Genomic DNA, 114196 nt, shown 5'->3' with positions numbered 1-114196 from the left:
GAGACGTAGACCACCAGGGTCTGGTCTGGCAGGCCGCCTTGTTCCAGACCGCGGTGCACCAGGTCATCGAGCACGGCGAGAAACGCTGTCAGGGTCTTGCCCGAGCCGGTGGGCGCGGCCACCAGGGTCGAACGGCGCTGGCCGATCAACGGCCACGCCTGGGCCTGGGCGGCCGTGACCGCCGGGAATGTCTGGCTGAACCAGGCACGAACGGCAGGGTGGAAGCCTGCCATGGCATGGTCGGCGGCAAGAGGCAGATTCATGAGGGCAGTTATGCGGGTGGGGCGGGGAAGATGCAAGTACCATTGGGGTCTCTGTCGACAGGCAGGGCCCTTTCGCGAGCAAGCCCGCTCCCACAGTCGATCGCATTCTTGCAGAGGAAACCCGGTTCACTGTGGGAGCGGGCTTGCTCGCGAAGAGGCCCCAAAGGGCAGCATACATCCAGGATCTGCACTTTACGGATGACGGTTGCGCACTAAACCCGCAAAATGCAACGATTCCGACGACGCCTGTGGGCGTTGTCGACCAAATTCTTGTGCCAACAGACTGGGCCTGCTGATTTTATGCGAATGCGCCTTATGTTACTGGGCGGCGGAAATGCCCTTGGGCAGGCGCTGATTCGCCTCGGTGCGGAAGAAGACATCGGTTTTCTCGCCCCTCGACCGCCCGAAGACGGATGGGATGCCGCGAGCCTGACGCAACTGCTCGACGACACCCGGCCGGACGCCGTGATCAATCTGGCGTACTACTTCGACTGGTTTCAAGCCGAGGCCGTCAGCGAGCAGCGCCTGGCCAGCCAGGAGCGCGCCGTCGAGCGCCTGGCCGAACTGTGCCAGCACCACGAGATCGTCCTGGTGCAACCGTCGAGCTATCGCGTGTTCGACGGTTCTCGCGCCACGGCCTACAGCGAAAAGGACGAACCCGTGCCCCTGGGTCTGCGTGGCCAGGCGTTGTGGCGTATCGAGCAAAGCGTGCGCGCCACCTGTCCGCAACATGTGCTGTTGCGCTTCGGCTGGCTGCTCGATGACAGCCCCGATGGCATCCTCGGACGTTTCCTGGCCCGCGCCGAACAACCCGAGGAATTGCTGCTGGCCGATGACCGTCGCGGCAATCCAACGCCGGTAGACGATGCGGCACGGGTGATCATTTCCGTACTCAAGCAGCTCGATTGCGCGGCGCCGTTGTGGGGGACCTACCATTACGCCGGGCACGAGGCGACCACGCCCCTGGCGCTGGGCCAGGCGATCCTCACCGAAGCCCGCGCGCTGCATCCGCTGGCGATCGAATCGCCCACTCCCCAGGCCCACGCCGCCCGGCCGGATGCAGCGGAAGAACCGCAGCACGCGGTGCTGACCTGCAAGAAAATTCTGCACACTTTCGGGATCAAGCCCCGCGCCTGGCGCGCCGCGCTCCCGGGCTTACTGGATAGGTTTTATCGTCATGGCTGAAGGCCCTGTTTTAATCACCGGCGGTGCGGGTTTCATTGGTTCGCACCTGACCGACGCCTTGCTCGCCAAGGGCCACTCGGTGCGCATCCTGGATGACTTATCCACCGGTAAACGCAGCAACCTGCCGCTGGATAACCCGGCCGTGGAACTGATCGAAGGCGATGTCGCCGATGCGGCGCTGGTGGCCCGCGCGATGGTCGGTTGCAGTGCCGTGGCGCATCTGGCCGCGGTGGCTTCGGTCCAGGCTTCGGTGGACGATCCGGTACGCACACACCAGAGCAACTTCATCGGAACCCTGAACGTCTGCGAAGCCATGCGCCAGGCTGGTGTGAAACGGGTGTTGTTCGCCTCCAGCGCGGCGGTCTATGGCAACAATGGCGAAGGCCAGTCCATCGACGAAGACACGCCCAAGGCCCCGCTGACCCCGTACGCCTCGGATAAGCTGGCCAGCGAGTTTTACCTGGATTTCTATCGCCGCCAGCATGCCCTGGAGCCGGTGGTGTTCCGCTTCTTCAATATCTATGGTCCACGCCAGGATCCGTCGTCGCCGTATTCCGGGGTCATCAGCATCTTCAGCGAACGGGCGCAGAAAGGTCTGCCGATCACTGTGTTTGGCGATGGCGAGCAAACACGGGATTTCGTTTACGTCGAAGACCTGGTGGACCTGCTGGTCCAGGCCATCGAAAAAACCGAGGTGGAAGTCGGCGCGGTGAACGTCGGCTGGAACCAGGCCACGACCCTCAAGCAGATGCTTGCGGCCCTCGCACAAGTGGTCGGCGACCTGCCGCCGATCAGCTACGGCCCGGCACGCTCCGGTGACATCCGCCATTCACGGGCCAACAACCGCCGTCTCCTGGAGCGCTTCAGCTTCCCGCAACAGACGCCGATGAGCGTGGGATTGGCGCGGTTGCTGGGCCGCTGATCCAGGAAATGAAACCGCTGTGGGAGCGAGCCTGCTCGCGATGGTGGTGGATCAGTCAGCATCTTTTTTGACTGACAAACCGCTATCGCGAGCAGGCTCGCTCCCACAGGGGATTTGAGCAATTTGAAGGTATGGGTCAGAACTTGTAACCCAACCCCACCATGTAGATCAGTGGATCCACGTCGACATCCACCTTGGCCCGGGTACCACCGGCCACGGCGTTATTGTCGACATAGGCAGTGGTGTCGATATCGATGTAGCGAATCTGACCGTTGATCATGATGTTATCGGTCAGCATGTAGTCAGCGCCCACTTGCCACGCCATGCCCCAGCTATTGCTTGCCCGGAAGTTGCTGAAACCGTTGGCGCTGGCGCCGCTGCCGACGTGTTCGTCGTAGATCCAGGTGTAGTTGATGCCGGCGCCGACGTAAGGCTGGAACGCCGATTTCGCGTCGAGCGGGTAGTAGACCAGGCTCAGGGTCGGCGGCAGGTGCTTGAGGGTGCCGAGCTTGCCATTGGCGGCGCCGAGGGCGGTTCCTTTGAGCTTCACATCATGCTCGAACGGCGAGGCAGCGAGCAGTTCGATACCCAGGTTGTCGGTGAGCATGTAGGCGAAGTTCAGGCCCAGTTGGGTGTCGCTGCTCATGGTCGCCTTGCCGCCCAGATCGGCACCGGCCAGCGGGCCGCGGTCAACCTTGACGCTGGAGCTGTCGGCCTCGGGATTGACGGTGATGGCGCCGGCACGGACGATGATATCGCCGGCCGTATGGGCCTGGGCGAGCGGGGCGGCGAGTGCGAGGGCGACGAGGGAAGCGCTGAGCAGAGACTTGTGCATGGGGGCTCCATAGGGCATTCGAAAAGTGATGTCCTATGGTACGAAGCGCTCTGGGGTGGTCTTTTGACTCAGCTCAATGAAAGTGTGATGAAGCCCCTGGCGGCCTCTTCGCGAGCAAGCCCGCTCCCACAGGGACGGTGGTGAGCCCTGTGGGAGCGGGCTTGCTATCTCACTGCCACAAAATAACCACCAGGCTCACTCCGGCAGCTCATACACATAAATCTTCTCAGCCTCCATCTGGTACCCGGCATCGGCCAGTTCACTGGTGGACGGCTTGACTTGCATCGGCCCCTCGACCCAGTACGGCTGGTACAACTCATCGAGCTTGACCCCGACTTCGCTCTTCACATGCACGATCTGGTTCGACGGCGGTGGTGGCACGTGGATGCAGGCGCCGAAGTAAGGCACCAGCAGAAAGTCCGTGGTGCGACCTTCTTCGCTGACTTCCAGCGGCACGATATACCCCGGTAAACGGATCTGTTGGCCGTCCAGCTCCTTGACCACCGGCGCGTTGGGCAGGTCCTGCTTGGCGGCCGGAGCGGATTCGGCGGCCAGGGCGTTGCCCATCTGCGACAGATCATGCAGTGGGGTCATGTTTGGCACTTCCGGTGGCGCGCCCGCCGGGATCATTTCCGACCAGGCCAGGTCCCTCGGCTCGGCCGCCCACAGGGGCAGGGCAACCATCATCAACAGCGCAATCAGGGCGCGGGGCATGTTCAACGTCCTCATAAACGGATCGACAGGCCATCGGCCAGCGATTGGCGATAAGCGCGCCAGGCCGGCACGCTGCCCATCAGCAGGGCGGCGATCAGAATGCCAGCCATGAGTGTCCATTCATACTCGCTCGGCCAGCCCAGGGGCAAATACAGGCCATAGGCCGACTGCACGTAACCCTGGGCGGCGGCGATGCCGACGTACAGCAGCGCCAGCCCGGACGTGACACCGGCCAGAGCCAGGGCAAAGGCTTCGAGTACCAGCAGGCTTGCGATGTGCCAAGGCCGCGCGCCTACCGAGCGCAGGATCGCCATTTCCCGACGGCGTTCGTTGAGGCTGGTGAGGATCGCCGTGAGCATGCCGATCAACCCGGTCAGCACCACGAACAGAGAAATCACGAACAAGGCTTTTTCCGCCGTACCCATCAGGCTCCACAACTCTTGCAGCGCCACGCCGGGCAGGATCGCCAGCAGCGGTTCGCTACGGAACTCATTGATCTCCCGTTGCAGGGCAAAGGTGGATATCTTGCTGTTGAGACCGAGCATGAACGCCGTGATCGCCTGGGGCGTGAGGTCCATGTTGCGGGCCTGGTCGGCGCTGATGCGACCGTTGCCCTGGGCCGGCACGCCGTTCTTCCAGTCGACGTGAATCGCTTCCATGCCGCCGAGGCTGATGTGCAGCGTGCGGTCCACCGGCGTGCCGGTGCGCTTGAGGATGCCGACCACGGTGAAGGGCTTGTCGTCATGCTTGACCAGGCTGACCGCTGCCACGCCGTGGGCCAACACCAGTTTGTCGTCGAGTTTGTAATGCAGCGCCTCGGCGACTTCGGCGCCGAGCACGACTTCGAACGGATCGGTGGCGAAGGCCCGGCCATCGGCCAGTTCCAGGTGCTGCTGGCGACCGTACTGGTAATGCTCGAAGTAGGCCTCGGTGGTGCCCATCACCCGATAGCCGCGATGGGAATCGCCCAGAGACATGGGAATCGCCCACTTCACTTTCGGGTTGCTGGCGAAGTGCTCGAAACTGTCCCAACGGATGTTGTTGGTGGCGTTGCCGATGCGAAACACCGAATACAACAGCAGGTTCACCGAACCCGAGCGGGCACCGACGATCAGATCGGTGCCGCTGATGGTGCTGGCAAAGCTGGCGCGTGCCTCGGTGCGCACTCGCTCCACCGCCAACAGCAGGCAGACCGACAGGGCAATGGCGAAGACGGTGAGGATGGCGGTGAAACGGCGGTTCGCCAGGCTGGCCATGGCTAGACGGAACAGATACATCTCAGACCTCGAGTGGCTTGGCGGCGCGATTGAGATCGGCCAGCGAGAGGTTGCGGTCGAACAATGGCGCCAGGCTCTGGTCGTGGCTGACGAACAGCAGGCTCGATCCGGCTTCGCGGCATTCGGCGAACAACAACCGCAGGAAATTTTCCCGAGCGTCGTAGTCCAGGGCCGAAGTCGGTTCGTCGGCAATCACCAGTTCAGGCTGGCCGATCAACGCCCGTGCGGCGGCGACCCGTTGTTGTTGGCCGATGGACAGCGAGTCGGCGCGGCGTCCGAGCAGGTTCGGATCGGTCAGGCCCAGGTGGGCCAGCAAGGTCGCGGCGGCCTGATCGACACTGCCGTGGCGTTGCGTGGCCCGTTGCGCCCGTAGTTTGGAAAAGTGACAGGGCAGTTCGACGTTCTCGCGCACCGAGAGAAACGGCAGCAGGTTGAACTGCTGGAAGATGTAGCCGGTGTGGTCCACCCGAAAGCGGTCGCGGCTACCCGCGCCCAGTGTGCCGAGTTCGTGGTCGAGCAAACGAATACTGCCGCGATCCGGCACCTGCACGCCGCCCAGAAGGCCCAGCAGCGTGGTCTTGCCACTGCCGCTCGGGCCCTTGAGAAACAGGGTTTCGCCGGCTTCCAGGCGAAACGCCGGAATATCCAGCAACGGCGGATGTCCGGGCCAGCTGAAGACCAGGTCGGACAGTTCGATGAGTGCTTGGGTCATGATTGTGGTTTCAAAGTCATTGAACACCTGTGGAATGCCTGTGGGAGCAAAGCTTGCTCGCGATGAGGCGGTCCATTCAGCCTTGATGTCGACAATCGGACCGCTATCGCGAGCAAGCTTTGCTCCCACAGGTTCGCTCCCACATGGGTATTGGGATGTACTTAAAATTTAAGGGCCGGTGCCTCGGCCGTCACTTCCCCGCCTTGCTGGCCGTTCGGCCCGACCAGTTGCACCAGGATTTTCCGGGTGGCCGGGAAGGCTTTGAACAGTGGCGCCAGGTTCAGCTCCGTCAAGGCACCGGGCGCGACACAGCGGAACTGGTAGTGGGCGTGAATATCACTGTGTTCGTGATTCTCGTCGCCATCTGCGGCGTGGTCTTCGTGGTCCGGTTCGTCGCCGAACAACGGACTCTCCAGCTCTTGCTGCTCCAGGGAACATTTGCCATCGGCGAGAATGACCAGCGCCGCCGGCTTTTCCAGCTTCGCCCGGACAGCAGCGACCTTGGCCTTGTCGGCGTTGCTGGTGGCGGCGTGCTCGAAGCCCACCAGGTTCATGGCCGGGCTGTCCAGTTCCAGCTCCAGGGTCTCACCGTCCAGAGAGGCGTTGAGGCGGGCAACACCATGTTCGTGGGCACCCAGGCTTCCGTGTTCATGATCATGGTCATGATCGTGCTCGACAGCCGCATGAGCGGCAGCCAAGGGCAGCAGGGCGAACGGCAGGGCGAGAAGCAGACGGCGCATGACGAGTCTCCGGATAACATGAATATTCTGTTATGTAATCTTATAACGAAAACGTGAGGAGTTTGACCGTCTGCTTGGCGTCGCGCAAGGCCCATGGGAGCATGGGCACATTAAATCTTCAGGAGCACAGTGATGTTGCGCATACGCGGAACCGTCGGCGATTGGCCGGTGGACTTGTCGATCGAAATGGATGAAGGCGACTGGGTGCAGCTCGGCGCACAACTGCAAGCGGTCAAGCCTGACAGCACCGCAACGCCGGTGGCCAAACCGGTGAACCAGGACGATGCCCTGTGGCAAATCGCCAAGGAACTGCTGCGCAAGGCCGGGCAACTGAGCGGGCCGGACCTGTTGGAGCAGCTCGAAGGTCTGACCGGCAGCGCCTCGGCGGGCAAGCGCCTGCTGGTGCGCTTGCGCCATTGCGCCGAGGTCAAGGTGCTGAGTGGCGGTGATACGCCGCTCTACAGCTGGGTCGGTTAATACAACGCCGCAAACAGCTTGCGACGATAAATCGTTACCAGCGGGTGATCGTTACCCAACAGTTCGAACACTTGCAGCAGCGTCTTGTGGGGCAGACCTTCGTTGTAGCTGCGGTTACGCATGAACAGTTTGAGCAACGCGTCGAGGGCCGGTTCGTACTGTTGGCGGGCCAGTTGCTGGATTGCCAGTTGGTACACCGCTTCGTCATCTTGCGGATCTTTTGCCAGGCGTGCCTTGAGGTCGGCGGCGTCGGGCAGGTTCTTCGCCAGGCCCAGGAACTGAATCTGCGCCTTGGCCCCGGCCAGTGCTGCCTTGTGCTCATCGCTTTTCACCGCATCGAGCACGGTCTGGGCTTCAGCCAACTCACCGCGTTCGGTCAGGCAGCGGGCATACAGGATCAGCGCCTTGGCATTGGTGTTGTCTTCGCCGAGCAAGGCCGTGAGCAGCGCTTCGGCGTCAGCGAAACGACCGTCGTCGAACAGCGCCTGAGCCTGTTCGAATGGATCGGCGGCGGCCGGTGGTGGCATCTGTACGTGGGGTTCGAGCATCGCACGCACGGCGGACTCCGGCTGGGCGCCGGCAAAGCCGTCGACAGGCTGGCCGTCCTTGAACAGTACGACAGTGGGCAGGCTGCGGATGCCGAAGCGGGCGACGATGTCTTGCTCGACGTCGCAGTTCACCTTGGCCAGCAGCAGATTGCCCTGGTAGCTCTGGGCAATGGCTTGCAGCATCGGCATCAGGGCCTTGCACGGCGCGCACCACTCGGCCCAGAAATCCACCAATACCGGTGCGTGGAAGGAGTTCGCGATCACCGACTGGTCGAAATCGGCGGTGGTGGCGTCGAAGATGTACGGGGTGTCCTGGGTCATGGGAATCTCGTAGAACGCTCGGATGGGGCAACTATACGCGGGGTCTTGTAGTGTCTGGTAGGCCACCTTCGCGAGCCTGCTCGCGATGCTGTTTGAAGCTAACGCCGCGCGTGATACAGGCTCACATGCCGAAACTCCTCGGGCTCGGCCAGGTCCGGCAGAGTCATGGCTTCGAGCAATTCAATGCGCCGGTACAGCGAATGCTTGAAGTCCCGTACCCGAGAGTCGGCCACCAGGGCCTCGCGGCCACGACTCAGAAACTGATCGAGCAACGGCAGGTTGGCCCGGTCGTAGAGCACATCGGCCACCAGGATCAGATCAAAGCGGTCGGCCTCGGCGAAGAAGTCCACCGAATAACCCAACTCAACATCGTTGAGGACGGCATTGGCCCGGCATGCGGCGATTGCCAGTGGATCGAGGTCGCAGGCCACCACCTCCAGCGCCCCGGCCTTTATCGCTGCGATGCCCGCCACGCCGGAGCCGGCACCGAAATCCAGTACCCGCTTGCCCGCGACCCACTGAGGTCGCTCGGCCAGATAGCGGGCCATCGCCAGGCCGCTGGCCCAGCAGAAGCTCCAGTAGGGCGGCTCGTGGAGAATGCGCCGGGTTTCTTCCGGACTGAAGGCGCGATCCATGTTGTCGCCGTCGATCAACCACAGTTTCAGGTCTGTGTCGGGCAGCGGGCAGGCCACCAGGCGCGCATCGCCCAGCAACTCGCCCAGTGCTTGTTGCAAGTCTTGCGGTGCATTCATGGTGCTTTGACGAACTGCAGCACGCCCAGCGCCTGGGTGGTCGGTTGGCTGATACGTTGCTCCGGCAGGTGCAGGATCAACTGGCCCGATTGGCTGGCACGACCGCGCAGTTCCACGCGAGCGCCAACCGGGAAGGCGTCCGGGTTGAAGCGCAGGCGGAAGGGCAGGGCCTGGTTGGTGCCGATCAGGCTGGAACTGGCGAGCAATTGCTGGGGACGGTCCTTATCGTCGATCACCAGCAGCGCCAGTTCGACTTCGGCCCCGGCCGGCACGCCTTGCAGCGTGCCGCTCAATTCTCGTTGATAGGCCGGCAACGGCCCCAGTTCGGTGGCTTGGCGGGCTTTTTCCTGAGCCTGTTTCGGCGCTGGTGCTGGTGCGGGGGCTGCAGGTTTGGGGGCGTCGCTGCTGCACGCCATCAGCAGGCTGAAAAAACTGAGCAAAACGAGTGATCTTAGCGGCATGTGTGGCTCCAGCAAGGTGAATTCCATGGATCTGGCAGTAAGCCCGTCTGTATACCGTAAACTCTATGGCTTGTCTTGCCAGTGGGATGCGCTACCATGGCCCTCCCATTTTTTGTTGCCTGCCACCATGCACTGTCCCTTCTGCGGTGCCAACGACACCAAAGTCATCGACTCGCGACTGGTCGCCGAGGGCGAACAGGTTCGCCGTCGCCGCGAATGCTTGGCCTGCGGCGAACGTTTCACCACGTTCGAGACCGCTGAGCTGGTGTTGCCGCGCCTGATCAAAACCGACGGCAGCCGCCAGCCGTTCGACGAAGACAAATTGCGCGCCGGCATGCAGCGCGCCCTGGAAAAACGCCCGGTGAGCGTCGAGCGCCTGGAAGCGGCGCTGGTGCACATCAAGCATAAGCTGCGGGCCACTGGCGAGCGGGAGGTCAAATCCCTGGTCGTCGGTGAGCTGGTGATGGCCGAGCTGCAGAAGCTCGATGAAGTCGCCTACATCCGTTTTGCCTCGGTGTACCGTCGCTTCCAGGACTTGAATGAGTTCCGCGAGGAAATCGACCGCCTGGCCCGCGAGCCGGTGAAAGAATGACCGCCCCGGCGCAGCAGGCCGTCCTCGACGCCCACTATATGGCCCGTGCCCTGGAACTGGCGCGACGTGGTCATTACACCACCCATCCCAATCCCCGGGTGGGCTGTGTGATCGTGCGCGACGGGCAGATTGTCGGCGAAGGCTGGCATATCCGTGCCGGCGAACCCCATGCCGAAGTTCATGCCTTGCGCGCCGCCGGTGAGCTGGCCCGGGGCGCCACGGCCTACGTGACGCTGGAACCTTGCAGCCATCACGGGCGCACGCCGCCCTGCGCCGATGCGTTGGTCAATGCCGGCGTGGCCCGTGTGGTCGCGGCGATGCAGGACCCGAACCCGGAAGTCGCCGGTCGCGGCCTGCAGCGGCTGGCCCAGGCCGGCATCGCCACCCAGAGCGGCGTGCTGGAGGGCGAGGCGCGCAAGCTCAACGAAGGTTTCCTCAAGCGCATGGAACACGGCCTGCCGTTCGTGCGGGTCAAGCTTGCCATGAGCCTCGATGGCCGCACCGCCATGGAAAGTGGCGAAAGCCAATGGATCACCGGCCCGGCCGCGCGCTCGGCGGTGCAGCGGCTGCGGGCCCAGGCCAGCGTGGTGCTGACCGGCGCCGACACGGTGTTGGCGGACAACGCCCGACTGACCGTGCGGGCCGAGGAATTGGGGCTGGACCCGGAGCAAACCGCGCTGGCCATGAGTCGCCCACCGCTGCGGGTGCTGGTGGATGGACGCCTGCGGGTGCCGCTGGACGCGCCGTTCTTCAAGGCCGGCCCGGCGCTGGTCGCTACTTGCATGGCGGTGGAAGAACAGTATGCCAACGGCCCTGAATGCATGATCTTGGCGGGGGATGACGGTCAGGTCGATCTGCATCGCCTGTTGCTGGAGTTGGCTGCCCGTGGCGTCAATGAAGTGCTGGTGGAAGCCGGTCCACGCCTGGCGGGGGCCTTTGCCCGGCAAGGGTTGGTGGATGAGTTCCAGATTTTCATCGCTGGCAGGTTCCTGGGCTCTTCGGCGCGGCCATTGCTCGATTGGCCGCTGGCGTACATGAAGGACGCCCCGGAACTGAAAATCACCGAAATCCGCGCCGTGGGCGATGACTGGCGAGTCATTGCCGTTCCCGTCCCGCCGGCCAGCGTATAATTCCCGGCCTTCGCTCCTGCGGCGGCCCGTTCTCGAGGAGGACTCCATGTTTACCGGCATCATCGAATCCATCGGCAGCATCCGCGCACTCACCCCCAAGGGCGGTGATGTACGGGTCTACGTCGAAACCGGCAAGCTCGACCTGAGCGACGTCAAACTGGGCGACAGCATCGCCGTGAACGGCGTGTGTCTGACCGCCGTGGAACTGCCGGGCAATGGTTTCATGGCCGATGTCAGCCGCGAAACCCTCGACTGCACCGCCATGAACGACCTCAAGAGCGGCAGCCCGGTCAACCTGGAGAAAGCCCTGACCCCCACCACCCGGCTGGGCGGGCATCTGGTCAGCGGCCACGTGGACGGCGTCGGCGAAGTGGTTTCCCGTACCGATAATGCACGGGCCGTGGAGTTTCGGATCCGCGCCCCGAAAGCGCTCGCCAAATACATTGCCCACAAAGGCTCGATCACCGTCGACGGCACCAGCCTGACGGTCAACGCGGTGGATGGCGCCGAGTTCCTGCTGACGATCATTCCTCACACTCTGAGCGAAACCATCATGGCCTCGTACCGGCCGGGTCGTCGGGTCAACCTGGAAGTCGACCTGCTGGCCCGTTACCTGGAGCGTCTGCTGCTGGGTGAAAAGGCCGCGGAGCCGACATCCGGCAGCAACATCACTGAAAGCTTTCTGGCCGCCAACGGCTACCTCAAATCCTGACCCAAGGGGGTGCCGCGTGGCGCTCAATAGCATCGAAGAACTGGTTGAAGACATCCGCCAAGGCAAGATGGTCATCCTCATGGATGACGAAGACCGCGAGAACGAAGGCGACCTGATCATGGCCGCCGAGTGCTGCAAGGCCGAACACATCAACTTCATGGCCAAACACGCCCGTGGCTTGATCTGCATGCCCATGACCCGGGAGCGTTGCGAACTGCTGAAGCTGCCGCTGATGGCGCCGCGCAACGGTTCCGGCTTCGGTACCAAGTTCACCGTGTCCATCGAGGCCGCCGAGGGCGTGACCACCGGTATCTCCGCCGCTGACCGGGCGCGTACCGTGCAGGCCGCTGCCGCCAGGGACGCCAAGGCCGAAGACATCGTCAGCCCCGGCCACATTTTCCCGCTGATGGCCCAGGCCGGCGGCACCCTGGCCCGTGCCGGCCACACCGAAGCGGCGTGCGACCTGGCGCGCATGGCCGGTTTCGAACCCGCCGGCGTAATCTGCGAAGTGATGAACGACGACGGCACCATGTCCCGTCGCGCGGAACTGGAGGCCTTCGCCGCCGAACACAACATCAAGATCGGCACCATCGCCGACCTGATCCACTACCGGATGATCCACGAGCGTACCGTTCAGCGGATTGCCGAGCAGCCGTTGGACAGTGAATTGGGCCAGTTCAACCTGGTGACCTACCGTGATTCGGTGGAAGGCGACGTGCACATGGCGTTGACCCTGGGCACCGTATGCGCCGAAGAGCCGACCCTGGTACGTGTACATAATATGGACCCGCTGCGCGACCTGCTGATGGTCAAACAGCCCGGCCGCTGGAGCCTGCGCGCTGCCATGGCCGCCGTGGCCGAGGCCGGCAGCGGCGTGGTGCTGCTGCTCGGACACCCCCTCGACGGTGACGTGCTGCTGGCGCACATCCGTGAAACCGCTGATCAGACCGCCGTGAAAAAACCGACCACCTACAGCATCGTCGGCGCCGGTTCGCAGATTCTTCGCGACCTGGGCGTGCGTAAAATGCGCCTGATGAGTGCACCGATGAAATTCAATGCGATATCCGGTTTCGATCTGGAAGTTGTAGAATACGTGCCCTCCGAATAATGACCCTGTTCAATTAAGGAGGTCCCCCTTGTGGGAGCGGGCTTGCTCGCGAAGGCGATGGAACATCCAGCATCGATGTTGACTGATACACCGCTTTCGCGAGCAAGCCCGCTCCCACAGGGGACTTCTGGCCCCAACAACATTGAGGAACGCGTACCAAACGCGCTCCGGCTCTTTAAGAGATCTGACGAATGACCCTGAAGACCATCGAAGGTACCTTCATCGCCCCCAAAGGCCGCTACGCTCTGGTAGTGGGCCGTTTCAACAGTTTCGTGGTCGAGAGCCTGGTTGACGGTGCGGTCGATGCCCTGGTTCGCCATGGCGTGAGCGAAAGCGACATCACTATCATCCGTGCGCCTGGCGCCTTCGAAATTCCGCTGGTTGCGCAGAAAGTCGCTCAGAAGGGCGAATATGCAGCGATCATCGCCCTGGGCGCGGTCATTCGTGGCGGTACTCCGCACTTCGAATACGTGGCTGGCGAGTGCACCAAGGGCCTGGCCCAGGTCTCCATGGAGTTCGGCGTACCGGTCGCTTTCGGCGTGCTGACCGTTGATTCCATCGAGCAAGCCATCGAACGTTCCGGCACCAAGGCCGGTAACAAAGGCGCCGAAGCTGCCCTGTCCGCCCTGGAAATGGTCAGCCTGCTGGCGCAGTTGGAGGCCAAGTGATTAGCGACGAAAGCGATCGTTTCAACCCACGCGATCCCAAGCCGGCCGATGCCGGCAAGCCTTCGAAGAGCGCCAAGCGCCGCGAAGCCCGTCAGCTCGCGACCCAGGCACTGTATCAATGGCACATGGCCAGGCAGTCGCTGAACGAGATCGAAGCGCAATTTCGGGTCGATAACGACTTCAGTGATGTCGACGGTGCGTATTTCCGCGAGATCCTCCACGGGGTCCCGGCACACAAGACCGAGATCGACAAGGCCCTGGCTCCATGCCTGGACCTGACCATCGAGGAGCTGGACCCGGTCGAGCTGGCCGTGTTGCGCTTGTCCACCTGGGAGCTGATGCAGCGGGTCGACGTGCCGTATCGTGTGGTGATCAACGAGGGGATCGAGCTGGCGAAAGTCTTTGGCTCCACTGACGGTCACAAATTCGTCAACGGCGTACTCGACAAGCTTGCCCCACGCCTGCGCGAAGCTGAAGTGAAGGCGTTCAAGCGCTGAATGGGTGAGTTTGAGCTGATCCGCAGCTACTTCGCCGCTGCGCCCTGCGCGCAGGGTGGCGAGGGCGTTGCGCTGGGGATCGGCGACGACTGTGCCTTGCTGGCCGTTCCCCCGGGGGAGCAGCTGGCGGTGTCCACCGACACGCTCGTGGCCGGTGTGCATTTTCCCGACCCTTGCGACCCGTTCCTGCTAGGCCAGCGTTCGCTGGCCGTGGCAGTCAGCGACCTGGCTGCCATGGGCGCCACTCCTGTCGCCTTTACCCTTGCCCTGACCTTGCCCGCAGTGACCGCCGACTGGCTGCAAGCCTATGCCCGTGGCTTGAACCAGATGGCCCAGGCTTGCGGCGTCGCGCTGGTGGGCGGTGACACCACCCGTGGGCCGCTGAGCCTGACCATGACCGTGTTCGGCCGCGTGCCGACCGGCCAGGCTCTGACTCGAAGTGGCGCGCAACCCGGCGACTGGCTGTGTGTCGGTGGCGAGCTGGGCAATGCGGCCGGGGCATTGCCGCTGGTGCTTGGCCAACGCGAAGCCGAACCCTCGATCGCCGAGCCGCTGCTGGCCCACTACTGGTCGCCGCAACCGCAGATTGGCCTGGGCCTGGCGCTAAGGGGCATGGCCAGTGCCGCCATGGATATTTCCGATGGCCTGTTGGCCGACTGTGGGCATATTGCGGTGGCGTCCGGCGTGGCACTTCGGATTGAACGGGACCGGCTGCCGCTGTCCAACGCATTGCTGGCGTTTCTTGGCCGGCCGGCCGCCGAGCAGGCCGCGCTGAGTGGCGGAGACGACTACGTATTGCTCTTTACCGTGCCGTCTGTCCGATTGTCGGCATTACAGGCCCAGGGTTGGCCCATCCATGTGATCGGCCGTGCCGAAGCGGGGCAGGGCGTGCGCCTGGTCGACGCCGACGGGCGCGACATCACCCCGCAAATCCGGGGTTATCAACATTTTCGGGAGACACCGTGACAGATCATCCCAACCAGGTCCCGGCTGAATTCGTACCCCCCTCGGTCTGGCGCAATCCCTGGCATTTCATGGCGTTTGGCTTCGGTTCGGGTACTTTACCCAAGGCGCCGGGCACCTGGGGCTCGCTGGTTGCGCTACCCTTCATACCGTTGTGGCAGATGTTGCCGGACTGGGGCTATTGGCTCGCGCTGGGCATCACCATGCTGTTCGGCTTCTGGCTGTGTGGCAAAGTGGCGGATGACCTGCGGGTGCACGATCACGAAGGTATCGTCTGGGACGAAATGGTCGGGATGTGGATCACCCTGTGGCTGGTGCCGGAAGGCTGGTACTGGCTGCTGACGGGTTTTGTGGTGTTCCGCTTCTTCGATATTCTCAAGCCCTGGCCGATCCGCTGGATCGACCGACATGTGCACGGGGGTGTCGGCATCATGCTCGACGATATACTGGCCGGGGTCTTTGCCTGGCTGGCAATGCAAGGACTGGTGTGGTGTTTTACCTGAGGGATGCGGGCATGGGCGTAAGCCGAGCGCTGTTGCTGTTGCTGTGTCTAGGGACCTGCCTCGGTGCTCTGGCGGCGGAGCCGACACCCCTTCCCGGCAAAGTCCGCGCCGCCAGCGAAGAGTGGGCCGATTACACCCAGGCCGATGGCCAGGGCATGGGCTGGGACATCTTGCGTGCGGTGTTCGAACCTGCCGGCGTCAGGCTCGAGATCCGCAGCGTGCCCTACACCCGCTCGACCGGGCTGGTGCAGCGCGGTGAGGTCGACGTCCAGGTCGGTGCCTATCGCGACGAAACCGAAGGCGTGCTCTACCCTCAATGGCACTACGACATCGACCACATCTATGCCCTGGGTCTGGCTTCCAAACCGGCCCCCACCCTGGCGACGCTGGGTAATTATCGGCTGATCTGGATGCGCGGCTACGAATACAACAACTACCTTCCCAATATCCGGCGCTTCAATGAAATTCATCGCGCTGTAGGTATTCTGCCAATGCTGGCCCATGATCGCGCCGATTTTTATATCGATGCGTTGATGGAAATCCAGGACGTACTTTCCAAGGCCGACAATCCGCGACAGTACAGGCTCACGCCGCTGATCAATCTGCCGCTCTATCTGGGCTTCGCCAACACCGCCAACGGAAGGGCATTGCTCGAGCTGTTCGATAAGCGCATGGAGATCCTGGTAAAGAGCGGCGAGCTGAAACCGATTTTCGAGCGCTGGAAACAACCGTATCCTTTCGACGAACATGGCAAGCCGCCGAAGCCGTAATCAAACTTTTCGATGGTAATGGCCGATAATTCAGCCTAAGCGTCCATCGGAAGCTGCTGTTACAATGCCCCCCTCTGCGAAACTCCAGTACTAGATCAGGAGCACACCGGTGCCTGTCGTTTTTGTTGCCGCTTCCAAGCTGCCAACGCCCTTTGCGCAATTCACCATGCATGGTTTTCTTGACGAAGCCACCGGCCGCGAGCATGTCGTGCTGAGCCTGGGTGACGTTGCCGATGGCGCCCCGGTGCTCGGTCGCCTTCACTCCGAATGCCTGACGGGCGATGCCCTGTTCAGTCAGCGCTGCGACTGCGGCTCGCAACTTGAAGCCGCGCTGCAGGCCATCGCCCGCGAAGGCCGTGGCGTGCTGCTGTATCTGCGCCAGGAAGGGCGCGGCATTGGCCTGTTGAACAAGATCCGCGCTTACGAATTGCAGGATGGCGGCGCCGATACCGTGGAAGCCAACGAACGCCTCGGGTTCGCCGCCGACTTGCGGGACTACAGCATCTGCCTGCCCATGCTCCAGCACCTGGGTGTCAAATCCTTGCGGTTGATGACCAACAATCCGCGCAAGGTCAAGGCGTTGACCGACATGGGCATCGTCGTTGCCGAGCGTGTGCCGCTGCACACGGGCCATAACCCTCACAACAAACTCTACCTGGCGACCAAGGCCAGCAAGCTCGACCACATGATGGGCAACGAGCACCAGGGCGAGGTCGACCGGGCGTGACGCGGGGTCAAGTCCGGCGGCGGCTGTCTATCAGTTGGTGGAAATACCTGGCGTTGGCGTTGCTGCCGCTGTTTGTGATCAACGCGGTGTTCGGCCAGGGCGAGGCGATTCTGCCAATGCTGGCGATGCCGTTGTTCATCGCCGGCATGGCCTCGATGTTTGTCAGCCTGCGATTCTTCGGCGCTTATAAACTCGCCTTGATTGCCACTCAGAAGGCCCTCGACACTCCCGAAGAACCTCAGGCCTGGATCGAGCTGGCGGCGCGTCGTCGGGCCGCTTTTCTGGCTGCCGGGTTACCGGCCTGGATCGGTGCCCTGGCGGTGTTCGTGGGCCTGGAAGCCGTGCCGCTGATGTTGCTGGCCTTGTCCTCCGCCGTGTTGTTCTACCTGTATCGCCTGCCGCGCCAGCTCGGTTGATGAAACGATGGCTGGTGCTTCTGCTGCTGGCCGTCAGCGCCTCGACCTCCGCGGCCCAGCGGGTCGTCAGCCTGGCCCCGTCGCTTTCCGAAATCGTCGTTGAACTGGACTCCGCCGACCTGCTGGTAGGTGTGCTGGATGGCGGCGACCGTCCTTCGGCACTCGAGAAGCTGCCCTCCGTAGGCCGCTACGGGCAGTTGGACATGGAGCGTTTGCTCAGTCTGAAGCCTGACCTGCTCCTGCTCTGGCCCGGTAGTGTGGGCAAGGCCCAGCGCGACCAACTCAAGCGCCTGGGCGTCCCGGTCTACGTGGCCGAGCCCCACAGCCTCGACCAGCTCATCAACCAAATCGAAGACATCGCCATTCGGCTTGGTCGCCCTGAGCGAGGCGTGCGCAGGGCGGCGCAGTTGCGCGGGCATCTCGAAGCGTTGCGCCAACGCTATCGCCGCGACGTGCCGTTGCCGGTGTTCTATCAGGTCTGGGACCGGCCGCTGTACACCGTCGGCGGCGGGCAGATCATCAGCGATGCCCTGGCAACATGCGGTGCGCGTAATGTCTTTGCGGACCTGAGCCTGCCGGCGCCGCAGGTGAGCGTGGAATCGGTGCTGCAACGCAACCCACGGATTATCCTGGCCACTGAGCAGGCACAGCTCGATGCCTGGAAAGCCTGGCCAGTGGCGCAGGGGCGATTGTTGCTAGTGAGTGACAAAGGGCTGGAGCGGCCCAGTGGACAGATGATCAAGGCGACGGAGCGGTTGTGCGGGTTGATTGCGCCTGACAGATAAACCGCGTCGCCTGTTTCGCGAGCAAGCCCGCTCCCACAGGGACCGCGTTCAGCCGAACAACCCGAGCGAATGTGGGAGCGGGCTTGCTCGCGAAGAGGACAGTCCAGACACCATCGCAGCGGGATCAGAAAACCGGTGTCCAGGTCACCCCGAACAGCCAGCTTCGCCCCTCCTCACGATAGCCATATTGCGCTCCGTCATGGCTATACAGCGCGCGGCTGTAACCCTTGTCCAACAGGTTATCCACCTTCATCTCCAGCTTCACTTCCGATGTCAGCGCCCAACTGCCGCGCAAGCCGAGCAAGGCATAGCCGCCCAGGGCATTGCGGTTGTTCTCGTCGTCATAACTGCCGCTCACCGCTTGCCAGGTGGCACCCAGGCCCAATCGGTCGAACTGCCGGTCCAGGTCCAGGCTCAACGTCCGGCGGGCGCGGCGGGCGAGGGTGTGGCCGCTGTCACGGTCCCTCGGGTCGATAATGGCCAGGCCCAGGTTGCCTTGCCAGCCGAACAGCTCCTGCCTGAGGGCTGCCTCGAAACCGTTGATCCGCGCCGACGCAACGTTCTGCGGGCGGGAATTACTGCCGAAGATAATCGCGTCTTCAAGGTCGGTGCGGTACAGCGAAGCTTCGAGGCGGGCACTGTCGTTCAGTTGGCTGCGCCATTGCAGCTCGTAGCTCCTGGCGGTTTCGGGCGTCAGGTTCGGGTTGCTGAAGTCCGGGTAGTAGAGGTCGTTGAAGGTCGGTGCGCGGAAGCTCTCGCTGTAGGTCAGCAACAGATCGTTGTCCGGGTTCATCGGTAGCGTGAGCGTGCCGCTCCAGCTGTTCTGGCCGCCGAACTGCTGGTTCTGGTCGCGGCGCAGGCCCAACTCGGTGGAGAAAGTGTCCCCCTGGAAACGATGCTGGATGAACGCTGCGCGATTCCAGCGACTGTCCTCGTCGAACGGTGTGCTGCTGTTGACCCGGTCCTGGTATGCATCGCCTCCCAGGATCAGGCTGTTGCGAGCATTCAGCGTCACGTCGTTCTGCCAGGTGACGGAATCGCGGTAGGTGTTGAACACTTCCCGGACATCGCTGAGCTTGTCGAAGGTTTTCTCGCGATTTTCGCTGTGGGCCAGTTCGAGGCGCGATGTCCAGGCGTCGTTGATCCGTCCGTCGATATAGGTGCTGAAACTGCTGACCGCAAAATCACTGTAGGGTTGCTGGGGCAGCGATTCGAAGGTGTTCGGGTCGAAGCGGCCGAACGGATTGTCGTATTCGCTTTTGCCGCGGTTATCCAGCAGGTTGAGGCCGATTTCCAGATCATCGTTGACGATGTGGCTCAGGCTCAAACTCAAGGATCGGTTGCGATTGGCATCGTCGTCCCGGTCGCTGGCGTAGGACTCGTGGGTGCGATTGGTCCCGGCGCTGTCGTCCAGGCTGGCACCCAGGTTGAAGCGGGTTTGCTCGTCGCCGCCGGACAGACCCAGGCTACGCTCCCAGGTCTGGTGACTGCCGAACCCCAGGTGCAGGCGTGGTTGCAGGCCGGACGCATTGCCACGCCGGGTGAAGATCTGAATCACACCGCCCACCGCGTCGGCACCGTAGATCACCGAGCGCGAACCGCGCAGCACTTCGACCCGTTCGATCTGGTTGATGTTCAGGCGTTGCAGGTTGCTGTCGCCGGATGTGGCGTTGCCGATGCGCTGGCCGTCCACCAGCACCAGGCTCTGGGCCGATTTGGTGCCGCGAATATAAATCCCCGGCAAACTGCCGCGCCCGCCCAGCGGGGCTACCTGTACCCCCGGTACGCGGCTGAGCAGATCGGTGACGCTGTTGGGTTGCAGCCGATCAATGTCATCGCGGGTGAACACAGTGTTGGCCGCGCTGCTGTCGTTGCGTGCCTCCACCTGGCGGTTGGCGCTGATCACCACGTCCGGCAGCTTCAATGCCTGATCGCGCTCGAAGGTGTCGGCCAGCAGTGCTGTGGTCGGCAGTAGGGAAAGGGCGAGGATAGCTCGCAGTTTCATAGGTGTTCCGCAAAAAATCGGCTGCACACATAACCAGTGTGGGAGCGGGCTTGCTCGCGAAAGCGGTATATCAGTCGACATGAATTTGACTGATATACCGCTTTCGCGAGCAAGCCCGCTCCCACAAGAGGCCCGCGTCGTTTTGAAAATTACCGGCCCAGCAGCTGCAACCGCTGGCGCACCGACGCTTCGATCCCGGCTTCATCCAGCCCGCATTCAGCCAGCATCTGTGCAGGCTTGGCATGCTCGACGTAGATGTCCGGCAGGCCCAGGTGCAGCACCGGCTTGAGGATGTTCTCCCGGGCCAGGTATTCGCTGACCGCCGCGCCGGCGCCGCCCATGATGGCGTTTTCCTCGATGGTCACCAGCAGTTCATGGCTGCCGGCCATCTCGCGCACCATGGCTTCATCCAGAGGTTTGACGAAACGCATGTCCACCACGGTGGCATCCAGGGTTTCGGCGACTTTCAGGGCTTCGGCCAGTTGCACGCCGAACACCAGCAGGGCGGTCTGCTTGCCTCGGCGGCGGATTACACCCTTGCCGATCTCGATCGGCTCCAGGCCAGGATCGATGGTCGCGTTCGGGCCGCTGCCGCGTGGGTAGCGCACGGCAGCGGGGCCGTTGAACAAGTGACCCGTGGTGAGCATCTTGCGCAGTTCGTTTTCGTCGCTCGGGGTCATCACCAGCATGCCCGGGATGCAACGCAGGAACGAAAGATCGAAGCTGCCGGCATGGGTCGGGCCGTCTTCGCCCACCAGGCCGGCGCGGTCGATGGCGAACAGCACGTCGAGGTTCTGCACCGCCACGTCATGGACCAACTGATCGTAGCCGCGCTGCAGGAAGGTGGAATAGATCGCCACCACGGGCTTGGCGCCTTCGCAGGCCATGCCGGCGGCGAGGGTCACGGCGTGCTGCTCGGCAATCGCCACGTCGAAGTAGCGCTGTGGGTAGCGTTCGCTGAAGGCCACCAGGTCCGAACCTTCCTTCATCGCCGGGGTGATGCCCACCAGGCGCTCGTCGGCGGCGGCCATGTCGCACAGCCACTGGCCGAACACACCGGAATATTTCGGGCCACCGGCCTTTTTCGGCGCGGCGGCAGGGGCGTCCAGCGGTTCCAGCTTGGTGATGGCGTGGTAGCCGATGGGGTCGACTTCCGCCGGGGCGAAGCCTTTGCCTTTCTTGGTGACCACGTGCAGGAACTGCGGTCCCTTGAGATCACGCATGTTGCGCAGGGTGGCGATCAGCGTGGGCAGGTCGTGGCCGTCGATGGGGCCGATGTAATTCCAGCCCAGCTCTTCGAACAGTGTGCCGGGCACCAGCATGCCCTTGGCATACTCCTCGGTGCGACGGGCTATTTCCCAGGCGCCGGGCAGGCGCGACAGGACCTTCTTGCTGCCTTCGCGCATGCTCGCATAGGTGCGGCTGGAGAGTATTTTCGCCAGATAATTGGACAAACCACCAACGTTGCGCGAGATCGACATGTCGTTGTCGTTGAGGATCACCAGCATGTTGGCGTCGACTTCCGGCGCGTGGTTCAGCGCCTCGAAGGCCATGCCGGCCGTCAGCGCGCCGTCACCGATCACGGCAATCGCCTTGCGCTCGCTGTTCTGCAACCGGGCGGCAATCGCCATGCCCAGAGCGGCACTGATGGACGTGCTGGAATGGCCAACGCCGAAGGTGTCGTATTCGCTCTCGGAGCGTCGCGGGAATGCCGCGATGCCGCCTTTCTGGCGCAAGGTGTTCATGCGCTCGCGACGACCGGTGAGAATCTTGTGCGGGTAGGCCTGATGGCCGACGTCCCACACCAGCCGGTCGTCCGGAGTGTCGAATACGTAATGCAGCGCGATGGTCAGTTCGATGACGCCCAGGCCGGCACCGAAGTGCCCACCGGTCTGGCCGACCGTGTAGAGCAGTTCCAGGCGCAGCTCATCGGCCAGGGTTTCCAGCTCGGCTTCACCTAACCGACGCAGGCCGTCCGGCGTGTTGGCGCGGTCCAGCAGGGGCGTGGTCGGGCGTTTGCGGGGAATCTCTTGAAACGTCGTGGGCATCAGGCGAATCGTTATAGGTATAGAAAGAGGCGGCAGTTTACCTTATGCATCGCAAGCTGCCCACGCGTTGGCCGGAACTTGGCCGATACGCAGTCTTAAGGGGTTGACACCTTGTCAGCTGCGTCGTTCGACGATATAGCGCGCCAGTTCGCGCAGTGGCTCGGCCGCCGCGTCAAACGGTCGCAACGCGGCCAGGGCCTGGTCACGCAGTTCCAGGGCGTAGGCCTTGGCGGCGTCGAGGCCGAGCAGGGCCGGGTAGGTCGGCTTGTCGCGGGCGATGTCGGCGCCCTGACGCTTGCCCAGGGTCTGGGTATCGCTTTCGACGTCGAGAATGTCGTCCTGGACCTGGAACGCCAGGCCAATCGCCCGGGCGTAAGTCTGCAGGGCTTGCAACTGCTCAGGCGTGGCCCGGCCGCTGGCCAGGGCGCCGAGGCGGACGCTGGCTTCGATCAGCGCGCCGGTCTTGTGCCGGTGCATGTATTCAAGGGCGTCCTGGTCCAGCTTCAAGCCGACCGAACCGAGATCGATGGCCTGGCCGCCGACCATCCCGGCGGGACCTGCCGCCAGCGCCAGGACGCTGACCATGTCCAGGCGCGTCTGCGTGGGGCAATCGCTCAGGGCCGGGTCCAGCAGGGCGCTGAAGGCCAGGCTCTGCAAGCCGTCGCCGGCCAGGATCGCGCACGCTTCGTCGAATTGTTTATGGGTGGTGGGCTGGCCGCGACGCAGATCGTCGTCGTCCATGGCTGGCAAATCGTCGTGGACCAGCGAATAGGCATGGATCAACTCCACCGCGCAGGCCGCACCGTTGGCCTGTTCGGCCACGCCGCCCAAGGCTTCGCACGCGGCATAGGCCAGCAGGGGGCGGACACGCTTGCCGCCATTCATGACGCTGTAGCGCATGGCTTCGTAGAGTCGCGCCAGTTCCGGGCTCGGGGCGCTGAACAGGGTTTCCAGTGCAGCATTGACCCGGGCCTGACTGCTGGCCTGATACGCGGCGATCATTCAGGCTGTTCCGCGTCGAAGGGTTCCTCAGTCAGCTCGCCGTCGCGTTCGAGCAACAGTTGCACCTTCTGCTCGGCCTGGGCCAGCGCTGCCTGGCAATCGCGAGTCAAGCCGATACCCTGCTCGAAGGCAGTCAGCGAGTCTTCCAGCGACAATTCGCCGTTCTCCAGCCGTTCAACCAGCGTTTGCAGGTCGGCCAGGGATTGTTCGAAGTCCAATGCAGCTTTTTTACGGGCCATGGCGGCTATTCCGGTTGACTGTTAAACCGGCGCGACACTAGCAGACATGGGGTATTGGGGCAAATCAGGGGCGGGAGCGTTCGGGGCGCAATTGCTCAGGATTTGTACAGCTTTTCCGTATTCGGCTCATTTAATGAGCCGAATAACCTCGCTATTCGGCTCTCGTCACCTTGAGGACGTGATTTCCCACACAGATTCGTGCGTTTCCCGATTGTGAATAGTCCGCCGAATAGCTAACCTTCGCGCCATCTATAGCCCCTTTGTAACGGGGCCTTCAGACGAACCCGAACAATGATAAACAGCGCCGAGGAAGGGCGCCGGGTTGCGTTGTGCATGGCAGGAGGCATTCGTGCGGTTTCTTTCATTATTGATCGTGTTGATGAGCGCGCCCCAGGTGTGGGCCGGGCCTTCGGCCGAACTGTCTGAACCGGTGGGCGGATGGCGCTTCAACGGCCTGCTCGATCGCAGCGAGAACCCGCAGGTGGCCTATCCCACGCCGCCCATCGACCGGGGCGTGCAGCGTAATCGCACAATGATCGAAGGCCGACTCAAGGACATAGGCACGGCCCGGCAGCCCCACAGCCTGGCGGTCAACGGTAATCCACTGAATCTCTACACTGACGACGAGGGGCGTTTCGGCCGACCCTATGCGTTCGGTGCTGGCTCCAACAGCGTCGAAGTGCGTAGCTCGGAAGGCAAGTCCCTCAAGCGCGTGCAGTTCTATGAAGCCAACAACCTGCGAACCCCGGCGCAGATTCGCGTAGTGCTGGGCTGGGACGATCCCAAGGCCGAGCTGGACCTGCATATCGTCACACCCGACGGCCAGCATGCCTTCTTCGGCCGCCCGGCACTGACCAATGGCGGCGGCCTCGACCCGGATGGCGTCGATGGCCCCGGCCCCGAGATGTTCACCATGACCGCGCCGATGCACGGCACGTATCTGGTCTACGTCAACTATTGGGGCAACTACGGCAGCGGCGGCTACAACTTCGACGAAAACAGCAATCAGAACGAGGTGATCACCTCGCAGATCAACCTGGTGCTCAACGAAAACACCGTCGATGAAAAACGCGAGACCTTTGTCGTGCCCCTGCGCGCCATTGGCGACCTGCTGCTGGTCAAGACTTTCAACTATTAAGTACTCCGCTCCACGGATGAATAGGCCCTTGTGAATATGAGCGACAACACTGCTTCCCCGACCACGCCGACACCTGTCGCTAAACCTGCGCGCCGCTGGCCGGCGATGCTGATCGGGCTGTGCCTGGTCGCCGGTGTCGCCGCCGGGCTGGGCTGGTTCATGAACAAGCCCAAGGCGCCGCCCATGACGCTGGCGTTGGAAAAGCTTGGCCTGAGCCGTCCCGATGGCCTGCTCGAAGCCCATTCCCTGAGTCAGTTGCCCAAGGACCTGCTGGCCGTGCCGTTCCTCAAGGCCACGCTCACCGAGGATTTCGTCTTCTATTACCAGGCCCATGCCGACCGTCTCGGGCTGATTGGCAGCCTGCGCCGGATCATCTATGAGCATGATCTCAAGCTGCAGGACAGCCTGATCGAAGAGCTGTTCGACCAGCCGGCCGATGTGGCGCTGTGGCGCGGTGCCGACGGTCGTCTCAAGGATTTCCTGTTGGTGATGGACCGCGGTGGGCTGGCCAAGGTGCTGGAGCCGCTGGCGAAAGTCGCCCTGGACGACACCCAGTTGAGCAAACTCAGCGACCTGCGGGTGGGCGGCGATGACGTTGCGCTCTATCAACTGAGCTACAACGCCAGCAAGTCCCTGGTGTTCGCTTCCCATGGCGACAAGTTGGTGGTGTTGTCCAACCCCACCAAGCTCTATGACCCGGCCAACGGTGCGTCCGAGGCACCGGGCAGCGTGTCGACCACCGCCCTGGCAGCCTTGCTCAATGGCGAAAAACTTTTCCCCGAAGCCTTCGGCCTGCAGCCCAAGGCGCCCGAGGTCAAGCAGCGTATCTCGGTCAACGCGAGCGTGCTTGCCATGGGTTACCAGCGTTTCATCCCGAATTTCGCCGGGGTGCGTTTCGACATGGACGACAAGGGCTGGCACAGCTTCCTGGCTCTGGACGAACTGGAAAACCAACCGGATTTCGATTTCAAACCGGTCTGGCAAGCCATGCCCATGGGCGCCAGCGCCTGCGTCTCGCTACCCCTGGCCGCCGAGCAGCAGAAACCGCTGCTGGTAAAACTCGGCGCCGACGAGAAAGCCGCCCAGTCCATGATCGGACACATGGCCGGCGCGGCGGGCCTGTGCTGGTACGCCGATTCGCGGCTGTATACGCCGTTGCTGGTGGCGAGCCTGAACGAAGACGACGGCAAGCTCGACGCTGACCTGGGCAGCCTGTTCGGTTCAATGGTGGGCGCCTATGAAAACAATGTTCCCGAGCACGCTTTCCCGGTCGTGGAAAAGCAGGAAGGCTCGATGCATCAGTGGCAACGTCAGGTGAGCTCGAACTTCGGCCCTTACCTGGCGAAGGACTCGTTGCAACCGGACGCCATTACCGGCAAGGCGTTCATGCGGGTCAGCCTGGCACGTCATGGTTCGACCCTGCTGTTTTCCCTTGACGACAAGCTGGTGGAGAAGGCCCTCGGCACCCTCGACAAGCGCTTCCCGCCCATGGCCGACGTGCTGCCCAAGGACGTGCTGATGCCGGTGTACTTCGGCCCGGATGCCATGGCGCAACTGATGCAGCGCGAAACCCTGGACAGCCTGCCCCAGGACATGGAACCGGTGTTCTATAACGCCGCGCAAACCTACCTGATCCCGAAACTGCGCACCCTGGGCGGCTATGGCAAATACGCCCTGACGCTGCCAGAAGGCAGTGAGCCGGATGGCCACTGGCAATGGCTGCCGCTGGAATGGAAAGCGCTGTGACAGGACTGATCCGCAATCGCGGCTGGATGCTGATGCTGGCGTTGTTGCTGGGCGGGCCTGCGCTCGCCGTCGAGACACCGGCGCTGGACGTGCAGCAATCCCAGGTCTTCCGCGCCTGGTTCGTGCGCATCGCCCAGGAACAACTGAGCCGGGGCCCGAGCCCACGCTGGTATCAGCAGGACTGTGCCGGGCTGGTGCGTTTCGCCGCCAACGAAGCGCTGAAGGTCCACAACGAAAAATGGCTGCGCAGCAACGGCCTGTCCAATCGCTACCTGCCGCCGGAACTTGAGCTGAGCGACGCCCAGCGGCGCCTGGCCCAGCAGTGGCAGCAGGGCGGTGGCAAGGTCGGACCTTACGTCAATGCCATCAAGCTGATCCAGTTCAACAGTCGCCTGGTGGGCCGTGACGTCTCCCAGGCTCGTCCCGGCGACCTGATCTTCTTCGACCAGGGCGACGACCAGCACCTGATGATCTGGATGGGCCGCTACATCGCCTATCACACCGGCACCACTACCCCAACTGACAACGGCATGCGTTCCGCAAGCCTGCAACAACTCATGAACTGGAAGGACACCCGATGGATACCCGACGCAGCCAACCCCAACTTCATCGGCGTCTATCGACTCAACTTTCTCTCCCAATGACCGGTGCCCGCATGCTGCGCTTGTGTTCGAAACTGCCCCTGCTCTTTGCCCTGTTGCTGGCGCCTGTCGTCAATGCCGAAGACACCGTGGCGCCCAGCGGCTACACGCCGGTGGCCGGCGAAAGCTTCTTCCTGCTGGCCGACAGCAGTTTTGCCAGCGATGAGCAGGCCATGGTCCGCCTCGAAGCGCCGGGTCGCGACTATCGCCGGTTCCGCATGGAGCCTTACGGCGGCGCTGACATCCGGGTCTATCGCATCGAAAAGCCCCTGGACTTCCTCAAGCGCCAGAAGAACCTGCACCGCGTGGTCAGCGATGGCCAGTTCAAGGGCGAAGGCCTGTCGAACACCCTCGCGTACCTGTGGGACAACTGGTACCGCAAGTCCCGTCGGGTCATGCAGCGGGCGTTCTCCTACGAGTCCCGCCAACAGGTCACCGAACAAGTGCCGGAACTGAAGATGGGCGACGCGATGGTTGCGCCGACACCTTACGAGGCACCGGCACAGTTCGCTTTGATCCCGGGCTTGCCGGTGGTCAGCCAGTTCCGTTATCCGCTGTGGCAGGCCAAGCCGATCCAGCCGCCGGCGGGTGTCAACCTGGCCGGTTCGTCCAGTGAGTTCGTCAGCGTTGCGCCGGGCAATGTCTACATCCCGCTGGGTCAGTTGAAACCTGGCCTCTACCTGGTGGAAGCGTTGATTGGTAAATACCGCGCCACCACCATGGTCTTCGTCTCCAACACCGTAGCGGTCAGCAAGATAGCCGGCGATGAACTGTTGGTCTGGGCCGCACGAAAGCATGAAGGTCGCTCGGTGCCCAAGGTCAACGTGCTGTGGACCGATGGCCTGGGCGTGATGAGCAGCGGTGCCACCGATGAAGATGGCCTGCTGCGCCTCAAGCACGTCAGCCCTGAGCGCTCGTTCGTCATTGGCGAAGACGAGGAGGGCGGTGTATTCGTCTCCGAGAACTTCTACTACGACAGCGAAATCTACGACACCAAGCTCTACGCCTTCACCGACCGGCCGCTGTATCGCCCGGGCGACTGGGTGTCGCTGAAAATCGTCGGGCGTGAATTCAAAAATGCCCGAGACTCCGTGCAGCCGGCAGCGGCCGAGGTGAATGTCAGCGTGCTGGATGCCACTGGCACCGCCCTGCAGACCCTGGCCCTGAAGCTGGACTCCAAAGCCGGTACCCAAGGCCGCTTCCAGTTGCCTGAAAACGCCGTGGCCGGTGGCTATGAACTGCGCTTCAGCTACAAAGACCAGCTCTACAGCAGCGCTTTCCGTGTGGCCGAGTACATCAAGCCGCACTTCGAAATCGCCCTGAACCTGGACAAGCAGGATTACCGCACCGGTGAACCGGTCAAGGGCAAGCTGGTACTGCTCTACCCGGACGGCAAGCCGGTGGCCGACGCCACCGTGAGCCTGAGCCTGCGGGCCCAGCAACTGTCGATGGTGGATAACGAACTGCAATACCTGGGGCAATTCCCGGTGGAGCTGACCAGCAGTGAAGTGACCACCGACGACAAAGGCACCGCGGTCCTCGACCTGCCGGCCGCCGACAAGCCGAGTCGCTACACCCTCACCGTGTTTGCCAGCGATGGCGCGGCGTATCGGGTCAAAACCACCAAGGAAATCCTCATCGACCGTGGCGCCGCGAATTTCCGCCTGAGCGCTCGCCAGCGTTTCAGTGCAGCGGGCGAGAAGGTCGCGTTCAGCTACGTCAACGAAGGCGGCAACGAGCAGAGCAAAGCCGTGACGCCGGGTAGCTACGCCTGGGTGCGCCTGGAAGACCAGAGTACCGGCGAGGGCAAGCTGACCGCCAAGGACAAGGGCTTCAGTGTGGCCTTCGAGCGTCCCGGTACCTACAACCTCACCCTCAAGGACGATCACGGCCGCGTCATCGGCGCCACGGGACACTCGGTGACCGGCGAAGGCATCAAGGCCGTGCCGGGCACCGTCGAGATCGTTCTCGACAAGCCTGAATACAAGGCTGGCGATGAGGCCCTGGCGCTGATCACCTTCCCGGAACCGGTCACTGATGCGCTGCTGTCCCTGGAGCGCGACAAGGTCGAGGCCACGGCGTTGCTGTCCAAGGGCGGTGACTGGCTGAAAATGGAAAGCCTCAGCCCGACCCAATACCGTGCCCGCATTCCGGTGAAGGATGCCTTTGCACCGAACATGACTTTCTCGGTGCTCTACACCAAGGGGGGGCAGTACAGCTTCCAGAACGCCGGTATCAAGGTGGTAGCGCCGCAGATCGACGTGGCCATCACCACCGACAAAGCCACCTACCGGCCCGGCGACACCGTGACTGTGGACCTGGGCACCCAATTCGCCGGCAAGGCGATTCCAGCGCACCTGACCGTCAGCGTGGTCGATGAAATGGTCTACGCCCTGCAACCGGAAGTGGCGCCGACCATCGACCAGTTCTTCTATCACCCGCGCCGCAACAACGTGCGCACCAGTGCCAGCCTGTCGTTCATCAGCTACGACGTGGCGCTGCCAGGCAGCCCCGGTGCACCGGGCAAGGCCAACCGCAGCGAGCGTGGTGTCAAAGTGCTGGAACGACCTCGCCGCGAAGACGTGGATACTGCCGCCTGGCAGCCGGAACTGGTCACCGATGCCAACGGCAAGGCCCGCTTTACCTTCAAAATGCCAGACTCGCTGACCCGCTGGCGGATCACGGCCCGCGCCATTTCCGATGACGGTCAGGTCGGCCAGAAAAAGCAATTCATCGCTTCGGAAAAACCGTTGTACCTGAAATGGAGCGGCCCGACCCGGTTCCGCACCGGCGACAAGCCGCAATTGGGGATGTTCGCGTTCAGCCAGTCGGACAAGCCTGTGAAGGCCGAGCTGTTGATCCGTTACGCCGGCACCGAGCAACGGGTGGTGGCGGACCTGAAAAAAGGCATCAACTACGTGGCGTTGCCGGCGCTCGAACTGAGCAGCGGCGATTTGACCGTGCAGTTGCAGCTCAACGGTGAAACCCAGGACACTCTGGCCGTTCACCTGAACGCCAGCGGTAATGGCTGGCAAGTCACCCAGAACCAGCGTCTCGACGTGGCGACCGGTGATACCCCGCTGACCCTGCCTGCGGACGCCAGTGATATCCGCCTGCGCCTGGACGACAGTCCGCAAGCGCTGTTCCGTTCCGCCCTGGATGACCTGTTGAGCTACCCGTACGGTGGCGTCGAGCAGACCGCCAGCCAACTGCTGCCGCTGAGCATCGCTTACCCGACCCTGGCCGCAGACTCGCATACCCGCGACCGCCTGCGCCTGATCATGCAAAACAGCCGCTTGCGGCTGGTGCAGATGGCCGGTCCGTCGGCCAGTTTTACCTGGTGGGGCCAGGACGGCGAGCCGGATGCCTTCCTCACCGCTTACGCCTATTACGCCGACTGGCACGCCAGCAAGGTGCTGGACCTGAACCTGCCGCCGGAACACTGGCAACGGGTGCTGGAGGTCTACGCCAAGCAGGCCGGCGACACGCCGCTGTTGCAGCGTGCGCTGATCCTGTCGTTCGCCCGGCAGATGCAGTTGCCGGTGAATACCCTGGTCAGCGGCCTGATGGAAGATCTGGCGAAGGCCGGTGAAGGCAGCGCCGAGAGCGTGATGGATGACGGCGAGGAGAGCCTGGTCATGTACGCACCGGATTCAGCCCTCGGGTTGGCCAGTGCCCGCGTATTGGCCGCCTCCCTCGCCAAGCAGGTGAAGGTGCCGTTGCCGGATGCCTTCAACCGTCAACTGCCCGCTGCTCAGCAGAAACTGGACGTCAGCGCCCAGCCGTTCGCCGAGGCGCTGGTGCTGTCGTTGCAAGCCTTCGACCAGGCCCGCTCCGCAGCCCTGCTGGAACGCCTGCTGCCGCAACAGTCCACTCTGGAACGGGCGTTGGCCCTGACCTGGCTGCAACGCAGCATCGAACAGGCATCGCCGGCGGTGGCGCTGACGCCGGGCGAAGGCTGGAAAGCCCGCCAGGGCGCTTCCGGAGAAACCTTCTGGCAATGGCAAGGCGCGCAGGTGCCGACAATGCTGACCCTCAGCGGTGCCCAGGAACGGCCGTTGCAGGCGGCCCTGAGCTTCCAGAGCCAGCAACCGCCCTTGGCCCCGATGGCCGTGTCCATCACCCGTCGCCTGTCGCGGCTGGTGCCGGGCGGCGATGCCTACACCTTTACCCTCGAAGCCGTGGGCAACAAGCCGTTGTCCAGCGATGGTCTCTATCTGGATGAGGTGATCATCAACAGCAAGGCCAGTACGCCGCTGCGCTACGGCATGCTCGAGGTGCCATTGCCGCCGGGCGCCGATGTGGAGCGCACCACCTGGGGTATCCAGTTGCTGGGCAAGGACGGTGGCGAGTTGACCGCCCTGGAGAAGGCGCGCTTCGAGCCGGGCCAGATGGCTTACGCAGTGCCAGTGGATGCCCTCAGTGGCGAGTTGCGCCTGCGACATCTGGTGCGTTTCTCCCAGAAAGGCCAGTTCAACCTGCCGCCGGTGCGCTTCACCCAGGTCTATGCACCCCAGCATCAGGCTTGGGAAAAGAAACCGGCGCTCGGTCAGGTTACGGTCAACTGACATGCGCAAGCGGCTGCTCGGGTGGCTGTTGTGCCTGATTCCTGCGCTGGCGACAGCGCAGGAGGAACCGCTGCGCCTGGCCTTCGATGGCCAGTTGCTGCGGGTGAGCCCGATCCAGGTGCTGGATCGCCAGCCATTGCCCGATACGTTGCAAACACCGCTGGGCAGCCTGTGGAAACTGTTCGTCTACGCCTGGCTGGTGGACACCGATGCCCGCGAGCCGGCCTATGAATGCCGCGGCGAGTCGAAGGAAGAAGTCTATTGCTGCAGTGCCGGAAAGAGCATCGGTCGCGATCAGGCGCTGGTGAAATCCTGCGGCCTGTATTTCGAACCGCAGCGGCTCGGTCTGACTGCCACGAGCTGGCGTGACTATTGGCAGGCACGGCAGGCACCCACTTGGTTGCTGGACTTGCCCTCGCTGCAACCGCAAAAGCAGGTCTCCGTCGCTGAACTGCTCAAGGCATTGGGTTCGCTGCCCGCCCAGGATCAGGCCCGTCGGGTGCTGCTGGACGTGGCGCTCAATGCCGCCGATGGTCGTCTCGTCGGTCAGTTGGGCAGTCGGTTGCGGGTCAAGACCTGGAGCTGGCTGGGTGAACAGGGCCCTTCGTCGCGTCAGGGCGGTTTCGCCGGTTGGCTGGCCGATGGCACACCTGTATGGGCCGGTGGCCGCGGAACCAGCCAGCAAGTCCTGAAGGTCTTCGGCGATGGGTTGGCCGCTGCGCTGCCGGTGCAATGGCCGGCGGAAACGGGACGTTGCGTGGAAGTCGGCCTGTTTGCCCGTTACCCGTTGCAGCGGGTCATGGCGGGCGCTCGGCCGGCCTCGCCGGGTCAACTGCGCGGCGACTACCGTGTCGAGTTCACCAACGGCAATCAGTTGGATATCCACAGCGACGGCGAACTGTTCCTGATGCCCGGCAAGTTGGTGGCGCGTCTGGACCGGGAAGAATACGTCGCCCGTGTCCTGCAACGCGAAGCCAAGGCCGAGCCCGCCGAAGCAGCCAAAGCCCTGGCCGTGGCGATCCGCACCTATCTGCTGCAAAACGCCCAGCGCAACGGCGATTGCCTGAGCATCGACGACAGCAGCCATCGCCAGCGCGTCGCCCCGCGCCCGGCAGCGGCCGAAACCCGTGCCATCGCCGCGTGGACCAGTGATCTGGTCCTGGCCGGCACCGATGTTACCTACCATTCCGACCAGCCCGGCCCGGACAAACTGTCCTGGCTGCAAGCGGTGGAACAAGCCAACGCCGGGCAGCGCTACGACGCCATCCTGCTGCACGCCTATCCGCGTGCCAGCCTTAGCCGGTGGGACAATCCGGTGGCGTCCTGCGAAGCCTTGCCGGCCGCCCAGGACTGGCTGCTCAAACAGCGCCGAGGCTGGCGCTCCCGCCTGGAAAGCGAAGTGGGCTACAACGAAATCAGCGCTTTCGCGGTGTGCCGCGTCGCCTTCGGCCGGCCTTATGTCGACCGCGAGCGCCAGCGTATCTACGTCCGGGGCGTGCTGTCGCTCCAGGACCGCCTCGACCTGACTCATGAATATTTGCACCTGGCCTTCGAAGCTCATCCCAACGGCCAGGACGAAGACTATATCGAAGGGCTCGCCCGTCACCTCTTGCTGGAATAGACCATGACACTCCGCTCTCCACAGGTCTTGCTGTTGCTCTGCGCCATGACCGCGTTGCCCCTGGCTGTCGCTGCCGACGGCATCAAACTCGACACCCCGGTCGGCGGCTGGCGCAGCGGCGCACCGGGCGGCGAGGACGAAAGCTTCATCCAGACCGTCAACTACCCGGCCTCGTCGGTCAACACACCCCAGGGCCAGGCCAATACCGCCCGCATCACTGGCCAGATCAAAGCCTTGCCCAAAGACACTAGGGAGCCGGGCAAGCTCATCGTCAACGGCGTGAGCCTACCTTTGAAGCTGGACGAGCAGGGCGGCTTTGACCGACCGTTCTCGTTCCCGAACGGCACCAACAGCGTCGAAGTCCGCAGCCCCGACGGCCAGCACCGGCACCGCACCCAGTTCCTCAACACCAGCGGCGGCGCCACCCCGGCCAAGCTACGGGTCCTGCTGACCTGGGACAGCGACGGCACCGACCTGGACCTGCACCTCGTCACCCCCGACGGCGCGCATATCTGGTACGGCGATCGCGTCGCCCCCAACGGCGCCGTGCTCGACGTCGATGTGACCACCGGCTACGGCCCGGAAATCTTCGCCATGCCTTCGCCGATCAAGGGGCAGTACCAGGTCTACGTCAACTATTACGGCGGCGGCTACCGCAGCGAGGAAAGCGAAGACGGCGAAGAGCAGGTCGAACAACCGAAACAAGCCCTGACCACGGCGCAGATCACCGTGATCACGGAAGAGGGCACGCCGAGCGAAAAAATGGAGACGTTCGTGGTCCCGATGCGGGCGCCGGGGGAGTTGACCCTGGTGAAGAGTTTTAGTTATCCGTGAGGAGAATTGGCCAACAGCTATTGGACAATCGTGGGTGGTAGACAGGTAGGAGACTGTCACCGCCTGTCGCCTTCCCTGAATTCTCCGCCCCCCTTCCAGTCGATTTCAGAGAGCCCCTACAAAACCGAACCAAACGTCCCACCCCGCAAAAAGGAGGCCATCCATGCGCATCCATCACCTGAACTGCGGCTGCATGTGCCCGCTGGGCGGGGCGTTGTTCGATGGCTACAGTCGTGGGCTGACGGCGTGCCTGGTGTGTCACTGCCTGTTGGTCGAAACAGACACCAACGGCCTGATTCTGGTGGACACCGGCTTCGGCCAGCGGGACATCCAGACCCCCGAGCGGCTGAGCCGATTCTTTCGCATGTTCAACAACATCCGGTTCGAGCATCGGTTCACGGCGCTGGAGCAGATCCGACGCCTGGGTTTCGACGCCCACGACGTGCGGCACATTCTTTTGACTCACCTGGATTTTGACCACGCCGGCGGGCTTCAGGATTTTCCGCAGGCGCGGGTGCATGTGATGCGCGACGAGATGGCGGTGGCCCGCTCCGCGAACACCTGGATCAGTCGGCGTCGGTTTCAGGCCCGGCAGTGGCAAGGTGTGGACAGTTGGGAGTTCTACACCACCGAAGGCGACACCTGGTTTGGCTTCGATTCGGTGCGGGCGCTGATCGGGGCGGAAGAAGAGGATATTTTTCTGGTGCCGTTGCAGGGCCATACGGCCGGTCACGCCGGGATTGCCCTGCGCACTCCCGGCGGCTGGATGCTTCACGCCGGCGATGCGTATTTCTTTCACGATGAAGTCCATCAATCCGAACGCCGTTGTCCGCCGGGCATGCGGTTTTATCAGTACATGATGGACACGGACCGTCCGGCACGCCTGCATAACCAGAGTCGTTTGCGGGAGCTGGCATTGTCCCGGAATCATCAACCTGTCGAGATCTTTTGCAGCCACGACGTCCGGGAGTGGGAACGAGCCGTGGCCCGAGCGCGCAAGCTCCGGGTCGACTCCAGTGCTATGCCGTCGGCCACGGGCAAGCAGTCAACCTGACACTGGCCTGATGTTGCCAAACAGCTGCTTTTCCCTTCGCCCACTTGCAGTGGGCTTTTTTTCAGGTCCACCAATACCGGACCAGGTGAAAGAAAATCGGCGCCGCGAAACACACCGAGTCCAGTCGATCGAGCATGCCGCCATGGCCTTCGATCATGTGCCCCCAATCCTTGACGCCACGGTCGCGCTTGATGGCCGACATCACGATGCCGCCGGCAAACCCCAGCAGGTTGATCAGCAAGGCGATGAGGAACGACTGCCACGGGTTGAACGGCGTGATCCACCACAACGCACCGCCGATCAGCGAGGCCAGCAGGATACCGCCGACGAAGCCCTCGACGGTTTTCGACGGCGACAGGTTCGGCGCGATCTTGTGTTTGCCGAACAACTTGCCGCACACGTACTGCAACACATCCGACAGCTGCACCACGATCACCAGGTACGCGATCAGCAACAGGTTGCGGCCTTCGAAACCGGCGATGTCCAGGGTCAGCAGGGCCGGGACGAAGGAGATGCAGAACACCGCGATCATCAGTCCCCACTGCACCTTCGAAGCACGCTCCAGGAAGTGCGTACTGTCGCCGCCCAGGGACGCCAGGATCGGCAGCAGCAGGAACACATACACCGGGATGAAGATGGAGAACAATCCGTACCAGTCGTAGTAGATCAGCAGGTATTGCAGCGGCAGCGCCAGATAGAACGCCGCCACCAAGGCTGGATAGTCACTGCGCCGGGTCGGCGTCAGGGTCATGAATTCCCGCAGGGCGTAGAACGACACGGCGTAGAACAGCAGGATCACCGCCGCATTGCCGAGCCAGAACGCGATGCCGATCACCAGCACCATGACCCACCAGGCGTTGATCCGTGCGTTGAGGTTGTCGATGACCGAGTTCGGTGCGCCTTTTGTTTTCAGCTTGAGAATGAAACCGATCAGCGAAGCCAACACCAGAATGGCGCCGATGCCACTGAACAACATCACGGTATATCGATCCATGTCAGACGTGCTCCGGAGCCAATGCCAGCAGCGCGGCGCGGCTGCGTTCAAGAAATTGCTCTTTGCTTTCACCGTCTTCGATGCACAGCGGCGCACCGAAACTGGTGGTGCACAACAGGGGCAAGGGCAGCACCCGGCCCTTGGGCATGACACGGTTGAGGTTGGCGATCCATACCGGGATCACTTCGACCTCGGGATGGCTTTTCATCAGGTGATAGATCCCGCTCTTGAAGGGCAGCAGGCCTTCGTCGGGGTTGCGCGTGCCCTCGGGGAAGATGATCAGCGAGTCGCCGTTTTCCAGGGCTTCGAGCATCGGTTGCAGCGGGTTGTACTCCGGATCCTTGCGCTCGCGGTCCACCAGCACGCCGTTGAATACCCGGTTGATGATGTAGCGGCGCAGCGGACTCTTCTGCCAGTAGTCAGCCCCGGCCACCGGCCGGGTGAGCTTGCGCAGGGACGGTGGCAGTGACGCCCAGAGCAGCACGAAATCGCCATGGCTGCTGTGGTTGGCGAAGTAGATCCGCTGCACCGGTCGCGGCGCGCAACCGAGCCACAGGCTGCGGGCGCCCGTGACCATGCGGGCGGCGGAGGTGATAAGGTTGGCGACCACGGGTTCGAACATGAGGATTCCTTATCCTGAAAATGCCAGCCAGGGGCTGGTGAGGATGAAGCCCAGCGTCAAGATAACTTGAGCGGCCAGCAGCAGCGATTGTCGACGCAGCAGCCGCAACGCACCGTTCTGGCGTTCGCTCCAAGGCCGACCGCCACGCCCGGCCTGTTGCAAGCCGAGGGCGACGAGGGCCTGGTCCAATGCCTGGGAACGCTCGACCAATGGCTGAGTGCCGTCGGCCACGCGCTGAAACAGATCGGCATCGAAGGCCACGCGCAACGCCCAGTATTTTTGCAGCACACCCAAGGTGAACAGTACGGCGCTGAACAACAGCAACCACGGATCGATGCGGCCCAGCAGCCACTGGCCCAATCCCAGCAGCGCCGCCAGCAAGGTCAGTCCGGTAGAGAACTGATCCAGCGACCGACCTCGGCGCAGCAGGCTCGCCACGCTGTGCAGCTCCATATCACTGCTCATGAGCTAACGGCTCCAGCGCCTGACGGTGCGCCTGCTGCAGCACGACTCGCGGCCGAACGCGTTGGATCTGTGCGATAGCCTCATCGACACTCGGTGCCCGGCCACTGTGCAGCAGCCACGCGGCCATTGCGGTAGCGCTGCGCGAATAGCCCAGCGCACAGCAGACCAGCACCGGCCCATGCTGACGCAGGCTTTCAATCGCTTGCGCAGCTTCCAGGCACTGCTCGGCGGTAGGTGTGGTGAGGTCGAGCACTGGCAGCGAGCGATAGGCAATCCCGGTGCTGTCCATGGATAACTCGGCGCACAGATCGAGCACGCCGGCAAAGGTGCCATCCTTCAATTCCGACGAGGTAGGAATCCGCCCCAGCCAGACGTTATCCACCATGTGATCCGGCTGCGGATGCTTGCGCGTCCACCACCGAGAATTCACCCATGCCGCCGCCAGATACGGCGCCAGCATCCAGCGCACGGCTGGGTTCAATCGGCCATCGGCACGCTTCTGGAAGCCGCTGGCATCGAACAACAGGTAATTCAGCGCCACCCACAGCACCGCCACCGCCGGCCAGATCAACCACAACCACGCGCCGCCGAAGGCAAATGCCGGAATAAACAACACCGCAGCGCCCAAGGCATAACGCAGGGCCAGTTGCAGGCGTTTCGGATCGGTCGTAAGGCGAGCGCTATGCAATGGGCTAGGGCGGTCCAGCGGCCACAGCCAGACACACAACCAACCGGCCAGCGCACCGGTGGGCAGGTCAATGAAGTGATGCTGATAAGTCGTCAGCACCGACACGCCAATCAGTGCGAACCAGCCGTGCATCACCCAGCGCCAGACACCTTGCAGGTGTCGCTGGTAACAGACCCAGAGGATCACCAGCAACGCAATATGCAGCGACGGCGCCTGGTTGAACGGCTTATCGAACCCCGCCAGCACGTCGAACAACCAACCGAACACGCCATCCATTTCCGGGCGGGGGAAGGTAAAGCGCAACGGCCAGAGCAGAAAACAACTGACGGCAATCGCCTGGGCCGTGAGCAAACGCAAGGCGTGGCGATTGAGTTCGTCGCGGCTGGTGGGCAACAGCAGGGACAGGCCGTACAGCAGATCGATCGACCAATAGGGCACGATGGTCCAGGCCATGAACGGCATGTGACTTTCCCAACCGAACACCAGCGTGCCGACATCGTCACGCTGGGAGGTGACCCAGGTGGCGAAGCCGTAGGTGCTGAAGAACAGCGGCGCCAGCAACAGCAGCCACAGCACCGCCGGTTTCAGCAGGGCGGGCTCGCGGGTCGGTGCGATGACGGCACTCATCACTGCACGCGCTGAGCCAGCGAAACGCTGAAGATGCCCCACTCATCGACCCGCAAGGTGATCTTGCGGAAACCGGCCGCCTCGACCAACTGATCCATCTCTGCCTGGCTGCGCCGACGCATCACCCAGGCCTGACCGGCGCGGTGGCTGGTCAGGGCGCGAGCGATCAGCTCCAGCTGCGGGTGCCACGGCTGGCCTGTGTAGACCAGGAAACCGCCGGGCTCCACCGCTTCCGCCAGCCCGGCGAGCGAGCCGCCGACCATCTGGTTATCGGCAAACAGCTCGTACAGACCGGATACCACCGCGAGGGTCGGTTTTGGTTCCAGGGCCGCCAGGTCCTGACGGTCGAAGGCATCGCCTTTGACGAAACGCGCAATCTCGCCCAAGCCTTTTTCCACGATCAGCGCACTACCGTCCCGCACGTTGATGTCGCTGTAGTCCCGCAACAGGATCGATTCCGGCAACGGGCTGACGCCTTGCAACGCTTCGAGAATGTAGCGGCCATGACCGGCGGCGATGTCGACGATGCGCACCTCGCGGTTCTCTTCGCGCAACTTGCCCATCGCCAGGCGCAGCAGTTCTTCGACGTGCAATTTGCGCTGGCGAATGCCGCGCCAGCCGATGGAGTTCAGGTAGTTCTTGTCGATCATCCGCCCCACCGCCGAAGTACCGGTGGGGCGGTTGCGGTAGACGTAATCCAGCGTGCTGCCGGAGTCGAACCCGGTGTCGAAGCCCAGCTTGACCCCGTCCGACATCGTGCTGCCAAAGCGCATGCTGGCGCGGGTCATGCGCCAGTACAGGTCGCGCAACGAGTTGTGCGGCAGCGGGGTTGCCAGGGACTCGGCTTCGGCGCAGGTCGCGCCGATACGATCGGCGTCCAGCAAGGAAGGGCGCTCCAGCGGACGCTCGAAATTCTGCAGGATGAACCGCCGCGCACTGGCAATCGCCGGCCCACGGTTCTTCTCGCCCAGGGTGTCGTGGAAGAACCCCGGCAGGATGTGCTTTTCTTTGCGCAGGCTGCCCAGACGCTCGAAGAACTGCTCCTGGGGTTTGCGATGCACCACGAAGTCCGAGCCGGAAATCAACAACTGCGTCGGCACCTGGATCGCCTGCGCGTCGGCCACCACCCGGTCGGCGGCTTCGTACAGGCCCAGCAGCACGTTCACCGAAATCGCCTTGGTGATCAGCGGATCGCTGTCGTAGGACGCCACCCGCTCTGGATCATGGCTGAGGAATTTCGCCTTGACGTAGCTGTTGACGAAAAAGTTGCCGCGAAACTTGCGCATCAGCGCCAGCCCCGGACGGGCAAACGGCACATAGAGCTTGACCTTGAACGCCGGCGACGCCAGTACCAGGGCGCGAATGCGCGGTGCGTAGTCGTGGACCCAGGTGGACGCGATCACCGCGCCAACGCTTTGCGCCACCACGGCGATGTTCTGTTCGTCGATCTGATGCGCCGCACCGATATGATCGCAGAAGGTCTGCACGTCCCGCGCACTGGTGGCGAAACTCGGGCTGTCGCCCCGCTCGCCGGGGGATTGGCCGTGGCCGCGGGCGTCCCAGGCAAAGAACTCGAAGCCGGGCAGGTCCAGCTCATCCACCAGATGCGCGATGCGCCCGGAGTGTTCGTGACCCCGGTGAAACAACAGCACGGCCTGGCGCGGTTCGCCTGGGTTTTCGGCCACGGCAGGCCAGTGCCGGTAGAACAACTCCACGCCATCATGGGTGGTGAACGTCCGGTTTTGAGCTTCGCGCATTGCAAGTTCCTTTATGCTGAGGGAGCGTTATCCGTCACCTGGCCCAGGCCCTGACGCACCCGGTTGACCAAGGTATAAACCAGCAGGGCGGCCACCACCGCCATCACACCATCGACCCACAGCGCCCCGAGCCAGCCCAGGGCAATACCGGCCGCCAACACGCCAAACACAAAGGCCCGGTCACTCTTGCCCATCGGCCCGTCATAACGCCGCGAAGCCCCTACCATCGCCCCCAGCACACCGGCGTATTCGCTGAACAACGCCAACAGCGTGACCAACAACACCAGCAACAGGCTGGCATCGGGAATCAGGGCAAAAGGAAGGATCAGGGCCGCGTCGGCGATGATATCGCACAGCTCATTCAGGTACGCGCCCAGGTGAGATTGCTGGCCGAACTCCCGGGCGAGCATGCCATCCACGGCGTTCAGGGCCATGCGCAGGAACATCCATACGGGCACCAGAACGAACACCCACGGATGACTGGCGAACCCGGCAACCACCGCCCCGACCAATACTGAAACCACACCGGCCAGCAAGGTGATCTGGTTGGCGGTGGTGCCGTTGTCGTAAAGCCGCTGGACCGTTGGCCGCAACAGGTTCTGAAAGGCGGGTTTGAGCTGGTAGATAGAGGGCATCGGAACGGAATCTCGGGCCGGTTTTTCGGATAAGCGGTGTGCAGATGCGAGATTACGACAGGTTGGGGAGTTGCTGGAGGGAATTTCTCGAGAATGAGCGCGGGTAGGCATCTGGCGGCGGTTTTACCCGGGCGACACGGACCCTGTGGGAGCGAGCCTGCTCGCGATGGCGGAGTGTCAGTCGATACTTGTGCCGCTGAGCTACCGCTGTCGCGAGCAGGCTCGCTCCCGCAAGGAATCTGTGGTGAAAACTCTTTCAGCGACCAATCTGGATGGAGGGAAGCCTGAGGCACAGCCTCTCAGAGTTGAGTAAGTCCATACCGAGAATCATTGATCCGTTTAATTTACCGAATCGCCTTACACCCAACGCCTCCTTATCTGGCTTATTTCCCCAGCCATCCCCGGCAAAGTCTCGCGTCCGTTCCCGCATCGCGAGACTTCTGCAATGTTTGCCCCAGACAAACTCCTGGCCCTGAACAACGCCATCGGCTCGTTGGTAGTTGCCGCCATGGACCCCGAACGACCAGATGTCGAGGCGGTGCTATCCGATTTCCGGGCATGCCTGAACGACTATGACAGTTGGGCTGAAAGGTTCTGGACCGGATGGGCATTGGATCTCGAACAGGTCTTCAAGGTGGGCAACGAGGTCGCGCTCGCGGCGCCGAAGAACCTTGACGAGCCCGTCAGCGCCACGGTGATGTCGTGTCCCGCGAGCGGTCCACTGACCCTGGTGCACATGTTCCAGGCGGCGCGCTTCGTGCCGATCGGGGATACGCCGGTCATGCTCGAGCCGGTCATCGAAGGCGAGCCGGGGCAGGAAACCTTCGGCGAACCGGTCCATCACGTGATCGGTCCCAGCGGCATCCTGGAAATTCCCGAGTGCTGGCGGGGCCGTCGATATCGCATCACTTTTTTTCCTCATGTGACGGCAGATCACGTCAAAGCCCTGTACGCGTCCTACCAGAGCGTGATCGACGAGCTGGAAGGCTGGCTGAAAACGGAGTGGGAAAACGAATTTCAACCGCTGTGGGCGGAATTTTCCGGCGCCGGGTTTCGCGAACGCTACTACCTGTTGCAACAAGCCGACTGGCGTGGCTTTGAAAGTGCCCTGCAAGCACTTTGGGATGACGTCAAACAGGTTTTCGAGTTGCTGGCGGACCTCCAGGCCAATAGCGAAAAGCTGCTGGAATACCTGACCCAAACCGAGCTCGAGCAACTACTGCAAGCCTCATCCGAGGCAGTAGCCAAAGGCCTGATGATATTGAGCGACGAGCCGTTGATCTTCATCCACATGGCAGCCTTCACCAGTTGGCTGCGGATGTTGCCACCCCAGTACCTGGCCGAAGTCGTGGGAGAAATACGCGCTTCGGTGCTGGTCAATTTCCTGCTGATTCGTTTGACCGGCGCCCTCGGCCTGGGCGTGCGCATGAGTGGCAAAGTGCTGGATCAGATCCGGTCCGGGCGTGCGCGGGACTGGTTACACGCGTCGAGCCAAAGGTTAGGCCAGCTCGCCAGCGACCGGCTCGAACAACATGCCGATGTGTTGAAGCCAGTGGTGGTCAGTGCCCAGCGGGCGCCCTTAAGGCCTACGCCTGTCAGACCTTTGGAAATCACCCCTGAGCACTTGCCGCCGCTGTCGGTCAGTAATCCCGCCGCGGTGGCGCGGGAAAAGTCCCAAACCTCCACGCGGCTCAGCAAGCACGAACCCCACGACGACGCCCCAGCCCAATCGAAGAACCCCAACGGCGACAGTGCCGACAGCGCGGCCCTGACCCGCACCGACGGCTGCCCGGTGTCCATGGTCACCGGCGAGGAGCTGCTGACCCTGGAGGACGGCACCCTCGATGGTCGGCTGCCGTTTGTCTTCACCCGCTTGTACCGCACCAGCGCAGTGGAGCTGGACGTGGGCCTGGGACGCGGTTGGAGCCATGCCCTGGCCCATCGCCTGGAGCTTGAGGACGGGCAGGTCATCTGGATCGACCAGGAAAACCGGCGCACACCCTTTCCGCTGCCCGGCGTCCAGCGCCCGGCGATCCACAACAGCCTGGCCCGCGCCGCGATCTACCTGGGCGGCGAGCCGGACGAACTGATCATCGCCCAGCCCGGCGAGAACGCACCTTTCCTGCACTTTCGCGACGGCCGTCTGACCGCCCTCAGCGACCGCCACGACAACCGCCTCAGCATTCAGCGCAACATCTACGGCGACATCAGCCGCCTGGACAACGGTGCCGGCCGCTGCCTGCGCCTGCGTTACGAACATCGTCATCTCATTGCCATCGATTATCAGAGTTTCCGCCCGGCCCTGACCCTGGACGAGGCCTGGCGCACCGAACAGACATTGGTGTCCTACCGCTACGACGCCCGTTGGCGGCTGATCGAAGCGACCAATGCTGCCGGCGAAAGCGAGCGCTACGACTACGACGACGCCCACGTCATCCTCCAGCGGCAACTGGCCGGCGGCGCGAGTTTTTTCTGGGAGTGGCAAGGGACCGGCAGGGCGGCCCGCTGCATCCGCCACTGGGCCTCGTTCGCGCAGATGGACAGCCGTTACAGCTGGGGGGAGAACGGCAGCGTCACGGTGCGGCACCTCGACGGCAGCGAAGAGGTCTACGTGCACGACGACCGGGCGCGGCTGGTGCGCAAGGTCGAGCCCGACGGTGGCGAACACCTCAAGGCCTACGACGAACAGGGCCGGTTGGTCGCCGAACAGGACCCGCTGGGGGGCGTTACCGAATACCGCTACGACGAAGCCGGGCGGCTGGTGGCGCTGATTCCACCTGAAGACACGCCGACGTCCTACGAATACCGCAACGGTTTCCTGCACGCGCGTTCGCGTGGCAACGCCGTCTGGACCTACCGGCGCAACGACCGCGGCGACGTGATCGAGCTCATCGACCCGGATCAGCAAAGCACCGCGTACGCCTACGACGACCACGGCCAACTGCGCTCGATCCGCTACCCGGACCACAGCGAACACCGCTTCACCCGCAGTCGCCTAGGCCAGCTGACGGAAGAAACCCTGCCGGACGGCAGCCAACGGCTGTTTGCCTACGACGCCCTCGGGCGGTTGCTGACTCGCCAGGACGAGCACGGCGGGGTGACCCATTACCAATGGGATGCCGTCGGTCGCTTGCTCCAGACCACCTTACCCAACGGCGCCACCCGCGCCTGGCGCTACAACGCCTACGGCAAGGTCACCGAAGCACGCGACGAACAGGGCCGCGTCACCCGCTACGAGTACGCCGACGACCTGCACCTGATCACCCGTCGTCTCAATCCCGATGGCAGCGAGCTGAAGTACCGCTACGACTCGGCGCGGCTGCTGCTGACGGAAATCGAGAACGAATCCGGCGAAAAATATCGGCTGGACTACACGCCCAACGGCCTGATCCGACAGCAAATCGGCTTCGACGGCCAACGCACGGCCTATGCCTACGACCTCAACGGGCACTTGCTGGAGAAAACCGAGTTCGGCGATGACGGCAGTCAAAGGGTCACGCGTTACCAGCGCGACGCGACCGGGCGGCTGCAGCTCAAGACCCTGCCTGACGGCCAGACGATCACGTACCGCTACGACGGATTGGGGCGGTTGGTGGACGTCAACGACGGCACCGACCATCCCCTGGCCTTCGAATACGACGCCCAGGACCGGCTCATCACCGAACACCAGGGCTGGGGCACCTTGCGCTATGGCTACGACGCCTGCGGACGCCTCAACCACCTGCGCCTGCCGGACAACAGTCAGCTCGACTACCACCACGCCGAGGGTGGCGCGCTCACCGCCATCGACCTGAACGGCGCACGCCTCACCGAACACCGCTACCAGGCCGGCCGCGAACGGCAACGCCAACAAGGCCTGTTGCTCAGCCAGTACGACCACGATGAACAGGGCCGCCTCAAGGCCCACACCGTGCTGCAAAACCAGCAGTCACAGTTCTGGCGCGATTATGCCTACAGCGCCAAGGGCAATCTCGAAGCGATTACCGACAGCCAGCGGGGACGGCGCGGTTACCAGTACGACGAACTGGATCGCCTGATCCGCATCGACCCTTCCCACACCGAACCCCCGGAACACTTCGCCCACGACCCGGCCGGCAACCTGCTGATGCAGGACCGCCCCGGCCCGACCACCCTCAAGGGCAATCGTCTGCTGATGGAGGGCGACCGCCATTATAACTACGACGCCTTCGGCAACCTGATCCGCGAACGCCGGGGCACGGTCCAGGCCCTGATCACCGAATACCGCTACGACAGCCAACACCGCCTGATCGGCGTCACCTCAGCGGACGGTCGCGAAACGTCCTACCGCTACGATGCCTTCGGGCGACGCATCAGCAAGACCGTGGATGGCTTGACCACGGAATTTTTCTGGCAGGGCGACCAACTCGTCGCCGAAAGCAGCAAACGCCACCACCGCAGCTACCTCTACGAACCGGGCACCTTCCGCCCCTTGGTAATGCTCGACGGCAAAGGCCTGAACACCTGCCCGTTCTACTACCACCTCGACCACCTGGGCACGCCCCAGGAACTGACCAACTACGGCGGCCAGATCGTCTGGTCGGCGCGCTACCACGGCTACGGCAAAGTCCGCGAGATCCAACACGGCGGCGGCGAACGCCTGGAACAACCGCTGCGTTTCCAGGGCCAATACCATGACCTGGAAAGCGGCCTGCACTACAACCGCCACCGCTACTACAATCCGGAAACGGGCCGCTATCTGACGCCTGATCCGAGCAAACTGGCGGGTGGGCTCAATGGGTACCGGTACACCCTGAACCCGACGGGGTGGGTGGATCCGTTGGGGTTGGTGTGCAACTGTCCAGGTGATATCGAGGCTGATGGGCCGTTTAGCGAGATCGTGCCGGGAGGCGGCTTAGCGGCACATGAGGCTCGTGGAGGGCATTTGATAAACAAGCACATAGGTCGTTCTGAGGTTCAGTTGAGAAGGCGACTTGAGTTAGAACCTCACGTACCTACCGCGTCGACATTTCCTGATAGAGCATCGGCAGAGTCAACGGTTTCCAAAGTGTTGAGTACAAAAGAAACGGAGATTGACGGGTTTTTAAATAATAAATTAGAAAAGAAAATGGTTTTACAGCAGTCCTTCCCTTCTCCTGTTGGAGTCGGGGTTATACGAAAAAATGGAAAGTTAGAGTCATTGTCCGTCGTGACTTTAGTATTGAAAAAATCCAAGCAGTCACCTGTTGGATATAATTTGCTTACAGGGTATGTCGAAAAATATGAAAAATAGATATCCAGAACTTTTCCATTTTTTTGGTTGCTATTTTCACCAAGACTGGATGTGTGAGTCATCAGAGCCGGACGGGGTGATAAGACTTTTCGCGTCAGATTCGGTACCGCAGGCTATTGACGCGTTAAGAAAAGAAATTTCGGTGCTGTTGGACGAACGTCTTGGTGAGGAGGATCTTCGAGATTTTATTATGGAAAAAATGCCCTGTAATTATTGTTATTGGATGGAGTGGGAGAGTGGCGCTATGTGGCTGAAACATATTCTTGAGGTTCTCGATAGGGATGATGCCGCTCTTGACTAACTCTAGTCACTCTAACTGATCCACCGTCATCGCGAGCAGGGGATCGAGGGTGAACACTCAGTTTGCATCAGCCCCGGATCACTGTGGGAGCGGGCTTGCTTGTGTGCAGTAAATCGCAGCCATTCCAAGCCCCGGTTTCCAATCCCAGCCATTAAAAAAACCACCCCTTTGGCACCAATAACATCGTTTCTAGCCCCCGATTCTTTTCCCTATATTGGCTACCAAATCTAGTGAATGACTCACCAGTCATCCCCTCAGTGCGAGTAGTCTCAAATGAACAATAAACCTGACAGCGCAGGGCTTGATAACGCAGGCGCGGGGACCCGGGCGGTTTGGGGTGGGGAGCAGGGCGGGCATCCCTATAACGCCACGCAGACGCCTATCGTGGTCAGTGCCGCTTACGGCTACAACGACATCGACGCCTGGTATGACGTGGCCTTGGGCAAGGCCCCCGGCTTTATCTACAGCCGTATGAGCAACCCGACGGTCGAGACCCTAGAAGCCAAGATCTGCGAGTTGGAGAAAGGCGAATCGGCCGTGGCCTTCAGCAGCGGCATGGCGGCGATCAGCAGCGTGCTCTACACCTTTCTTGCCCATGGTGATCGGGTGGTTTCCACCAAGGACAGCTACGGCGGCACCAACAAGATTTTCGAAGAGTTCCTGCCGCGCATGGGCGTGAACGTGAGCTTGTGCGAGACCTTCGACCACGAAGAAATCGAACGGGAAATCGCCAAGGGCTGCCAGGTGCTGTACCTGGAAACTCCGACCAACCCGACCCTGAAAATCCTCGACATCCAACGCCTGGTGGCAGCGGCCAAACGGGTCGGCGCGGTGGTGGTGGCGGACAACACCTTCGCCACGCCGCTGAACCAGAACCCACTGGCACTGGGCGTGGACGTGGTGATCCACAGCGCGACCAAATTCCTCAGCGGCCATGGCGATGTGCTCGGCGGGCTGGTGTGCGGCCGTGAAGCCTTGATGAGCAAGGTGCGGCATTACCGGGAAATCAACGGTGCGGCGCTCGACCCGTTCTCGGCCTACATGATTATCCGCGGCATGAAGACCCTGGTGCTGCGCATGCGTCAGCAGCAGTCCAGCGCCCGGGCCCTGGCGGAGTTCCTGCTCACCGAGCCGTTGGTTGAGTCAGTGAATTATCCCGGCCTGCCCTGCCACCCGAACCACGCCGTGGCCTGTGCGCAAATGGCCGGGTTCGGCGCCATCGTCAGCTTTGTCCTGGTCGGTGGCATGGGCACCGTGAAAGTGCTGCTGCCGCGTCTGCGCTTCGCCCATTGCGCCGGCAACCTCGGTGCGGTGGAAACCATCTATGGCCCGGCGCGGACCACCAGCCACGTCGAAAACACCCTGGAAGAACGTCTGGCCCTGGGCATCTCCGAAGGCCTGGTACGGGTCTCGGTGGGCATCGAAGACACCGATGATCTGCTCGACGATCTGAAACAGGCCTTCGCCTTTGCCCGACGTTCGCGAGAGGCACTGGCCCAGGCAAACACCCCATCCACAACCCCTGAGATGTGCTCCGAAACAGCCAGCTGAAGTATCAGTCCCCACGACAAGGCGGTCATCGGGGCGTTCATGAACAGGAAAATAATAAAGCTTGGTGGCGACCCGAGTTGACCCTGCGGCGCAACTCACCGCAGGCGTCGACACGCGCCCTGACAACCTTCATGAGAACAAAACCATGTCCCTACAAGAACAACAACTCACGACACGTGCCGGCTTCAAACAGGAAATGCAGACGCGCCACATTGTCATGTTGGCATTGGGTGGCGTCATCGGTACCGGGCTCTTTCTCACCTCCGGCTACACGGTTAACCAGGCTGGACCCTTGGGTGCGGTGATCGCCTACATCATCGGCGCGCTCATGGTCTACATGGTGATGATGTGCCTGGGTGAACTGGCGGTGCAGATGCCGGAAACCGGCTCGTTCAGCACCTACGCCACACGCTTCCTCGGCCCGGGCACCGGCTACACCGTGGCCTGGCTGTACTGGCTGACCTGGACCGTGGCCATCGGTTCGGAATTTACCGCCGCCGGGATCCTGATGACGCGCTGGTTTCCGGACACGCCGGTGTGGATCTGGAGCGCCCTGTTCGCCGGGGTGGTGTTCCTGAGCAACGTGGTCTCGGTGCGGTTGTTCGCCGAGACTGAGTTCTGGTTGTCGTTGGTCAAAGTCGCGACCGTGGTGGCGTTCCTGCTGATTGGCGGCGGGGCGATTCTCGGCCTGCTGCACATCGATCAGGCCCACAGCATCGGGTTGAGTAACTTCACCCGCGAAGGGCTGTTTCCTACCGGGTTCATGCCGATTGCCATGACGCTGCTGGCGGTTTCCTTCGCCTTCTCCGGCACCGAACTGATCGGCATCGCCGCCGGTGAAACCAAGGATCCGCAACGCAACGTGCCGCGAGCCATCCGCACCACCGTGCTGCGCCTGGCGATCTTTTTTGTCGGCACCATCTTCGTCCTCTCCACTCTGTTGCCTCGCGAGCAGGCCGGCATCGTCGAAAGCCCGTTCGTCACCGTGTTCACCTACATCGGCATTCCATACTCCGCCGACATCATGAACTTCGTGATCATCAGCGCCTTGCTGTCGGCGGCCAACTCCGGCCTATATGCCGCCTCGCGGATGCTCTGGACCCTGAGCGACCAAGGGCACCTGCCCAAGCAGTTCTCGGCCCTGACGCGGATGGGCACGCCGCTTAACGCCATCATCGTCAGCATGGCCGGAGGCGCTGCGTCGTTGCTCAGCAGCGTATTTGCCGCCGACACCATCTACCTGGCGCTGGTGTCGATCTCAGGCCTGGCGGTGGTCGTGGTGTGGATGAGCATTGCCGCGAGCCAGATCGCGTTCCGCCGCCACTACGTTGCCAACGGCGGTGATGTCAGCCAGCTCAAGTTCCGCGTGCGCGGCTATCCGTGGATCCCGCTGGGGGCGTTGTCGTCCTGTGGGCTGGCGTGTGTCGGGATCGCATTCGACCCGGAACAGCGAGTGGCGTTGTACTTTGGCTTGCCATTCATCGCCTGTTGCTATCTCGTGTACTTCATTACCCGCAAAGGCCGCGAGCAACGCTTGCTGCTGAACCCGTTGGCACAGCCGTCCGACGCTATCTAGTTGGCGTGCTCGGGGGAAAGGGGCGTAGACGAGAACCGGATCATGAAGCAGAAACCATTACCCCCTTTGAACTGGCTGCGGGCATTCGAAGTGTCCGCCCGCTGCCTGAACTTCACCCACGCCGCCGAAGAGTTGTGCCTGACCCAGGGCGCGGTGAGCCAGCAGATCCGCCAACTGGAAAGTCACCTGGGGGTGGCGCTGTTCAAGCGCCTGCCCCGAGGCCTGGGGCTGACCGAGGAAGGCCAGTCCTACCTGCCGGTGGTGCAGGACGCGATCACCCGGCTGGCGGTGGGCACCAACGAAATTTTCGGCCAGCGCAAGCGGCGGCCGATCAAAGTGCGTGGCAGTCTCGCGTTCTTCGTGCACTGGCTGGCGCCGAAGCTGGCGGAGTTTCGTCAGGCCCATCCACAGCTGGACATTCGCTACATCAGCAACATCTGGGTCAAGGAACTGGATGGCGAGGACGACCTGGAGATTCGCTGGGGCCGCGGCCAATGGCCCGGCCTGGTGTCGCAGCGCCTGACCTGGGACAGCCTGTTCCCGGTCTGCTCGCCGGAGCTGATGGCGCGCTCGCCGCTCAAGGTGCCGGCGGACGTAGCGAAGCACTCGCTGCTGCATGTGCTGGGTTACGAAGAAGGTTGGGGTTATTGGCTGAACATGGTCGGTGCCGACAACGTCGACTCGTCGGCAGGCCTCCAGTTTGACACGCTGGTCTGCACTTTGCGCATGGCCGAGCTGGGGCAGGGGATCGCCCTGGCGCGCTCGTCCATGGTTGCGGACCTGCTGGCCGACGGGCGCCTGATCGAACCCTTCAGCCAACGCATCGAAGCCAGCGAATCGTTTTACCTCGTGCGCGGTTCCGGGACCGAGCAGCATCCCGACGCAGTCACGTTTGCCACCTGGCTGGTCGAGCAGGCACACCGTTTCAAATGAATGACCGGAGCCAACCATGCGCTATGTGAGTACCCGAAATTCGGCCGTGCAGGTCGGTTTTGAAAAGGTCGTGTTATCGGGCGTGGCCGAGGACGGCGGGCTGTTCGTGCCCGTCGGACTGCCGCTGTTCGAACCCCAGGAAATCGCCAACTGGTCGACCCTGTCCTATGACGAACTGGCCTATCGAGTGATGAGCCCGTTCGTGGGCGAGGCGATTCCCGAGACGGACCTCAAGCGCCTGCTCAAGGAAGCCGGCAGTCAGTTCAGCCACCGCTCCCTGGCGCCGCTGCATCAGGTGGATCGCAACGAATGGGTGCTGGAACTGTTCCATGGCCCGACCCGTTCCTCGAAGGATTTCGCCGCCCAGCTCCAGGCTCGACTGGTGCAGTATTTCCTGCGTAAAAACGGCCAACGCGCCGTGGTGATCGGCGCCACCAACGGCGACACCGGGCTGGCGGCCATCGAAGCGTTCAAACACTGCGATGAAGTGGCGGTGGTGGTGATTTATCCGGAGGCCGGCGTACCGCAACACCAGCTTCAACAGCTGCAAGCAGAGGCGCATCCGCGGGTTCATCAATTCGCCGTCAATGGCAGTTTCGACGACTGCCAGACCCTCGTCAGCAGCCTGTTCCGCCAGTGGCCCTGGGCGCAGCACGAGGCGATCAGCTTCAACTCCAGCAACTGGATCGGTGTGTTGGCGCAACTGGTGTTCTACTTCCACGCCGTGCTGCAACTGGGCGGTGGTCAGCGGCCGATTGGCTTCAGCGTGCCGGCGGCGAGTTTTGCCGAAGTCTATGCCGGCTACATCGCGCAGAAGATGGGCTTGCCGATCACTCAGATGATCGTCGCGACCAACCAGAACGACGCGCTGCATCAGTTGTTCTTGAAGAACCACTACTCCCGATTGCGCGCCAACAAGACCCTGTCGCCGGCCATGGACCTGTCGATCTTCTCCAACCTGGAGCGCTTTCTCTGGGAACTCTACGGGCATGACGACCAGGCGGTGAGCGCGCTGATGGACCGCTTCGAAACCAGCGGCGAAATGACCATCGCCAACGAGTTCTGGTTGCAGGCGCGGATGATCATCGACTCCTATGCGGTCACGGATCAGCAGACGTTGGAGGAGATCACTTCGCTGTATCGCGACACCGGTTATGTCATCGATCCGCACACCGCCACCGGTGTGCTCGCGGCGCGTTTGTACCGGCGCAGTCTGGTGGCGCCGATGGTGACGTTGGGGGAGATCTCGCCGGTCAAATCGGCGGCGCTGCTCGGTGAATTGGGAATCAATGTAGCGGTCCAACCCCTTCCGGTTTCGGCCCATGGCCCGGCGCAGATCCATCGCATCCAGCCGCACGAACTCGACACGATCCATCAGTTGCTCGACGCACTGTAAGGAGCCCCCGTGAAGCGCATCCTCGATCCCCTCGACGAACGCATCATCGCCGAACTGCGACTCAACGCCCGCGCCGCCCACGCCGAGCTGGCGGCCAAGGTCAACCTCTCACGCAACGCCGTGCGCCAACGCATCGAACGGCTCGAACGCGACGGCGCGATCCAGGGCTACACCATCCGCACCGGCGAGGGCGCCCACGCCTCGTCGAACATCAACGCGGTGATCTTCGTCTACCGCTACGACCGCATGCGCGGCGCCGACGTCTTGCAAGCCCTGCAAGCCATGCCGGAAGTGCAGCAGTGCGACGTGATGAGCGGCGAGTTCGACCTGATGCTGCGCGTAGGCGCCGCGAGCCCGGAGCGGGTGCATAAGGTCTGGAAAGAGATCTCGGCGTTGCCGGGGGTGGAGAACACTGTCACCTCATTCGTGTTGTCTTCAGTGGTCTAAAACCCCACACATAACCCCTGTGGGAGCGAGCCTGCTCGCGATAGCGGTGGACCAGCCGACTTCGATGTTGACTGACCTGACGCCATCGCGAGCAGGCTCGCTCCCACAGGTTTTTTGTGTTGATCGGGGGCGCGTCACCCTGCCCAACCCCTGGTCAAAACGCCCATAAAATAGAGCAAATTGGCCTATTTCACTGCCCTGGCCCCGGCCCTAACCTTGATTCCAACAACCCATCACCCGGATCAAGGGCATAACAAAAATGACTGAATACAAACTGGTGCTGGTCGGCTTCGGCGGTGTGAACCGGGCATTGGCGCAACTGATTGCCGAGCGTAACGAACAATGGAAAGCCGAGCTGGGCTTCACCCTGAAAATCGTCGGTGTGACCGATCTGTTCCTCGGTTCGGTCATGGGCCGCGAAGGCCTCGAGGCTGCGTTGCTCGCCCAACTGCCGGCCACCAAAGGTGCCTTCGCACAATGGCCGGGCGGCTCCGCCGAAGCCCTCAATGAGACTGTGATCAAGGACAGCGGCGCGGACATCATCGCCGAGGCCACCTTCACCAATCCGGTGGACGGCGAACCCGCCACCTCGTTCTGCCGCTGGGCGCTGGAGCGCGGCAAACACGTGGTCACCACCAACAAAGGCCCGATCGCTTTACATGGCGCCGAGCTCAAGGCCCTGGCCCACCGCAATAACGTCGCCTTTGAATACGAAGGCTCGGTGATGAGCGGTACGCCGGTGATTCGCGTCGCCAAACAGGCAATGGCCGGCAGCGAGATCATCGGTTTCGAAGGCATCCTCAACGGCACCTCCAACTTCGTCCTCACCTGCATGGAAGGCGGCCTGGGCTTTGCCGAAGCCGTCAGCAAAGCCCAAGCGCTGGGCTACGCCGAAGCCGATCCGACGGCGGATGTCGAAGGCCACGACGTGCGCCTGAAAGTGGTAATCCTCGCCAACGAACTGCTGGACGCCAAGCTCACCATCGCCGACGTTTCGTGCAACGGCATCTCCTCACTGAGCCTGGCCGACATCGAAAAAGCCCGCCAGGACGGCGCTCGCTGGAAACTCATCGGAGCCGCCAGCCGCCACGCCAACGGCTCCATCAGCGCCAGCGTCGAACCGCGCCTGCTGAGCCACGAGCATCCACTCGCCGGCATCAGTGGCGCCATCAACGCCGTGTCGTTCACCAGCGAGCTGCTCGGCGCCGTGACAGTGTCCGGCCCTGGGGCTGGGCGCACGGAAACCGCGTTCGCCCTGCTGTCGGACATCATCGCCATTCACCAGTCTGCCGTGCGCAACTAGGAGACCACCATGAACGTATCTCGTCTGGCCCTGGCAATGGCAGAGCCGCAAATCGACGTCCTTAACCCGTTCGACGGCAGCCTTGTCGGTACTGTGGCGGACATCTGCGCCGCGCAAGTGCCGCAACTGCTGGTGACCGCTCGCAGCGGCGCCCAAGCCTGCGCCGCGCTGCCCCGGCATCGCCGCGCAAGCATCCTCGAACACGCCGCCGCGAACATCCAACGCGACGCCCGGATCTTCGCCCGGCTGATCGTCGACGAAGCCGGCAAGACCCTCAAGCAGGCGGAAAAAGAAGTCAAACGGTGCATCAACACCCTCAAACTCTCCGCCGAAGAAGCCCGGCGCAACGCCGGCGAAGTGGTGCCGTTCGACGCCTACGACGGCGCCGAATCGCGCCAGGGCTGGTTCACCCGGGAGCCCCTGGGCCTGATCGTCGCCATCACCCCCTACAACGACCCGCTGAACCTGGTGGCCCACAAACTCGGCCCGGCCATTGCCGGTGGCAACGCGGTGATCCTAAAACCGTCCGAGCTGACGCCGCTGTCGGCGCTCAAACTGGTCTCCTACCTGGTCAGGGCCGGCCTGCCCGAAACCGTGGTCACCGTCGCCACTGGCGGTGCCGAACTGGGCAAAGCCCTGGTCGCCGCCCGCGAAGTGCGAATGATCTCCTTCACCGGCGGCTTCATCACCGGTGAACAAATCGCCCGCACCGCCGGCCTGAAAAAACTCGCCATGGACCTGGGCGGCAACGCGCCCGTCATCGTCATGTCCGACTGCGACCTCGACGCCGCCGTCGAAAGTTGCCTCTCCGGCGCCTTCTGGGCCGCCGGCCAAAACTGCATCGGCGCCCAACGCCTGCTGATCCAGGCGCCGATCTACGCAGCCTTCCGCGAATGCTTCGTCAACCAGGCCCAGGCCCTCGTCGTCGGCAACCCCCTGCTGGCCGACACCGACATCGGCCCGATGATCACCCCTCAAGCTGCGCAAAACGCCGAACAAGTCGTCAACGAAGCCCTACAAGAAGGCGCCACCTTACTCTGCGGCCACCACCGCCAAGGCGCCTGCTACGCCGCCACCGTCCTGGAAAACGTCAACCACACCAGCCGCCTGTGGCGCAACGAAGTCTTCGCCCCGGTGGTGGTGTTGCAACCGTTCGAGACGTTTGATGAGGCGGTGGAGTTGGCCAACGAGCCTGAGTACAGCTTGCATGCCGGGATCTTCACCAACGACCTGACCACTGCCATGAGCGCCGCACGGCGAATCGAAGCCGGCGGGGTGATGATCAACGACTCGTCTGATTTTCGTTTCGATGCCATGCCATTTGGCGGCTCCAAATACGGCAGCCTCGGGCGGGAAGGGGTGCGGTTTGCGTATGAGGAAATGACCCAGCCGAAGGTGGTTTGTTTGAATACGCTGGGGTGATGGGTTCAGGTCGTTGGCATCGGGCAGGTTTGGTCACCTGTCCGATGTTTCTTTTTCTGAAAGCATCCGAAAGGGCCTCGAATCCGGCGTGCCACAAGATTTTTCAGGGGCTGTCAGCCAAATCGCCCTGACTCATCTAAGCTGAGTTTTCCTGGAAAATGAGCCAGTGCCTTCCCACCCAATGCGGCCAACCCGGCCTGCGGCACCGATCAGCAGCCAGGGCGGGAGGAAGGATGCCGAACGTACTGGTGGTGATATGGGACTTCGATACACGCAAATTACGAATCCCTACTGATAACAGCCTTGTCGCCATCCACCAAAGAATTGGGGCCTTGGAAGACATGGCGAAAACGGCCTTCGCCAAAAATGCCGATCAACATCGACTGGATTATTGTCTGGTCGTCGCGCCCGAGTATTTTTTCTCCAAGGACATGCCTGACACGCTTCTTTCAGAGGAGGAAAAAGAAACCATCCGGGCAACGTTGGTGGACGTTTCAAAGAGAAACCCAAGGTTGATACTGGTTCCAGGCACGACGCTGTGGTTCAAGTCAATGATGCGCCCGGATTCCAGGATGCTGAAAAGGGAGACCGGGAAGTTAAAATCGTGGGGACAAACCAGAAATATTAATAAGCCAAAATACAGTCAGGAAATGGATGCGATCGTGGGCGAAATTCCACAGCGTGATCGCCTGAGTAAAGGCATTTATGGCCACTATGCAAAGACTACGAAGGCGGAGATTGCGACAATCGAAACAAGAGGGCCGGAAGCCAGGGACGGAATCGTCAGAAATACCGGCTTCATTATTTGGGATGGAAACGTCTTTTATCAGCATAAACGCTACCCCAACATCGGAAATGATGGGCTGGAAGAACTGGCTGGGGCGCAGTTCTGGGCCGATAAAATATTCATGCCGGGCAGCTATCGAGAAACCCCTGCTGTCCGTGACCTGCAAATCGCTCTGGAAATATGCGCAGAGCATTTTATTGGCGCGACGGTTTTGCATAAGAACAATGTGCTGGACTTTCATATTCTGGTCTCGGCCAGCATTGCCCTCGCTAAGGCTCGCGTGGGCGTAAAGCACGGAGGATATGTGGTTCACGCTGATTCAGGCGGCAGCTCGGTTTACCGACGAGAATGCATGAGCCTGGTTCGACTCGACCCCATCGATGAACCAGCCATAACCTTAATGGGGGCGGAAGCCGGTCACGCCAGGAGTTTCGTTTGCGCAATTGCATAAGCGTGAGCCTGAACCGCTCCCCCTTGTGGGAGCGAGCCTGCTCGCGATAGCAATACATCTATCCCCACCGCTCTCAGGTCTCATGTCGCCACCAACGACATACCCCAATAACGTGTCGTCAAAATCGACTTTTGACGACATGACATCCACACCCCGGCCCGGTGTTTATTGTGACGCCCTAGGATCAGCCCCGACCCACACCGCCTTGCGCCATTACCTACAACTACGCCAGAATCCGCCGGCTTGTGCGTCCTTGGCCGCGTCGGTAACTTGAATCCCGTCACTGCCCATCAGTGATCGGGTTTAACAGCCCGTCGAGTTGAGTCGTATCAAGCTTCATCAGTCAGGGATCCCCATCCCTGTACTTGATGGTGGCTGTGCGTGGGGCGCCCTCGGGCGCGCCGATTCCTTAGCTCATCGGTCTGCTAACCCGCGTACAGCTGCCTCCCACTCGTTTAGCAGCGAGCGGGGCGTGGCCTCAACCAAGAGTGAGCTAAGGCTATGGTTAAAATTACACCGCCCCCCCCCAGCAACAGACGAAACCGTTTCCCGCGTCCAATCGGCCCGCAACAAAAAGTTTGATGATGCCGCGACTCGGACCTTGGATTACTACCTGAATCCCAAGCCGAAGAAAGAAACGTCCGACAACCCCAACACCATCTACCGCATCGCTTCTGATGTGGATTCCGAATGCTTACTTGCCACCCTCAGTGAAAACCTCGTTTCGGCGAACGCAATGATCGGAGACCTGGCATCCGACCTTGAAGGCTCGCGACGGCATGTGGCGTTGGGGATTCAGCAGGTGGTTGAGTTGAATGAGCTGTTGACGAATCGGGCTTTGGATATTGTTGAGGTAAGGTAGGGAAGCGTCGTTACCCCAGGCATGAAGAAAGCCTTGCACAAGCAGGGCTTTCTTCATGCCACAGGAAAAAAGCACAAGGAGCGTTTCAAATGCCGCAGATGGATTGGCTCGAAAACCAAATGGATCAGTGCAACCTGATGGCCGAATGGCTTTATCGGGAATTCAGCCACGAATATGCACAACAATCCCTCGATAGCTGGCAGCAGGAATTCGCCGAAGGACAGCGCGACGGCCGCTGGAAATGCCTGATCGCTACAGAAAACGGCCAACTATTGGGCGGCGCCTCACTTGCCAGCGACGACCTGCCTGAGCGGCCGGAACTGGGACCGTGGCTGGCGTGCGTACTCGTCGCCCCTAATGCACGGCGCAGAGGGATCGCTGCGCAGTTGATCGAAGGTGTTTGTCGTCATGCGAGGGAGGCTGGGGTCACTACCTTGTACTTGCATACCCATAACCAGAGTCATTACTACGCCAAGTTTGGCTGGGAAATGTTGGAGCGGTTTGAGGCTTGGGGGAGGGAGCAATGCCTGATGGCTCGGCGTTTATAGCAGCAGCCCAAAGACAGGACCGAACGAACGATGACATGCATTCGCTGGCTGCTTCCCCGTCTTCTGGCCACCTCCAATCCCCTGTGGGAGCGAGCCATCAGCCAACACCAATCCAACTGACCCACCACCGTAGCAGGCATTTCACCCCCCCACTGTGGGAGCGAGCCTGCTCGCGAAAACGATACGACATCAACCGTGCTGATCCCCCGCTTCATGCTGGGCTTCAAACAGGACAGGCCGGCTCAGCTCACTGATCCTCCATGCACTACTTCCGCCCAAATCCCAGTCAACCCGCTTCCACCGATTAGTGGTCTGGCGCATTGAGTGTGCTGCCAACATCGTCGATCTTTCCACGATAAAACTTCTTTGAACGCTCATGGCTGAAACGTATCAGCTCCAAGAAAAAACTAAAATATGCACAAATGCATTTTTTTCTTGACCCGCACGGGTGCGCCTCTATAAGGTGGTTTCACTGTATGCGCATCCAGTATTTCTCAAGCGTCATTTATTTGAATCCATTCATGGACGAGGTATTACCTTATGAAAACCAACACTGAAAAATTCGGTGCAACCCCCCATCAACCCAGCCTGTGGACCCGCGCTGATGCGTTGAAAGTCCGGGCGGACGATCCCACCACCACTCAGCCGCTGGTCAGCGCGGATTTCCCGGTATTGAGCGACGACGTGTTCATCTGGGACACCATGCCCCTACGCGACCTGGACGGTAACGTGACCTCCGTCGATGGCTGGTCGGTGATCTTCACGCTGACAGCCGATCGTCATCCAAACGACCCGGCGTACCTCGACGAGGACGGTAACTACGACATTCTCCGCGATTGGAACGATCGTCACGGTCGGGCAAAGATGTATTACTGGTTTTCTCGTACCGGCAAGAACTGGGAATTCGGTGGCCGTGTGATGGCCGAAGGGGTTTCGCCGACCGCTCGCGAATGGGCCGGCACGCCGATCCTGTTGAACGACCGAGGTGAAGTGGATCTGTATTACACCGCCGTCACCCCAGGCGCGACCATCGTCAAGGTGCGTGGTCGGGTAGTGACCACTGAGCATGGTGTCAGCATGGTCGGCTTCGAGAAGGTCAAGCCGCTGTTCGAGGCCGACGGCAAGATGTATCAGACCGAAGCCCAAAACGCCTTCTGGGGTTTCCGCGACCCATGGCCATTCCGCGACCCGAACGATGGCAAGCTGTACATGCTGTTCGAAGGCAACGTGGCCGGTGAACGCGGCTCGCACAAAGTGGGCGAGGCCGAAATCGGCGACGTGCCACCGGGTTATGAAGATGTCGGCAACTCGCGCTTTCAGACCGCCTGTGTTGGCATCGCCGTAGCCCGCGACGCGGACGGTGACGACTGGGAAATGTTGCCGCCACTGTTGACGGCCGTGGGCGTCAACGACCAGACCGAGCGTCCGCACTTCGTGTTCCAGGACGGCAAGTACTACCTGTTCACGATCAGCCACACCTTCACCTATGCCGACGGTGTAACCGGACCGGACGGCGTGTACGGTTTCGTCGCGGACTCGTTGTTCGGCCCCTACGTGCCGCTCAACGGTTCCGGCCTGGTGCTGGGCAACCCGTCCTCCCAGCCATTCCAGACCTACTCGCACTATGTAATGCCAAACGGCCTGGTGACCTCCTTTATCGACAGCGTACCGACCGACGAAACCGGCACGCAGGTTCGTGTGGGTGGCACCGAGGCGCCAACGGTGGGCATGAAAATAAAAGGGCAGCAGACATTCGTGGTGGCCGAGTATGACTACGGATACATCCCGCCGATGCTCGACGTTACGCTTAAGTAATAGCAACACAGGGGGGGCAGGCAGCGGGTTTGAGGTCGATGACAAAACCGTTGTGGATATGGTCGAGATATCCCGCCTGATTCATTGTGATGCTGGTCGCAAGCCCCGTTGAACAACGAGTCGTAACCCGCTCGCGACTGGCTGCATGGATGCAGTCAGTCGTGCTTGTGCCAGTCCTATTTTGAAATGCCTGACGTGTCGCTATTTTTCGATTTCGGCGATACGTTCTACCGTCATGTCGCCAGCAGCGACATATGCACACATGTTCCTCTGTGGGAGCGAGCCTGCTCGCGATAGCGGCTCATCAGTCAAATAGATCAGCAACCTACAGACCAATCAACAGTCCGCTACTCTCCCAATATCCAGCCGACATCGCCTTGCGCCATTGCCTACAACTACGCCAGAATCCGCCGGCTTGTGCGCCTTGGGCCGCGTCGGTAGTTTGAGTCCTGTCACTGCTCATCAGTGATCGGGTTTCGCAGCCCGGACTCTATAGGCGCACAACGTCACCTTCGAAAGCAGATAGCCTATGTCTGTGATTTCGTCAGAGGTGGCTGTGCGTGGGAGACCTTTGGTCTGCCGGTCCCTAGAGTCCCGGTCTGCGAACCCGCGTACAGCTGCCGCCCTAACTTCGTTTCGCAGCGGATGGTGGTAGCTCCAACAGACTCTAGGAGCTTTACCGTGGTCAAAATTACACCGAACCCCCCAGCTACAGACGAAGCCGTGTCTCGTGTTCAGTCTGCTCATAACAAGAAGCTTGATGATGCCGCCTCCCGGGCTTTGGATTTCTATCTGAACCCTACGTCTGAGAAGAAGGCGTCTGACAAGCCCCACACTGTTTTCCGTATTGCACCAGATGTTGATTCCGAATGTCTGCTTGCGAATCTCAGTGAGAGCCTGGCTTCGGCAAATGCCATGATCAGTGATCTGGCGTTTGATCTCGAAGGATCACGGCGACATGTGGCGTTGGGGATTTTGCAGGTGATTGAGTTGAGTGAGCTGTTGGCGAATCGGGCTTTGGATATTGTTGAGGTGAGGTAGGGCGGGGCGTTCGCGGCCCTCTTGACGTAAAAAAGGTCTTGCTGGGCAAAACCTTTTTTACGTATCCGAAAGCCCGAAATGATACCGGGCGCATTCGTGTCTGAGCTGGGCTTTGAGGGACTGGAATAGGATGGATGTTGTGGCTTTGTGTTTAGCCGTTGAAAAGCGCATTGCACCGGGTACTCCACCCTTCAGCTGCGCTCCGGTTCATTGGGAAACGGAAGGGAGGATGATCTGTATCGGCAGCCGTCAAAACCAGTGAGAATCTTATGAATCTACGCCGAATCTCGTCGGCTGGAATGCTCATGCCTGCCCCATCGACTATTCGAAGAACCCCGCCCGACACCCTGTGGTCAATCTGTTGCCACTCAAAGTGCCAGCCTGTGATCCACGTGAAGTCTCGAATTTGATAATCGCCGGTGGCGCTTTGGCATTGAGCGAGTTTCTTGCTGGAGGGGTCAAAGACAAAAAAGATGGGGCTTGGATAGCCGAGCAGATGAGTATCGTCAAGGCTCAAGCCTTCTTTTAGGTTGATGGACGCTACAAGTGCTTTTGCTCGTCTCTTGCGCCGTATCAAGTGCCATATGGAGAGGCAAAAAATAGAAACAGAAGCCAGGAAGAGCTGACGTCCTTCGGTTGTAAGCTTATCGGGCCAATACACTATCATGCCCCACAAGAGTCCTATCGTCGCAAGCCCCGATAACCAAGCGGCGGAGATCACTATACTGTTAGGGAGGCTAGCTCCGAGCGTCCTCACACAGCTTTTCATAACTGATCCAATGGTCATTTATAGAAGAACTTGCAGGTTATCACTGGAAGCGTCTAGACATTAAAAAGCCGGCTTATGGCCGGCTTCTCGTTGACTGACTCAGTTCGTTTTTGACAAACCTCACCAGCCTTCAAAACGTACATCCGGCTCTTGCGGCCGGCTGTGGGACTTGGTCAGAAAGTGATCTGCCTTGTCGGTGCGAGGCGTGGTCTCGCAAATGTGGGGCGGAGGATACGTGGGTTTTTGGCAAAATCCCAGTGGAAGTTGTGTTGAATCATTGGGTTATGGGGTGGTGGGAAAGGGCGGGGGCTGCTTTGCAGCCCAGCGGGGATGAACCCCTCGCCACAAAAGCCCCCCGCCACATTTGGGGGTTAGTCGAACACCGGTGGGCGTTGTTTGGTCAGGGTGGACCACCAGAAGACCCAGCCGATGACGCGCAGATTCTGCGCTTCGATCTGCTCGACGCTGAAGACTTCATCCGGATAAGCGGTGTTGTTGTGGCTGCGCAGTCGCAGTCGGTTGCCGGGGATGCGGTGCAGGTATTTGATACGGAGCATGCCGTCGTGTTCGAGGGCGTAGATCTGGCCGTCGATGATTTGGGTCAGGCCGCGGTCGATGGCGAGGGTGGAGCCGTCTTCGATGCGGTCGGCCATGCTGTCGCCGACCATGGTGGTGCAGATGGCATCGCCAGGGTTTATTTCCAGGGAGTCGAGGTGGCTGCGGGGCAGGCGGATGGATTGGTCGGGGATTTCGATGACGTGTGTCCTGGTTTCGCCGGGGGCGATGGGGGCTTCCTTGTAGTAGGGCAGTTCGATGTCCGTGGTTTCCGGCACGCTGTAGACGCCCTGGACTTCGGCGGCGTCGTAGGTGATGCCGGGGCCGAGGCCCAGCGGGGTTTGCGGGCCTTCGCCGTGGGCCAGCCACTGGGGGCTGACAGTCAGCAGGCCGGCAATGCCGTGGATGCGGCCGGGCGGGATGCCACGGTTGAACCAGTTGTTCACGTGCTGCGACTTCACGCCGTATAACTTCGCGAAGTCGGCGGAGCGGATGTTGGCTTCTTTAAGAAGGGCTCTGAAGCGGTCGCCACTGGAGGTCATTTTCATAAACGGAAAGTTTAGAGGCGACTTTGTTTTCGGCAATAAACATGTCGTTCAAATTTATAAGATGATCTTTCCGTTTGCGGGAATGGAATTAAGCGAGCTAAACGCTGATAAACGCTGGGTTGCACTATTAATACATGTAAGTATTAATTAAGTGCCCAAGCATAAAAAACCCCGGTATAAACCGGGGTTCTTCTGCAAGTTCAGGTTCAGCCTTTGTAGGCGGCAACCGACTTGGTGATCGCTTCGCGGGCGGCGTCTGCACCGGCCCAGCCTTCGATTTTCACCCACTTGCCTTTTTCGAGATCCTTGTAGTTCTCGAAAAAGTGCTCGATCTGCTGGATCAGCAGCGGTGGCAGGTCGGTGTATTCCTTCACATCCACATACAGTTGCGACAGTTTGTCGTGTGGCACTGCGATGACTTTGGCATCGCCGCCGCCGTCGTCGGTCATGTTCAGGATGCCGACCGGACGGGCGCGGATGACCGAGCCTGGGGCAACCGGGTAAGGGGTCACGACCAGCACGTCGAGGGGGTCACCGTCGTCGGCCAGGGTGTTGGGGATGTAACCGTAGTTGGCCGGGTAGAACATGGGGGTGGCCATGAAACGGTCAACGAACAGGCAATCGCTGTCCTTGTCGATTTCGTATTTGATCGGGGCGTGGTTGGCCGGGATTTCGATCGCAACGTAGATGTCGTTCGGCAGGTCTTTGCCAGCCGGAATCTTGCTGTAGCTCATTGGGCGGTGCCCCCGTTAGTTGACCAAAAGGCTGGTCGGATTGACCAAAAAGTGGCGGCGATTATAGGCATATTCGGCCGCTGATGCCACGTTACCAGGGTCGTAGAGACCTTAGTATGACGCCTGATAGACCGGATCTTCGGCTTGAAGTTGCCGCAGCCGGGCCAACGGATCCTGACGATAGAACGCCTGAAGCTGCGAGTAGACCTGCGGATAGGCCTGGTGCAGCAGGTCCGGGGCGCTGAAGAAGTATTCGCTGGTGACGGCGAAGAATTCGGCAGGGTTTTCCGCGGCGTAGGGGTCAATGAGGGTTTCGGCGTCCGGGTCGTGGTCCAGTTGGCGGTTAAGGTCGTCGTAGGCCTGTTGCATGGCGTCGGCCCAGTCTTTGATGCGCATGTCGGCGTGCAGTGGCGGCAGGCCGTTGGCGTCGCCGTTGAGCATGTCGAGTTTGTGCGCCAGTTCGTGGATCACCAGGTTGTAGCCGTCCCAGCCGCCGCTGGCCATCACGCCGTCCCAGGCCAGGATGATCGGGCCCTGGGGCCAGGCTTCGCCGCTGTGTTCGCCGTCCCATTCGTGTTCGATGCCGCTGGCGTCGCGGTAGCGTTGGGGGCTGAGGAAGTCGTCGGGGTAGAGGACGATTTCGTGGAAGCCCTGGTACCAGTTCAGTTCGCCCAGGTGCATCAGTGGCAATTGGGCCTGGGCGGCGAGCAGCAGGCGTTGTTCCTGGTGCAGTTCGACGCCGGGCAGGGCGGTCAGGTGCTTATCGTGGAGGAACAGCACACAGGCCTCGCGCAGCCACTGGTCCTCGGCGGCGCTGATGCCGTCGAGGAAGCTCAGTTGCTGACGCACCCGTTGCCAGGTCTCTTCGGCAACAGGGTGTTTGGCGAGGGTGCGCTGGCGGCGCCAGTTGCTCAGGGACCACATGGGCGATCAGGCTTTCGAAGCGCGCTGGCTCATTTTGCTGCGCACCAGGCTGATGATCATCGGCAGCAGCGACACCAGGATGATGCCCACCACCAGCAGCGACAGGTTCTGCTTGATAAAGGGCACGTTGCCGAAGAAATAGCCGAGGGTGACCAGGCCGCCGACCCAGAGGACGGTGCCGAGGACGCTGAAGCCGAAGAAACGCAGGTAATTCATTTTGCCGACGCCGGCGACGAAGGGGGCGAAGGTGCGGATGATTGGCAGGAAGCGCGCCAGGGTCACGGTTTTGCCACCGTGTTTGTCATAGAAGTCGTGGGTTTGTTGCAGGTAGTCGCGGCGGAAGATTTTCGAGTTCGGGTTGCTGAACAGTTTTTCGCCGGCGGTGCGGCCGATCAGGTAGTTGGTGCTGTCGCCGAGGATGGCCGCGAGCATCAGCAGGCCGGCCAGCAGCACGGGGTCCATGGCACCACCGGCGGCGACGGCGCCGGCGATGAACAGCAGCGAGTCGCCGGGCAGGAAGGGCGTTACCACCAGGCCGGTTTCACAGAAGATCACCAGGAACAGGATAGCGTAGACCCATGTTCCATAATTGGTCACCAGCATGTCGAGGTACACGTCGAGATGCAGGATAAGGTCGAGGGGGTTGAAATCCATGTAATGCACCTTGGTGGTGGCCCGACTCGGCAGGCGGGTGGGTCGAGCTCTGGAGTTGGGCTACGGGGTTTGTAGCTTTTTCTTACAGGCCGGGAAGAGGGGGGATTATACGGGGTGGATTGTGATGGGCGTGTTGAGTTTGTAGCGGGGGATTTCGATGGATGGCGGTGGGCATGGATTTTCGTGAATGTCTCGAACCGGTGTGGGAGCGGGCTTGCTCGCGAAGACGGCAGCACATCCAACGTTGATGCAAGCTGACCCGGCGCTTTCGCGAGCAAGCCCGCTCCCACAGATGATCTGGGGCTGGCTTGCTTCCCGGTGTGTCAGAGCGAGTCGCTGATCGGCAGGATGTAGTTCTTGAACTCGGTGTCTTCCTTGAAGCCAATCGACTCGTAGGTTTTCTGCGCCACTTTGTTGGTGCTGCTGGTGGAGACGCGCATACGGACGGCGTTGGTTTCCTTGGCCATTTTCTTTGCGGTGCGTATCAGGTGGTCGGCCACCAATTGGCGGCGGGCGTCTTCGGCGACGTAGATGTCGTTGAGGATCCACACGCGCTTGAGCGACAGCGACGAAAAGCTCGGGTAGAGCTGGCAGAAGCCCAGCAGCTTGCTGTCGTCGTCATCGGGTAGGGCGAGGTAGATCACCGATTCTTTGCGGCGCAGGCGCTTTTCCAAAAAGGCCCGGGACGAATCCGGGTAGGGCAGGGAGCCATAGAATTCCCGGTATTTGACGAACAATGGGGTCAGCAGGTCCAGGTGTTCCAGGGTCGCTTGAATAATCCGCATGGCAGGTCTCGTTTACAAAGTTCGACACAGAGTCTGACAACAACGGCGCTCTGCCGTGCTTTTGATGCTGCCTGAAAGCGGATCAAAAACGCAATCGGACATACGGATCAGCCTTGGGGCGGCATCAGTAGGAAATTACCTTTCATATCGGCTCCATTTTCCGACTCTAGAGTATGAACCTGGGCTTCGTCTTTCAGATTGACCCCCGAAAGCTGCCGGCGACAGGCCTCGCGCATCAGGTAGACCAGGCGATGGGCCGCCATGCCGTAGCTCAGGCCTTCGAGCCGGACGTTGGAGATACAGTTGCGGTAGGCGTCGGTCAGGCCGACCTTGGGGTTGTAGGTGAAATACAGGCCCAGGCTGTCGGGCGAGCTGAGGCCGGGGCGTTCGCCGATCAGGATCACCGACATTTTTGCGCCGAGCCGCTGCGCCACTTCATCAGCCACCGCGACCCGGCCCTGTTCCACCAGGACCACCGGGGAAACCGACCAGCCGTCAGCGGCGATCTGTTCTTCCAGGCGCGCCAGAAACGGCAGGGTGTGACGGTGCACCGCCAGTGCCGACAGGCCGTCGGCTACCACGATAGCCAGGTCGACGCCGCCGGGATGGGCCATTGCGTAATCGTCCAGCACCTTCACCGAAGCCTCATCCAGTCGCCGGCCCAGGTCCGGGCGTTGCAGGTAGCTGTGGCGGTCGCTGGCGGCACTGTGGAGCAGCAGGCTCTCGCGGCCACGTTCGCTCAGTTGCGCACGAATACCCTGGTGATCGAACGCCAGGTGCACGGCATCGCGGGCCTGGGCATGGGCGTACTGAAAGTCCAGTTGCGCCTGGGTCGGCAGGCTGGTGCCGGAGCGGCCCAGGGCGATGCGCGCAGGGGTGAGGCGGCGCAGTTCCAGCCAGGGGTTTTGCGAGTCGACGGGTTGTTTATCCATTAATCACTCATCCAAATACGGCTTATCCCAAATGAGCCAAGGCATGACGAAACGCCGGCGGCAGGTTGTCGCCGAACCGCACCCGGCCATCGGCCTGGGTGAAGATGCCCATGTTCGCCAGCCACTGCTCGAACTCGGGTGCCGGTTTCAGGCCCAGGGTCTGGCGCGCGTAGAGCGCGTCGTGGAACGAAGTGGTCTGGTAGTTGAGCATGATGTCGTCGGAGCCGGGGATGCCCATGATGAAGTTGATCCCGGCCACGCCCAGCAGGGTCAGCAGGGTGTCCATGTCGTCCTGGTCGGCTTCGGCGTGGTTGGTGTAGCAGATGTCACAGCCCATCGGCACGCCCAGCAGCTTGCCGCAGAAGTGGTCTTCGAGGCCGGCGCGGATGATCTGTTTGCCGTTGTACAGGTATTCCGGGCCGATGAATCCTACAACGGTGTTGACCAGGAACGGGTTGAAATGTCGCGCCACGGCGTAGGCCCGGGTTTCGCAGGTCTGTTGATCGACGCCGTGGTGGGCGTTGGCCGATAGCGCACTGCCCTGGCCAGTCTCGAAATACATCAGGTTGTTGCCGAGGGTGCCGCGATTCAGGCTCAGCCCGGCGTCGTAGCCTTCTTTCAGAATGTTGAGGTTGATGCCGAAACTGGCGTTGGCCGCTTCGGTGCCGGCGATGGACTGGAACACCAAGTCCAGCGGCACGCCACGGTTGGCCGCTTCGATGGAGGTGGTGACGTGGGTCAGCACGCAACCTTGGGTCGGGATGTCGTAGCGCTGAATGATGGCGTCGAGCATTTCCAGCATGGCGCAGATCGAGGCCGTGCTGTCGGTGGCCGGGTTGATGCCGATCATGGCGTCGCCGTTGCCGTAGAGCAGGCCGTCGAGGATGCTCGCGGCGATCCCGGCCGGTTCGTCGGTGGGGTGGTTGGGCTGCAGGCGGGTGGACAGCCGTCCGCGCAGGCCGAGGGTGCCGCGGAATTTCGTCACCACGCGGATTTTCTGCGCCACCAGCACCAGGTCCTGCACGCGCATGATCTTCGACACGGCAGCGACCATTTCCGGCGTCAGGCCCGGTGCGAGGGCGCGCAGACTCTGTTCGTCGGCGGCGTCGCTGAGCAGCCAGTCGCGAAAACCGCCGACCGTGAGGTGGCTGACGGCGGCGAAGGCTTGTTTATCGTGAGTGTCGACGATCAACCGGGTGACTTCGTCGGCCTCGTAAGGAATCAGCATTTCTTGCAGAAAATGGCTGAGGGGCAGGTCGGCCAGCGCCATCTGCGCGGCCACGCGTTCGCCGTCGTTGAGGGCGGCGACACCGGCCAGGAAATCCCCGGAGCGGGCCGGGCTGGCCTTGGCCATCAGGTCTTTGAGGCAGTCGAAGCGATAGGTCTGGGCGCCGACGGAATGGACGAATGCGGCCATGGGGCGATGTCCTCCTGGTTCTTATAATGAATTCAAATACAACACTGAACCCTGTGGGAGCGGGCTTGCTCGCGAATGCGGTATGTCAGTCGATGCATCTGCTGAATGACACACCGCATTCGCGAGCAAGCCCGCTCCCACAGGGGGACTGGGTTCCCATACAGAGAACTCAGCCCTGCTCACTTCAAATCCCCGTAAGCATAGCGTCCGTCGGGGCGCTGGAGCGTTGTTTGGCGGTCAGTTGGAAGTACAGGTAGCCAACGATCATGAACACCAGGAAGACCAGGCCGATCAACATGTTGAACCATGCCATGGCGATCAGGCACACCACCGCCAGGAACAGGGCGATGCCCGGCACGATGGGGTAGCCCGGGGCGCGGAAGGTGCGTTCCAGGTTCGGTTCGACCTTACGCAGGCGGAACAGGCTGAGCATGCTGATGATGTACATCACGATGGCGCCGAACACCGACATGGTGATCATCGCCGCCGTCAGGCTCATGCCCTGCAGGTTAACCAGGCCGTCGCTGTAGATCGCCGCGATGCCGATCACGCCGCCGGCCAGGATCGCCCGGTGCGGGGTCTGGAAGCGCGACAGTTTCGCCAGGCCCCGTGGCAGGTAACCGGCCCGGGCCAGGGCGAAGAACTGCCGCGAGTAGCCGAGGATGATGCCGTGGAAACTTGCCACCAGGCCGAACAGGCCGATCCAGACCAGCATGTGCATCCAGGTCGAATCGTTGCCGACCACTGCTTTCATGGCCTGGGGCAGTGGGTCGTTGATGTTCGACAGTTGCCGCCAGTCGCCGACACCGCCGGCCATGATCATCACGCCGATGGCCAGGAACACCAGGGTCAGGATGCCGCTGACATAGGCGCGGGGGATGGTGCGTTTCGGGTCCTTGGCTTCTTCGGCGGCCATGGCTGCGCCTTCAATGGCGAGGAAGAACCAGATCGCGAAGGGAATCGCCGCGAAAATGCCCGGAATTGAGGCGAGGCTGAATTCATTTGCACCAGACCAGCCGTTCAACACGAAGTTGCTGAAGCTGAAGCCCGGCGCGACCACGCCCATGAACACCAGCAATTCGGCGACCGCCAGCACGGTGACCACCAGTTCGAACGCTGCGGCGATGCTGACACCCAGGATGTTCAAGGTCATGAACACGATGTAAGCGCCAACCGCCGCCACTTTCGGGTCCAGGTCCGGAAACTGCACGTTGAGGTAGGCGCCGATGGCCATGGCGATGGCCGGGGGCGCAAAGACGAACTCGATCAACGTGGCGATCCCGGCGATCAACCCGCCTTTCTCGCCAAAGGCCCGTCGGCTATAGGCGAACGGCCCGCCGGCGTGGGGAATCGCGGTGGTCAGCTCGGTGAAGCTGAAGATGAAACAGGTGTACATCAGCGCCACCATGAGCGCGGTGATGAGAAAGCCCAGCGTGCCTGCGGTGCCCCAGCCGTAACTCCAGCCGAAGTACTCGCCGGAAATCACCAGGCCGACGGCGATACCCCATAAATGCAGGGTGCCGAGTGTAGGTTTGAGTTGGTTGGTAGTTGTCATAAGTCCTCTCTTGGTTTTTGATCTTTGGTGGACTTTCGGTGGTTGGGGTGTGGAGCGGGCACGCAAGGGTTATGCCAGGGCTGTGGGGCATTGGTTTTGTGGTGTTAAGTGAGGACGCCATCGCGAGCAGGCTCGCTCCCACAGGGGATTCGTGTAGCCCACACAATCCCTGTGGGAGCGAGCCTGCTCGCGATGGCGGTCTTAAGGGCGACCCAGGAACATCTGAATCGCCCCAGAGCTTAGAAGAACCCCAATGGATTAATGTCGTAACTCACCAGCAAATTCTTGGTTTGCTGATAATGATCGAGCATCATCTTGTGGGTTTCGCGACCCACGCCGGACTTCTTGTAGCCACCGAACGCGGCGTGGGCCGGGTAGAGGTGGTAGCAGTTGGTCCACACACGACCGGCTTTGATCGCCCGGCCCATGCGGTAGGCACGGTTGATGTCGCGGGTCCAGAGGCCGGCGCCGAGGCCGAACTCGGTGTCGTTGGCGATCGCCAGGGCTTCGGCTTCGTCCTTGAAGGTGGTGATGCTCACCACCGGGCCGAAGATTTCCTCCTGGAACACGCGCATTTTGTTGGTGCCCTTGAGCAGGGTCGGCTGGATGTAATAACCGCTGGCCAGGTTGCCCTCGAGTTTTTCCACCGCACCGCCGGTCAGCAACTGCGCGCCCTCTCCCTTGGCGATTTCCAGGTACGAGAGGATCTTGTCGAACTGCTGCTCGGACGCCTGGGCGCCGACCATGGTGTCGGTGTCCAGCGGATCGCCGCGTTTGATCTGCTCGATTTTCTTCATCACCACTTGCATGAATTCGTCGTAGATCGACTCCTGCACCAGGGCGCGGGATGGGCAGGTGCAGACTTCGCCCTGGTTGAAGAATGCCAGCACCAGGCCTTCGGCGGCTTTTTCGATAAAGCTTGGCTCGGCCTGCATGATGTCTTCGAAGAAGATGTTCGGCGACTTGCCGCCCAGTTCCACCGTGGATGGAATGATGTTTTCCGCAGCGCATTTCATGATGTGCGAGCCCACCGGCGTCGAGCCGGTGAAGGCGATCTTGGCGATGCGTTTGCTGGTGGCAAGGGCTTCGCCGGCTTCTTTGCCGAAACCTTGCACCACGTTGAGCACGCCGGGTGGCAGCAGGTCGCCGATCAGTTCCATCAGCACGCTGATGCCCAGCGGGGTTTGCTCGGCAGGCTTGAGCACCACGCAGTTACCGGCGGCCAGGGCCGGGGCGAGTTTCCAGGCGGCCATCAGCAGCGGGAAGTTCCACGGGATGATCTGCCCGACCACGCCCAGCGGTTCATGGATGTGATAGGCCACGGTGTTGCCGTCGATCTCGGCCGCCGCGCCTTCCTGGGCCCGCAGGCAGCCGGCGAAGTAGCGGAAATGATCCGCCGCCAGAGGGATGTCGGCGTTGAGGGTTTCGCGCACGGCCTTGCCGTTGTCCCAGGACTCGGTGATCGCCAGTGTCTCCAGGTTTTGCTCGATGCGGTCGGCGATTTTCAACAGAATCAGCGAACGGGCCTGGGCCGAGGTGGCGCCCCAGGCATCAGCGGCGGCGTGGGCGGCGTCCAGGGCTTTTTCGATGTCTTCGGCTGTGGAGCGCGGGAATTCGGCAATGGGCTGGCCATTGACCGGGGAAGTGTTGGTGAAGTACTGACCTTTGACAGGCGCGACGAACTCGCCGCCGATGTAGTTACCGTATTTGCTCTTGAACGAAACGATAGCGCCTTCAGTACCGGGGTGAGCGTAACGCATGGTGAGTTCTCCTTGGCTTTTGTGCTTATTAGGGAGCTGCGCAATCAAGCGCTGGTACAAGCCTAGAGCAAAGGTTGGGCCATTGCCTTGCAAGGCCCGGAAATCAAGGACTTGAGGGGAGTTCATCGGACGGACGGGCGCCACCCCGTGACGATAGCGATACAGAGAGTGTGACACTTTGTGCCATTGCTGATACAGCGGGTGACTGGCGGGTCGCGCCAGCATTGCATTGCGGGTTGGGCTGGAGGATGCTGGGCATTCCACGGAGGATGCAGGACATCTTTGTGAAGGATGCCGGGCGCTTGTGGGAGCAAGGCTTGCCCGCGATGAACGATGACACGGATTTCCTTTTGGATCGTGTCGAGGCCATCGCGGGCAAGCCTTGCTCCCACAGATAACAGCGGGAGAATAATAAAAAATGCACAGCAACCATTTGAGCCGCCACGCCCAGCAAGTCCTGACGGTCACCCAGGGCAAGGCGCATCTGCAGGGCCCTGGCAGCGATCCATCGATAGCCCGTTCCTGGCTGCGTTGCCTGGAGGATTATCACCTCGATCCGGCGCAGAATCTGGCGCCGACGGTGTTGGAGCATGGTCGGGTGCTGGAAAGCCGCGAGCGCCTGCAGCAGGTGTTGCACATCGCCGGCACGGAAATGACCAGCCTGCATCAACAATTGTCCGGCGCCGGCCACGCGGTGTTGCTTACCGATGCCCGGGGCGTGATTCTTAACTGCGTCACCGCGCCCAGCGAACGCAAGATTTTCGAACGGGCCGGCCTTTGGCTCGGCGCCGACTGGAGCGAAGCCTGCGAAGGCACCAACGGTATCGGCACCTGCCTGGTGGAGCGCCAGGCCCTGACCATTCACCAGGAAGAACACTTTCGCGGTCGCCACACCGGCCTGACCTGTTCGGCAAGCCCGGTGTTCGATCCCCATGGCGAGCTGCTGGCAGTGCTCGACGTCTCCTCGGCCCGGCCCGAGGTGTCCCGCCAGAGCCAGTTCCATACCATGGCTTTGGTCAATCTCTCGGCAAAAATGATCGAGAGCTGCTATTTCCTGCGCTGCTTCGACAATCAATGGCTGTTGCGCTTTCACCTGCAAGCCGAATCCGTGGGGTTGTTTAGTGAGGGACTGCTGGCATTCGACGGCGAAGGACGGATCTGCGCGGTCAACCAAAGTGCCCTCAATCTGCTGGGACACCGGCGTGCTGGCTTGCTGGGCCAACCGGTGGAGGCGTTTTTTGACTGCTCCCTGGACGAGCTGCTGGGCCGCGCCAGTGCCCAGGCCAGCGCCAGTTGGCCATTGCACACTCGCGACGGGCGCCACTTGTTCGCGGTGCTCCGCGGCCAGCCACGCAGCATGCCGATGCCGGTCGTTCCCGCGATCAAAGTCATCGAACCACCCAAGTCGCCAGGTATCTGCCTGGCGGATGCGACGCTGCAGGCGCATTTTCGCAAGGCCCTCCGGGTGTTCGAGCGCGATGTTCCGTTGCTGATCCACGGTGAAACCGGCTCCGGCAAAGAAGCATTCGCCAAGGCTGTGCATCAGGCCAGCCAGCGCGCCGGCAAGCACTTTGTGGCCCTGAACTGTGCGGCCATCCCGGAAAGCCTGATCGAGAGCGAGTTGTTCGGCTATCGCGGCGGCAGTTTTACTGGCGCCCGCAAGGAAGGCATGCGCGGCAAGCTGCAACAGGCCGATGGTGGCACGCTGTTCCTTGATGAAATCGGCGACATGCCTCTGGCCTTGCAGACCCGTTTGCTGCGAGTGCTGGAGGACCGCCAGGTGGTGCCCATTGGCGGCGAACCCGAGGCGGTCGACGTGCGCATCATCAGCGCTACCCACCGGCAATTGCTTGAACGGGTGCAGGACGGCAGTTTCCGTGAGGACTTGTACTATCGGCTCAACGGCCTGGAAATCCCCTTGCCGGCGTTGCGCGAGCGCAGCGACAAGGCGCAGTTGCTGGACTTTTTGCTGGCCGAAGAAAGCGGCGACGAGACGGTGATCCTTGACGAACCGGCGCGTCAGGCCTTGCTGGCCTTCGACTGGCCGGGCAACGTACGGCAACTGCGCAGTGTGCTGCGTACCCTCGCCGCGTTGTGCGAGGGCGGGCGGATTGGGGTGGAGGATCTGCCGGCAATGATTCGCCAGGCACGGCCACCGGCGCAGGACACCGCGCCACCCGAGCATCCATTGGAAAGCGCCGAGCGGCTGGCGTTGCTCAATGCGCTGGAGCAGACGCGCTGGCATATGACCAACACGGCACAGCAGTTGGGCATCAGCCGTAACACGCTGTACAGGAAGTTGCGCAAGCATGCGATTGCTCGCTGAGCACCGATTCCACAGCCACTGAAAATCCCCTGTGGGAGCGGGCTTGCCCGCGAAGGCGGTAGGCCAGCCGATGCATCTGTTGAATGACCACCGCATTCGCGAGCAAGCCCGCTCCCACAGTGATCGGCGGTGCTTTGCGGCCTGTGAGTATCAGTCGAGACCAAACACAAGGTGCGATTTCCCCCTCCCTACGCTAACCTGCGGCCATGTTTTACGAGGTCGACTATGCACATCCATATTCTCGGTATTTGCGGCACTTTCATGGGTTCGATGGCGGTCCTGGCCAAGGAGCTGGGCCATCATGTGACGGGTTCCGACGCCAACGTCTACCCGCCGATGAGCACGCAGCTGGAAGCCCAGGGCATCGAGCTGACCCAGGGCTATGACCCGGCGCAGCTGGATCCGGCGCCGGACCTGGTGGTCATCGGCAATGCCATGTCTCGAGGCAACCCGGCGGTGGAGTATGTGCTGAACAAAGGCCTGCCGTATGTGTCCGGGCCGCAGTGGCTGGCCGATCACGTGTTGCAGGGCCGTTGGGTCCTGGCCGTGGCCGGTACGCACGGCAAGACCACCACCAGCAGTATGTTGGCCTGGGTCCTGGAGCACGCCGGCATGAGCCCGGGCTTCTTGATCGGCGGCGTGCCGCAGAATTTCTCGGTGTCGGCGCGCCTGGGGGGCACGCCGTTTTTTGTGATCGAGGCCGATGAGTACGACAGCGCGTTCTTCGACAAGCGCTCGAAATTCGTCCATTACCGCCCGCGCACCGCGATTTTGAATAATCTTGAATACGATCACGCCGACATCTTCCCCGATCTGCCGGCCATCGAACGGCAATTCCACCATCTCGTCCGTACGATCCCGAGCGAAGGCCTGGTGATTCATCCGACCACCGAGCCGGCTTTGCAGCGGGTGATCGAGATGGGCTGCTGGACTCCGGTGCAGACCACCGGCGCGGGCGGGCAGTGGCAGGTAAAATTGCTCAGCGACGACGGTTCGCAATTCGAAGTGATGCTCGAGGGCGTGTCCCAAGGCGTGGTCGAGTGGGAACTGACCGGCCAGCACAACGTCGCCAACGCCCTGGCCACATTGGCCGCGGCTCGTCATGTTGGCGTGGTGCCGTCCATGGGCATCGCGGCGTTGAGCGCGTTCAAGAGCGTCAAGCGCCGCATGGAGAAAGTCGCGGAAGTGCGCGGCATCACCATTTACGACGACTTCGCCCACCACCCGACCGCCATCGCCACCACCCTCGACGGCTTGCGCAAGCGCATCGGCGATGCGCCGCTGATCGCCATCATCGAGCCGCGCTCCAACTCCATGAAGCTCGGTGCTCACCGTGATGGCCTGCCGGAAAGCGTGGTGGATGCCGATCAGGTGATCTGGTATTCGCCGGCCAACCTGGGCTGGGACCTGGGCGCCACCGCCGCACTGTGCACGGTGCCGTCGATTGTCAGCGATTCGCTGGAAGGCATCATCGAGCGGGTGAAGAGCCAGGCCCAACCCGGCACCCACGTGGTGATCATGAGCAACGGCGGCTTCGGCGGCCTGCACGGCAAACTGGCCGAGGCGCTGCGATGAGCAACGGTCCGGAACGCATCACCCTGGCGATGACCGGTGCATCCGGCGCCCAATACGGTCTGCGGCTGCTTGATTGCCTGGTGCGGGAAGATCGCGAGGTGCACTTTTTGATCTCCAAGGCGGCGCAATTGGTGATGGCGACGGAAACCGATGTCACCCTGCCTCCCAAGCCCCAGATGATGCAGGCGTTCCTCACCGAGTACACGGGGGCGGCGGCGGGGCAGATCCGGGTGTATGGCAAGGAGGACTGGATGTCGCCGGTGGCTTCAGGCTCCGGTGCTCCGGCGGCGATGGTGGTGGTGCCGTGTTCCACCGGCACGTTGTCGGCGATTGCCACCGGCGCCTGCAACAACCTGATCGAACGGGCGGCGGACGTGACACTCAAGGAGCGCCGGCAGTTGATCCTAGTGCCTCGGGAAGCGCCGTATTCGAGCATTCATCTGGAGCACATGCTCAAGTTGTCGAACATGGGCGTGACCATTTTGCCGGCTTCGCCGGGTTTCTATCACCAGCCACAGACCATCGATGACCTGATCGATTTCGTGGTGGCGCGGATTCTCAACCTGCTGAATATTCCTCAGGACATGCTGCCGCGCTGGGGTGAACATCATTTGAGCAGCGATGAATAAACTGCTGGTGGTGCTGCTGGCGCTGCAATTGACCGGCTGCGCCACCGCCCGGACCCTCGACGCCGCCAAGCCCGGCGCGCCCGTGGTGTATGCCGGGACGCGCTTGGATCTCTATGCCCTCAACGGCGGCTGCTGCGCCAAGGACCGTTTTGGCGCCGAGGCACCGAGCTACCCTGGTGTCGATCTGCCGGGCAGTGCGTTGCTCGATACGTTGTTATTGCCGTTGTCGTTGTTTACGGCGATGGGGGTGGGGTTTCAGGCGACTGGCGGTATGTGACGCCGCTGAACTTGGCGATGGGATTTTCCTCGTGGGAGCAAAGCTTGCTCGCGATACAGCCGCCTCGATTCCAAGGCAGAACCGCGTAAATTTCATCGCGGGCAAGCCTTGCTCCCACAGCTTGCCCCACGGATAAATCCAAAACTGTTCCGGCAGCGACTGAATTATTTACCCAACTTACGCAACTCATCCGATTCGACCACCCGTACCCCGTCCTGCTCTTCCAGCGCCAGGCGCCACATGGCGCGGGCCAGTTGGCAGGCTTCGATGCCGTGGTATTTGCCCGGAATCAGCTTCGACAAGGGGCCGGCCAGTTGCTCGGCCAGACGCGGTTCGACCCGTTCGCCCAGCAGCAGGGATGGGCGGCAGATGGTCAGTTGCGGCCAGCCTTGGGCCTTGAGTGCCGCTTCCATCTCACCTTTGACCCGGTTGTAGAAGATCGATGATTTCGCATCCGCCCCGAGGGCGCTGATGACGATCAGGTGTCGCGCCCCCAGTTCCCGGGCGCGCTTGGCAAACGCCACCACCAGATCCAGATCTACCGCGCGAAAGGCCTGCTCTGAACCGGCTTTCTTGATGGTCGTACCCAGGCAGCAAAAGGCGATGTCGACCTGGCCGCTGAGTTGCGGCAGGACCTGGGCCGGCTCCCCAACCGGATTTTCCAGGTGTGGATGCTCGGCCAATGGCCGACGCGAAGGTGCCAGCACGCGCGTGATAGTCGGTTCGTTGAGCAGCCGGTCCAACAGGTGTTCCCCGGTCAACCCGGTCGCTCCGGCGAGCAAAACATGCTGAGGCGTCAAGTACATAGTGTTTCCCCCTTGATACGATTCAGCTTAGTTGCTCTTTTTGCCCTCGTCGTTCAGTCCGGCACTTTGCAATGCTTTTCGTGCCTGCTGTTTGCGCAACAGTTGCCAGTGGGAAAGAACCGTCCGTGGCGCCCAGATCTGCGGTTCGGAGGCTTCGAAGTTGTCCGCCTGCTCCCGTTCGGCGACGGTGGCCTTGGCCAGCTTGAAGGCTTGTTCCAAGTCGTCGGTCTGGTTCAGGGCCTGGGCGAACAGGGCATCACCGAAGTAGGTGAAGTTGGCTTCTTCGGAGCAACCGAAGGACACCCGGTCCGCCCGCGAAGCGGTCATGACCAATGTGCGGTCATCCTTGAGTGCCGGGATGAAGCCGCCGGAATAGCAGGCCGAGATCACCACGATCTTGTCGCGGTTCTTCAGCGGCGCCAGGGCTGCAGCCAACTCATCGGCGGGCAGGTCGGCCAGTTCCATGCGCGGCTGGTCGAGGACCAGTTCATGTTCACTGGTGCCGTGGCTGGTCAGGTAGATGAAGACCAGGTCTTCGGGGCCACTGCGCTCGGCCAGGGCGTTGACGGCACGGCGCAGGCTTTCGCGCGTGGCCATGGGGCGGTCGCCCAAGTGATCGCGGTGGTTGACCAGGCGAATCTGGCCGAATGCGCCAAAACGGCTGGCGAGCATGTTGGAGACATAGTCCGATTCGCGCAGGAACACGCTCTGCTTGCCATCGCCGCCCAAGGTCAGGCTGTACAGCTCGACCGCGGGTGTCGAGGCCGGGATCTCGGCCAGCGCGTCGTCCAGCAGACGGCCTTGGGCCAGCAGGCCGAGTTCAAGCACATCCGGTAGCAACCGGCCGTTTGCGTCGCGTACCCGCTGGCCGTTGGCCCAAGTGCCGTCCTGCACAGTGCCGTCGGTCAGCACCAGGGTGCCGCGTCCGTGATAAGCGTCGTTGTCGAACTGGCCGATATAAAAACTGCCGTCAGGCAGGTTCAGGCGGCCTTGGCCGGTAAAGCGCCACTCTTTGAATTGGCCGAGGTAATGGCTGCCATCGGCACCGATCAACTCGCCTTTGCCTGTGAGCGCGCCTTCCTTGAACAGGCCGATCCAGACATCGCCATCGGCATTTTCGTAGCGCCCGCGCCCGTCGAGCTGGTTGTTCTTGAAGCCGCCGACATAGACATCGCCATCGGCGCTGTTGAAGGTGCCTTTACCCTGGAGCTGACCGTCGACGAAATGCCCGGTGAACTGGTTACCGGCGGCGTCGAAGCGCTGGCCCTCGCCGTTGGGCTTGCCGTTGACGAATGGGCCCTGGTACTGGCTGCCGTCGGCAAGTTCCAGGCGTCCAAGGCCCGCATAGCGGTCGGCCTTGAACTCGCCGCGGTAGGTCACGCCGTTTTCCTTGAGGGTGCCTTCGCCGTCGCGCCGGCCCTGCTTGAAACCGCCGGTGTAGCTGCTGCTTGGCGTGGTCAGGCTGCCCTGGCCATGGAACAGGCCCTGCTGGAACTGGCCGCGATAAACCTCGCCATTGCTACCATGCCATTCCCCGGTGCCATGCCACTGGCCTTTGTCGAACTGCCCGGCGTACCAACTGCCGTTGGGGTAGTCGACGCGCCCCTGGCCTTGCAACAAGCCGTTCACCAGGTCGCCGCGATAGCGTCCGCCGTCAGGCAGGCGCGCATCGGCTGGCAGCAACGATTCGCTGTCGCCACAGGCGGTCAGCAACAGAGTCAGGGTCAGAGGAACGAGTAAGCGCATAACGGGATCCAGGTAATCAGGCCACGAGTATGCCGCAGCCGAGCCTTCTGGATATAGAGAAGCGGTGCGAAACTGCCTGGGCGGTTTCGCTTCCGCCCGGGTTTACACGAAGCAGAGCGACAGGGGTTCGGCGATGTAGGCAGGTTTTTCCGAGCCTTCGATTTCCAGCGTGGCGGTGGCCTTGAGCAGCCATTGGCCGGGTTTTTTCTCGGTGGCGTCCACCAGGTCGACCTTGAGGCGGACCTTGGAATCGACTTTCACCGGTTGGATGAAACGCACGCTGTCCAGCCCATAGTTGACCACCATCTTCACGCCCTCGGGCAGGATCAGGATGTCTTCCATCAGCTTTGGCATCAGCGACAACGACAGGAACCCGTGGGCGATGGTGCTGCCGAATGGAGTCTGCGCGGCCTTGACCGGATCGACGTGGATGAACTGAAAGTCGCCAGTGGCTTCCGCGAACAGGTTGATGCGGTCCTGGTCGATGGTGAGCCATTCGGAACGTCCAAGTTCCTTGCCGACATAATCTTTGAGCGCTGCAACAGGCACATAGGGCATTGAGACTCTCCTTGGTTCATCGGTTTATCTTTTTTGAAACGGCGGCTTCGGCCCCCGGAGAACCACTGTAGATCAACATGACGGACCGGGCAGGTCATCGACCATGCTTTTTACGAATGCCGGGTCATAGCGCGGGCATGCTTATAATGCGGGCGCTTTCATTTGAGTAAGTGTTGGGGAGAGAGCGGATGTTGCTACGGGGCCTGACCTGGCTGGTGCTGTTCCAATTGCTGGGCACCGCCATCAATCATTTGTTCTTGCCGATACTGCCGGGGCCGATCATTGGCCTGCTGCTGTTGCTGGTTTATCTGGTCATGCGTGGCGAAGTCAGCGAGCCGTTGAGCCTGGCCGCCAGCAGCCTGTTGCGTTACCTGCCCTTGCTGCTGGTGCCGCCAGCGGTGGGGGTGATGGTCTATGCCCGGGCCATAGCCGCCGACTTCTGGGCCATCGTCGGTGCACTGACGCTGTCACTGATTCTGTCCGTGGCCCTGACGGGGATATTGATGCAGCGCCTGGCCAGACGCCACGCCCCTGCGCCGGAGGAAACGCAATGATGCTCGACTGGCAGGGCGCCTGGGTCTCGGTGATCCACCATCCGCTGTTCGGCATCGGCATTACCCTGGGTGCCTATCAATTGGTGCTGGCGGCTTTTGAAAGGACCCGCTGGATATTCCTGCAACCGGTGCTGATGTCCATGCTGTTGTTGATCGGCGTGCTGGTCGGTTGTGGCATTACCTATGCCGAATACCGCAAGAGCACCGAGATCCTCAGCATTTTGCTGGGCCCGGCCACGGTCGCCCTGGCGGTGCCGTTGTATTTGAACCTGCGACGCATCCGACAATTGTTCTGGCCGATTTTTACTACGCTGGTGATAGGCGGGGTGTTCGCCACCGGCTCCGCGGTACTGCTGGGGTGGGCGTTTGGCGCCGACCACATGATCCTGATGACCATGGCGCCCAAGTCGGTGACGTCACCGATTGCCATGCTGGTGGCCGAGCAGATCGGCGGGGTGGCGGCCATGGCGGCGGTGTTTGTGCTGATCACCGGGGTGCTTGGGGCCATCCTGGGGCCAGGCATCTTGAATCGACTGGGGGTGCGCAGCCCCGAAGCTCGCGGTATGGCATTGGGCCTGACGGCCCATGCGGTGGGCACTTCGGTGGCGTTGCAGGAAAGCGAGGAGTCCGGCGCCTTTGCGGCGCTGGCGATGAGCCTGATGGGCGTGGCCACGGCGGTGTTGCTGCCGCTGGTCGTATCGATGACCGTCTAAGGAATTGGGTTATGACGTTGCCGCTGTTTCCGTTGAACACCGTACTGTTCCCCGGTTGCATCCTCGATCTGCAGATTTTCGAGGCGCGCTACCTCGACATGATCGGGCGTTGCATGAAGCAAGGTGAGGGCTTTGGCGTGGTGTGCATCCTCAATGGCGAGGAAGTCGGCATCGCGCCCGAGGGTTATGCGCGGGTTGGCTGCGAGGCACTGATTACCGATTTCTCTCAGCAGGACAACGGCCTGCTGGGCATCCGCGTGCAGGGTGGACGGCGTTTTATCGTGCACAGCAGCCATGTACAGCCGGACCAATTGACGGTCGCTGAGGTGGAGTGGCTGGAAGATGAACCGGAACAACCGCTGCAGGACGAAGACGCCGACCTGGTCGCACTGCTCAAGGCCCTGGCCGAGCATCCGATGGTCGAGGCCCTGAACATGGGCACCGAAGCGACCGGTCAGCAATCGCTGGCCAATCAACTGGCGTATCTGTTGCCGTTCAATGAACTGGACAAGATCGACCTGTTGCAACTGGATGACCCGCAGCAGCGGTTGGATGCGATCCAGGCGCTGCTCGATGAGTTGCAGGGCGAGCTGTTCGCCTGAAACCACTGAACTCTGTGTTTATGGGACTGTGCTCAATAGGCATACCTCAACATCCCATGAGGCAAATGCCGCAACGCAAAGAAACTGAACGCCGCCACCAGCGCCGGCAGGATCAGCCACCAGATCTTCGGTGACATCGCCGGCAGCGGCGCCTGACGCTGGCTCAGCCACAGCATGGCAGCGCAGACGCAGGCAGCGAGCATGGCGCCGGCCAGCACGTCGCTCGGCCAGTGGACGCCCAGGTAAACCCGCGACAGGGCAATCGCCAGTGCCGGCAAGCAGCCCAGCAGCAGCCAGGTCAGCCGCAGGCGGGGCGGCTGTCCGCGGCCGGCCAGCACGGCGAGCGCCAGGAACATCGCGAACGAACCGGAGGCATGGCCGCTGGGCATGCTATAGCTGGTCAGCGGCTCGGTGAGGATTTCCGGGCGCACCCGGGCGAAGAACTGCTTGAAACCGGTGTTCGCCAGGGCGGTGATCAACATCGTGGCGCCCGCAAAGATTGCCTGGCGCCATTGGCGCGCCAGCAACAGCAAAGCCGTCAGCAGGGCGCTGAAAATCAACATGTAGCGGAATTCGCCGATCAGCGTGAAGGTCACGGCGATTTCGTCCAGGGTCGGGCTGCGGTGCTCCTGGACCAGGGCCATCAGCCCCTGATCGAAGGCGGCCAGGTAGCGGAAACCGATGAACAGCCCGATCAGGATTACCAGGCCGAGGCCGGCGATCAGCGCCGCGGCGTGCCGATGACGGCGCAGGCTGCTATTGACGCTCAGCCCGATCATCACGGCGATGCTGCCGATGACGATGCCGGCCTGGGGCCAGAATCCTTCGGGCAATGGCAGGCGAAACGCCGCGCCAGTGGCCCAGCCCGGTAGCAGGTATGCCACACTCCAGCCGGATGCGGCCAGAAGGCTGACGGCGGCAAAGCGCGGGAACGGCATGTCACACATCCCGGCCACCATCGGCAGCATCGGCCTGAGCGGGCCGATGAAACGTCCCACCAACAGGCTGGCGATGCCGTAGCGCTGGAAATAGGTTTCCGCCGCGCCCATCCATTCCGGATGATGCCGCAGCCCCGGCAGCCGCCGGATGTTCTGGTGAAAATGCCGCCCGAGGTAGTAAGACACCAGATCCCCGAGCAAGCCCCCCAGCAAGCCGAGCAACAGCGTCTCGCCCAGCGACAGAGCGCCGCTGCCAGCCAGCACCGCCACCGCAAACAGCAACACGGTTCCCGGCACGATCAACCCGGCGATGGCCAGGCACTCCACGCACGCAACGATGAATACCGCCACCGCCAGCCATTGTGGATTGGCAGCCAGCCAGCCAGTGACGCTATCGAGCCATGGGCCCATAAGAACAACTCCATTGAATAGTGAACGGCGTATGGACTTTCTGCACTACATCACCCTGTGGGAGCGGGCTTGCTCGCGAAGGCGGTGTATCAACCACCATCAATTCTGCTGACCCGACGCTTTCGCGAGCAAGCCCGCTCCCACAACGGATTTGTGTGGTCTCATTCAGGACAGCAAAAAATAATCACGCCCCTCGACCTGCCCCCGTCGCAGCGGGTTGCGGGTGCACCATGGCGCGTACGCAGCGTCGACGAAGCGGTAGGGCAGATGCTCATCGCGTCCCAATGGGATGCCCAGGCGGGTGGTCTGGATCACATTGACGGTCGGCACGCCGACGTCTTCCACCAGCAGGCGTTCCGGGTCGAAACGCTTGGCGTCCCACTCCGGTACTTTGAGGCCCAGGGCCTTGCACAGCAGGGTCTGGCCGGCGCAGAGCTTCTGTGGCGTACGCGGGCGGCCCTGAGCGTCGGGGTTGTTCAACAGCATCTGCGCCAGGCTTTCCGGGCCGGAAACTCCGTCGATCCACGGGTACGCCGATTTGATCAACACGGCGTTGCCCGGGCCCTGGGCGCTGAAATTCAACGAGTCGCCGCCCCGGGCGTAGTACATGTAGATATGCCCGCCATCCAGAAACAAAGCCTTACGTTTTTCCGTGTAGCCCAGGGAGGCGTGGCTGCCTTTTTCGGCGAAGTAATAGGCTTCGGTTTCGATGATCCGTGCGCTGAGCCAAAGACCCCCGACCTTGTGACGAATCACTTTGCCCAGAAGCTCCTGGGCCAGCATCTGGGCGTCGCGGTCAAAAAAGGCGTGGGGCAGGGCGTTTGGCGAAGGTGGCGAGTCGGTCATGGCGATGGACGAAGTGAGGCCAAAGGAAGCGCGATCATAGCAACGCAAATCTTAATCACCGCTGAATGGGTGAAATTTGTGCCGGTTTTGCTCTTCCGCCGGTCACCGCTGCGAGTCCACGCTGTTAGTCGAGGGTTACGACAGTTATAATCTGCCGCTTTCTCCCTCGCCAAGACCACACAGACCATGACTGAGTCCGTTCTTGACTACATGACCCGCCTGGGTCGCGCCGCCCGCGAAGCGTCGCGCATCATCGGCCGTGCCAGCACCGCGCAGAAAAACCGCGCCCTGCAAGCCGCCGCCAATGCGCTGGACGCCGCTCGCGTCGAGTTGTCCGCCGCCAACGAACTGGACCTGGCCGCCGGTCGGGCCAATGGCCTCGAGCCGGCCATGCTCGAACGCCTGGCGCTGACTCCGGCCCGCATCGACGGCATGATCGTCGGCCTGCGGCAGGTCGCGGCGTTGCCGGACCCGGTCGGGGCGATCCGCGACATGAACTATCGCCCGTCGGGTATCCAGGTCGGCAAGATGCGCGTGCCCCTGGGCGTGGTCGGGATCATCTATGAGTCGCGGCCGAACGTGACCATCGATGCGGCGAGCCTGTGCCTGAAGTCCGGTAACGCGACCATCCTGCGGGGCGGTTCCGAGGCGATTCATTCCAACCGTGCCATTGCCACCTGCATTCAGCAGGGCCTGGCCGAGGCCGGTCTGCCGGCCGCCGTGGTGCAAGTGGTGGAAACCACCGACCGCGCTGCCGTCGGCGCGTTGATCAGCATGCCCGAGTTCGTCGATGTCATCGTGCCTCGCGGTGGCAAGGGCCTGATCGAGCGGATCAGCCGTGACGCCCGCGTGCCGGTGATCAAGCATCTGGACGGCATCTGCCACGTCTACGTCAGCGCGCACGCCGACCTGCCGAAAGCCCAACGCATCGCCTTCAACGCCAAGACCTACCGCTATGGCATCTGCGGCGCGATGGAAACCCTGCTCGTAGACCAGGCCGTGGCCGAACAATTCCTGCCGTCGATGGCCGCCCAGTTCCGCGAAAAAGGCGTCGAACTGCGCGGTTGCGAGCGCACCCGGGCGATCATCGAGGCGCAAGTGGCCACGGACGAAGACTGGGACACCGAATACCTGGCGCCGATCCTGTCGATCCGCGTGGTGGACGGGTTGGATGAAGCCATCGAGCACATCAATCGTCATGGTTCGCACCACACCGACTCGATTGTCAGCGAGCACCAGGGCGAAACCCGGCGCTTCGTGGCGGAAGTGGATTCGGCGTCGGTGATGATCAATACCCCGACCTGCTTCGCCGACGGTTTCGAATACGGATTGGGCGCCGAGATCGGCATTTCTACTGATAAGCTGCATGCCCGCGGCCCGGTGGGCCTCGAAGGGCTGACCTGCGAGAAGTACATCGTAGTCGGCGACGGCCAGTTGCGCGGACAGGAGCCAGCCTGACTTGGGCGACCTCGACCCACTGGCCTCTATGATGACGCCCGCTGTGACGGTGACCACCGCGTCAAAGCGCATCGGCATCCTGGGCGGCACGTTCGACCCGGTGCACATTGGCCATTTGCGCGGTGCACTGGAAGTGGCCGACGCCCTGGGGCTCGATGAGCTGCGTCTGGTGCCCAGCGCCAGACCGCCTCATCGGGATGTGCCGCAGGTGTCGGCCCAGGACCGCCTGGCGATGGTCGAGCGAGCGGTGGACGGCGTAACGCCGTTGGTGGTGGACGCCCGCGAATTGCAGCGGGACAAACCGTCCTATTCCATCGACACCCTGGAGCTGATGCGCGCCGAACTGGCCGCGCAAGACCAGGTTTTTCTGCTTCTGGGCTGGGACGCATTTTGCGGCCTGCCCACTTGGCATCGCTGGGAAGAGTTGCTCCAGCACTGCCACATCCTGGTGTTGCAACGCCCGGATGCCGACAGCGAGCCGCCGGATGCCTTGCGCAACCTGCTGGCGGCGCGCTCGGTGAGCGACCCGCTGGCCCTGAAGGGGCCGAGCGGACAGATTGCATTCGTCTGGCAGACGCCGCTCGCGGTATCCGCCACCCAGATCCGTCAACTGCTGGCCAGCGGTAAGTCGGTACGTTTCCTGGTGCCCGACGCGGTCCTGGCCTACATCGATGCGCACGGGCTGTACCGTGCGTCGAACTGAACAAGGCGTGCTTCACTGACACGAACCACCGTGCACGAAGTGCCCCGAACACATGAGCAAAACGAGTTTTATATGACGAACAAAGACGCAGTAATCGAGAACCCGATGGTCAAAGTGATCGTCGATGCCCTGGAAGACGTGAAGGCCCAGGACATCCAGGTTCTGGATGTTCGCGAAAAGCAAAGCATCACCGACTACATGATCATCGCCACCGGTACCTCCAATCGCCAGATCAACGCGATGCTGGAAAAGGTCCGTGAAGAGGTGAAGAAAAAAGGCCTCAAGCCCCTGGGTGAAGAAGGCAAGGGCGACAGCGACTGGGTGCTGCTGGACCTGGACATCGCCATCGTGCACATGATGACCGCCTCGGCACGCCAGTTCTACGACCTGGAGCGCCTGTGGGCCGGTGCCGAGCAGAGCCGTGCGGCCGATGCCCGTCACCACAGCCCGGAAAACACCCATGAGCACTTCACCAAGCTCAACAAAGACCAGCAATAAGGGATCGCTGTGCGACTGCGCCTGATCGCCGTCGGTTCCCGCATGCCCAAGTGGGTGGAAGAAGGCTGGCACGAGTATGCCAAGCGTCTTCCGTCCGAGCTGGCCCTGGAACTGGTGGAAATTCCGCTCAATACCCGTGGCAAGAATGCCGACGTGGCGCGCTTCATCCGCCAGGAAGGCGAAGCCATGCTGGCCAAGGTCGGGCCGAACGAGCGCATCGTCACCCTGGAAGTCCACGGCAAGCCCTGGAGCACCGAGCAACTGGCGGTGGAACTGGACCGTTGGCGGCTGGATTCGCGCACGGTGAATTTCATGGTCGGCGGCCCGGAAGGGCTGGCGCCGGAAGTCTGTGCCCGGGCTGACCAGCGCTGGTCGTTGTCGCCGCTGACGTTGCCGCACCCGCTGGTGCGGATCCTGATCGGTGAACAGTTGTACCGTGCCTGGACAGTCCTGTCCGGGCACCCTTACCACAAGTAATCCTGCCTCATGCCCCAGCCGATCCGCATCAAGGACCACGAAAAAGACGCCCGCCTGGTGCGCAGTCGCGTCGTGTTCGGTGCTATCACTGTGGTGGCGCTGATTGGCGTGCTGATCGCACGGCTCTATTTCCTGCAGGTCATCCAGTACGACTATCACTCCACACTGTCGGAAAACAACCGGGTGCATGTCCAGCCGATTCCGCCGACTCGCGGGTTGATCTTCGACCGCAATGGCGTGGTGGTGGCCGATAACCGGCCCAGCTTCAGCCTGAGCATGACCCGCGAGCGTTCCGGCGACTGGCAGAAGGTGCTCGACGTGATCGTCGAAGTGCTGCAGCTCACGCCCGAGGATCGGGCCATCTTCGAGAAGCGCATGCGCCAGGGACGGCGACCGTTCGAGCCGGTGCCGATCCTGTTCGAGCTGACCGAAGAACAGATCGCCCTGATCGCGGTGAACCAGTTCCGCCTGCCCGGCGTCGAGGTGGTGGCGCAGTTGGTCCGGCATTATCCCCAGGGGCCGCACTTTGCCCACTCGGTCGGCTACATGGGGCGGATCAACGAGAAAGAGCTCAAGACCCTCGATCCGGTCAACTACAGCGGTACTCACCATATCGGCAAGACCGGTATCGAGCGCTTCTACGAGGCCGAGCTGCACGGCCAGGTGGGCTACGAAGAGGTCGAAACCAACGCCCGTGGCCGCGTGCTGCGGGTGCTCAAACGCACCGACCCGATTCCCGGCAAGGACATCGTGCTGAGCCTGGACATCAAGTTGCAGGAAGCCGCCGAAGCGGCGCTGGGCGGGCGCCGGGGCGCCGTGGTGGCGCTGGACCCGAACACCGGCGAGGTGCTGGCGATGGTCAGCCAGCCGAGTTTCGACCCGAACCTGTTCGTCACCGGTATCAGCTTCAAGGCTTACGCCGAACTGCGCGACTCCATCGACCGGCCGCTGTTCAACCGCGTGCTGCGCGGCCTGTACCCGCCGGGCTCGACCATCAAACCGGCCGTGGCGATCGCCGGGCTGGATGCCGGCGTGGTGACCGCGTCGAGCCGGGTCTACGACCCTGGCTACTACATGCTGCCCAACTACGACCACAAGTACCGCAACTGGAACCGCACCGGCGACGGTTATGTGGATCTGGAAACGGCGATCATGCGTTCCAACGACACCTATTTCTATGACCTGGCCCACAAGCTGGGGATCGATCGACTGTCGTCCTACATGAATAAGTTCGGTATCGGTCAGAAGGTGTCCCTGGACATGTTCGAAGAATCCCCCGGCCTGATGCCATCGCGGGAATGGAAACGGGCGACCCGTCGCCAGGCGTGGTTCCCCGGCGAGACCCTGATCCTTGGTATCGGCCAGGGTTATATGCAGGCCACGCCATTGCAATTGGCCCAGGCCACCGCGCTGGTGGCAAGCAAGGGCAAGTGGCACCGGCCGCACCTGGCCAAGACCATCGAGGGCCAGCCCCCCGTCGACCCGGATCCGATGCCGGACATCGTGCTGCGTAATGCTTCGGACTGGCAGAAGGTCAACAACGGCATGCAACAAGTCATGCACGGCGCCCGGGGTACGGCCCGCAAGGCCGCAATCGGCTCGCCCTACCGGATTGCCGGCAAGAGCGGTACGGCCCAGGTGGTCGCCATCAAGCAGGGCGAAAAGTACGACCGGTCCAAGGTCCAGGAACGCCATCGCGACCATGCCCTGTTCGTCGGTTTTGCCCCGGCCGAGAATCCCAAGATCGTCGTGTCGGTGATGGTGGAGAACGGTGAGTCCGGTTCCGGCGTCGCCGCGCCGGTGGTGCGTCAGGTCATGGACGCCTGGCTGCTGGATGAGCACGGTCAGCTCAAGCCTGAATTCGCAAGCCCTATCAGCGCGGAGGCTACGGCCCGTGAAGAGTAATTTCGACCGGATCCTCTCCAGCGAAGACGTGATGCGCCGTCGCGCCACCCTGCTGCAACGCATGCACATCGACGGACCATTGCTGATCCTGCTGTTGATCCTGGCCGCCGGCAGCCTGTTCGTCCTGTATTCGGCCAGCGGCAAGAGCTGGGACCTGCTGGCCAAGCAGGCCACTTCGTTCGGTATCGGCCTGGTGTCGATGATCGTCATTGCGCAGTTGGAGCCACGTTTCATGGCGCGCTGGGTGCCCCTGGCCTATGTCATCGGCGTGAGCCTGCTGGTGGTCGTGGATGTGATGGGCCACAACGCCATGGGCGCCACACGCTGGATCAACATTCCCGGGGTGATTCGCTTCCAGCCTTCGGAGTTCCTCAAGATCATCATGCCGGCGACCATTGCCTGGTACCTGTCCAAGCGCTCCCTGCCGCCGCAGCTCAAACATGTGTGCATCAGTCTGTTGCTGATCGGCATCCCGTTCATCCTGATCGTGCGCCAGCCGGACCTGGGCACCTCGCTGCTGATCCTGGCCGGTGGCGCCTTCGTGCTGTTCATGGGCGGACTGCGCTGGCGCTGGATCCTGAGCGTGATCGCGGCCGCCGTGCCGGTGTCGGTGGCCATGTGGTACTTCGTGATGCACGACTATCAGAAACAACGGGTCCTGACGTTCCTCGACCCGGAAAGCGATCCGCTGGGCACCGGCTGGAACATCATCCAGTCGAAGGCGGCCATCGGCTCGGGCGGTGTGTTCGGCAAGGGCTGGTTGATGGGCACCCAGTCGCACCTGGACTTCCTGCCGGAAAGCCATACCGACTTCATCATCGCGGTGATGGGCGAGGAGTTCGGCCTGGTGGGCATCTGCCTGCTGCTGCTGATCTACCTGTTGTTGATCGGCCGCGGCCTGGTCATCACTGCACAGGCCCAGACCCTGTTCGGCAAATTGCTGGCGGGCAGCCTGACCATGACGTTTTTCGTTTATGTTTTCGTCAACATCGGTATGGTCAGTGGCTTGTTGCCCGTGGTGGGGGTGCCGTTGCCCTTCATTAGCTACGGAGGAACTTCGCTGGTGACGCTACTGTCAGCGTTTGGGGTTTTGATGTCGATTCATACCCACCGCAAGTGGATCGCGCAGGTTTGAATAAGGTGAAGAGTTCAATGCAAGCAATGCGTGGCTGGTCGACGCGACATGTTCCGTGGATCGGCCTGGTCTGCTTCCTGGGCGGTGCGCCGCACGCCTTGGCCGGCGAATACGAAGGCTCGCCGCAGGTGGCCGAATTCGTCGGTGAAATGACCCGTGACTATGGCTTTGCCGGCGAGCAGCTGATGGGGGTGTTCCGCGAGGCCGAGCGCAAGCAGTCGATCCTCGATGCGATATCCCGGCCCGCCGAGCGGGTCAAGCAGTGGAGCGAATACCGGCCGATGTTCATCACCGAGGCGCGTGTCGCCCGTGGCGTGGACTTCTGGCGTCAGCATGAGGCCGCCCTGGCCCGTGCCGAGCAGGAATACGGTGTGCCCGCCCAGGTCATCGTGTCCATTATTGGTGTCGAGACCTTCTTTGGCCGCAACACCGGCAATTTCCGGGTGATCGATGCGCTGTCGACCCTGGGCTTCGATTATCCGCCCCGTGCCGAGTTCTTCCGCAAAGAGCTGCGTGAGTTCCTGCTGCTGGCCCGCGAAGAACAGGTCGACCCGCTGACCCTCAAGGGCTCGTATGCCGGGGCGATGGGCCTGCCGCAATTCATGCCCAGCAGTTTCCGCGCCTATGCGGTGGACTTCGACGGTGACGGCCACATTAATATATGGACCAACCCGACCGATGCCATCGGCAGCGTTGCCAGCTATTTCAAGCGCCATGGCTGGGAAGCCGGCCAGCCGGTGGTCAGCCGCGCCGATGTGCGTGGCGATCAGGTGGACCAGGGGTTGAGCGAGGGCATCGAGCCAACGAAAACCGTCGGGGAGTTGCGAGCGTTGGGCTGGTCGAGTCATGATGCGCTGCGTGATGACATGCCGGTCACCGCCATGCGCCTGGAAGGCGAACAAGGCCCCGAGTACTGGATGGGTCTGAAGAATTTCTACGCGATTACGCGTTATAACCGCAGTGTGATGTACGCCATGGCTGTGCATCAACTGTCTGAAGAGCTGGTAAAAGCACGGGGCGTCAAATAATGCGGGCATTGCCTACCTATCAACCCCTGAAGCTCGTGGCATTGGCCGCTTTGTCGTTGCTGGTCGTCAGTTGCTCGACCAGCCGTGCGCCGGCCCAGAAAAACAGCACGGCTGTGCGGGCCACGCCGGGCCTGGACATCAACCGTGCCCACAAGGACGGTGCGCCGTGGTGGGACGTGGATGTATCACGCATTCCCGACGCCACGCCGACCCTGCACACCGGGCCCTACAAGGCCAACCCCTATACGGTGCTGGGCAAGACCTATTTTCCGATGGCCGACTCCAAGCGCTATGTCGCCTCAGGCACGGCTTCCTGGTACGGCACCAAGTTCCATGGCCAGAACACCGCCAACGGCGAGGTGTATGACCTGTATGGCATGAGCGCGGCACACAAGACCCTGCCGCTGCCCAGTTACGTGCGGGTGACCAACCTGGACAACAACAAGAGCGTGATCCTGCGAGTCAACGACCGTGGACCGTTCTACTCCGACCGCATCATCGACTTGTCGTATGCGGCAGCCAAAAAACTCGGTTACGCTGAAGTCGGTACCGCCCGGGTCAAGGTCGAGGGCATCGACCCGCAGGAATGGTGGGCCCAACGTGGCCGTCCGGCGCCTTTGATGCTCAACGAGCCGAAAGTGGCGCAAAATGCCGCGCCGGTCGTCACGGCGTCCACCGGGACGGTCGAGCAATGGACCCCGCCGCCGCAGCAGCACGCCGCGGCCGTGCTGCCGGTACAGATCGATACAAAAAAAAACGCTTCTGCACCAGCGTCTGGCCAGTATCTGCAAGTGGGCGCGTTCGCCAACCCGGACGCTGCAGAGCTGCTCCGGTCGAAGCTGAGCTCGATGGTGAGCGCTCCGGTGTTCATCAGCTCGATCGTGCGCAACCAGCAGACACTGCATCGGGTGCGCCTGGGGCCGATCGGTTCTCCGGGTGAAGTCCAGCAGGTGCAGAACAGTGTGCGCCTGGCCAATCTCGGCTCGCCGAGCCTGGTCACCGCCGAATGAATTGATTCAAGGCCCGCTTGCGGTTCGAGCGGGTCTGGTTGTTGGCTCCATGAATAACAAAAGCCCGGCAAGGGATGTGAGTGAGCAACTAAAATAACGCGGCAGCTCGACAGCTGCCTGTTTAGCTTTGCCCTTGGGCAGTCCCATTAGCGATTTCGAGAGACGGATGAACATCACCACCTTTGCCAAGCGCCTTTGCCTGCTAGTCCCGCTGCTTCTTTCTCCCGCCGCGTTCGCGGTCGAGATGATGCCGTCGCCTCCACAACTGGCGGCCAAATCCTTTGTGCTCATGGATGCCAGCAGCGGCAACGTGCTGGTCGAGAGCAACGGTGACCAGCGCCTGCCTCCAGCCAGCCTGACCAAGCTGATGACCGCGTACATCGCAACCCTTGAGATCCGTCGCGGCCAGATCGGTGAAAACGATCCGGTCACCGTCAGTGAAAACGCCTGGCGCACCGGCGGTTCGCGGATGTTCATCAAGGTCGGTTCGCAAGTGACCGTCAGCGACCTGTTGCACGGCATCATCATCCAGTCCGGCAACGATGCCAGCGTCGCCCTGGCCGAGCACATCGCCGGCAGCGAAGATGCGTTCGCCGACATGATGAACAAGACGGTCGCCGACCTGGGCATGACCAACAGCCACTTCATGAACCCCACCGGCCTGCCGAACCCCGAGCATTACTCCTCGGCTCACGACATGGCGATCCTGGCGCGGGCGATCATCCACGAAGACCCGGCGCACTACGCCATCTACTCCCAGAAGGAGTTCTTCTGGAATGGCATCAAGCAGCCCAACCGCAACCTGCTGCTGTGGCGCGACAAGACCGTCGATGGCCTGAAGACCGGCCACACCGAAGAAGCCGGTTACTGCATGGTTTCGTCGGCGGTTCGTGACGGCATGCGCTTGATCGCCGTGGTCTTCGGCACCAATAGTGAAGTGGCCCGCGCCGCCGAGACCCAGAAGCTGTTGACCTACGGTTTCCGCTTCTTCGAAACCCAGACCTTCTACCAGAAGGGCACCGAACTGGCCCAGGCTCAGGTCTGGAAAGGTACCAGCAGCCAGGTCAAGGCCGGACTGGCCCAGGACCTGACCATGACCCTGCCTAAAGGCCAGCTCAAGAAGCTTGCCGCCAGCATGACCATGAACCCGCAACTGACCGCGCCCATCGCCAAGGGTGACGTGATCGGTAAAGTCGAAGTCAAACTGGACGACAAAGTGGTGCACAGCGCCGACCTGATTGCGCTGGACGCGGTCGAGGAAGGTGGTATCTTCCGCCGCATGTGGGATAGCATCCGTCTATTCTTCTACGGCTTGTTCAACTGATTTCAATGTTGACCTCCATGGCCCCGTTCCTGTCCGGTACGGGGCCATGTTCGTTACCACGGCTTGCGAGGCCGTTACGCCATGACAGACTCTGAAGTAAAGGCGCCAAAAATCGAATTTCCGTGCGCGGATTACCCGATCAAGGTAATTGGCGACACCGGCGTAGGTTTCAAGGACAAGATCGTCGCCATCCTTGAAAAACATGCCACCGTTGACCTCAAGACCCTGGCCGAGCGCCAGAGCACCAACGGCAAGTACACCACCATCCAGTTGCACATCATCGCCACCGGCCAGGAACAGCTGTACGACATCAACAGCGAACTGCGGGCGACCGGCTTCGTGCACATGGTGTTGTGATGCCGGGCACGCTGGGCTTTCGCGAGCTGGGCCGGATGGCTTACGAGCCGGTCTGGCATGCCATGCAGCGCTTTACCAACGAACGTGGCGACACCGCCGCGGACGAGGTTTGGCTGGTGCAGCACCCACCCGTGTTTACCCAGGGCCAGGCCGGTAAGGCCGAGCACCTGTTGCTGCCGGGGGATATTCCGGTGGTGAAGGTCGACCGGGGCGGGCAGGTGACTTACCATGGCCCCGGGCAGCTGGTTGCCTATCTGTTGCTGGACGTGCGCAAGCTAGGTTTCGGTGTGCGTGAGCTGGTGACGCGCATGGAAACCTGCCTGATCGAGTTGCTGGCCAGCTATGGCGTAAGCGCCGCAGCCAAGCCGGATGCACCGGGCGTCTATGTCGATGGGGCGAAAATCGCTTCCCTGGGGCTGCGGATCCGCCACGGCTGTTCGTTTCACGGCATGGCGTTGAACGTGGACATGGACCTGGAACCGTTTCGACGGATTAATCCCTGTGGTTACGCGGGGCTGGCGATGACCCAGCTGCGCGATCACACAGGATCGATTGAATTTGCCGAGGTAAGTGCCCGGCTGCGTGCGCAGCTCGTCAAACACCTCGACTACGCTGAGCAGACGACCCTTACGGGCGGAATCGACTGATATGACTACCGATGCAGTGCAAACCATCATCCCGACGCAGGACGTTACCGAACGTCCGGCCCCGCGTGCCAAGGTCGAGGCCGGCGTAAAGCTGCGCGGCGCCGAAAAGGTTGCACGCATCCCGGTCAAGATCATCCCGACCACCGAGTTGCCAAAGAAACCGGACTGGATCCGCGTGCGCATTCCGGTTTCGCCGGAAGTCGACCGGATCAAGGCGCTGCTGCGCAAACACAAGCTGCACAGCGTCTGCGAAGAAGCGTCCTGCCCGAACCTGGGCGAGTGCTTCTCCGGCGGCACCGCGACGTTCATGATCATGGGCGATATCTGCACCCGGCGTTGCCCGTTCTGTGACGTTGGCCACGGCCGGCCGAAACCACTGGACACCAGCGAGCCGGAAAACCTGGCCGTCGCCATCGCCGACCTGAAACTGCGCTACGTGGTCATCACCTCGGTAGACCGCGACGACCTGCGCGACGGTGGTGCCCAGCACTTTGCCGATTGCATCCGCGAAATCCGCAAGCTGTCGCCGAATGTGCAGCTCGAGACCCTGGTGCCGGACTACCGTGGCCGCATGGACATCGCCCTGGAAATCACCGCGGCCGAGCCGCCTGATGTGTTCAACCACAACCTGGAAACCGTGCCGCGCTTGTACAAGGCTGCGCGTCCCGGTTCGGATTACCAGTGGTCGCTGACCCTGCTGCAGCGCTTCAAGCAGATGATGCCGCACATTCCGACCAAGTCCGGCTTGATGCTGGGCCTGGGAGAGACTGACGATGAAGTTATCGAGGTCATGAAGCGCATGCGCGAGCATGACATCGATATGCTGACGCTGGGGCAGTACTTGCAGCCGTCGCGCAATCACCTGCCGGTGCAGCGTTTTGTGCATCCGGATACCTTTGCGTGGTTTGCGGAGGAGGGGTACAGGATGGGCTTCAAGAATGTGGCTTCGGGACCGTTGGTGCGGTCTTCGTATCATGCGGATGAGCAGGCTAAGTTGGTCAAGGCTGAGTTGTTGGGAAGCTGATTTATTGGCTTTTAGGGGCAGATCCGTTGCTGCGGTAACGGCGGCTGACGGTTTCGCCCTTACGGCGACTTACTTTTTTTCAAACGCCAAAAAAAGTAAGCAAAAAAGGCTCGCGGTATGACTCACCCACATAGGTTACAAATCAGTTCACTCACATAGGTAACAGTTTTTAACTGGCAGGGTCGGTTTTCGAGGATCTGCCCATGCCATGGCGAGAGCTGAAACCTATGGACCTGAAACTGCTATTCATCGCGGACTACATCAAAGGCCCGCCCAGCTTCAGTGCGCTTTGCCAGGCTTACGAGATCAGTCGCAAGACTGGCTATAAATGGGTCGAGCGGTATGAGAAGGAAGGGCCTGCCGGACTGGAAGAACATAGCCGTCGCCGGCTTAACCAGGAATGGGTAGTGCCGCTGGCTGTCCGTGAGGCGATCATTGATATACGCGGTCGGGGTGAGACAGAGCCTGGCCCCAAGAAAATTCAGGCGGCTTTGCTTGAGCGTTTCCCTGACCAGGCGCCGCCATCAAAGACGTCGATCTACAACATCCTAAAGAAAGCTGAGCTGGTCAAACCACGCCGATTACGTCAACGGGTGGCGGTTTATCCCAAACCACTGCAGAAAGCAGAGGCTCCCAACCAGCTATTCAGCGCCGATTACAAAGGCCAATTCCTGACAGGTGCGGGTGTCTGGTGCTATCCATTGACGATCATGGACCATGCCAGTCGTTTCTTGCTCGCTTGCCACAGCATGGCTAACACCAACTTCCAGGAAACCCAGGCGGTGTTTACTCAGGTGTTTCGTGAGTATGGTCTGCCGGAGCGCATTCGTACCGACAATGGTGTTCCGTTTGCGAGCAAAGGGCGTGCGGGCCTTTCCCGATTATCCATCTGGTGGTTGCGTCTAGGGATCATTCCTGAGCGGATCGCACCCGGCAGACCGGAGCAAAATGGCCGACATGAACGTATGCATCGAACGTTGAAAAGCACTCTTCCGTCACCACCAGCGATAGCGTGGGAGGCCCAACAACGGCACTTTGATCGTTTCAGGCAACATTACAACTATGAGCGTTTCCACGAGGCTCTGAAGCAGAAGACACCCGCGTCCTGCTATGAGCCTTCGTCCCGCCAATACCCTGAGAAGCTACCTGAGATGACCTACCCGAGCCATATCGATAGCCTCCAAGCGGACTGCTCGGGCATCGTCAATCGTCGTGGTCTAAGAATCTACGTCGGCTATGTACTCAAGCACCAGACCATTGGACTGGAGCAAATAGAGGACGGGGTCTGGGATGTTATCTTCGGTCCAATCATCCTTGGACGGATTGACGTAAGAGACGCCATTGATGGCTACGTGACACTTCGGGTGTTACCGATGTGAGTGCACTTTTTTGTAACCCATGTGGGGGATCCGTATACTCGCCCCACCACCAGGCACCTCGCCAAGGCTCGGCGTTCCCTCACTCCGGCATTGCTCCGTGGGCCCGCCGCGAAGGGCCATCCATGGCCCAGCGCGGCTATCCCAGCATCCATGCCGGGATGCCCACTACACAATGCCTGCGTTCGGCCTTCGTGGTTAACGGGGCGTCTAAGATCAAAAGCAAAGCAAAGCAAAGCAAAGCAAAGCAAAAGCGAGGCGGCTTTGAAGCTGATCTGTTTCTTGCAGTTGTACCTGATCCATTGTGGGAGCGGGCTTGCTCGCGAAGAGGCCGGCTCAGTCGATATTGATGCAAGCCTATCCATCGCTGTTGCGAGCAGGCTCGCTCCCACACGTCAGTCGACACCCCCAAGCAATTCCAAACCGGGAGCCCATGGATGACCGTTCAACCCACCCACACCCTGAGTCCGCATCACCCCGTCCCGGCCCTGCCGCAGGAAGGGCTGATCGGTCTGATCGCCCCAGCCGGTCCCGCCCCACTGGACGCGGAAAAGGCCACGCAGTGGATGCGCGCCCGCGGGCATGGGTTGAAGATCTTCCCCGGTGTTTATGAGAAGGACGGTTATCTGGCCGGCAGCGACGAGACTCGCCTCAACGACTTGCACAGCGCCTTCGCTGATCCTCAGATCACTGCAATCATCTGCCTGCGAGGCGGCTATGGCACGCCGCGCCTGCTGGATCGTCTCGATTTCGATCTACTGCGGCGCAATCCCAAGCCGTTCGTCGGGTATAGCGACATCACCGCCTTGCACTTGGCTATCAGCCGTTATGCAGGGTTCGTCACGTTTCATGGACCGCTGCTCAATGCCGATCTGCTGGGCGACAAGGAACCACCCACCGTCACATCTTTTTTCGGCCTGTTGCGGGGGCAATTGAAGGCGGGCGACGAGCTCAGTCATCCCGCCGCCTACCCCTTGACCACCGTCGAGCCCGGCATCGCCCATGGGCGCTTGCTGGGGGGCAACCTGTCGATTATCGCAGCGACCATGGGCACGCCGTATCAGATCGATGCCGAGGGCGTGATTCTGTTCATCGAGGACGTCAACGAGCCGTTGTATCGTATCGACCGCTTGCTGACACAGTTGCGGTTGGCGGGGACCTTATCCCGGTTGCGAGGCGTGTTGGTAGGGGATGTGGCCGGGGTGGACGTCGAGGCACTGAACCGGTTGCTCAAGCAGACTTTCGAACCATTGCGGATCCCGGTGCTGTCCGGTTGGCGCAGCGGGCACTGCGACCCGAACCTGACGTTGCCCATGGGGGCGTTGGTGAGGCTGGATGCGGGGGAGAAGAAGTTGGTGTTGGGGCAGGATGTGGTGATTACGCGCTAAATAGTGTCGTCTGCGACTCAGTCATCGCGAGCAAGCTCGCTCCCACAGGGATCGCATTCCGTCATGGGAACACGATCATCTGTGGGAGCGGGCTTGCTCGCGAAAGCGGCAATTGCCATTAAGACAATCTCAGCGACTACGCAACGCTTCCAGCAACTTACGCGTCGGATACCCATCCGCCGGCCAGCCGAAGGATTGCTGGGCGCTGCGGATGGCTTTGCGGGTGTTGGCACCGATGATGCCATCGGGGTTGCCCGCATCGTAGTTGTGCTGGCTCAGCAGGGTCTGCAATTCAATGCGTTCGGTGCGGCTCAGGGGCAGGTCATCCCGCGGCCATTGACCATAGACCAGGCCTTCGCCCGTGAAACGCGCTGACAACAGTCCCACTGCCAAAGCGTAGGACGATGAATTGTTGTACTTGAGGATGGCGCGGAAGTTGTCGAACACCAGGAACGCCGGACCGCGGTGGCCGGCCGGCAGCAGCACGGACGCGGACAGCTGCCGGTTTCCGGGAGGAATCGGCATGCCGGCATAGGCGGACACGCCCAACCCTATCCATTCGGAGACGGGCTTGCGGATCGTGCCGTCGGCCAGGGAATAGTCGAACCCTTCGTCAAGTTCTACCTCGAACCCCCACGGCTGGCCGCGTTGCCAGCCGGAGCTTTGCAGGTAGTGGGCGGTGGAGGCCAGGGCGTCGGTGGCGCTGCCCCAGATGTCGCGGCGGCCGTCACCGTCGAAATCCACGGCGTGGGTATTGTACGTCGTGGGAATGAACTGGGTCTGACCCATGGCACCAGCCCACGAGCCGAGCATTTTTTCCGGTGCGATGTCGCCCTGCTGCAGGATCTGTAGTGCTGCGATCAGTTGCGCGTGGGCGAAGCCCGGACGCCGCCCTTCGTAGGCCAACGTCGCCAGGGAGTTGATCACCGACTTGTTGCCCTGGAACTGGCCAAAGTTGCTTTCCATGCCCCACACCGCAACCAATGCGGCGCGATCCACGCCATAGCGCTGTTCAATGCTCTGCAGGACCTGGGCATTCTGCTGCATAAGGCTCTTGCCTTTACTGACCCGCAGGGGCGACAGGGCGCCATCGAGGTATTCCCACACGGGGCGGGTGAATTCCGGCTGGCTGCGATCGGCCTTGATCACGCTCATGTCCGGGCTGACACCGATAAAGGCACGGTCGAACAGGTCGGCACGGATGCCGGCGGCCAGTGCTTCCTTGCGAAAGCCCGCCTGCCATTGCGCGAAGGTCTGTGTGGGAACGATATCCAGGCTCTCACCGTTGGGTACCACGGGCGGTACGATGGCCGGAGCGGTGACGGCCGGGACGGTCTGGAGCGGTTGGGCGTCGGCGGCGGTGGGTTTTTCTGCGCAGGCGACGAGCAGCGCGAAGCTTGTGATGGCTGCCAGTTGGCGCACGGGCCAACGGCGGGAAGGGCAAAAGGGCATGCAGGGGTCCAGAAATACAGATCAGGTGCTGACCTTATCATGGGCGGGGAAGAATTGGGCTGGTCCCGATGTTTCAAGCCGCCATAAAGCAAGAAGCCTCCCAGTTGTCAGACTGGAAGGCTTCGCGGCGGTAGCTGCCCTTGCCCTTTGCGGGGCGTTCCTGGCGGCTTCGGAACAGGGGTTGGGCAATGATGGATTTGGCCTTGTTGGGGCCGTGCCTGGATGGCTTTTTGCTCATGGTTGGAACTCTCGCAGATGGGTTTGCGGGGCGCAATCATGGGCCAGAGTCGGGGAGCTGTCCAGCCCGACAGTGTGCTTCAAATGTGAGCAAATCGGACAAAGTTGTGGCGGGCTTTCGATAGGGAGTTAGTCAGCCGGCAACGTCAGTCGCTGACCGGCCATCAACAGCGACAGGCGACTGAGACTCATCCATGGCGAGCCGGCGGCCTGGCCCTTGATCTGTGCGTCGATGCGCTGGGCTTCGAGCAGCAGTTGTGCCCAGCGCTGCGCCGAGTAGCGTTGCAGGGCCTTGCTCATCAGTGGTTTGCGTTTGTCCCACACCGGCGGACGGGCCTGGCTGAAGGCTTTGTCCAGCGGTACGCCCTGGCTGTATTGCAGAGACAGGTTGGCCAGTAGCCGCAGCTCCCGAGCCAGGGCCCAGAGGATCACCGGTGGCTCGACGCCTTCGCCCCGCAGGCCTTCAAGCATGCGCAGGGCGTGGGCGGCTTCGCCGTTGAGGATCGCATCGGTCAGGCCGAAGACGTCGAAGCGTGCGCTGTCGGCCACCGCGGCCTGTACCGTATCCACGGTGATCTGCCCGTCTTCGGCCATCAGCTTGAGTTTTTCGATTTCCTGGGCGGCAGCCAACAGGTTGCCTTCGACCCGGGCGGCGATCAGCTCCACCGCATCCTGGCTCGCTGACAGGCCAGCCTGTGACAGGCGTTGGCGGATCCAGCTCGGCAGTTGGCTGATGTCCACCGGCCAGATTTGCACGAACTGGGTCTGTGGGCCTTCGACCAGGGCCTTGCCCCATTTGGTCTTTTGGGCACTGCCGTCGAGTTTCGGCAGACTGATGAGCAGCACCGTGTCTTCGGCGGGACGTGAGCAGTATTCGATCAGCGCGGCAGCGCCCTTGTCACCGGGTTTGCCGGAAGGCAGGCGCAATTCCAGCAGGCGTTTTTCGGCGAACAGCGACATGCTCGCCCCGGCCTGCAGTAACGTACCCCAATCGAAATTGGCGTCGGCGGCGAACACCTGGCGTTCGTCAAAGCCTTGCTGGCGTGCGGCAGAGCGGATGGCGTCGGCGGCTTCCTGGCACAGCAACGGATCATCGCCGCTGATGATATAGACCGGCGCGAGGGCGCCTTGCAGGTGCTTACCGAGTTGGGCGGGGGCCAGCTTCATAGAACAGGGTTCACAAGAGAAAGCGAGCGGGGCGCCGGAGCGCCCCGCATGGCTTATTCGGCCGGGATTTGCATCGGTGACTGTTGCGGTGTTTCCGCCTCCGCCTTGCGTGCCGCTTCCAGTGCCTCGGCCTCTGCCTTGGCCTGGGCATCAGCGGTCTGTTGCAACTGCTCCAATTGGGTCGGGGTCAGTTGTTGCAGGCGCAGCATCATGCGTTGCACCAGGTCACGACGCATTTCGTCACGTACTTCACTCGACTCCTGGACGGAACCGGTGATGTTGTTACCGTCGTGCAGGTAGACCTTCTGGACCTGGAGCTTGTCATTCAGCAGCAACAGGTTGTTCTGGCCGCGAATCTCATAGCTCAGGACATTGGTCAGCTCATACTCGGCCGAACGGCCGGCGCCGGAATAACTCAGGCTGCGCTGGTTTTCCTGTTCCCGCGCCAACACCAACTTGTACGGCGCCCCGCTGTAGATTTTCACCCCGCTGTTTTCCAGGGTCTGACGCAGCAGCTTCACGGTATCGCCATAAGCGTCCCGTGCACTGAGATCCAGCTCGGTAATGGCCAGTTCGGTAGTGCCGGTGCCCCGCAGCTGGAAGCCGCAGGCGCTCAGCAGGACCGTCAGGCCGATGACCAGCAGATTACGTTTCATCATCTTGTTGCTCCCCTTGAAGCCCTAGGGGCCGGCGATGCGGCCCTGCAGGTCATATTCGGCGCCTGGCCCTGGCCCGGCGCCCGATCCAATTAGCTTGCGACGATGTTGACCAGTTTGCCGGGCACGACGATCACCTTGCGGATCGTCAGCCCGTCGACGAAGCGCAACACGTTTTCATTGACCCGTGCGGCGGCTTCGATTTCTTCGCGAGTGGCGGTGGCCGGCATTTCGATCTGTCCGCGCAGCTTACCGTTGACCTGGATGACCAGGGTCAGGCTGTCCTGCACCAGTGCGCTCTCGTCCACCACTGGCCAGCCGGCATCGATCACGGGGGCGGTGTGGCCCAAGTGACGCCACAGTTCGTGGCTGATGTGCGGCGTGATCGGTGCCAGCAGCAGCGTCACAGCTTCGAGGCCTTCATGGACCAGTGCACGATCCTGTTCGGTGTCCTGGGCGGCTTTTTCCAGGACGTTCATCAGGGTCATCACCTGGGCGATGGCGGTGTTGAACTTGTGGTTCTGGCCGACGTCATGGCTGGCCTGCTTGATGGCCAGGTGAATCGAGCGGCGGATGGCCTTCTGTTCGTCATTCAGGCTGGCGATGTCCAGCTTGCCCGGCAGGCCCTGGCTGACGTGAGCCTGAGCCAGGCGCCAGACGCGCTTGAGGAAGCGGTGCGAGCCTTCGACGCCCGAGTCGGACCATTCGGCGCTCATGTCCGGTGGCGAAGCGAACATCATGAACAGGCGGCAGGTGTCGGCGCCGAACTGATCGATCATCGACTGGGGGTCGACGCCGTTGTTCTTCGACTTGGCCATCTTCTCGGTGCCGCCGATTTCCACCGGCAGGCCGTCGGCGATGAGCTTGGCGCTGATGACCTTGGCCTTGCTGTCGCGTTCCAGTACCACGTCCGCCGGGTTGTACCAGGTGTAGGCGCCGTTGGCCTCGCGGCGATAGTAGGTCTCGGCAACCACCATGCCCTGGGTCAGCAGGTTCTTGAACGGCTCGTTGGAGGTGACCAGGCCTTCGTCGCGCATCAGCTTGTGAAAGAAGCGTGCGTAGAGCAGGTGCAGGATCGCGTGTTCGATGCCGCCGATGTACTGGTCCACCGGCAACCAGTGGTTGGCGGCGACCGGGTCCACCAGGCCACCTTCGTAGCGCGGCGAGGCGTAGCGGGCGTAGTACCAGGAGGACTCGACGAACGTGTCCATGGTGTCGGTTTCACGCTTGGCCGGTGCGCCGCATTTCGGGCAGTTGCATTCATAGAATTCAGGCATGCGCGCCAGGGGCGAGCCGGCACCGTCGGGTACGACGTCTTCCGGCAGGACCACGGGCAACTGGTCTTCCGGCACCGGTACGTCGCCGCAGGTGTCGCAGTGTACGATCGGAATCGGGCAGCCCCAGTAACGCTGGCGGCTGATGCCCCAGTCGCGCAGGCGGAACTGGGTGCGGGAGGCACCCAGGTTCTTCTTGATCAGCGCCACTTCGATGGCGTCGAACGCACCGGCGAAGTCCAGGCCGTCGAACTCGCCGGAGTTGATCAACTCGCCGTGTTCGCCATAGGCGTCCTGCCAGGGTGCCGGGGTCTGGTCACCGGCGCTGGTGCGGACCACAGGCTTGACCGGCAGGTTGTACTTGTGGGCGAATTCGAAGTCGCGCTCGTCGTGGGCCGGGACGGCCATCACAGCGCCGTCGCCATAGTGCATCAGCACATAGTTGGCCACCCATACCGGGAGTTTTTCACCGGTCAGCGGGTGCTCAACGAACAGTGAGGTCGGTACGCCTTTCTTTTCCTGGGTGGCGACGTCGGCTTCGGCGACGCTGCCGCCCTTGCATTCGGCGATGAACGCCTGCAACGCGGGGTCGTTCTGTGCCGCCAGGGTCGCCAGCGGGTGCTCGGCGGCGACGGCGACGTAGGTGGCGCCCATCAGCGTATCCGGGCGGGTAGTGAAAACTTTCAGGGTACCGGCTTCGCCAATGGAGGCGACATCGTACGGGAACTGCACTTCCATGCCCCGGGACTTGCCGATCCAGTTGCGTTGCATGGTCTTGACCTGCTCGGGCCAGCCGGTCAGCTCGTCGAGGCTCTCCAGGAGTTCATCCGCGTAGGCGGTGATCTTGAAGTAGTACATCGGGATTTCGCGTTTTTCGATCAGCGCGCCGGAACGCCAGCCGCGTCCGTCGATCACCTGCTCGTTGGCCAGTACGGTCTGGTCCACCGGGTCCCAGTTCACGGTGCCGTTCTTGCGGTAGATCACGCCTTTTTCGAACAGGCGGGTGAACAGCCATTGTTCCCAGCGGTAGTAGTCGGGCTTGCAGGTGGTCACTTCGCGGGACCAGTCCACCGCCAGGCCCAGGCTGCGCAGCTGGGACTTCATGTAGGCGATGTTCTCGTAGGTCCACTTGGCGGGCGCCACGTTGTTCTTCATCGCGGCGTTTTCCGCCGGCATGCCGAAGGCGTCCCAGCCCATGGGTTGCAGGACGTTCTTGCCCTGCATGCGCTGGTAACGGGAAATCACGTCGCCGATGGTGTAGTTGCGCACGTGCCCCATGTGCAGCTTGCCGCTGGGGTAAGGGAACATCGACAGGCAGTAGTAGGTTTCCTTGCCTGGCTGTTCACTGACTTCAAAGGACTTTTGCTCGTCCCAGAAAGACTGGGCGGCGGCTTCGATTTCACGGGGCTGGTAGTGTTCGTGCATGGCTACTTTTGTACTGAATGGGGTGGCCCAATCCTCTTCATTGCCATGCTGGACGCGAACGACGCCGGATGCGGCGCTTTCTATGCCCAGCCAAGCTGGAAGTGGAGTTACAGGAAGCGCCGTAGCATACATGAGCGCACTCCGCGGAGGGAAACCCTGATTGCGTGTCGGACCGTGCCGACAGCCGGCGCCGGCGAGCGTTCAGGGCCGTTGGTCGCGGCGTCCTGCCGGTTTGCACAGCGAAGCTAAGCTTCTCAATGGGGAGTGAGTCTTATCTTCAATGAGGTGAGGGATGGTTGAATCACAACGAGAAGTCGCTACACCGGAGTTGTATGAAAAACTGATCGATCGTCTCGGGGTGGCCCTGGACGCCGCAAGAACTGCCGGTCGCTTGCGCAATGAGCGTCCGGTAGAGCTGGAACTGCGGGGCTTGAGCCCTGCGGAGTTCGAACTGGTCAAGGCTTACCTTGAGCAGGTCGGGCATCAGGCCCGCACAAGCGGGGCCCAGGTCATCCAGCGTCTCGATGCGCCCCGTTCGGCCAAGGTTGTCTGGCTCAAGGATCGTACGCCTGACAAGGATGCTGTAAAAGTCCGGTCGTTGCAGTTCAAGTAAGGCCGGGTTCACGCGTTTTGCTTTTTTTGATTCAAGGTCCTTCGAATCTGTTGTCGCTCTGCGTCAACCCACCTAGGCTTCGGGCATCTATGGAGATGCCCGATGCCGTTTCGCTATTTCATCAAACAACTTTTATTACCTCCCGGCCTTCTTTTACTACTGCTGGTGCTTGCCTGGTGGTGGCGAAACACTCGGCCGCGCCTGGCTCGCCTGTGTTTTTTCGTCGGCCTGGGCGGTTTCTGGCTGATGAGCCTGCCCGTGGTCGTACAGTGGAGCGCCAAGGCGCTGGAGCGCGAGCCACCGTTGCCTCGCAGCGACTGGGCAACCCTGGCCCAGCGCGCCGATGCCATCGTGATATTGGGTGCTGGCCGCGAACGTGGTGACCTGGCCTGGGGAGCCGACCAACCCACCGGTGTCGGCCTGGAGCGCCAGCGTTATGCCGCGCGGCTGGCCAAGGCGTCGGGGTTGCCGGTGCTGGTGACGGGCGGCTTGCACTATGGCAGCCCGCCCAGTGAAGCCGAATTGATGGCCGATTCGATGCAGGGAGATTTCGGCGTCACGGTGCGCTGGCAGGAAAAACGCAGCCGCACGACTTGGGAAAATGCCCGGATGAGCGCAGAGGTCCTGTTACCGGAGGGCATCCAGCGTGTCGTGGTGGTGACCCAGGCATGGCATATGCCACGGGCGGTCTGGAGTTTCGAGCGGGCCGGGTTTGACGTACTGCCGGCGCCGGTTGGCTTTCTGGGGCAGGACAATGCCCGGCCGCTGGGCGGCTGGATGCCGGAGTTCAAGGCGATCTGGCAGTCCGGGCAGTTGATGAACGAGGCGGCGGGGCTGGTGGGGTATTGGTTGTTCTATCGCTGAACGGCTTCGTGATGAGTTGTTTATCTGTGGCGAGGGGATTTATCCCCTCACCACAGGGGGGAAAGGCCTTAGACCGTCTTGGCCATCCGGCCCGCCATCAGCGCCCAGCCCACCAGCAACACGCACAGGATGATCAATGGCCACGAGCGCCATTGCAGGTACGGTGTCAATCCATGCATCGGCACCACGTCGCCATAGAGGATGCCTCGCTCGAATTGAGGGATCTTTGCGGTGATTTGCCCAAAGGGGTCGATCAGGCCGGTCACGCCATTGTTGGTGGCGCGAATCATCCAGCGGCCAGCTTCCAGGGCCCGCATCTGCGCCATTTGCAGGTGTTGCAACGGGCCGATCGAGGTGCCGAACCAGGTGTCGTTGCTGATGGTCAGTAGCAGGTCGCTGCGTGCCGAGAGGTTGGCGGCAAATTCCGGATAGACCACTTCGTAGCAGATGAACGGCGCGATGTGGTAACCCTTGGCCTGTAATAGCGGCTGGTCGGCAGGGCCTCGAGCGAAGTCCGACATCGGCAGATCGAAGAACGCGATCAGGCCACGCAGGATGTCTTGCAAGGGCACGTATTCGCCGAAGGGCACCAACTTTTGCTTCAAGTAGGTGCCATCGCCTTCGCCGGTCACAGTGATGCCATTGAAGTAACGCTTCTCATGGCGCACCAGTTGGCGAATCGGCACGCCGGTAATCAACGCCGACTGCCGCTCGGCGGCGAAGCTGCCCATCATGTCCAGGTAGCCCTGGGCGGACTCCTTGAGCACCGGGACTGCCGTTTCCGGCCAGATCAACAGGTCGGCGCGCTTGGAGGTAAAACTCATGTCCCGGTACAGGGCCAACTGCGCGTTGAGCTGTTCCGGATCCCATTTCATGTTTTGTTCGATGTTGCCCTGGATCGCCGCGACGCTCAGCGGTGCGCCCGAAGGGCTGGTCCAGGCATGCTCTTTAAGCGCCATGCCGACAATCCAGGGGCCGACCAGCAGCATCAGGCCGGCGGCGATGAAGCCTTTGCGCCTGGCGCGGATCAGCCGGGGTGCGTTGTACAGCAGTGCGGCGGTCAGGGCCAGGGTGAAAGAAATCAGCCACATCCCGCCCAGCGGCGCGAGACCGGCCAAAGGGCCGTCGAGTTGGCTGTAGCCGGAGTAGAGCCATGGGAAGCCGGTGAGGAACCAGCCGCGGAAGGCTTCCTGGCCCAACCACAGCGCAGCGAACGCCAGGGCGTCGGCTAACGGCGCTTCGTTGCGCCGCAACCAGCGCGCCCACAGCCAGGCGGGCAGGGCAAAGAACCAGGCGATGGCGGCAATGAACAGCAGCATCAGCAACCCGGCCAGCAGCACCGAGGCGCCGCCGAAGTTATGGATGCTGACGTAGATCCAACTGGTGCCGGCGCCAAACAGGCCAAAGCCGAAGTACCAGCCACGGCCGAGGGCCTGGCGCGGCGAAAGCTCGCGCAACCCCGCGTAGAACAACCCTACCGCCAGCAACGCCAGCGGCCAGATGTCGAAGGGGGCCAGGGCCAGGGTGGTGATGGCGCCGGCCGCCACGGCCAGCAGGTTACCGGGCCAGCCGGGGCGGGTTATCCAGCGCATTTTCGTCCTTAGCGGGTCTCGCAGGGTTTATCGGGCAATGGGGGACAGGCGCAGCAGATGAATCCGACGACTGTCGGCGTTCAGGATGCGGAAACGCCAGGAACCGATTTCCGTGGTTTCGTTGCGCTTGGGCAGGTGTCCGAATGCGCTCATCACCAGGCCGCCGACAGTATCGAATTCGTCGTCGGAAAACTCGCTGTCGAAGAACTCGTTGAAATTCTCGATAGGCGTCAGCGCCTTGATCAGGAAGTCGCCACTGGGCAGAGGTTTGATGTAACTGTCCTCCTCGACGTCATGCTCATCCTCGATGTCGCCGACGATCTGTTCGAGCACGTCCTCGATGGTGACCAGTCCTGCCACGCCGCCATACTCGTCGATGACGATGGCCATGTGGTTGTGATTGGCGCGGAATTCGCGCAGCAGCACATTGAGGCGCTTGGATTCGGGCACGAACGTGGCCGGACGCAACAGATCCTTGATATTGAAGCTGTCGCCATTTTCCTGAAGGATCAACGGCAGCAGATCCTTGGCCAACAAAACGCCCATGACGTCGTCATGGCTCTCGCCGACCACCGGGTAACGGGAGTGGGCGGAATCAACCACGGCTGGCAGGAATTCGCGGGGCGTCTGGGTCGCCTTGATGCTGATCATCTGCGAGCGTGGGACCATGATGTCCCGGACCTGCAGGTCAGCGACCTGGATGGCGCCTTCGACGATGGCCAGCGCTTCGCTGTCCAACAATTTGTTCTGGTGTGCGTCGCGCAGCAGCTCCAGCAGCTCCTGGCGATTCTTCGGCTCATGGGCAAAAGCCTGGGTGAGCTTGCCCAGCCATGACTTCTGCCCGTTGCTCGATCGATCTTCGCTCATAGCGATTACTCTGAATCCTTTATCGTTACAGGTTGATGTATCAGTGTTCGTCGCCGGCGTAAGGGTCGGGATGCCCCAACTCTGCAAGCAACGTCCGTTCCAGTGCTTCCATTTCTTCGGCTTCGTCATCTTCGATATGGTCGTAGCCCAGAAGATGCAAGCAGCCGTGAATCACCAGATGGGCCCAGTGGGCCTCGAGTGCCTTGCCCTGTTCGGCAGCTTCACGCTCCACTACCGGGACGCAGATCACCAGGTCACCCAGCAGCGGGATGTCGAGCAGTTCATCGGGGACGTCGGCGGGGAACGACAACACGTTGGTGGCGTAGTCCTTCTGTCGCCAGGTGTGGTTCAGCTCACGCCCCTCGGGCTCGTCCACCAGGCGGATCGTCAGCTCCGAGTCGGCGCTGCGCTGGCGCAGGGCCAGCTCGCACCATTGTCGGAAACGTGCTTCGCTGGGAGCTTCATGTTCGCTGGCCAGTTGCAGGTCGAGTTCAAGCATCGTGGCGGCTGCCTTTGCTTTCATGCGAGTCCTCGGCGCGTTGCTCGAAGCGCTCGTAGGCCTCGACGATGCGTTGCACCAGCGGATGCCGCACGACGTCCTTGGGCAGGAAATGCGTGAAGCTGATGCCCGGGACCTCCTTGAGCACCTGGATCACATGGTTCAGCCCGGATTTGGTGCCGCGGGGCAAGTCGACCTGGGTGATATCCCCGGTGATGACCGCAGTGGAGCCGAAGCCGATCCGGGTCAGGAACATTTTCATCTGTTCGACGGTGGTGTTCTGGCTTTCGTCGAGGATGATGAAGCTGTTGTTCAGCGTACGACCACGCATGTAGGCCAGCGGCGCGACTTCGATGACCTGGCGTTCGATCAGCTTGGCGACATGTTCGAAGCCGAGCATTTCATACAGGGCGTCATAGAGCGGGCGCAGATACGGGTCGATCTTCTGGGTCAGGTCCCCGGGTAGGAAACCGAGTTTTTCCCCGGCTTCGACCGCCGGACGCACCAGCAGGATGCGCCGCACCTGTTCACGCTCCAGGGCGTCCACGGCGCAAGCCACGGCTAGGTAGGTCTTGCCGGTGCCGGCCGGGCCGATGCCGAAGTTGATGTCGTTGCCCAGGATTTCCTTCACGTAGCGCTGCTGATTCAAGCCGCGAGGGCGAATCATGCCTTTTTTCGTGCGCAGGGCCACGGCGGGTTCCGACGGGGCGTGATTGTCGAGTTCCTCGACCGCCGACTCCTGCAGGAACAGGTGGACGGTGTCCGGCGACAATTCGCTCCCCTTGGTTTCCCGGTAGAGGCGGCGCAGCAGGTTTTCCGCGGAGGTGGTGTGCTTGGGTTCGCCGATCAGCTCGAACTGGTTTCCGCGATTGCGGATTTCGATGGCCAGGCGCTGTTCGATCAAGCGCAGATGCTCGTCGAACTGCCCGCACAGATTGGCGAAGCGGCGAGCCTCAAAGGGCTCGAGAATGAAACGATGAGGTTCGATGGGTGCGTTCAAGGTCGTTTTTAGCCGCCCGGGGCAATTGAGATGAAATCAAGGATAACGCCAGTAGGCTGGGTGCGAAAGGTCTTAAACGATCACAGGGCCCGACACCATCCCTGTGGGAGCGAGCCTGCTCGCGATGGCTGAGTGTCAGTCGACATTTGCATCAACTGATCCACCGCTATCGCGAGCAAGCCCGCTCGCACAGGGAATGGTGTGGCTACTGGATCAGGGAACCCCGCAGGGAGTGCGGTTGCGCGGAATCGATGTGCACGTCGGCGAACTGGCCGATCAGGGCCGGGGTGTCGCAGCGGAAGTTGACGATGCGGTTGTTTTCAGTCCTTCCCTGCAATTCGCCCGGGTCTTTCTTCGAGTAATCGGTTACCAGGATCCGCTGGATGGTACCGACCATTTGTCGGCTGATTTCGAAACCTTGCTGATTCAAGCGGTGCTGCAGGGCGTTGAGCCGTTCCTTTTTCAGTTCTTCGGGGGTGTCATCCGCCAGGTCCGCCGCCGGAGTGCCCGGTCGTTGGCTGTAGACAAAGGAATAGGAAAAGTCGAAGCCCACGTCTTCGATCAGCTTCATGGTCTGCTGGAAGTCTTTCTCTGTTTCACCCGGGAAGCCGACGATGAAATCCGAGCTGATGCAGATGCCTGGCACCGCCGCCCGCAGTTTGCGCAGCTTGGATTTGTACTCCAGCGCCGTGTGGTTGCGCTTCATGGCTGCGAGGATCCGGTCCGAGCCCGATTGCACCGGCAAGTGCAGGTGTTTGACCAGTTCCGGCACCTCAGCATGGGCACGGATCAGGCTGTCGGAGAATTCCAGAGGATGGGAGGTGGTGTAGCGGATGCGGTCGATGCCATCTACCGCAGCCACCACGCGGATCAGCTCGGCGAGGTCCGCCAGGCGTCCATCATGGGTCAGGCCGCGATAGCCATTGACGTTCTGCCCCAGCAGCGTCACTTCGCGCACGCCGTTTTCCGCCAGGTGAATGATTTCGGCGATCACGTCGTCGAACGGCCGGCTGACTTCCTCGCCCCGGGTATAGGGCACCACGCAGAACGTGCAGTACTTGCTGCAACCTTCCATCACCGACACGTAGGCACTCGGGCCGTCGATACGGGGTTCGGGCAGGTGGTCGAATTTCTCGATTTCCGGGAACGTGACGTCCACTTGCGGCAATTTGGTGATGCGTGCCGCGTCGATCATCTCCGGCAGGCGATGCAGGGTCTGCGGGCCGAAAACCACGTCCACATAGGGCGCACGGTCACGAATGGCTGCACCTTCCTGGCTGGCGACGCAGCCACCCACGGCGATGACCATTTCCGGGTTGGCCTGCTTCAGTTCGCGCCAGCGGCCGAGCTGGGAATAAACCCGGTCCTGGGCACGTTCGCGGATCGAGCAGGTGTTGAGCAGGATCACGTCCGCATCTTCGGCGCGGGCGGTGACTTCCAGGGCCTGGTGTTCACCCAGCAGATCGACCATGCGCGAGCTGTCGTACTCGTTCATCTGGCAACCGTGGGTTTCGATGTAAAGCTTCTTGGCCATGGACCTGAGTCTCACGTGATTCAAAGAACCGCGCATTATAGGGAACAAGTCCCCAGGTTCCTACCGCAGCGCGAGCAGTGGCATGCTATAGTTTGCGCCCTCATTTTTACCCGCCGATGTGTTTCGCCCGCCATGACCAAACGTGAAGCTCCAATCTACAAGGTGATTTTCCTCAACCAGGGCCAGGTGTTCGAGATGTACGCCAAGCAGATCTACCAGAGCGATCTGTGGGGCTTCCTGGAAGTCGAGGAGTTCGTCTTTGGTGAGCGCACGCAGGTTGTGGTCGACCCGAGCGAAGAAAAGCTCAAGGCGCAATTCGAAGGCGTGGTGCGCAGTTTCGTGCCGATGCATTCGATCGTGCGTATCGACGAGGTCGAGCGCCTGGGCACGCCGAAGATCAGCGAGGCCCGTGGCGGGGTCGGCAATGTCATGCCGTTTCCGATGCCGATGCCTGAGAAGTAAGACTTAAAACCGAGTTGCCTTCATTCGCCAGCAAGCTCGCTCCCACATTAATGGACTGCACCCGAGATCCTGTGTGGGAGCGGGCTTGCTCGCGAAAGGGCCTGTAGAGCCAGAGCAATAATCAGGGCAATGGCGAGAACGGTGTACGCCCATCGGCGTTCTGCAGTTCCATCAGGTATTTGCGGAAGATCTGCCCCAGCACCTGGGTCGCCACTTCCAGCTCGTCCCGGGGCATCTGCTCGGCGACTTCGTCGGCGGTGTCCAGGGCTTCTTCAGCGCCGTTGACGGCTGCCATCTTCAGTACGATGTAGGCCTGGACATTATTGGCGGGTACGCCTTCACCATGGAAGAACATGCCGCCCAACTTGAACTGTGCCTGGGCATGGCCTTGCAGCGAGGCTTTTTCGAAATAGTCGAGGGCTTGTTTGAGGTCGCGGGGCGCCGCCTTGCCTTCGTAGTAGAACTCGCCCAACTCGTATTGCGCTTGCGCATCGCCTGCGTCCGCGGCTTTTCGACAGGCGTCGAGCGCCGGTGCGAGATCTTGTGGCTGGGTGTTGAGCGTGCAACGGCCCATTGCCGGGATCAACAACGAGTTGCCGCCTGCCTGTGCGTTCGCGAGCAGGGGCTGAAGGAGCAACAGGCAGCCCAGGGCAAGGGTGCGGCCGGTGCGGTTCATGGGAATCGACTTACCTCTGAGGGGCGCGCGGACCCTCCGGGGGGATCCAATAAGCGCGCATTATGAAATAAGCAGGGCCATCCTTACAAAGTCTTTACTCGTTTTTCTGCTGCCGAGGCATGCCAATGGCTGCTACAGGGGTAAAGACGTAGGAAAAAGGGCTGGGGGGTGTCGTCAATAGCTGACGCTGGTGTAAGCCAGCGTCAGTTATCCACAGGCTTACTTCAGTGCGGCAAAGGCGCGTTCGGCGGCATCAAGGGTGATTTTCAGCTCGGCCTCGCCATGGGCGATGGAGGTGAAGCCGGCCTCGAATGCGCTCGGCGCCAGGTAGACGCCACCCTCCAGCATCAGATGGAAGAAGCGCTTGAAGCGGTCTGCATCGCTGGCCATTACGTCTTCGAACGTCACGATGTCGTCGGCACCACTGAAATACAGCCCGAACATACCGCCGGCCTGGGTGGTCACGAACGGAATACCGGCCGCGTCGGCACGGATCTGCAAACCGTCGAGCAGGCGGGTGGTGTAGTCGGTCAGTTCGGCGTGGAAGCCGGGGCGACTGATCAGGCGCAAGGTGGTCAGGCCGGCGGCCATGGCCAGTGGGTTGCCCGACAAAGTGCCGGCCTGGTAGACCGGACCCAGCGGCGCGATGCATTCCATGATGGCACGCTTGCCTCCGAAGCAGCCCACCGGCATGCCGCCACCGATGATTTTGCCGAAGGTGCTCAGGTCCGGTGTCACGCCGTAGTGCGCCTGGGCGCCGCCGAGGGCTACGCGGAAACCGGTCATCACTTCGTCGAAGATCAGCACTACGCCATGCTGGTCGCACAGGCTGCGCAGGCCTTCCAGAAAGCCCGGTGCCGGTGGCACGCAGTTCATGTTGCCTGCCACTGGCTCAACGATGATGCAGGCCACTTCCTGGCCGACTTCGCCGAGCATCTTCTCGACTTCTTCCAGGTCGTTGAAGGGCAGGGTCAGGGTGTGCCTGGCAAACGCCGCTGGCACACCGGCGGAACTGGGCACGCCTTGGGTCAGCGCGCCGGAGCCGGCCTTGACCAGCAGGCTGTCGGAGTGGCCGTGGTAGCAACCTTCGAACTTGATGATGCTGTCGCGACCAGTGTAGCCGCGCGCCAGACGGATGGCGCTCATGGTGGCTTCAGTGCCGGAGCTGACCATGCGCACCATTTCCATCGACGGCACGATGGAGCAGACCAGGTCGGCCATCTCCGTTTCCATGGCGGTCGGGGCGCCGTAGGACAGGCCGTGTTCCAGCTGCCGGCGTACGGCGTCCAGCACGTCCGGATGGCTGTGGCCCAGGATCATCGGCCCCCAGGAACCGACGTAGTCCACGTAGCGCTTGTCGTCTTCGTCCGTTACGTACGCACCTTCGGCGTGTTTGAAGAACAGCGGGGTGCCGCCGACGCTCTTGAACGCACGGACGGGGGAGTTCACGCCGCCGGGGATGTGTTTCTGGGCGTTGGCAAACAGAGTTTCGGAACGGGACATGGTCGGTCTCTCGAAAGCGGAAATTAGTGGATCTGCAACAGATCGTTGAATGCGCGGGCGCGGCGCGTCACCTCGGTGGTGCTGTCGGCGCCGAACAAGCCATGGACCACTGCCAGCAGGTCGACACCATGGGCCACCAGCGGGGCGGCGTTATCCAGTGTGATACCGCCAATGGCGCAGACGGGTATATGCAATTTGATACGGGCCTGCTCCAGCAGTTCAAGGTTTGCGCTGGGGGCGCCGGGCTTGGTGTTGGAGTTGAAGAATCGCCCGAAGGCGACATAGCTGGCGCCTTCGCTCGCGGCCTGTTCGGCCAGCTCCAGGCTGGAATGACAGGTGGAACCGATGATTGCCTTGTGCCCGAGCAGTGCCCGCACCGGTGCCAGCGGACCATCGGTCTGTCCCAAATGCACGCCGACGCCCAGGCGCGCAGCCAACTCGGCGTCGTCGTTGATGATCAGTTGGGTCTTGTAGCGTTCGCACAGATTGCGCAGCGCTTCGGCTTCACGCAGGCGCCGGGCGTCATCGCTGCTCTTGTCACGGTATTGCAGCAGGGTGACACCACCTTCCAGCGCCGCTTCGACATAGGCCAGGAATTTGCCGGCCAGCAGTTGGCTATCCGTGATGGCGTAAAGGCCACGTAGTTTCATGCAGCAGCCCTCCGATATTAAGAGCAGAAATCCAGCGGCAGGCGGCGCGGCACGAACTGGCCTTTGCCCAGTTGTTCGGCATCGCGCAGGGTGCGCCAGGTGTAATCCAGGGCTGTCCGCACGGCGCTGACGAGCTGTTCGCCCTGTGCCAGCCGACCGGCCAGGGCACTGGCCAGGGTACAGCCGGAACCGTGGTAGCTGCCGGGCAGACGCTGGCAGGTAAACGTTTCGCGACGACCGTCACGGCTGTACAGGCGGTTGTGGATTTCATGTTCGTCGCCATGGCCACCGGTGATCAACAGGTGCTTGACGAAGGGCAACAGTTTTTCGGCGCA

At 61.8% G+C, this 114196-nt stretch carries 106 protein-coding genes and 1 pseudogene (2 of these 107 cut by a window edge); 60 read left to right on the top strand and 47 right to left on the bottom strand.

Annotated elements, in window-relative coordinates; translation table 11 throughout:
* Nucleotides 1-263, bottom strand: partial view of a DEAD/DEAH box helicase gene (locus tag AD666_RS11860; RefSeq protein WP_053151919.1) — the beginning only. It extends 4048 nt beyond the left edge of the window; the window shows 263 of its 4311 coding nt (coding positions 1-263); the start codon lies at nt 261-263; the stop codon falls past the left edge of the window.
* A 300-nt stretch (nt 264-563) separates the two neighbouring features.
* Here AD666_RS11860 and AD666_RS11855 point away from each other — a divergent pair, with 300 nt between their 5' ends.
* Both AD666_RS11855 and AD666_RS11850 read left to right on the top strand, forming a co-directional pair.
* On the top strand, nt 564-1448 hold the full coding sequence (locus AD666_RS11855; protein WP_053151978.1) for a sugar nucleotide-binding protein: 885 nt from the start codon (nt 564-566) through the stop codon (nt 1446-1448).
* Nucleotides 1441-2370 carry an NAD-dependent epimerase/dehydratase family protein gene (locus tag AD666_RS11850; RefSeq protein WP_053151917.1) on the top strand — a complete coding sequence of 310 codons (930 nt, stop codon included), beginning with the start codon at nt 1441-1443 and terminating at the stop codon, nt 2368-2370. Before AD666_RS11855 ends, AD666_RS11850 begins: the two co-directional genes overlap by 8 nt.
* A gap of 136 nt (nt 2371-2506) precedes the next feature.
* Here the strand turns inward: AD666_RS11850 and AD666_RS11845 are convergent, their stop codons facing one another.
* The 5 genes from AD666_RS11845 to AD666_RS11825 form a co-directional block, all read right to left on the bottom strand.
* Complete coding sequence (locus AD666_RS11845) at nt 2507-3205, bottom strand: OmpW family protein (protein ID WP_053151915.1); 699 nt, start codon at nt 3203-3205, stop codon at nt 2507-2509.
* A gap of 195 nt (nt 3206-3400) precedes the next feature.
* A complete protein-coding gene (locus tag AD666_RS11840; protein ID WP_053151914.1) occupies nt 3401-3919 on the bottom strand; it encodes a DUF3299 domain-containing protein in 519 nt (172 codons plus the stop codon).
* 11 nt (nt 3920-3930) lie between these two features.
* On the bottom strand, nt 3931-5196 hold the full coding sequence (locus tag AD666_RS11835; RefSeq protein ID WP_053151912.1) for an ABC transporter permease: 1266 nt from the start codon (nt 5194-5196) through the stop codon (nt 3931-3933).
* Nucleotide 5197: 1 nt separating this feature from the next.
* Nucleotides 5198-5908, bottom strand: a complete 711-nt coding sequence (locus tag AD666_RS11830) for an ABC transporter ATP-binding protein (RefSeq protein WP_053151976.1) — start codon at nt 5906-5908, stop codon at nt 5198-5200.
* Between the two features lie 161 nt (nt 5909-6069).
* Nucleotides 6070-6648 carry a DUF2796 domain-containing protein gene (locus AD666_RS11825; RefSeq protein ID WP_053151910.1) on the bottom strand — a complete coding sequence of 193 codons (579 nt, stop codon included), beginning with the start codon at nt 6646-6648 and terminating at the stop codon, nt 6070-6072.
* Between the two features lie 132 nt (nt 6649-6780).
* Here AD666_RS11825 and AD666_RS11820 point away from each other — a divergent pair, with 132 nt between their 5' ends.
* A complete protein-coding gene (locus AD666_RS11820) occupies nt 6781-7125 on the top strand; it encodes a hypothetical protein (protein ID WP_053151908.1) in 345 nt (114 codons plus the stop codon).
* Here the strand turns inward: AD666_RS11820 and trxA are convergent.
* From trxA to AD666_RS11805, 3 genes are all read right to left on the bottom strand, one after another.
* The gene (trxA, locus tag AD666_RS11815; protein ID WP_053151906.1) at nt 7122-7994 is read right to left on the bottom strand and encodes a thioredoxin; all 873 of its coding nucleotides are present in this window, start codon (nt 7992-7994) and stop codon (nt 7122-7124) included. The two genes, AD666_RS11820 and trxA, sit on opposite strands and share 4 nt — an antisense overlap.
* Nucleotides 7995-8092: 98 nt before the next feature.
* Entirely contained in the window at nt 8093-8746 is a 654-nt protein-coding gene (locus AD666_RS11810) for a methyltransferase (RefSeq protein ID WP_053151904.1), read from the bottom strand.
* Nucleotides 8743-9207, bottom strand: coding sequence for a YbaY family lipoprotein (locus AD666_RS11805; protein ID WP_053151974.1), 465 nt, complete (start codon nt 9205-9207; stop codon nt 8743-8745). Before AD666_RS11805 ends, AD666_RS11810 begins: the two co-directional genes overlap by 4 nt.
* A gap of 127 nt (nt 9208-9334) precedes the next feature.
* Here AD666_RS11805 and nrdR point away from each other — a divergent pair, with 127 nt between their 5' ends.
* The 12 genes from nrdR (at nt 9335) to AD666_RS11745 (ending at nt 18078) form a co-directional block, all read left to right on the top strand.
* Nucleotides 9335-9799 (top strand): transcriptional regulator NrdR, encoded by a 465-nt coding sequence (gene nrdR / locus AD666_RS11800; RefSeq protein WP_024778359.1) that lies wholly within the window; start codon nt 9335-9337, stop codon nt 9797-9799.
* Nucleotides 9796-10929, top strand: coding sequence for a bifunctional diaminohydroxyphosphoribosylaminopyrimidine deaminase/5-amino-6-(5-phosphoribosylamino)uracil reductase RibD (ribD, locus tag AD666_RS11795; RefSeq protein ID WP_053151902.1), 1134 nt, complete (start codon nt 9796-9798; stop codon nt 10927-10929). Before nrdR ends, ribD begins: the two co-directional genes overlap by 4 nt.
* Before the next feature lie 46 nt (nt 10930-10975).
* Nucleotides 10976-11641, top strand: coding sequence for a riboflavin synthase (locus AD666_RS11790; protein WP_053151900.1), 666 nt, complete (start codon nt 10976-10978; stop codon nt 11639-11641).
* A 16-nt stretch (nt 11642-11657) separates the two neighbouring features.
* Nucleotides 11658-12749, top strand: a complete 1092-nt coding sequence (ribBA, locus tag AD666_RS11785) for a bifunctional 3,4-dihydroxy-2-butanone-4-phosphate synthase/GTP cyclohydrolase II (RefSeq protein WP_053151899.1) — start codon at nt 11658-11660, stop codon at nt 12747-12749.
* A gap of 191 nt (nt 12750-12940) precedes the next feature.
* Nucleotides 12941-13417, top strand: a complete 477-nt coding sequence (ribE, locus tag AD666_RS11780) for a 6,7-dimethyl-8-ribityllumazine synthase (protein WP_030140459.1) — start codon at nt 12941-12943, stop codon at nt 13415-13417.
* Entirely contained in the window at nt 13414-13914 is a 501-nt protein-coding gene (gene nusB, locus AD666_RS11775) for a transcription antitermination factor NusB (RefSeq protein WP_053151898.1), read from the top strand. The genes ribE and nusB overlap by 4 nt, the downstream gene beginning before the upstream one ends.
* Nucleotides 13915-14880: a thiamine-phosphate kinase gene (thiL, locus tag AD666_RS11770; RefSeq protein WP_053151896.1), complete on the top strand. Its 966-nt coding sequence runs from the start codon at nt 13915-13917 to the stop codon at nt 14878-14880.
* Entirely contained in the window at nt 14877-15380 is a 504-nt protein-coding gene (locus tag AD666_RS11765) for a phosphatidylglycerophosphatase A (RefSeq protein WP_053151893.1), read from the top strand. Before thiL ends, AD666_RS11765 begins: the two co-directional genes overlap by 4 nt.
* A gap of 11 nt (nt 15381-15391) precedes the next feature.
* The gene (locus AD666_RS11760; protein WP_053151891.1) at nt 15392-16150 is read left to right on the top strand and encodes an ABC transporter substrate-binding protein; all 759 of its coding nucleotides are present in this window, start codon (nt 15392-15394) and stop codon (nt 16148-16150) included.
* Between the two features lie 109 nt (nt 16151-16259).
* Nucleotides 16260-16877 (top strand): GTP cyclohydrolase II, encoded by a 618-nt coding sequence (gene ribA, locus AD666_RS11755; RefSeq protein ID WP_053151889.1) that lies wholly within the window; start codon nt 16260-16262, stop codon nt 16875-16877.
* Nucleotides 16874-17293: a hypothetical protein gene (locus tag AD666_RS11750; protein WP_053151887.1), complete on the top strand. Its 420-nt coding sequence runs from the start codon at nt 16874-16876 to the stop codon at nt 17291-17293. Before ribA ends, AD666_RS11750 begins: the two co-directional genes overlap by 4 nt.
* Nucleotides 17293-18078, top strand: coding sequence for a cobalamin-binding protein (locus AD666_RS11745; protein ID WP_053151886.1), 786 nt, complete (start codon nt 17293-17295; stop codon nt 18076-18078). The genes AD666_RS11750 and AD666_RS11745 overlap by 1 nt, the downstream gene beginning before the upstream one ends.
* Nucleotides 18079-18202: 124 nt before the next feature.
* Here AD666_RS11745 and AD666_RS11740 read toward each other — a convergent pair whose 3' ends face one another.
* The 4 genes from AD666_RS11740 to AD666_RS11725 all read right to left on the bottom strand — a co-directional run bounded on the left by AD666_RS11740 (nt 18203) and on the right by AD666_RS11725 (nt 23372).
* Nucleotides 18203-20083 (bottom strand): TonB-dependent receptor domain-containing protein, encoded by a 1881-nt coding sequence (locus AD666_RS11740; RefSeq protein ID WP_053151883.1) that lies wholly within the window; start codon nt 20081-20083, stop codon nt 18203-18205.
* Nucleotides 20084-20232: 149 nt separating this feature from the next.
* The gene (dxs, locus tag AD666_RS11735; RefSeq protein WP_053151881.1) at nt 20233-22131 is read right to left on the bottom strand and encodes a 1-deoxy-D-xylulose-5-phosphate synthase; all 1899 of its coding nucleotides are present in this window, start codon (nt 22129-22131) and stop codon (nt 20233-20235) included.
* A 114-nt stretch (nt 22132-22245) separates the two neighbouring features.
* The gene (gene ispA / locus AD666_RS11730; protein ID WP_053151879.1) at nt 22246-23133 is read right to left on the bottom strand and encodes a (2E,6E)-farnesyl diphosphate synthase; all 888 of its coding nucleotides are present in this window, start codon (nt 23131-23133) and stop codon (nt 22246-22248) included.
* Entirely contained in the window at nt 23130-23372 is a 243-nt protein-coding gene (locus tag AD666_RS11725; protein ID WP_003185917.1) for an exodeoxyribonuclease VII small subunit, read from the bottom strand. The genes ispA and AD666_RS11725 overlap by 4 nt, the downstream gene beginning before the upstream one ends.
* 379 nt (nt 23373-23751) lie before the next feature.
* On the opposite strand from AD666_RS11725, the gene AD666_RS11720 reads away from it, so the two are divergent.
* From AD666_RS11720 to AD666_RS11690, 7 genes are all read left to right on the top strand, one after another.
* Nucleotides 23752-24510: a YfaP family protein gene (locus AD666_RS11720; protein ID WP_053151972.1), complete on the top strand. Its 759-nt coding sequence runs from the start codon at nt 23752-23754 to the stop codon at nt 24508-24510.
* Between the two features lie 36 nt (nt 24511-24546).
* On the top strand, nt 24547-26256 hold the full coding sequence (locus tag AD666_RS11715) for a DUF2138 domain-containing protein (protein WP_053151877.1): 1710 nt from the start codon (nt 24547-24549) through the stop codon (nt 26254-26256).
* Nucleotides 26241-26900: a DUF1175 family protein gene (locus tag AD666_RS11710; protein ID WP_053151875.1), complete on the top strand. Its 660-nt coding sequence runs from the start codon at nt 26241-26243 to the stop codon at nt 26898-26900. Before AD666_RS11715 ends, AD666_RS11710 begins: the two co-directional genes overlap by 16 nt.
* A complete protein-coding gene (locus AD666_RS11705; RefSeq protein WP_082339754.1) occupies nt 26897-31465 on the top strand; it encodes an alpha-2-macroglobulin in 4569 nt (1522 codons plus the stop codon). Before AD666_RS11710 ends, AD666_RS11705 begins: the two co-directional genes overlap by 4 nt.
* Before the next feature lies 1 nt (nt 31466).
* Nucleotides 31467-33086: a DUF2300 domain-containing protein gene (locus tag AD666_RS11700; protein WP_053151871.1), complete on the top strand. Its 1620-nt coding sequence runs from the start codon at nt 31467-31469 to the stop codon at nt 33084-33086.
* A gap of 3 nt (nt 33087-33089) precedes the next feature.
* Nucleotides 33090-33920 (top strand): YfaP family protein, encoded by an 831-nt coding sequence (locus tag AD666_RS11695; protein WP_053151869.1) that lies wholly within the window; start codon nt 33090-33092, stop codon nt 33918-33920.
* Between the two features lie 163 nt (nt 33921-34083).
* Nucleotides 34084-34974 (top strand): MBL fold metallo-hydrolase, encoded by an 891-nt coding sequence (locus tag AD666_RS11690; RefSeq protein WP_053151867.1) that lies wholly within the window; start codon nt 34084-34086, stop codon nt 34972-34974.
* Between the two features lie 61 nt (nt 34975-35035).
* Here the strand turns inward: AD666_RS11690 and AD666_RS11685 are convergent, their stop codons facing one another.
* The 6 genes from AD666_RS11685 to AD666_RS11660 are packed head-to-tail and all read right to left on the bottom strand — an operon-like array spanning nt 35036 to nt 40762.
* Complete coding sequence (locus tag AD666_RS11685) at nt 35036-35968, bottom strand: phosphatidate cytidylyltransferase (protein ID WP_053151865.1); 933 nt, start codon at nt 35966-35968, stop codon at nt 35036-35038.
* Between the two features lies 1 nt (nt 35969).
* Complete coding sequence (locus tag AD666_RS11680; protein ID WP_053151863.1) at nt 35970-36590, bottom strand: 1-acyl-sn-glycerol-3-phosphate acyltransferase; 621 nt, start codon at nt 36588-36590, stop codon at nt 35970-35972.
* Between the two features lie 9 nt (nt 36591-36599).
* A complete protein-coding gene (locus AD666_RS11675; protein ID WP_053151861.1) occupies nt 36600-37055 on the bottom strand; it encodes a hypothetical protein in 456 nt (151 codons plus the stop codon).
* On the bottom strand, nt 37045-38370 hold the full coding sequence (locus AD666_RS11670; RefSeq protein ID WP_053151859.1) for a phosphatase PAP2/dual specificity phosphatase family protein: 1326 nt from the start codon (nt 38368-38370) through the stop codon (nt 37045-37047). The genes AD666_RS11675 and AD666_RS11670 overlap by 11 nt, the downstream gene beginning before the upstream one ends.
* Nucleotides 38370-40127: a bifunctional alpha/beta hydrolase/class I SAM-dependent methyltransferase gene (locus tag AD666_RS11665; protein WP_053151857.1), complete on the bottom strand. Its 1758-nt coding sequence runs from the start codon at nt 40125-40127 to the stop codon at nt 38370-38372. Before AD666_RS11665 ends, AD666_RS11670 begins: the two co-directional genes overlap by 1 nt.
* Before the next feature lie 11 nt (nt 40128-40138).
* Nucleotides 40139-40762, bottom strand: coding sequence for a CDP-alcohol phosphatidyltransferase family protein (locus tag AD666_RS11660; protein WP_053151855.1), 624 nt, complete (start codon nt 40760-40762; stop codon nt 40139-40141).
* Nucleotides 40763-41207: 445 nt separating this feature from the next.
* Here AD666_RS11660 and AD666_RS11655 point away from each other — a divergent pair, with 445 nt between their 5' ends.
* The 14 genes from AD666_RS11655 (at nt 41208) to AD666_RS11595 (ending at nt 60446) form a co-directional block, all read left to right on the top strand.
* Nucleotides 41208-46013, top strand: coding sequence for an RHS repeat protein (locus AD666_RS11655; protein WP_053151853.1), 4806 nt, complete (start codon nt 41208-41210; stop codon nt 46011-46013).
* Nucleotides 46003-46314: a contact-dependent growth inhibition system immunity protein gene (locus AD666_RS26430; protein ID WP_156315940.1), complete on the top strand. Its 312-nt coding sequence runs from the start codon at nt 46003-46005 to the stop codon at nt 46312-46314. The genes AD666_RS11655 and AD666_RS26430 overlap by 11 nt, the downstream gene beginning before the upstream one ends.
* 273 nt (nt 46315-46587) lie before the next feature.
* Nucleotides 46588-47865: a cystathionine gamma-synthase family protein gene (locus AD666_RS11650; protein WP_053151850.1), complete on the top strand. Its 1278-nt coding sequence runs from the start codon at nt 46588-46590 to the stop codon at nt 47863-47865.
* Nucleotides 47866-48010: 145 nt separating this feature from the next.
* Nucleotides 48011-49441 carry an amino acid permease gene (locus AD666_RS11645; RefSeq protein WP_053151847.1) on the top strand — a complete coding sequence of 477 codons (1431 nt, stop codon included), beginning with the start codon at nt 48011-48013 and terminating at the stop codon, nt 49439-49441.
* A gap of 42 nt (nt 49442-49483) precedes the next feature.
* Nucleotides 49484-50374: a LysR substrate-binding domain-containing protein gene (locus AD666_RS11640; RefSeq protein ID WP_053151845.1), complete on the top strand. Its 891-nt coding sequence runs from the start codon at nt 49484-49486 to the stop codon at nt 50372-50374.
* A gap of 16 nt (nt 50375-50390) precedes the next feature.
* Nucleotides 50391-51770, top strand: coding sequence for a threonine synthase (gene thrC / locus AD666_RS11635; protein ID WP_053151843.1), 1380 nt, complete (start codon nt 50391-50393; stop codon nt 51768-51770).
* Between the two features lie 9 nt (nt 51771-51779).
* Nucleotides 51780-52217, top strand: coding sequence for an Lrp/AsnC family transcriptional regulator (locus AD666_RS11630; protein WP_053151841.1), 438 nt, complete (start codon nt 51780-51782; stop codon nt 52215-52217).
* A gap of 259 nt (nt 52218-52476) precedes the next feature.
* Nucleotides 52477-53520 (top strand): homoserine dehydrogenase, encoded by a 1044-nt coding sequence (locus AD666_RS11625; RefSeq protein ID WP_053151839.1) that lies wholly within the window; start codon nt 52477-52479, stop codon nt 53518-53520.
* 9 nt (nt 53521-53529) lie between these two features.
* Nucleotides 53530-54942, top strand: a complete 1413-nt coding sequence (locus tag AD666_RS11620) for an aldehyde dehydrogenase family protein (RefSeq protein ID WP_053151838.1) — start codon at nt 53530-53532, stop codon at nt 54940-54942.
* Nucleotides 54943-55175: 233 nt separating this feature from the next.
* Nucleotides 55176-56180 (top strand): hypothetical protein, encoded by a 1005-nt coding sequence (locus AD666_RS11615; protein ID WP_053151836.1) that lies wholly within the window; start codon nt 55176-55178, stop codon nt 56178-56180.
* Nucleotides 56181-56781: 601 nt separating this feature from the next.
* A complete protein-coding gene (locus AD666_RS11610) occupies nt 56782-57042 on the top strand; it encodes a DUF6124 family protein (RefSeq protein WP_053151971.1) in 261 nt (86 codons plus the stop codon).
* 89 nt (nt 57043-57131) lie between these two features.
* Nucleotides 57132-57590 (top strand): GNAT family N-acetyltransferase, encoded by a 459-nt coding sequence (locus tag AD666_RS11605; RefSeq protein WP_053151834.1) that lies wholly within the window; start codon nt 57132-57134, stop codon nt 57588-57590.
* Between the two features lie 540 nt (nt 57591-58130).
* A complete protein-coding gene (locus AD666_RS11600; protein WP_053151832.1) occupies nt 58131-59405 on the top strand; it encodes a glycoside hydrolase family 68 protein in 1275 nt (424 codons plus the stop codon).
* Nucleotides 59406-60086: 681 nt separating this feature from the next.
* Nucleotides 60087-60446, top strand: coding sequence for a DUF6124 family protein (locus AD666_RS11595; RefSeq protein ID WP_053151830.1), 360 nt, complete (start codon nt 60087-60089; stop codon nt 60444-60446).
* A gap of 1140 nt (nt 60447-61586) precedes the next feature.
* On the opposite strand, the gene AD666_RS11585 is transcribed toward AD666_RS11595, so the two are convergent.
* From AD666_RS11585 to AD666_RS11545, 9 genes are all read right to left on the bottom strand, one after another.
* Complete coding sequence (locus tag AD666_RS11585; protein WP_053151828.1) at nt 61587-62318, bottom strand: helix-turn-helix transcriptional regulator; 732 nt, start codon at nt 62316-62318, stop codon at nt 61587-61589.
* Nucleotides 62319-62524: 206 nt separating this feature from the next.
* On the bottom strand, nt 62525-63052 hold the full coding sequence (gene ppa, locus AD666_RS11580; protein WP_053151827.1) for an inorganic diphosphatase: 528 nt from the start codon (nt 63050-63052) through the stop codon (nt 62525-62527).
* A 111-nt stretch (nt 63053-63163) separates the two neighbouring features.
* Nucleotides 63164-63976 carry a zinc-dependent peptidase gene (locus AD666_RS11575; RefSeq protein WP_053151825.1) on the bottom strand — a complete coding sequence of 271 codons (813 nt, stop codon included), beginning with the start codon at nt 63974-63976 and terminating at the stop codon, nt 63164-63166.
* Between the two features lie 6 nt (nt 63977-63982).
* Nucleotides 63983-64630, bottom strand: coding sequence for a DedA family protein (locus AD666_RS11570; protein WP_053151823.1), 648 nt, complete (start codon nt 64628-64630; stop codon nt 63983-63985).
* Between the two features lie 323 nt (nt 64631-64953).
* Nucleotides 64954-65415 (bottom strand): N-acetyltransferase, encoded by a 462-nt coding sequence (locus AD666_RS11565; RefSeq protein WP_053151821.1) that lies wholly within the window; start codon nt 65413-65415, stop codon nt 64954-64956.
* Nucleotides 65416-65522: 107 nt separating this feature from the next.
* Nucleotides 65523-66347 (bottom strand): ethanolamine ammonia-lyase subunit EutC, encoded by an 825-nt coding sequence (gene eutC, locus AD666_RS11560; RefSeq protein WP_053151820.1) that lies wholly within the window; start codon nt 66345-66347, stop codon nt 65523-65525.
* Between the two features lie 22 nt (nt 66348-66369).
* Nucleotides 66370-67764 carry an ethanolamine ammonia-lyase subunit EutB gene (locus AD666_RS11555; protein ID WP_053151818.1) on the bottom strand — a complete coding sequence of 465 codons (1395 nt, stop codon included), beginning with the start codon at nt 67762-67764 and terminating at the stop codon, nt 66370-66372.
* Nucleotides 67765-67948: 184 nt separating this feature from the next.
* Nucleotides 67949-69319: an ethanolamine permease gene (gene eat / locus AD666_RS11550; protein WP_053151816.1), complete on the bottom strand. Its 1371-nt coding sequence runs from the start codon at nt 69317-69319 to the stop codon at nt 67949-67951.
* A 239-nt stretch (nt 69320-69558) separates the two neighbouring features.
* Entirely contained in the window at nt 69559-71079 is a 1521-nt protein-coding gene (locus AD666_RS11545) for an aldehyde dehydrogenase family protein (protein ID WP_053151814.1), read from the bottom strand.
* A 418-nt stretch (nt 71080-71497) separates the two neighbouring features.
* Here AD666_RS11545 and AD666_RS11540 point away from each other — a divergent pair, with 418 nt between their 5' ends.
* The 4 genes from AD666_RS11540 (at nt 71498) to AD666_RS11525 (ending at nt 75886) form a co-directional block, all read left to right on the top strand.
* Complete coding sequence (locus AD666_RS11540) at nt 71498-73405, top strand: sigma-54-dependent Fis family transcriptional regulator (RefSeq protein ID WP_053151812.1); 1908 nt, start codon at nt 71498-71500, stop codon at nt 73403-73405.
* 225 nt (nt 73406-73630) lie between these two features.
* Nucleotides 73631-74980, top strand: a complete 1350-nt coding sequence (gene mpl / locus AD666_RS11535; protein ID WP_053151811.1) for a UDP-N-acetylmuramate:L-alanyl-gamma-D-glutamyl-meso-diaminopimelate ligase — start codon at nt 73631-73633, stop codon at nt 74978-74980.
* A complete protein-coding gene (ubiX, locus tag AD666_RS11530) occupies nt 74977-75609 on the top strand; it encodes a flavin prenyltransferase UbiX (protein WP_053151809.1) in 633 nt (210 codons plus the stop codon). The genes mpl and ubiX overlap by 4 nt, the downstream gene beginning before the upstream one ends.
* The gene (locus AD666_RS11525; protein ID WP_053151808.1) at nt 75602-75886 is read left to right on the top strand and encodes a YceK/YidQ family lipoprotein; all 285 of its coding nucleotides are present in this window, start codon (nt 75602-75604) and stop codon (nt 75884-75886) included. The genes ubiX and AD666_RS11525 overlap by 8 nt, the downstream gene beginning before the upstream one ends.
* A 164-nt stretch (nt 75887-76050) precedes the next feature.
* On the opposite strand, the gene AD666_RS11520 is transcribed toward AD666_RS11525, so the two are convergent.
* From AD666_RS11520 to AD666_RS11510, 3 genes are all read right to left on the bottom strand, one after another.
* On the bottom strand, nt 76051-76692 hold the full coding sequence (locus tag AD666_RS11520) for an oxidoreductase (RefSeq protein ID WP_053151806.1): 642 nt from the start codon (nt 76690-76692) through the stop codon (nt 76051-76053).
* 27 nt (nt 76693-76719) lie between these two features.
* Nucleotides 76720-78438: a C13 family peptidase gene (locus tag AD666_RS11515; protein ID WP_053151803.1), complete on the bottom strand. Its 1719-nt coding sequence runs from the start codon at nt 78436-78438 to the stop codon at nt 76720-76722.
* Nucleotides 78439-78540: 102 nt separating this feature from the next.
* Nucleotides 78541-78996 carry a MaoC family dehydratase gene (locus AD666_RS11510; RefSeq protein ID WP_053125683.1) on the bottom strand — a complete coding sequence of 152 codons (456 nt, stop codon included), beginning with the start codon at nt 78994-78996 and terminating at the stop codon, nt 78541-78543.
* 188 nt (nt 78997-79184) lie between these two features.
* Between AD666_RS11510 and AD666_RS11505 the strand changes: the two genes are divergently transcribed.
* The 3 genes from AD666_RS11505 to AD666_RS11495 are packed head-to-tail and all read left to right on the top strand — an operon-like array spanning nt 79185 to nt 80865.
* A complete protein-coding gene (locus AD666_RS11505) occupies nt 79185-79550 on the top strand; it encodes a CidA/LrgA family protein (RefSeq protein WP_053151801.1) in 366 nt (121 codons plus the stop codon).
* Complete coding sequence (locus AD666_RS11500) at nt 79547-80263, top strand: LrgB family protein (RefSeq protein ID WP_053151799.1); 717 nt, start codon at nt 79547-79549, stop codon at nt 80261-80263. The genes AD666_RS11505 and AD666_RS11500 overlap by 4 nt, the downstream gene beginning before the upstream one ends.
* An 11-nt stretch (nt 80264-80274) precedes the next feature.
* Nucleotides 80275-80865 (top strand): LON peptidase substrate-binding domain-containing protein, encoded by a 591-nt coding sequence (locus tag AD666_RS11495; RefSeq protein ID WP_053151797.1) that lies wholly within the window; start codon nt 80275-80277, stop codon nt 80863-80865.
* 32 nt (nt 80866-80897) lie between these two features.
* On the opposite strand, the gene AD666_RS11490 is transcribed toward AD666_RS11495, so the two are convergent.
* Both AD666_RS11490 and AD666_RS11485 read right to left on the bottom strand, forming a co-directional pair.
* The gene (locus AD666_RS11490) at nt 80898-82214 is read right to left on the bottom strand and encodes a bifunctional DedA family/phosphatase PAP2 family protein (protein ID WP_053151796.1); all 1317 of its coding nucleotides are present in this window, start codon (nt 82212-82214) and stop codon (nt 80898-80900) included.
* A 165-nt stretch (nt 82215-82379) separates the two neighbouring features.
* A complete protein-coding gene (locus AD666_RS11485; protein WP_053151793.1) occupies nt 82380-83060 on the bottom strand; it encodes a DNA-3-methyladenine glycosylase in 681 nt (226 codons plus the stop codon).
* A gap of 186 nt (nt 83061-83246) precedes the next feature.
* Here AD666_RS11485 and AD666_RS11480 point away from each other — a divergent pair, with 186 nt between their 5' ends.
* The 14 genes and pseudogenes from AD666_RS11480 to AD666_RS11415 all read left to right on the top strand — a co-directional run bounded on the left by AD666_RS11480 (nt 83247) and on the right by AD666_RS11415 (nt 97390).
* Nucleotides 83247-84518: a glutamate-5-semialdehyde dehydrogenase gene (locus AD666_RS11480; RefSeq protein WP_053151791.1), complete on the top strand. Its 1272-nt coding sequence runs from the start codon at nt 83247-83249 to the stop codon at nt 84516-84518.
* A 28-nt stretch (nt 84519-84546) separates the two neighbouring features.
* A complete protein-coding gene (gene nadD, locus AD666_RS11475; RefSeq protein WP_053151969.1) occupies nt 84547-85221 on the top strand; it encodes a nicotinate-nucleotide adenylyltransferase in 675 nt (224 codons plus the stop codon).
* Nucleotides 85222-85326: 105 nt separating this feature from the next.
* Nucleotides 85327-85719: pseudogene (gene rsfS / locus AD666_RS11470) on the top strand (ribosome silencing factor); the annotation flags it as partial.
* Nucleotides 85720-85728: 9 nt separating this feature from the next.
* Nucleotides 85729-86196: a 23S rRNA (pseudouridine(1915)-N(3))-methyltransferase RlmH gene (gene rlmH, locus AD666_RS11465; RefSeq protein ID WP_003185785.1), complete on the top strand. Its 468-nt coding sequence runs from the start codon at nt 85729-85731 to the stop codon at nt 86194-86196.
* A gap of 9 nt (nt 86197-86205) precedes the next feature.
* Nucleotides 86206-88101, top strand: a complete 1896-nt coding sequence (gene mrdA / locus AD666_RS11460) for a penicillin-binding protein 2 (RefSeq protein ID WP_053151787.1) — start codon at nt 86206-86208, stop codon at nt 88099-88101.
* A gap of 31 nt (nt 88102-88132) precedes the next feature.
* The gene (gene rodA / locus AD666_RS11455) at nt 88133-89236 is read left to right on the top strand and encodes a rod shape-determining protein RodA (protein WP_053151966.1); all 1104 of its coding nucleotides are present in this window, start codon (nt 88133-88135) and stop codon (nt 89234-89236) included.
* A 17-nt stretch (nt 89237-89253) separates the two neighbouring features.
* The gene (gene mltB, locus AD666_RS11450) at nt 89254-90264 is read left to right on the top strand and encodes a lytic murein transglycosylase B (protein WP_053151785.1); all 1011 of its coding nucleotides are present in this window, start codon (nt 89254-89256) and stop codon (nt 90262-90264) included.
* Complete coding sequence (locus tag AD666_RS11445) at nt 90264-91274, top strand: septal ring lytic transglycosylase RlpA family protein (RefSeq protein WP_053151783.1); 1011 nt, start codon at nt 90264-90266, stop codon at nt 91272-91274. Before mltB ends, AD666_RS11445 begins: the two co-directional genes overlap by 1 nt.
* Nucleotides 91275-91440: 166 nt before the next feature.
* Nucleotides 91441-92598, top strand: coding sequence for a D-alanyl-D-alanine carboxypeptidase family protein (locus AD666_RS11440; RefSeq protein ID WP_053151781.1), 1158 nt, complete (start codon nt 91441-91443; stop codon nt 92596-92598).
* A gap of 81 nt (nt 92599-92679) precedes the next feature.
* Nucleotides 92680-92955: a DUF493 domain-containing protein gene (locus AD666_RS11435; RefSeq protein WP_030140373.1), complete on the top strand. Its 276-nt coding sequence runs from the start codon at nt 92680-92682 to the stop codon at nt 92953-92955.
* Entirely contained in the window at nt 92955-93602 is a 648-nt protein-coding gene (gene lipB / locus AD666_RS11430) for a lipoyl(octanoyl) transferase LipB (RefSeq protein ID WP_053151779.1), read from the top strand. The genes AD666_RS11435 and lipB overlap by 1 nt, the downstream gene beginning before the upstream one ends.
* Nucleotide 93603: 1 nt before the next feature.
* Nucleotides 93604-94626 (top strand): lipoyl synthase, encoded by a 1023-nt coding sequence (gene lipA, locus AD666_RS11425; protein WP_053151778.1) that lies wholly within the window; start codon nt 93604-93606, stop codon nt 94624-94626.
* Nucleotides 94627-94829: 203 nt separating this feature from the next.
* Nucleotides 94830-96005: an integrase core domain-containing protein gene (locus AD666_RS11420; RefSeq protein WP_053151776.1), complete on the top strand. Its 1176-nt coding sequence runs from the start codon at nt 94830-94832 to the stop codon at nt 96003-96005.
* 434 nt (nt 96006-96439) lie between these two features.
* The gene (locus tag AD666_RS11415; RefSeq protein ID WP_053151774.1) at nt 96440-97390 is read left to right on the top strand and encodes an LD-carboxypeptidase; all 951 of its coding nucleotides are present in this window, start codon (nt 96440-96442) and stop codon (nt 97388-97390) included.
* 129 nt (nt 97391-97519) lie between these two features.
* Here the strand turns inward: AD666_RS11415 and AD666_RS11410 are convergent, their stop codons facing one another.
* The 5 genes from AD666_RS11410 to leuS form a co-directional block, all read right to left on the bottom strand.
* The gene (locus AD666_RS11410; RefSeq protein ID WP_053151771.1) at nt 97520-98842 is read right to left on the bottom strand and encodes a lytic murein transglycosylase; all 1323 of its coding nucleotides are present in this window, start codon (nt 98840-98842) and stop codon (nt 97520-97522) included.
* Between the two features lie 73 nt (nt 98843-98915).
* Complete coding sequence (gene arfA / locus AD666_RS11405; protein WP_053151769.1) at nt 98916-99080, bottom strand: alternative ribosome rescue factor ArfA; 165 nt, start codon at nt 99078-99080, stop codon at nt 98916-98918.
* Nucleotides 99081-99208: 128 nt separating this feature from the next.
* Nucleotides 99209-100246, bottom strand: a complete 1038-nt coding sequence (gene holA, locus AD666_RS11400; protein ID WP_053151767.1) for a DNA polymerase III subunit delta — start codon at nt 100244-100246, stop codon at nt 99209-99211.
* A gap of 53 nt (nt 100247-100299) precedes the next feature.
* A complete protein-coding gene (lptE, locus tag AD666_RS11395) occupies nt 100300-100905 on the bottom strand; it encodes an LPS assembly lipoprotein LptE (RefSeq protein ID WP_053151764.1) in 606 nt (201 codons plus the stop codon).
* An 89-nt stretch (nt 100906-100994) separates the two neighbouring features.
* The gene (gene leuS / locus AD666_RS11390; protein ID WP_053151762.1) at nt 100995-103601 is read right to left on the bottom strand and encodes a leucine--tRNA ligase; all 2607 of its coding nucleotides are present in this window, start codon (nt 103599-103601) and stop codon (nt 100995-100997) included.
* Between the two features lie 292 nt (nt 103602-103893).
* Between leuS and AD666_RS11385 the strand changes: the two genes are divergently transcribed.
* On the top strand, nt 103894-104214 hold the full coding sequence (locus AD666_RS11385; RefSeq protein ID WP_053151760.1) for a hypothetical protein: 321 nt from the start codon (nt 103894-103896) through the stop codon (nt 104212-104214).
* A 102-nt stretch (nt 104215-104316) separates the two neighbouring features.
* Nucleotides 104317-105078: a YdcF family protein gene (locus AD666_RS11380; RefSeq protein ID WP_053151758.1), complete on the top strand. Its 762-nt coding sequence runs from the start codon at nt 104317-104319 to the stop codon at nt 105076-105078.
* Between the two features lie 68 nt (nt 105079-105146).
* Here the strand turns inward: AD666_RS11380 and lnt are convergent, their stop codons facing one another.
* The 5 genes from lnt to miaB all read right to left on the bottom strand — a co-directional run bounded on the left by lnt (nt 105147) and on the right by miaB (nt 110570).
* The gene (gene lnt, locus AD666_RS11375) at nt 105147-106670 is read right to left on the bottom strand and encodes an apolipoprotein N-acyltransferase (protein WP_053151756.1); all 1524 of its coding nucleotides are present in this window, start codon (nt 106668-106670) and stop codon (nt 105147-105149) included.
* Nucleotides 106671-106697: 27 nt separating this feature from the next.
* Nucleotides 106698-107537, bottom strand: coding sequence for an HlyC/CorC family transporter (locus tag AD666_RS11370; RefSeq protein ID WP_053151754.1), 840 nt, complete (start codon nt 107535-107537; stop codon nt 106698-106700).
* A 40-nt stretch (nt 107538-107577) separates the two neighbouring features.
* The gene (gene ybeY, locus AD666_RS11365) at nt 107578-108036 is read right to left on the bottom strand and encodes an rRNA maturation RNase YbeY (RefSeq protein ID WP_053151752.1); all 459 of its coding nucleotides are present in this window, start codon (nt 108034-108036) and stop codon (nt 107578-107580) included.
* Complete coding sequence (locus AD666_RS11360) at nt 108029-109036, bottom strand: PhoH family protein (RefSeq protein WP_053151750.1); 1008 nt, start codon at nt 109034-109036, stop codon at nt 108029-108031. Before AD666_RS11360 ends, ybeY begins: the two co-directional genes overlap by 8 nt.
* 205 nt (nt 109037-109241) lie before the next feature.
* Entirely contained in the window at nt 109242-110570 is a 1329-nt protein-coding gene (gene miaB, locus AD666_RS11355) for a tRNA (N6-isopentenyl adenosine(37)-C2)-methylthiotransferase MiaB (protein WP_053151748.1), read from the bottom strand.
* Nucleotides 110571-110702: 132 nt separating this feature from the next.
* Between miaB and AD666_RS11350 the strand changes: the two genes are divergently transcribed.
* Nucleotides 110703-111032: a DUF1820 family protein gene (locus AD666_RS11350; RefSeq protein WP_027617776.1), complete on the top strand. Its 330-nt coding sequence runs from the start codon at nt 110703-110705 to the stop codon at nt 111030-111032.
* A gap of 121 nt (nt 111033-111153) precedes the next feature.
* Here the strand turns inward: AD666_RS11350 and AD666_RS11345 are convergent, their stop codons facing one another.
* The 4 genes from AD666_RS11345 to AD666_RS11330 all read right to left on the bottom strand — a co-directional run.
* On the bottom strand, nt 111154-111708 hold the full coding sequence (locus AD666_RS11345; protein WP_053151746.1) for a tetratricopeptide repeat protein: 555 nt from the start codon (nt 111706-111708) through the stop codon (nt 111154-111156).
* A 219-nt stretch (nt 111709-111927) separates the two neighbouring features.
* Nucleotides 111928-113211, bottom strand: a complete 1284-nt coding sequence (gene hemL, locus AD666_RS11340) for a glutamate-1-semialdehyde 2,1-aminomutase (RefSeq protein ID WP_053151744.1) — start codon at nt 113209-113211, stop codon at nt 111928-111930.
* A gap of 23 nt (nt 113212-113234) precedes the next feature.
* Complete coding sequence (gene thiE, locus AD666_RS11335; RefSeq protein ID WP_053151742.1) at nt 113235-113861, bottom strand: thiamine phosphate synthase; 627 nt, start codon at nt 113859-113861, stop codon at nt 113235-113237.
* A gap of 17 nt (nt 113862-113878) precedes the next feature.
* Nucleotides 113879-114196, bottom strand: the 3' portion of a protein-coding gene (locus AD666_RS11330; RefSeq protein ID WP_053151740.1) for a hydroxymethylpyrimidine/phosphomethylpyrimidine kinase. The gene runs 480 nt beyond the window's last position; the window shows 318 of its 798 coding nt (coding positions 481-798); its start codon lies beyond the right edge, outside the window; its stop codon occupies nt 113879-113881.

Source organism: Pseudomonas sp. Pf153, assembly GCF_001269775.1.
In the GTDB taxonomy this organism is placed as follows: Bacteria; Pseudomonadota; Gammaproteobacteria; order Pseudomonadales; family Pseudomonadaceae; genus Aquipseudomonas; species Aquipseudomonas uvaldensis.
This window is presented reverse-complemented; position numbering and strand designations above follow the sequence as displayed.

What these genes read in the sequence shown, in the direction of transcription:
- AD666_RS11345 (WP_053151746.1), bottom strand. Translation starts at nt 111,708, where the DNA reads ATGAACCGCACCGGCCGCACCCTTGCCCTGGGCTGCCTGTTGCTCCTT.
- arfA (WP_053151769.1), bottom strand. Translation starts at nt 99,080, where the DNA reads ATGAGCAAAAAGCCATCCAGGCACGGCCCCAACAAGGCCAAATCCATC.
- lnt (WP_053151756.1), bottom strand. Translation starts at nt 106,670, where the DNA reads ATGCGCTGGATAACCCGCCCCGGCTGGCCCGGTAACCTGCTGGCCGTG.
- ppa (WP_053151827.1), bottom strand. Translation starts at nt 63,052, where the DNA reads ATGAGCTACAGCAAGATTCCGGCTGGCAAAGACCTGCCGAACGACATC.
- AD666_RS11620 (WP_053151838.1), top strand. Translation starts at nt 53,530, where the DNA reads ATGAACGTATCTCGTCTGGCCCTGGCAATGGCAGAGCCGCAAATCGAC.
- AD666_RS11690 (WP_053151867.1), top strand. Translation starts at nt 34,084, where the DNA reads ATGCGCATCCATCACCTGAACTGCGGCTGCATGTGCCCGCTGGGCGGG.
- AD666_RS11825 (WP_053151910.1), bottom strand. Translation starts at nt 6,648, where the DNA reads ATGCGCCGTCTGCTTCTCGCCCTGCCGTTCGCCCTGCTGCCCTTGGCT.
- AD666_RS11665 (WP_053151857.1), bottom strand. Translation starts at nt 40,127, where the DNA reads ATGCGCGAAGCTCAAAACCGGACGTTCACCACCCATGATGGCGTGGAG.
- eat (WP_053151816.1), bottom strand. Translation starts at nt 69,319, where the DNA reads ATGACAACTACCAACCAACTCAAACCTACACTCGGCACCCTGCATTTA.
- AD666_RS11490 (WP_053151796.1), bottom strand. Translation starts at nt 82,214, where the DNA reads ATGGGCCCATGGCTCGATAGCGTCACTGGCTGGCTGGCTGCCAATCCA.
- AD666_RS11790 (WP_053151900.1), top strand. Translation starts at nt 10,976, where the DNA reads ATGTTTACCGGCATCATCGAATCCATCGGCAGCATCCGCGCACTCACC.
- ribD (WP_053151902.1), top strand. Translation starts at nt 9,796, where the DNA reads ATGACCGCCCCGGCGCAGCAGGCCGTCCTCGACGCCCACTATATGGCC.
- AD666_RS11350 (WP_027617776.1), top strand. Translation starts at nt 110,703, where the DNA reads ATGACCAAACGTGAAGCTCCAATCTACAAGGTGATTTTCCTCAACCAG.
- AD666_RS11845 (WP_053151915.1), bottom strand. Translation starts at nt 3,205, where the DNA reads ATGCACAAGTCTCTGCTCAGCGCTTCCCTCGTCGCCCTCGCACTCGCC.
- nrdR (WP_024778359.1), top strand. Translation starts at nt 9,335, where the DNA reads ATGCACTGTCCCTTCTGCGGTGCCAACGACACCAAAGTCATCGACTCG.
- AD666_RS11410 (WP_053151771.1), bottom strand. Translation starts at nt 98,842, where the DNA reads ATGCCCTTTTGCCCTTCCCGCCGTTGGCCCGTGCGCCAACTGGCAGCC.
- AD666_RS11645 (WP_053151847.1), top strand. Translation starts at nt 48,011, where the DNA reads ATGTCCCTACAAGAACAACAACTCACGACACGTGCCGGCTTCAAACAG.
- ispA (WP_053151879.1), bottom strand. Translation starts at nt 23,133, where the DNA reads ATGATCGCCGCGTATCAGGCCAGCAGTCAGGCCCGGGTCAATGCTGCA.
- miaB (WP_053151748.1), bottom strand. Translation starts at nt 110,570, where the DNA reads ATGGCCAAGAAGCTTTACATCGAAACCCACGGTTGCCAGATGAACGAG.
- AD666_RS11565 (WP_053151821.1), bottom strand. Translation starts at nt 65,415, where the DNA reads ATGCGGATTATTCAAGCGACCCTGGAACACCTGGACCTGCTGACCCCA.
- ubiX (WP_053151809.1), top strand. Translation starts at nt 74,977, where the DNA reads ATGAGCAACGGTCCGGAACGCATCACCCTGGCGATGACCGGTGCATCC.
- AD666_RS11710 (WP_053151875.1), top strand. Translation starts at nt 26,241, where the DNA reads ATGGAAAGCGCTGTGACAGGACTGATCCGCAATCGCGGCTGGATGCTG.
- mltB (WP_053151785.1), top strand. Translation starts at nt 89,254, where the DNA reads ATGCAAGCAATGCGTGGCTGGTCGACGCGACATGTTCCGTGGATCGGC.
- AD666_RS11605 (WP_053151834.1), top strand. Translation starts at nt 57,132, where the DNA reads ATGCCGCAGATGGATTGGCTCGAAAACCAAATGGATCAGTGCAACCTG.
- holA (WP_053151767.1), bottom strand. Translation starts at nt 100,246, where the DNA reads ATGAAGCTGGCCCCCGCCCAACTCGGTAAGCACCTGCAAGGCGCCCTC.
- AD666_RS11685 (WP_053151865.1), bottom strand. Translation starts at nt 35,968, where the DNA reads ATGGATCGATATACCGTGATGTTGTTCAGTGGCATCGGCGCCATTCTG.
- ybeY (WP_053151752.1), bottom strand. Translation starts at nt 108,036, where the DNA reads ATGCTTGAACTCGACCTGCAACTGGCCAGCGAACATGAAGCTCCCAGC.
- AD666_RS26430 (WP_156315940.1), top strand. Translation starts at nt 46,003, where the DNA reads ATGAAAAATAGATATCCAGAACTTTTCCATTTTTTTGGTTGCTATTTT.
- AD666_RS11485 (WP_053151793.1), bottom strand. Translation starts at nt 83,060, where the DNA reads ATGACCGACTCGCCACCTTCGCCAAACGCCCTGCCCCACGCCTTTTTT.
- AD666_RS11855 (WP_053151978.1), top strand. Translation starts at nt 564, where the DNA reads ATGCGAATGCGCCTTATGTTACTGGGCGGCGGAAATGCCCTTGGGCAG.
- AD666_RS11440 (WP_053151781.1), top strand. Translation starts at nt 91,441, where the DNA reads ATGAACATCACCACCTTTGCCAAGCGCCTTTGCCTGCTAGTCCCGCTG.
- AD666_RS11420 (WP_053151776.1), top strand. Translation starts at nt 94,830, where the DNA reads ATGCCATGGCGAGAGCTGAAACCTATGGACCTGAAACTGCTATTCATC.
- thiL (WP_053151896.1), top strand. Translation starts at nt 13,915, where the DNA reads ATGGGTGAGTTTGAGCTGATCCGCAGCTACTTCGCCGCTGCGCCCTGC.
- AD666_RS11600 (WP_053151832.1), top strand. Translation starts at nt 58,131, where the DNA reads ATGAAAACCAACACTGAAAAATTCGGTGCAACCCCCCATCAACCCAGC.
- AD666_RS11760 (WP_053151891.1), top strand. Translation starts at nt 15,392, where the DNA reads ATGGGCGTAAGCCGAGCGCTGTTGCTGTTGCTGTGTCTAGGGACCTGC.
- AD666_RS11700 (WP_053151871.1), top strand. Translation starts at nt 31,467, where the DNA reads ATGCGCAAGCGGCTGCTCGGGTGGCTGTTGTGCCTGATTCCTGCGCTG.
- AD666_RS11525 (WP_053151808.1), top strand. Translation starts at nt 75,602, where the DNA reads ATGAATAAACTGCTGGTGGTGCTGCTGGCGCTGCAATTGACCGGCTGC.
- AD666_RS11555 (WP_053151818.1), bottom strand. Translation starts at nt 67,764, where the DNA reads ATGGCCGCATTCGTCCATTCCGTCGGCGCCCAGACCTATCGCTTCGAC.
- AD666_RS11840 (WP_053151914.1), bottom strand. Translation starts at nt 3,919, where the DNA reads ATGCCCCGCGCCCTGATTGCGCTGTTGATGATGGTTGCCCTGCCCCTG.
- AD666_RS11810 (WP_053151904.1), bottom strand. Translation starts at nt 8,746, where the DNA reads ATGAATGCACCGCAAGACTTGCAACAAGCACTGGGCGAGTTGCTGGGC.
- AD666_RS11415 (WP_053151774.1), top strand. Translation starts at nt 96,440, where the DNA reads ATGACCGTTCAACCCACCCACACCCTGAGTCCGCATCACCCCGTCCCG.
- lipA (WP_053151778.1), top strand. Translation starts at nt 93,604, where the DNA reads ATGACTACCGATGCAGTGCAAACCATCATCCCGACGCAGGACGTTACC.
- mpl (WP_053151811.1), top strand. Translation starts at nt 73,631, where the DNA reads ATGCACATCCATATTCTCGGTATTTGCGGCACTTTCATGGGTTCGATG.
- AD666_RS11680 (WP_053151863.1), bottom strand. Translation starts at nt 36,590, where the DNA reads ATGTTCGAACCCGTGGTCGCCAACCTTATCACCTCCGCCGCCCGCATG.
- thiE (WP_053151742.1), bottom strand. Translation starts at nt 113,861, where the DNA reads ATGAAACTACGTGGCCTTTACGCCATCACGGATAGCCAACTGCTGGCC.
- ribE (WP_030140459.1), top strand. Translation starts at nt 12,941, where the DNA reads ATGACCCTGAAGACCATCGAAGGTACCTTCATCGCCCCCAAAGGCCGC.
- AD666_RS11720 (WP_053151972.1), top strand. Translation starts at nt 23,752, where the DNA reads ATGAGCGCGCCCCAGGTGTGGGCCGGGCCTTCGGCCGAACTGTCTGAA.
- AD666_RS11640 (WP_053151845.1), top strand. Translation starts at nt 49,484, where the DNA reads ATGAAGCAGAAACCATTACCCCCTTTGAACTGGCTGCGGGCATTCGAA.
- AD666_RS11380 (WP_053151758.1), top strand. Translation starts at nt 104,317, where the DNA reads ATGCCGTTTCGCTATTTCATCAAACAACTTTTATTACCTCCCGGCCTT.
- AD666_RS11670 (WP_053151859.1), bottom strand. Translation starts at nt 38,370, where the DNA reads ATGAGTGCCGTCATCGCACCGACCCGCGAGCCCGCCCTGCTGAAACCG.
- AD666_RS11570 (WP_053151823.1), bottom strand. Translation starts at nt 64,630, where the DNA reads ATGGATTTCAACCCCCTCGACCTTATCCTGCATCTCGACGTGTACCTC.
- AD666_RS11435 (WP_030140373.1), top strand. Translation starts at nt 92,680, where the DNA reads ATGACAGACTCTGAAGTAAAGGCGCCAAAAATCGAATTTCCGTGCGCG.
- AD666_RS11745 (WP_053151886.1), top strand. Translation starts at nt 17,293, where the DNA reads ATGAAACGATGGCTGGTGCTTCTGCTGCTGGCCGTCAGCGCCTCGACC.
- nadD (WP_053151969.1), top strand. Translation starts at nt 84,547, where the DNA reads ATGATGACGCCCGCTGTGACGGTGACCACCGCGTCAAAGCGCATCGGC.
- AD666_RS11830 (WP_053151976.1), bottom strand. Translation starts at nt 5,908, where the DNA reads ATGACCCAAGCACTCATCGAACTGTCCGACCTGGTCTTCAGCTGGCCC.
- AD666_RS11545 (WP_053151814.1), bottom strand. Translation starts at nt 71,079, where the DNA reads ATGCGTTACGCTCACCCCGGTACTGAAGGCGCTATCGTTTCGTTCAAG.
- AD666_RS11505 (WP_053151801.1), top strand. Translation starts at nt 79,185, where the DNA reads ATGTTGCTACGGGGCCTGACCTGGCTGGTGCTGTTCCAATTGCTGGGC.
- AD666_RS11615 (WP_053151836.1), top strand. Translation starts at nt 55,176, where the DNA reads ATGCCGAACGTACTGGTGGTGATATGGGACTTCGATACACGCAAATTA.
- AD666_RS11370 (WP_053151754.1), bottom strand. Translation starts at nt 107,537, where the DNA reads ATGAGCGAAGATCGATCGAGCAACGGGCAGAAGTCATGGCTGGGCAAG.
- AD666_RS11520 (WP_053151806.1), bottom strand. Translation starts at nt 76,692, where the DNA reads ATGTACTTGACGCCTCAGCATGTTTTGCTCGCCGGAGCGACCGGGTTG.
- AD666_RS11740 (WP_053151883.1), bottom strand. Translation starts at nt 20,083, where the DNA reads ATGAAACTGCGAGCTATCCTCGCCCTTTCCCTACTGCCGACCACAGCA.
- AD666_RS11480 (WP_053151791.1), top strand. Translation starts at nt 83,247, where the DNA reads ATGACTGAGTCCGTTCTTGACTACATGACCCGCCTGGGTCGCGCCGCC.
- AD666_RS11515 (WP_053151803.1), bottom strand. Translation starts at nt 78,438, where the DNA reads ATGCGCTTACTCGTTCCTCTGACCCTGACTCTGTTGCTGACCGCCTGT.
- leuS (WP_053151762.1), bottom strand. Translation starts at nt 103,601, where the DNA reads ATGCACGAACACTACCAGCCCCGTGAAATCGAAGCCGCCGCCCAGTCT.
- AD666_RS11625 (WP_053151839.1), top strand. Translation starts at nt 52,477, where the DNA reads ATGACTGAATACAAACTGGTGCTGGTCGGCTTCGGCGGTGTGAACCGG.
- AD666_RS11705 (WP_082339754.1), top strand. Translation starts at nt 26,897, where the DNA reads ATGACCGGTGCCCGCATGCTGCGCTTGTGTTCGAAACTGCCCCTGCTC.
- AD666_RS11675 (WP_053151861.1), bottom strand. Translation starts at nt 37,055, where the DNA reads ATGAGCAGTGATATGGAGCTGCACAGCGTGGCGAGCCTGCTGCGCCGA.
- AD666_RS11835 (WP_053151912.1), bottom strand. Translation starts at nt 5,196, where the DNA reads ATGTATCTGTTCCGTCTAGCCATGGCCAGCCTGGCGAACCGCCGTTTC.
- dxs (WP_053151881.1), bottom strand. Translation starts at nt 22,131, where the DNA reads ATGCCCACGACGTTTCAAGAGATTCCCCGCAAACGCCCGACCACGCCC.
- trxA (WP_053151906.1), bottom strand. Translation starts at nt 7,994, where the DNA reads ATGACCCAGGACACCCCGTACATCTTCGACGCCACCACCGCCGATTTC.
- AD666_RS11715 (WP_053151877.1), top strand. Translation starts at nt 24,547, where the DNA reads ATGAGCGACAACACTGCTTCCCCGACCACGCCGACACCTGTCGCTAAA.
- AD666_RS11575 (WP_053151825.1), bottom strand. Translation starts at nt 63,976, where the DNA reads ATGTGGTCCCTGAGCAACTGGCGCCGCCAGCGCACCCTCGCCAAACAC.
- AD666_RS11495 (WP_053151797.1), top strand. Translation starts at nt 80,275, where the DNA reads ATGACGTTGCCGCTGTTTCCGTTGAACACCGTACTGTTCCCCGGTTGC.
- AD666_RS11660 (WP_053151855.1), bottom strand. Translation starts at nt 40,762, where the DNA reads ATGCCCTCTATCTACCAGCTCAAACCCGCCTTTCAGAACCTGTTGCGG.
- AD666_RS11510 (WP_053125683.1), bottom strand. Translation starts at nt 78,996, where the DNA reads ATGCCCTATGTGCCTGTTGCAGCGCTCAAAGATTATGTCGGCAAGGAA.
- mrdA (WP_053151787.1), top strand. Translation starts at nt 86,206, where the DNA reads ATGCCCCAGCCGATCCGCATCAAGGACCACGAAAAAGACGCCCGCCTG.
- AD666_RS11725 (WP_003185917.1), bottom strand. Translation starts at nt 23,372, where the DNA reads ATGGCCCGTAAAAAAGCTGCATTGGACTTCGAACAATCCCTGGCCGAC.
- AD666_RS11445 (WP_053151783.1), top strand. Translation starts at nt 90,264, where the DNA reads ATGCGGGCATTGCCTACCTATCAACCCCTGAAGCTCGTGGCATTGGCC.
- AD666_RS11540 (WP_053151812.1), top strand. Translation starts at nt 71,498, where the DNA reads ATGCACAGCAACCATTTGAGCCGCCACGCCCAGCAAGTCCTGACGGTC.
- eutC (WP_053151820.1), bottom strand. Translation starts at nt 66,347, where the DNA reads ATGGATAAACAACCCGTCGACTCGCAAAACCCCTGGCTGGAACTGCGC.
- AD666_RS11695 (WP_053151869.1), top strand. Translation starts at nt 33,090, where the DNA reads ATGACACTCCGCTCTCCACAGGTCTTGCTGTTGCTCTGCGCCATGACC.
- AD666_RS11805 (WP_053151974.1), bottom strand. Translation starts at nt 9,207, where the DNA reads ATGCCGCTAAGATCACTCGTTTTGCTCAGTTTTTTCAGCCTGCTGATG.
- rodA (WP_053151966.1), top strand. Translation starts at nt 88,133, where the DNA reads ATGCGCCGTCGCGCCACCCTGCTGCAACGCATGCACATCGACGGACCA.
- AD666_RS11500 (WP_053151799.1), top strand. Translation starts at nt 79,547, where the DNA reads ATGATGCTCGACTGGCAGGGCGCCTGGGTCTCGGTGATCCACCATCCG.
- AD666_RS11650 (WP_053151850.1), top strand. Translation starts at nt 46,588, where the DNA reads ATGAACAATAAACCTGACAGCGCAGGGCTTGATAACGCAGGCGCGGGG.
- lptE (WP_053151764.1), bottom strand. Translation starts at nt 100,905, where the DNA reads ATGATGAAACGTAATCTGCTGGTCATCGGCCTGACGGTCCTGCTGAGC.
- AD666_RS11820 (WP_053151908.1), top strand. Translation starts at nt 6,781, where the DNA reads ATGTTGCGCATACGCGGAACCGTCGGCGATTGGCCGGTGGACTTGTCG.
- AD666_RS11850 (WP_053151917.1), top strand. Translation starts at nt 1,441, where the DNA reads ATGGCTGAAGGCCCTGTTTTAATCACCGGCGGTGCGGGTTTCATTGGT.
- thrC (WP_053151843.1), top strand. Translation starts at nt 50,391, where the DNA reads ATGCGCTATGTGAGTACCCGAAATTCGGCCGTGCAGGTCGGTTTTGAA.
- AD666_RS11655 (WP_053151853.1), top strand. Translation starts at nt 41,208, where the DNA reads ATGTTTGCCCCAGACAAACTCCTGGCCCTGAACAACGCCATCGGCTCG.
- hemL (WP_053151744.1), bottom strand. Translation starts at nt 113,211, where the DNA reads ATGTCCCGTTCCGAAACTCTGTTTGCCAACGCCCAGAAACACATCCCC.
- AD666_RS11385 (WP_053151760.1), top strand. Translation starts at nt 103,894, where the DNA reads ATGGTTGAATCACAACGAGAAGTCGCTACACCGGAGTTGTATGAAAAA.
- AD666_RS11585 (WP_053151828.1), bottom strand. Translation starts at nt 62,318, where the DNA reads ATGAAAATGACCTCCAGTGGCGACCGCTTCAGAGCCCTTCTTAAAGAA.
- lipB (WP_053151779.1), top strand. Translation starts at nt 92,955, where the DNA reads ATGCCGGGCACGCTGGGCTTTCGCGAGCTGGGCCGGATGGCTTACGAG.